The sequence below is a fragment of the Variovorax sp. GW822-FHT04A09 genome, assembly GCF_058801005.1.
On sequence record NZ_JBXAMV010000007.1, the window covers coordinates 1 to 114,579 of the forward strand.

Consider the following 114,579-nt stretch of genomic DNA (forward strand, 5'->3'; position numbering starts at 1 on the left):
CGTCCGCAGTTCTACTTCCGCACGACGGACGTGACCGGCGCGATCGAGCTGCCCGCGGACAAGGAAATGGTCATGCCTGGCGACAACGTCAGCATCACCGTGAAGCTGATCAACCCGATCGCGATGGAAGAAGGCCTGCGCTTCGCCATCCGTGAAGGCGGCCGTACCGTGGGTTCGGGCGTCGTGGCCAAGATCCTCGACATCTAAGCCGAGCGTAAAGAGTACCGGAGGGGTATAGCTCAATTGGCAGAGCGTCGGTCTCCAAAACCGAAGGTTGTAGGTTCGATTCCTACTGCCCCTGCCACCTAGGTGGCACCCCGACAAGCCCATCGCGATCCGATGGGCTTCGGCGTCTCAAGAGACGCATTGAATTGAAGGCCGCGAGGCCACAGGAAATCAGCCGACATGGCCACTTCTCAAATCGAAACCGTGAGCACGGGTGCCGACAAAGCCAAGCTGGCTGCGGCGGTGGTGCTGGCAGTGGGCGCCATCGTGGCGTTCTACCTGCTGTCGCGCCAAGGCTCGCTGGTGCAATGGGCTGCGCTGCTGGTCGGCTTGGCCGCGGCCGTGGGCGCCTTCGGCAGCTCCGAGAATGGCCGCCAGCTGTGGGCTTTCGGTCGTGACTCGTGGCGCGAGGTCAAGAAGGTCGTGTGGCCGACCCGCAAGGAATCGATGCAGATGACGGCCTATGTGTTCGCCTTCGTGGCGATCATGTCCGTCTTCCTCTGGCTCACCGACAAGACGCTCGAATGGGTGTTCTTTGACCTCATTCTGGGCTGGAGAAAATAATGACCGACGACGCAGTTGAAACCACGCAGAGCACGCCGGAAGAGGAGCAGAACCCTCTCCTGACCCCCGCTGCCAACCCTGATCTGCGTTGGTACGTGGTGCATGCCTACTCGGGCATGGAAAAGGCTGTCGAGCGCAACATCACCGAGCGCATCACCCGCGCCGGCATGCAGGACAAGTTCGGCCGCATCCTGGTTCCGACCGAAGAAGTGGTCGAGATCAAGAACGGCCAGAAGCGCACCACCGAGCGCCGTTTCTTCCCGGGCTACGTGCTGGTCGAAATGATCATGGACGACGAGAGCTGGCACCTGGTGAAGCACACCAACAAGGTGACGGGTTTCGTGGGCGGCGCCAAGAACCGTCCGGCCCCGATCTCGCAGAAAGAGGTCGAGGACATCGTCAACCAGATGCAGCAGGGCACCGAGAAGCCGCGCCACAAGGTCGAGTTCACCGTGGGTGAGTTCGTGCGCGTCAAGGAAGGCCCGTTCACCGACTTCAACGGCACGGTGGAAGACGTCAATTACGAGAAGAGCAAGGTCAGTGTGTCGGTCATGATTTTCGGCCGTGCCACCCCTGTGGAGCTCGAATTCGGTCAGGTCGAGAAGACCTGATCCCGTGGCCTGCCTTCGGGCGGGCCTGCCAGTTTCCGGCTGCGCGTTGTCCGACTCGGCGCGCGGCCTTGATCGAAGAGTCGTTTAACCCCGGGGAGCCGCGGCGAGAGCCAAGGCGATATCACCCGCAAGGAGCAAAGCATGGCGAAAAAAATCGTCGGCTTCATCAAGCTGCAAGTGCCAGCTGGTAAGGCCAACCCGTCCCCGCCGATCGGTCCCGCACTGGGTCAGCGCGGTCTGAACATCATGGAGTTCTGCAAGGCGTTCAACGCGCAAACCCAAGGCGTCGAGCCGGGTCTGCCGCTGCCGGTGGTCATCACCGCGTTCGCTGACAAGAGCTTCACCTTCATCATCAAGACGCCTCCGGCGATCACCTTGATCAAGAAGGCCATCAAGCTGGACAAGGGCTCGGCCCGTCCGCACACCGACAAGGTCGGCAAGATCACGCGCGCTCAGCTCGAAGAAATCGCCAAGGCCAAGATGAAGGACCTGACTGCCGCCGACCTCGACGCAGCAGTTCGCACCATCGCCGGCTCGGCCCGCTCGATGGGCGTGAATGTGGAGGGCGTGTAAATGTCCAAGATCACCAAGAAGCAAAAGTCGCTGCAAGGCAAGGTCGACAGCAACAAGCTGTACCCCCTGGCTGACGCCATCGTCATCGTCAAGGATGCCGCCACCGCCAAGTTCGACGAATCGATCGACGTGGCCGTGCAACTGGGCATCGACGCGAAGAAGTCGGACCAGGTGGTTCGCGGTGCTGTCGTGCTGCCGAACGGCACCGGCAAGACCAAGCGCGTCGCCGTGTTCGCCCAAGGCGCCAAGGCTGAAGAAGCCAAGGCCGCCGGCGCCGACATCGTCGGCATGGACGACCTGGCTGCGATGGTCAAGGCTGGCGACATGCCTTTCGACGTCGTGATCGCTGCCCCCGATGCCATGCGCGTCGTCGGTACGCTCGGTCAGATCCTCGGCCCGCGTGGCCTGATGCCCAACCCCAAGGTTGGCACCGTGACGCCTGACGTCGCCACCGCTGTCAAGAACGCCAAGGCTGGCCAGGTCCAGTTCCGCGTCGACAAAGCCGGCATCATCCACGGCACGATCGGCCGTCGCTCGTTCGACAACGACAAGCTGCAAGGCAACCTCGCCGCGCTGATCGACGCTCTGGTCAAGGCCAAGCCCGCGACCAGCAAGGGTGTGTACCTGCGCAAGGTGGCTGTGTCGTCGACCATGGGTCTGGGTGTCCGCGTGGACACGCAAACCATCTCGGCGAGCTAAAGAGATTTGCCCGATCCCGCAAGGAGAGGGCAGATGTGGTGGGTCGCGGCAGCTTCGGTTGCCGCGAGCCATCCAAGACCGCTGGTGTGCAGGGCGCTGCACTTAATGGCCGGATCGATCCTTCCGGTATCCAGCGCAGATGGCGACCCCACTGCAAGGAATTTGATTTTTGTTCCGAAACAGTTGGTCGCTGCATGAAGCGCGATCCGAGGCCCCGGCCGAAGGTCGCATTAAAAGGAGTAGACCTTGAGTCTGAATCGCAGTGAGAAAGAAGCGGTCATCAGTGATGTGACCAGCCTCGCCGCAAAAGCTCAAACGCTCGTGATGGCGGAATACCGTGGCATCACGGTGGCCGATATGACCAAACTGCGCAGCGAAGCGCGCAGCAACGGTGTGACCCTGAGTGTTCTGAAGAACACGCTGGCTCGCCGTGCTGTCGCTGGCAGCCCGTTTGAGATCGTCGGCGACCAGATGACCGGTCCGCTGATCTATGGCTTCTCCGAAGACGCTGTGGCTGCCGCAAAGGTGGTGGCCAATTTCGCGAAGACCAACGACAAGTTGGTGATTCGCGGTGGCGCATTCGGTGGCAAGGCCCTGGACGTCGAAGGCGTGAAGCAACTGGCCAACATCCCTTCCAAGGAAGTGCTGCTGGCGCAACTGCTGGGCTTGATGCAATCCCCGATCTCTCGTACCGCCCGCGTGCTCGCGGCGCTGGCCGAGAAGCGTGGTGGTGGCGAAGCTGCACCCGTCGCCGATGCACCGGCAGAAGAAGCGCAGGCCGCCTGAGCGCGCCCTCGTTTTTGAATATTCAACCCAATTGTTAGGAAACAAAAATGGCATTCGATAAAGACGCATTTCTGACCGCGCTCGACGCAATGACGGTCCTGGAACTCAACGACCTGGTCAAGGCCATCGAAGAGAAGTTTGGCGTGAGCGCCGCAGCCATGTCGGCACCCGCTGCCGGCGGTGGCGCTGCTGCTGCAGTCGCTGAAGAGCAAACCGAATTCAACGTCATGCTGATGGATGCTGGCGCGAACAAGGTGTCGGCGATCAAGGCCGTGCGCGAAATCACCGGCCTGGGCCTCAAGGAAGCCAAGGACCTGGTGGAAGCCGCTCCCAAGGCTGTCAAGGAAGGCCTGTCGAAGGCTGACGCTGAAGCCGCCAAGAAGAAGCTGGAAGATGCCGGCGCCAAGGTGGAACTGAAGTAATTCAGACCCCCTAGAGGGCTGGAGGTGCCTGAAAAGGCCCTCCAGCCTTTGCCGCTTTCAGAGCGCACCCAAAAGCCGGCTTGGCGCCGGTTCTTTCAGAGGCCGAAAGGTCGATGGAATAGCAAAAGCCAAGACGATTTTTGAGTGTCTTCTGAACCCGACTGCAGAAGACCCCTTGGTTCGGGCGATGTGCAATGCATCGCCGTCCGCCAACGGCTGGTAGTGGCCAGCCGCCAAGCAGTGGTGCCGTTCGCCCGGCACTGCTGACAAGTCGCTGAAGATCTCAAGCACCGGAGCTCTCATGGCCCAATCGTCCGCGTACAGTTACACCGAACGCAAGCGCATCCGAAAAAGTTTCGGTAACCGCGACAGCGTCGTCGAAATCCCCTACCTGCTGCAGATGCAGAAAGACGCGTACACCGCGTTCCTGCAAGCCGGCATCGCCCCCAAGCACCGCACCGTCGAAGGCCTGCAGGCCGCGTTCGACGCTGCCTTCCCGATCGTCTCGCACAACGGTTTTGTCGAGATGAAGTTCCTCGAGTACAACCTGGCGAAGCCGGCGTTCGACGTGCGTGAGTGCCAGACCCGTGGTCTGACCTTCGCCTCGGCCGTGCGCGCCAAGGTGCAGCTCATCATCTATGACCGCGAGTCGTCGACCTCGCAGTCGAAGGTGGTCAAGGAAGTGAAGGAACAAGAGGTCTACATGGGCGAAGTGCCGCTCATGACCGACAAGGGTTCGTTCATCATCAACGGCACCGAGCGCGTGATCGTCTCGCAGCTGCACCGTTCGCCCGGCGTGTTCTTCGAACACGACAAGGGCAAGACGCACAGCTCGGGCAAGCTGCTGTTCTCGGCCCGCGTGATTCCTTACCGCGGCTCGTGGCTCGACTTCGAGTTCGACCCGAAGGACATGCTGTACTTCCGCGTGGACCGTCGCCGCAAGATGCCGGTCACGATCCTGCTGAAGGCCATCGGCCTGAACCCGGAATCGATCCTCGCGAACTTCTTCGTGAACGACAACTTCCGCCTGATGGACAGCGGCGCGCAGATGGAGTTCGTCTCCGAGCGCCTGCGCGGCGAAGTCGCGCGCTTCGACATCACCGACAAGTCGGGCAAGGTCGTGGTCGCCAAGGACAAGCGCGTCACGGCGCGTCACACGCGTGAGCTCGAGCAGGGCGGCACCACGCACATCAGCGTGCCGGAAGACTTCCTGGTCGGCCGCGTCATCGCTCGCAACATCGTCGACGCCGACTCCGGCGAAATCCTGGCCAAGGCCAACGACGAACTGACCGAAGCGCTGCTCAAGAAGCTGCGCACGGCCGGCGTGCAGGACATTCAGGTCATCTACACGAACGAACTGGACCAGGGCGCGTACATCTCGCAGACGCTGCGCATCGACGAAACGGTGGACGAGTTCGCCGCGCGCGTGGCCATCTACCGCATGATGCGCCCCGGCGAGCCGCCGACGGAAGACGCAGTGCAGGCCCTGTTCCAGCGCCTGTTCTACAACCCGGACACGTACGACCTGTCGCGCGTGGGCCGCATGAAGTTCAACGCCAAGGTCGGCCGCGACGAATCGACCGGCCCGATGGTGCTGACCAACGAAGACATCCTGGCTGTCGTCAAGATCCTCGTGGACCTGCGCAACGGCAACGGCGAAGTCGACGACATCGACCACCTGGGCAACCGCCGCGTGCGTTGCGTCGGCGAACTGGCCGAAAACCAGTACCGCACCGGCCTGGCACGTATCGAGAAGGCCGTGAAGGAACGTCTGGGTCAGGCCGAGCAAGAGCCGCTGATGCCGCACGACCTGATCAACAGCAAGCCGATCTCGGCCGCGCTGAAGGAATTCTTCGGTGCCTCGCAGCTGTCGCAGTTCATGGACCAGACGAACCCGCTGTCCGAAATCACCCACAAGCGCCGCGTGTCGGCCCTTGGCCCGGGTGGTCTGACGCGTGAACGTGCCGGCTTCGAAGTGCGCGACGTGCACGTGACCCACTACGGTCGCGTGTGCCCGATCGAAACGCCTGAAGGCCCGAACATCGGTCTGATCAACTCGCTGGCCCTGTACGCCCGCCTGAACGAGTACGGCTTCATCGAGACGCCGTACCGCCGCGTGGTCGACAGCAAGGTCACGATGGACATCGACTACCTGTCGGCCATCGAAGAAGGCAAGTACGTCATCGCCCAGGCCAACGCGGTCCTGGACAAGGACGGCAAGCTGACCGGTGACCTGGTCTCCGCGCGTGAAGCCGGCGAATCGATCCTGGTCGGTGCCGAGCGCATCCAGTACATGGACGTGTCGCCCGCGCAGATCGTGTCGGTGGCCGCCTCGCTCGTGCCGTTCCTGGAGCACGACGATGCGAACCGCGCGTTGATGGGCGCCAACATGCAGCGTCAGGCCGTGCCTGTGCTGCGCCCCGAAAAGCCGATGGTCGGTACCGGCATCGAGCGCGTTTCCGCGGTCGACTCGGGCACCGTGGTCACGGCCACCCGCGGCGGTATCGTCGACTACGTCGATGCGACCCGTGTCGTGGTGCGCGTGAACGACGCCGAAGCGGCAGCCGGTGAAGTCGGTGTGGACATCTACAACCTGATCAAGTATCAGCGTTCGAACCAGAACACCAACATCCACCAGCGCCCCATCGTCAAGCGCGGCGACAAGATCGCCAAGGGCGACGTGGTGGCCGACGGCGCATCGACCGACCTCGGCGAACTGGCCCTCGGCCAGAACATGCTGATCGCGTTCATGCCCTGGAACGGCTACAACTTCGAAGACTCGATCCTGATCTCGGAACGCGTCGTCGCCGAAGACCGCTACACCTCGATCCACATCGAGGAACTGGTGGTGATGGCTCGCGACACGAAGCTGGGCGCCGAAGAAATCACGCGCGACATCCCGAACCTGGCCGAGCAGCAGCTCAACCGCCTCGACGAATCCGGCATCATCTATGTCGGCGCCGAAGTGCAGCCGGGCGACACGCTGGTGGGCAAGGTCACGCCGAAGGGCGAGACCACGCTGACGCCGGAAGAGAAGCTGCTTCGCGCCATCTTCGGCGAGAAGGCTTCCGACGTGAAGGACACCTCGCTGCGCGTGGACCAGGGCTCGCAAGGCACCGTGATCGACGTGCAGGTGTTCACCCGCGAAGGCATCCAGCGCGACAAGCGCGCCCAGCAGATCATCGACGATGAACTCAAGCGCTTCCGCCTCGACCTGAACGACCAGCTGCGCATCGTCGAAGCCGACGCGTTCGACCGTATCGAGAAGCTCTTGACCGGCAAGGTCGCCAACGGCGGCCCGAACAAGCTGGCCAAGGGCACCAAGCTCGACAAGGCCTACCTGTCGTCGGTCGAGAAGTTCCACTGGTTCGACATCCGCCCAGCAGAAGACGACGTGGCCTCGCAGCTCGAGTCGATCAAGAACTCGCTGGAGCAGACGCGCCACAGCTTCGACCTCGCGTTCGAAGAAAAGCGCAAGAAGCTCACGCAAGGCGACGAGCTGCCCGCGGGCGTGCTCAAGATGGTCAAGGTCTACCTGGCCGTCAAACGCCGCCTGCAACCCGGCGACAAGATGGCCGGCCGTCACGGCAACAAGGGTGTGGTGTCCAAGATCGTTCCGGTCGAAGACATGCCCCACATGGCCGACGGCACGCCGTGCGACATCTGCCTGAACCCGCTGGGCGTGCCTTCGCGGATGAACGTGGGCCAGGTGCTCGAAGTGCATCTGGGCTGGGCCGGCAAGGGCATCGGCCAGCGCATCGGTGACCTGCTGCAGCAAGAGGCCAAGGTGGCCGAGCTGCGCAAGTTCATGGAGCAGCTGTACAACGGCTCGGGCCGCAAGGAAGAGCTCGACCAGCTGAGCGACACCGAGCTGCTCGCCATGGCGGCGAACCTGCAAAGCGGCGCGACCTTCGCGACGCCGGTGTTCGACGGCGCCTCGGAAGAAGAAATCCGCGGCATGCTCAAGCTCGCCTACCCGGACGACATCGCCAAGCTCAAGGGCCTGACCGAGACGCGCACGCAGGCCTACCTGTACGACGGCCGCACCGGCGACCAGTTCGAGCGTCCCGTCACCGTCGGCTACATGCACTTCTTGAAGCTGCACCACCTGGTGGACGACAAGATGCACGCCCGTTCGACCGGCCCGTACTCGCTCGTCACGCAGCAACCGCTGGGCGGCAAGGCGCAGTTCGGCGGCCAGCGTTTCGGTGAAATGGAAGTGTGGGCGCTGGAAGCTTACGGCGCCGCCTACGTCCTGCAGGAAATGCTGACCGTGAAGTCCGACGACGTGCAAGGCCGTACCAAGGTGTACGAAAGCATCGTCAAGGGCGAGCACTCGATCGAAGCCGGCATGCCGGAATCGTTCAACGTGCTGGTCAAGGAAATTCGTTCGCTGGGTCTCGACATCGAGCTCGAGCGTTCCTAAGTTGAAAAGGGAAAGAGTCTTATGAAATCGCTACTCGACCTGTTCAAGCAATTCACGCCCGATGAGCATTTCGATGCCATCAAGATCGGCATGGCTTCGCCCGAGAAGATCCGTTCGTGGTCTTTCGGCGAGGTGAAGAAGCCTGAGACGATCAACTACCGCACGTTCAAGCCCGAGCGCGACGGTCTGTTCTGCGCCAAGATCTTCGGCCCCATCAAGGACTACGAGTGCCTGTGCGGCAAGTACAAGCGCCTGAAGCACCGCGGCGTGATCTGCGAGAAGTGCGGCGTTGAAGTCACGCAGACCAAGGTGCGTCGCGAGCGCATGGGTCACATCGACCTGGCCGCGCCCTGCGCCCACATCTGGTTCCTGAAGTCGCTGCCGTCGCGCCTGGGCCTCGTGCTCGACATGACGCTGCGCGACATCGAACGCGTGCTGTACTTCGAAGCGTACGTGATCACCGACCCCGGCATGACCCCGCTGAAGAAGTTCGGCATCATGTCCGAGGACGACTACGACGCCAAGCGCAAGGAATACGGTGACGAGTTCATCGCCAAGATGGGCGCCGAAGGCATCAAGGACCTGCTCGAAGGCATCGAACTCGACAGCGAGATCGAACGCCTGCGCGGCGACCTGACCGGCTCCGAAGTCAAGGTCAAGAAGAACTCCAAGCGCCTGAAGGTGCTCGAGGCCTTCCGCAAGTCGGGCATCAAGCCCCAGTGGATGGTGCTCGAAGTGCTGCCCGTGCTGCCGCCGGACCTGCGTCCGCTGGTGCCGCTGGACGGCGGCCGCTTCGCGACCTCCGACCTGAACGACCTGTACCGCCGCGTCATCAACCGCAACTCGCGTCTGCGCCGCCTGCTGGAGCTGAAGGCTCCGGAAATCATCGCGCGCAACGAAAAGCGGATGCTGCAAGAGGCTGTCGACTCGCTGCTGGACAACGGCCGCCGTGGCAAGGCCATGACGGGCGCCAACAAGCGCGCGCTGAAGTCGCTGGCCGACATGATCAAGGGCAAGAGCGGTCGTTTCCGCCAGAACCTGCTGGGCAAGCGCGTGGACTACTCGGGCCGTTCGGTCATCGTGGTGGGCCCGACGCTCAAGCTGCACCAGTGCGGCCTGCCCAAGCTGATGGCGCTCGAGCTGTTCAAGCCCTTCATCTTCTCGCGCCTGGAAGCCATGGGCATCGCGACCACGATCAAGGCTGCCAAGAAGGAAGTCGAATCGGGCACGCCGGTGGTCTGGGACATCCTGGAAGAAGTGATCAAGGAACACCCGGTCATGCTGAACCGTGCGCCTACGCTGCACCGTTTGGGCATCCAGGCGTTCGAGCCGATCCTGATCGAAGGCAAGGCCATCCAGCTGCACCCGCTCGTTTGCGCGGCCTTCAACGCCGACTTCGACGGCGACCAGATGGCTGTCCACGTGCCGCTGTCGGTGGAAGCGCAGATGGAAGCCCGCACGCTGATGCTGGCCTCCAACAACGTGCTGTTCCCGGCTTCGGGCGAACCGTCGATCGTTCCTTCGCAGGACGTGGTGCTGGGTCTGTACTACACGACCCGCGACCGCATCAACGGCAAGGGCGAGGGCCTGATCTTCTCCGACATCGGTGAAGTGCAGCGCGCGCTGGACGCCAACGAAGTCGAGCTCACCGCCAAGGTCGCGGTGCGTATCACGGAGTACACCAAGGACAAGGAAACCGGCGTCTTCACGCCGTCGACCTCGCTCGTGGACACCACCGTGGGCCGTGCCCTGCTGTCCGAGATCCTGCCCAAGGGCCTGCCGTTCTCGAACATCAACAAGGCGCTGAAGAAGAAGGAAATCTCCAAGCTCATCAACGTCTCGTTCCGCAAGTGCGGCCTGAAAGAGACCGTCGTGTTCGCCGACAAGCTGCTGCAAAACGGCTTCCGCCTGGCGACCAAGGCCGGCATCTCGATCGCGATCGACGACATGCTGGTGCCCGCTGAAAAGCACGGCATCATCGAGCGCTCGGCCAAGGAAGTGAAGGAGATCGAACAGCAGTACGTCTCCGGTCTCGTGACCTCCGGCGAGCGCTACAACAAGGTGGTGGACATCTGGGGCAAGGCCGGCGACGAAGTGTCGAAGGTCATGATGGCCAAGCTGTCCAAGCAGAAGGTCATCGACCGCCACGGCAAGGAAGTCGAGCAGGAGTCGTTCAACTCCATCTACATGATGGCCGACTCCGGCGCCCGCGGTTCCGCAGCGCAGATTCGCCAGGTGGCCGGTATGCGGGGCCTGATGGCCAAGCCGGACGGCTCGATCATCGAGACGCCCATTACCGCGAACTTCCGCGAAGGCCTGAACGTGTTGGAGTACTTCATCTCCACCCACGGTGCCCGTAAGGGTCTGGCCGACACGGCGCTGAAGACGGCGAACTCGGGTTACCTGACCCGTCGTCTGGTCGACGTGACGCAAGACCTGGTGGTCACCGAGCAGGACTGCGGCACGCACGGCGGCTACCTGATGCGCGCCATCGTCGAAGGCGGTGAAGTGATCGAGTCGCTGCGCGACCGAATCCTCGGCCGCTCGGCGGCGGACGACGTGCTGCACCCGGAAAACCGTTCGGTGCTGCTCAAGGCCGGCGAGATGTTCGACGAAGACAACATCGAAGCACTGGAAGCCCAGGGCGTCGACGAAGTCAAGGTCCGCACCGCGCTGACCTGCGAAACGCGTTTCGGCATCTGCGCGACCTGCTACGGCCGCGACCTGGGCCGTGGCGGCCTGATCAACATCGGCGAAGCCGTCGGTGTGATCGCTGCCCAGTCCATCGGCGAACCCGGCACGCAGCTGACGATGCGTACCTTCCACATCGGTGGTGCCGCTTCGCGCGCTGCCATCGCCTCGAGCGTGGAAGCCAAGTCGAACGGCTCGATCGGCTTCAACGCCACGATGCGCTACGTGACCAACAGCAAGGGCGAGTTGGTCGTGATTTCGCGTTCGGGCGAGATCGTCATCCATGACGAGCACGGCCGTGAGCGCGAGCGTCACAAGGTGCCGTACGGCGCCACGCTGACGGTCAAGGCCGACCAGCAGATCAAGGCCGGCCACGTGCTCGCCAACTGGGACCCGCTGACCCGCCCGATCATTACCGAGTTCGCCGGCAAGGCGCAGTTCGAGAACGTCGAGGAAGGCCTGACGGTCGCCAAGCAGGTGGACGAAGTGACCGGTCTGTCGACCCTGGTCGTGATCGACCCGAAGCGCCGCGGCGCTGCCAAGGTCGTGCGTCCGCAGGTCAAGCTGATCGACGCCCAAGGCCTCGAAGTGAAGATCCCCGGCACCGACCACTCGGTGACGATCGGCTTCCCGATCGGCGCCCTGGTGCAGATCCGCGACGGCCAGGACGTGGGCCCCGGCGAAGTGCTGGCACGCATCCCGGTCGAAGGTCAGAAGACCCGAGACATCACCGGCGGTCTGCCGCGCGTGGCCGAGCTGTTCGAAGCCCGTTCGCCGAAGGACAAGGGCATGCTGGCCGAAATGACCGGTACCGTGTCGTTCGGTAAGGAAACGAAGGGCAAGATCCGCCTGCAGATCACCGATCCCGAAGGCGGCGTCTACGAAGACCTCGTGCCGAAGGAAAAGAACATCTTGGTGCACGAAGGCCAGGTGGTGAACAAGGGCGAAAGCGTGGTCGACGGTCCGGCGGACCCGCAGGACATCCTGCGCCTGCTGGGTTCGGAAGAACTCGCGCGCTACATCGTGGACGAAGTGCAGGACGTGTACCGTTTGCAGGGTGTGAAGATCAACGACAAGCACATCGAGGTGATCGTTCGCCAGATGCTGCGCCGCGTCGTGGTCGACAACATCGGCGACACGAGCTACATCTCCGGCGAACAGGTCGAACGCAGCGAAATGCTCAACACCAACGACGCCCTGCGCGCCGAAGGCAAGATCCCCGCGACGTTCACCAACCTGCTGCTGGGTATCACGAAGGCGTCGCTGTCGACCGACTCGTTCATCTCGGCGGCTTCGTTCCAGGAAACGACGCGCGTGCTGACCGAAGCCGCGATCATGGGCAAGCGCGACGAGCTGCGCGGCCTGAAGGAAAACGTCATCGTCGGTCGCCTGATTCCCGCAGGCACCGGCATGGCGTACCACCAGGCCCGCAAGGTCAAGGACGCCATGGACGAGGCCGAGCGCCGCGCCATCGCCGAGTCGGAAGCCGCCGAACTGGCCGGCTCCGGCGACAGCGATGCAGCGACCAGCACGGTCGACGCCAACGAAGGCGCCGCGACCGAATAACTGGTTAGCATCACCGGCATGACCGGTTGCCCACGCCCTCCGACCGCTCCGGTCGGGGGGCGTTTTTCTTTGTGTTCGCAGGGTTCCGACCGATGACCAAGAGGTTCTGTTTCCGATGAGCGTCCTGCCCGATTCGCTGGCCGGCTGGCTCGTTGCCGCGCTGCTGCTGTTCTGGTTCGTGGGCGCCTACAACCGGCTGGTGCGTCTGCGCGCGGCCGTGCTGCAGGCCTACGCCGTGCTCGACGTGGCGCTTCGCAAGCAGCTGGATTTCGTCCAGGCCAGCATCACCGCCGCGCCCCGGCCCGAGTCGCCGCCCGAAGGCGCGCCCACCGTGGCGCCGCTGCAGGCCGCCACGACGCAGCTCGCGACCCTGCTCGGTGCGACGCGGGTGCGCCCGCTCGACCCGGGCAGCATGGCGGCGCTGGCCACCGCGCTGCAGGTGCTCATTGCGGCATGGCGGCGCCAGTATCCGGGCGCGGTCACGGTGTTCGACGCGGACGGCACGCTGTCGCGGCCCGCGCCGCTGATGCCCGGCCCGGGCGGTGCGTCCGATCCGGCCGCGCCCATCGCCTGGCCCGAGCCGTCGGCGGCGGCGGAAATCGCACGCGGCCAGTTCAACCAGGCCGTGGCGCAGTACAACGCGGGCATCGCCCAGTTCCCGGCGCTGCTGGTGGCCTGGATCGTGCGACTGCGGCCTGCGGCGCCCTTGCTCTGACCTGCCTCGACCCGACGACAGGCGGGTAACGCCTTCGTTTCCATTCCCACCGCGCGGCGTGCTGTCTTTCTCGCCCGTTACCATCGGCTCCAACTTGCCAGCAGATCTTTCCTCCGACCCCTCTTCGGGCAGCGCCTCCTCGGCGCCGCAACAACCGCCGCTCTGGCGCCAACTGCAACTGACCGCAGGGGCGCTGGCGTCGATTCGCGCCGGCACCTCGGGCACCGTTGCGTTCGAGGCCGTCGAGCCCGCGCTGCGCCCCGGCGTGCAGGCCCTGGGCTTCCAGGTGCTGCGCTGGCTCGGCCGCGCCGAGGCGCTGCGCCGCCACCTGGCCAAGCGCACGCCGCCGCCGCTGCCCGACGCCTTGCTGTGCACCGCGCTCGCGCTGGCCTGGCACAGCGACCACGCCCCCTACGAACCCTTCACGCTGGTGGACCAGGCCGTGGAAGCCGCCAAGCGCAACCCGGCGACCCGGGCGCAGGCCAGCTTCATCAACGCCTGCCTGCGCCGGTTCCTGCGCGAGCGCGACGAGCTCGTGGCTGTCACCGACACCGAACCGGTCGCGCAATGGAACCACCCGCGCTGGTGGATCGAACGCCTCAAGCGCGACCACCCGCGCGACTGGCAGCGCGTGCTGTCGGCCGACAACGCCCAGGCGCCGATGACCTTGCGCGTCAACGCGCTGCAATCGACGCCGGCCGCCTACCTGCTGGAACTGGAAGCGGTGGGCCTCGCGGCCACGCGCGTCGGGGCCGACGGCCTGCAGCTGGCCCGGGCCCGCCCGGTGCAGCAGCTGCCCGGTTTCGCCGACGGCGCCTGCTCGGTGCAGGACGCCGCCGCGCAACTCGCGGCTCCCTTGCTGCTCGACGGCCTGGTGCCCGCCACGCCCGGCACCGCACCGCTGCGCGTGCTGGACGCCTGCGCCGCCCCCGGCGGCAAGACCGCGCACCTGATCGAACGGGCCGGCCCCGGCGCCGTCGAGGTGACCGCGCTGGAGGTCGACGCCGTGCGCAGCCGCCGCATCGACGAGACGCTCGCGCGCCTCGGCCTGAAGGCCAAGGTGGTGGTGGCCGATGCTGGCCGCACCGCCGACTGGTGGGACGACGCCCTGTTCGACGCCATCCTGCTGGACGCCCCGTGCACCGCTTCGGGCATCGTGCGGCGCCATCCCGACGTGCGCTGGCTGCGCCGCGAGAGCGACACCGCCCAGCTGGCGACCCAGCAGGCGATGCTCCTGGCTGCGCTGTGGCCGCTCGTGCGGCCCGGCGGCCGGCTGCTTTATTGCACCTGTTCCGTGTTCCGCGAAGAAGGCTCGCAACAAATTGATGCGTTTCTTGTACGCAACACCGACGCCCGTTTGCTGCCGTCCCCAGGACACTTGCTGCCTCAAAGTGGGGCGAATGCCTGTGGCGTCCCGGACAATCCCTCTGGTGACCACGACGGCTTCTTCTACGCCCTGCTTGAAAAACCCGCGCCGCACTGACGGCCGCCGGTCGATCCTGCTGGCCGGCCTGTGGCTGGCCTGGGCCCTGTGGATGGCCCTGTTCCCGGCCGCCGCCACCGCCCAGGGCAGGCCCGGCGGCGCCACCATCACCCAGATGCGCCTGGAGCAGGCCGACGATGGCGTCTACCTGAGCGCGGCCGTGCAGTTCGAACTGCCCACGCTGGTGGAAGACGTGCTCGACAAGGGCATCGCCATCTATTTCGTGGCCGAGGCCGAGGTCTTCCAGGAGCGCTGGTACTGGACCGACCGCAAGGTCGCCCAGGTGGCGCGCCACATGCGGCTGGCCTACCAGCCCCTCACGCGCCGCTGGCGGCTGAATGTGTCGCCGGTGCCGATCACCGGCGCCGCCGGCTTCGGCATCTCGCTGAACCAGAACTTCGACAGCCTCGGCGACGCGCTCGAGGCCATCAAGCGCATCGGCCGGTTGCGGCTGGGCGACGCCGCCGAGATCGGCGACGAGCCGCTGCACCAGGTCACCTTCCGTTTCCGGCTCGACACCTCGCAGCTGCCGCGTCCTTTCCAGATCGGCATGGTCGGGCAGGCCGAGTGGAACATCGCCGCCGAGCGCACCGCCCGGCTGCCGTTGGAGAAGCAGCGGTGAGCAGCAAGCCGCGCAGCGGCGCCGCGGCCACGCCTGCCGCCCGCCGCTCGCGCGCGCTGCGCTGGGCCGTGGGCGTCGGCGCCGCGATGGTTACGGCCATCGGCCTGGTGCTGATGTTCCTGCTGGCCCAGGCCACCAACAACCGCGCGCTGTACGAGCGCTACTACGTGCGCCTGTTCGGCATCAACGTGGTGGTGGCCGTGCTGCTGGTGCTGGTGATCGGCTGGGTCGCGTTCCGGCTGCTGCGGCGGTTGCGCCAGGGCAAGTTCGGCAGCCGGCTGCTGATCAAGCTCGCTGCCATCTTCGCGCTCGTGGGGGTGGTGCCCGGGGCGCTGGTCTACGTGGTGTCCTACCAATTCGTCGCGCGCTCGATCGAGAGCTGGTTCGACGTCAAGGTCGAGGGCGCGCTCGATGCCGGCCTGAACCTGGGCCGGGCCACGCTCGATTCGCTGTCCGACGACCTCGCCGCCAAGACCCGCACCGCCAGCGCCCAGCTGTCGCAGGTGCCCGACGCGAGCGCGGGGCTGCTGCTGGAGCGCATCCGCGACCAGCTCGAAGCCAGCGACGTGATCCTCTGGACCGGTTCGGGCCAGCTCGTGGCCAGCGCGGGCGCGTCGCGCTTCCAGCTCAACCCCGAGCGGCCGACGGCGCAGCAGTTCCGCCAGGTGCGGCCCGACCGCGCCGTCGCGCATGTCGAGGGCCTGGAGGAAACCGCCTTGCCCAGCGCCACGCCGTCGAGCGCCAGCGTGCGCGCACTGGCCATGGTGCAGCGCCCGGGCTTCGATTTCGACACCGCGCCGCGCTACCTGCAGGTCACGCGGCCGCTGCCGCCGGCGGTGGTCGCCAACGCCCTGGCCGTGCAGGAGGCCAACCGCGAGTACCAGGAGCGGGCCCTCGCGCGCGAGGGCCTGCGGCGCATGTACATCGGCACGCTCACGCTGAGCCTGTTCCTCGCCGTGTTCGGCGCGGTGCTGCTGGCCGTGCTGTTCGGCAACCAGCTCGCACGGCCGCTGCTCGTGCTGGCCGACGGCGTGCGCCAGGTGGCCGCCGGCGACTTGCGGCCCACCGCCGTGCTGCAGGGCAAGGACGAGTTGGGCGGCCTCACGCGCTCGTTCGCCGTCATGACCCAGCAGCTGGCCGACGCCCGCGGCGCGGTCGAGAAGACCATGGACCAGCTCGACGCCGCCCGCGGCAACCTGCAGACCATCCTGGACAACCTGACCTCGGGCGTGATCGTGCTCGACGCCAAGGGCACCGTGCTGTCCACCAACCCGGGCGCCACCCGCGTGCTGCGCGCGCCGCTCGCCGCCTATGAAGGCAAGGCGCTGGTCGATGTGCCGGGGCTGGCCGATTTCGGCGCCAAGGTGCAGCAGCAGTTCGACGAGTTCCTGGTCGAGCGCATGCAGCACGGCCTTGATCACTGGCAGCACGCCTTCGAGCTGCACGCCACCGGCAACGACCTGCCGCAGCAGGACGACGCCATCAACATCGTCGCGCGCGGCGCCGAGTTGCCGGGCGATGCGCGGCTGCTGGTGTTCGACGACATCTCCGAAATCGTCTCGGCCCAGCGCGCACAGGCCTGGGGCGAGGTGGCACGCCGCCTCGCGCACGAGATCAAGAACCCGCTCACGCCGATCCAGCTGTCGGCCGAGCGGCTCGAGATGAAGCTCTCGGGCAAGGTCGAGCCGCCCGAGCAGGCCATCCTGGTGAAGTCGGTCAAGACCATCGTCGACCAGGTCGATGCCATGAAGCGGCTGGTGAACGAATTCCGCGACTACGCGCGACTGCCCGCGGCCGACCTCAAGCCGGTCGACCTCAATGCGCTGCTGGCCGACGTGCTGCAGCTGTATCACGCCGAGAACTTGCCGATCACGCTGCGTTCGGAGCTCGACGAGCGCTGCCCGCCTGTGCGCGGCGACGAACAGCAGATCCGCCAGGTCGTGCACAACCTGTTGCAGAACGCACAGGACGCCGCCGAGGCCGCCGCCAGCGGCACGGGCCGGGTGGGCGAGGTCGTCATCCGCACCCGGCTGGGCGATTCGGGCCAGCGCGTGCGCCTCACCGTGCAGGACAGCGGCCCCGGCTTTGCCGAAAACATCCTCAAGCGCGCCTTCGAGCCCTACGTCACCACGAAAACAAAAGGTACCGGTTTGGGCCTGGCCGTCGTCAAGAAGATCGCCGACGAACACGGCGCGCGCATCGAGCTTTCCAACCGTGTCGTCGACGGGGCTGTGGCGGGGGCGCAAGTCTCGCTATCATTCGCGCTGGCAGGCGAACCGCGGGCAGCGGTCGCTCACACCGAAGATTCGAAATCTTCGTCCGCCTGAGTACCGGCGAATCCAGCGCATAGGGGCTGGATCGGGAGCGGATCAATACACACCAGCGCATACAACAAGCAGCACTCATGGCAAACATTCTCGTGGTCGATGACGAGCTGGGCATCAGGGACCTGCTCTTCGAAATTCTCAATGACGAAGGCCACAACGTGGAGCTCGCGGAAAACGCCGCCGAAGCCCGCGCGGCCCGACAACGCGCCCGGCCCGATCTCGTGCTGCTCGACATCTGGATGCCGGACACCGACGGCGTCACCTTGCTCAAGGAGTGGTCCACCGCGGGCCTGCTGAGCATGCCGGTCATCATGATGAGCGGGCACGCCACCATTGACACCGCGGTCGATGCCACGCGTATCGGCGCCTTCGCGTTCCTCGAAAAACCCATCACGCTGCAGAAGCTGCTCAAGGCGGTGGAGCAGGGGCTGGCGCGCGAGAGCGCTCGCCGCACCGCCGCCGGCGTGGTGCCGCCGCCCACGGGCGCCCACCAGGCCGCCGCCATCACGACCACGGGCGACAGCCTGCTGATGGCGTCGCTGGCGGCCGTGCCGGTGGCCGACGCGGGTCCGCAGTCGACCCAGAGCTTCGACCTCGACCGCCCGCTGCGCGATGCGCGCGACGGTTTCGAGAAGGCCTACTTCGAGTTCCACCTGGCGATGGAGAACGGTTCGATGACCCGCGTGGCTGAGAAAACCGGCCTCGAGCGCACCCACCTGTACAGAAAACTCAAACAATTGGGTGTGGATCTTTCCCGAGGCCGCAGAAGCGCTGTATAATTTAAGGCTGCACACAATGGCCCGGTAGCTCAGTTGGTAGAGCAGCGGATTGAAAATCCGCGTGTCGGTGGTTCGATTCCGCCCCAGGCCACCAAATTCAGTCAAAAAGCCCGACCTTCCCAGGTTGGGCTTTTTGCATTCTGGCGTCGTGTTTGGGGAATCTCGCTCCCGCTCCCGCTACCCGGCCCGATCCCCGTTGATGTCGTCATGCCCGCGGCGCCTGCGTTCGGCCCGCGTCTTCGCCAGCGTGGCCTGGCTCTGCTTGGCCGCCGCCTCGCAGCGCGCGTGCAGCGCGATCAGCTCCTTGTCCGTGAGCCGCTCGATGCCGATGAAGTCGTCCTCCGCGTCGGAGGTGCGGATCAGTTCGTCGAGCTTGGTCTGCAGGGCGACGCTGTCGCGGTTCTGCGTGTTCTGGATCAGGAACACCATGAGGAAGGTGACGATGGTGGTGCCCGTGTTGATCACCAGCTGCCACGTTTCCGAAAAGCCGAAGAACGGCCCCGCGACTGCCCAGGCCACGACGACGACCACGCAGACCAGGAAGGCCGCCGGGCTGCCCGTCCAGCGTGCGACGGTGTTGGCGAAGGAATCAAAGAGTCGCTCCATGCGCGTGTTCTCCAGTCGGGGCGATGCTGCCGCGGTGGTGCGCGCGAGCGCGTCAGCCGAGGCCCGCCTCGCATGGCATCGCAATTCCCCTGAGGCTGTCGGCGCATAGCGGCGCGCGGCCGTGGCCTCGGACACGGCTTACACGCGTCGTCGGGTCGAGACGACAGGGCGCTTCCCGCACCGTGTCGACCATGAAGGCTCATTGCAGTCTTTCTTTCTCAACCCGGCCCTCGCTTTGGCGACCGGCCTTCAAGGAGCAACCACCCATGGCCAACGATACCCAGGCAACCACCGCGGACGCGGTGTCCAACGATCAGGTGATCGACGTTCTGAACGACCTTCTGGAGAGCGCGCGCGACGGCGAGTACGGCTTTCGCGCCTGCGCGAAGGAAGTCGACTCGGCGCAACTGAAGCCGGTGTTCGAAAGCCGCGCTTCGCAATGCGCCAGCGCGGCATCCGAACTCGCCGCACTCATCCGCCAGCTCGGCGGCAAACCCGACGACGGCGGCACGGTCAGCGGTGCCGTGCATCGCGGCTGGGTGCATGTGAAGGGCGCGGTCGGCGCGAACAGCCCGCTGTCGATGCTCGAGGAATGCGAGCGCGGCGAGGACGCGGCGCTCGCGCGCTACCGCAAGGCCCTGAAGGCCGACCTGCCGGCCGAGGTGCGCATGCTGGTGCAGCGCCAGGCCGACGGCGCGCAGGCCAACCACGACCAGATCAAGGGCCTGCGCGATCAATTCCGCAGCGCCAAGGGCTGACGACCGGCCGGCACCTCGGGATGCCTTTCACCATGACCGGTGACAGCCACGCGCCAGCCATGCCCCGTGCGCCGTCCGCGACGGAAGTTGCGGACGGCGTCGGCGAGCGCCTTCTCACTTTCAGCTACCTCGGCTGGTGGTTTTCGTGCGCCGCGCAGCGGGTGGACGATCAGACCTTCAGGCCGGTGGTCTTCTGCCGCGCCTATGGGGGCGGCAACGTCGAAGGCGCGGAGCAGCGCCTGCCGCCCGACACGGACAACGTCGCGTACGGCAGCGAGGCCGAGGCGCTGCGCCACGCCGAGCAGCAAGCCATTCGCTGGGCGCATGACCGCACGGGAGACGGCCAGGGCCGGTTCTGATCACGCAGCTCGGACGAGTGCGATCGTCGCGTCGTCCCGCGCTCCGTTGAAGTACTGCACCAGCACATCGCCGAACACGGGGGCTTCAGGCGCCACGATTTCGAACAGCGTCATGCAGGAGCGCAGCTTGAGGTCGTCCGGCGAGCCGAAGACCTGATGCGCATCGGTGCCGGGCAGGGCGCGCACCAGCTCCGCGCAGTGGCGCAGTCGCTCACCGAGCACAGCGTGCTGCCAGTACGCCGTCGCCTCGGCGGTACCGTCGAGGCCGAAGAACTGCGCGGTCGCACTGCGGCCCAGCGCCTTCAGTTGAGGAAACACGAACCACATCCAGTGCGTGCGCTTGCGTCCAGCCGCGAGTTCCGCGCAGACCTGGGCGTAGACGGGCTCTTGCGCCGCCACGAAGCGTTCGAGGTGCCAGTCGATGGTCATGTGTGTCAAGCGCCCGGTGTGGTGGCGGTCGCCCGATCATGCTGCAACCGCGGCGGCAACCGAGGGTCGAGCCAGTCCATGCGCCAGGCCAGCAGCAGCACCGCGCCGACCACGCAGGTGACGGCCAGCGCGCCCGCGAGACCGCGCCGCTGGCGGTACGGATCGGGCGCGATGCGCTGGGCACCCGGTGGCACGCGCGCCGTCTGCGACAGCATGCCGCCCAGGCGCACGTTGACCTTCATGCGGCCATTGATGGCCCATCCGCTCGCATCGAGGATCGGACCCAGGCTGCGCTGGCGCAGCTTGAGCCACGCGATCAGCATGCTCGGTCCCGAGATCGCGATCACGATGCCGACGAGCGCCACCGGAATCCATTGCCCCAGGTCGACGAACTTGCCGAAGATGCCGACCAGCACCGCGCTGATGCTGCCCAGCGCCACGCCGATGGCGGCCACGGTGCCGACGTCGATGCGGCTGGCGGTGGGCAGGATCGGCCCGGGCTTGGCCGGCGTCTTCGTTGACGAGGCCGCTGCGTCGGTCGGTTGGTCTGCGGTGGCGACGCGTCCGGCCAGCGTCTGCAACGCGCTCTGCGAGCCGGCCTCGCTGGCGGCCGCGCGTTTCGCCACCTGCTCTTCGATCAACCGCACGAATTTCTTGTACGGCGCGAAGAAGGCCTGCGCGACGCTCGTGGGGTTCTCGATCAGCTTGGTGACGGTGGCGTCCCAGTCGCGGCCCTGGCGGTCGTAGAACACGCCGTTGCGTCCGGCGAAAAGAAAGTCGACGTCGCCGGCCGTGAAGGCGGCGACGATGCTCATCTTCTCTCCCTGGCGCGTGCAGTCGCAGTACGCGAGGCAGGTCTTGGCCAGGCCGGCCAGCGCCGCGTGCCGCGCGGTGTCCTGCACCTGCACCGTGAGCTCGCAGCTGCGCCCGTCGAGGTAGAGCGTGCCCGCCTGGAAGATCGCGCCCTCGCGCCGGTAGAACGCCTTGAACGACACGAAGTTGTGCAGCAGCACGCGCAGGTCGCGCTGCAGCCGCAGCAGCTTCTCGAGGTCGGTCAGCAGCCGGTTGTGGTGCTCGGCGGCCTCGTCTTCGGCAATGAGTGCGAGCAACGCGTCGCGTGTCGCGAGCAGGGCATCGATGCGTTCACGCGGCAGGCCCGCGAGCGCGTTGTCAGGGCGCGCGGCGATCCACGCGTCGCAAGGCGCGAGCCGCTCGCGCAGCACTTGCCACTGGGCTTCTTCGAGCGTGTCGCGTTCGCCGAGCAACGGCGCCACTGCGTCGCGCGCGAACGCGGCCATGGCCTCGGCCCAAGCGGGATTGAGGCTCGCACCGCTCAGTGGCAATGCGCGATGGGGCGTGACCGGAGCCAGCGGTAACTCCGCCACGCGTTGCACGCTGGCGTCGAGCGTGTGCCCCGCGAGCGCGTCGTAGGCTTCGGGCGAGGGGTTGAGCGCCACCACCGCCTGCACGTCATAGGCGGCCACGCGGCAGCGCGCGAAGAAGTCGTCGACCTTGGCCGCGACCGCGCGCAGGGCCTCGGCCGCAGCGAGCGTGCGTGCGCCCAGCGGGAGCAACGCCTCCTCGTCGCCCTGCGCATGCCAGTCGCGGACCGCCTGTGCCTCGGCCATGAAGGCTTCGGCGCGTGCGCGATCGAGGCCGGGCGTCTGCTCGTGCCGGTCGGGCGTGCTGCCGTGGGTGCGCATCGCTTCCTCGATGGTGGCGCGCAGCGCGTCGTCGGTGCCGGCCGTGGCCGGCGTGACCACGCCGTCGCCGTTGAAGCGCATCGCGGCCAGCCATTCGCCGCGGTCGGCGATGTCGGCGATGGTCAGCGTGTGCGTGTCCTGCTTGCCGAGCAGGTCGAGGATGCGTCGGCCTTCCTTCGCGAGATCGGCACCTGGCGCGCGCGTGTCGTCGAGGTCGTCCAGCGACAGCGTGCCGCCGCCCGCGAGCAGCACGTCGGCGCTGCGCAGCCGCTCGCACGCCCATTGGCAGGCCGCGATGACTTCGGGCGGTCGCACGCGGCCGTCGCTGTCGGTGTCGATGAGGTCGAGCGTGCGCGCATCGAAGTCGATGCCGCGCGTGGGGCAGGCGAGTGCGACCCAGAGCTTCTGGTCGAGCTCGGCGATGCGTGCGATGTCTTCGCCGTTGCGGAACACCACCTGGTCCACGCCGTCCGCACGGAGGAATTGCCAGCGGTGCGGCGTCGGGCCTGGCGTGTGGGTGCCGGGAAGGTCGGCGGGAACGGGGGCGGTGGCGGTCGTCAACGGGCTGATGTCCTTGGGATGGTCGTGCGGGATCGGGAGTGTTTGAAGAGAGGGCTGCGTGCGTCATGCACGACGCAGCGCCTTCAATTCGTGGGCGTCAGCCTAGATCGCGCGACGGGGCGGTCGTGAGGACAGACGGCGCGCAGCGATGTCGGTCGACGCCGACATCGCGACCGACGACCGCGGCATCCCACCCATGGCCAGCAGGGTCAATGCCAGGGTATTGAGTGGATGCGCCGCGCCGACTTATCCTGCGGTCGCCATGACCGCCACACGCATCGATCTCGATCTGCCCGAAGGGTGGAGTTGCTGGTTCGAACTGCAGCAATCCGCCGAAGGCGCCTGTTCGGGCAAGGCGGAACTTCGCGAGGGCAACGAGCCGCGGTGCGTGCTGGTGATTGCGCAGCAGCCGACCCGCGAGGCCGTGATCGAGCGGTTGAAGTTTCGCGCCGACTACTTCGTCGGGGAGTGGCGCATGCGGCAGCGCGAGGGTGGGGCACCGCGGTCCTGAGCCTTTGGGTCTTGCGATCTTCTGCGCGGACCTCGGACTCGCAAGAAGTCGCCCCCCAAAAAGAAAAAGCGACTGTCTGAAGCGGTCGCTTTTCTTTGGATGCGCGAGGGTGCCGTCGCACCCCGGATCTCACATGCGATACGACGGCGCCGGCGAGGACACAGGCACCAGCTGGTATCCCTGCCCGTAGACCGCGCGCAGCACGTACCCGTTTTCGCGCTGCAGCGACAGCTTGCGCCGCACGTTCGTGGCGCAGGCGTCGAGCGAGCGCGTGACGGGGCGTTCGGGCGGGAGCTTCCACACCGAACTCATGAGCCAGGAGCGCGTCAGCACGTTGCCGAGGTTGCGGAACAGCTCGAGTGCGAAGGAGAACTGCCGCGGCTGGAGCGCGATCTCGCGGTCGCGGTGCAGCACGGTGTTGTTGCCGTCGACGAAGCGGTACTCGCCCCAGGTCCAGCGGTCCGTGGAGGGGGCCTGGCGCGTGGCGGCGCTCGTGTCCTGCTCCGTGTAGAGCGTGTGCATGTGCTGCATCAGGGCCTCGTTCGAGATGCGGCGCAGGTCGAAATTGGTGCCGCTGCCCAGCAGGGGCATGTCGTCGAAATAGGAAGGCAGCGCGACGACGTCGGGCTCGCCCTGCGCGGTGATGGGCAGGGCGGGCATGCCCAGCACCCAGCACACGGTGAGCAGGCTCTCGCTGCCCATGGCATCGGGCGCGGCCAGCAGCAGGTCGAAGCGGCTGCCGCGGCTCAAGGTGGACAGCAGCTCTCCGATGGTGCTGAACATCACGGGCCGATGACCCATGGTGCGCAGGCGCTCCTGGAGCAAGGTGCTGCGCGAGCTGCTGTTGTCCAGCAGGGCCAGGGACAGTTTTCCCTCGAGGGTCATGGGATGGGTCGATTCCAAAAGACGGCGGTAACTCACAGCGGAATCAGCCAGCGACCTTGAACCTGCTTGCAAGGCGCCGAAGCTGCCTCCGCGGTGCGCGAAGAATCTTGATTCTGGTCAGGGGGGGGCTTTTCTTGATCCGATCCTGCCGCTGGGTGATCCTTCCTTGCCCGCTTCTTGGTACGGAGCGAGCCTCTCCATGGGCTCTTACTTGTATTCGATGCTGAACGTGGCGGTGCCGTCGGCCCGCCCCGGCGTCACCTGGTTGCCGGTCTGGAAGTAGCGCGCGGTGTAGTTCAGCACGTAGTCGCCGTTCCTCGAGGTGCCGACCAGCGTTTCTTCCCCGAACTTGACGGGCACGTTCTTCGCGTCGATCACCTGGATGCCCACGCCGGTCGCCAGGTTCGGCGTGCCTCGCGTGGGTCGCAGCACGCCGGGTTCGTTCGACGGATCTTGTGGCGCATCCATGCGCAGGTACACCGTGTTCTGCGCGTTCTGTCCCGCCTTGCAGTTGAGCTTGATGCTGAACTTGCGTTCGGCCGTGGTGCTGCCGCGGCCCTTGAAGCCGTCCTTGGGCACCTTGCCGAATTGCACCAGGATGTTGCGCGAGCCCAGGTCGACCGAACACGAGGGCGTGATGATGGTGATGCCTTCGCCCAGCAGGTTCGTCGTGAGAACCGACTTCGTGTCGGCGACGCTGTAGTACTGGGTGTAGGTGCCCTGCGCGAGCGGGCCGTTGCCGGTGACGGGCGCGGTCTTGAACAGTTCCACCTGAAAGCGGGACGCCGCGTTGAAATCGCCGAAGTCGTCGGTGGTCGAGCGCTCGTGCGGGTAGTAGGAGACCGAGCTTTGGTCGAAGTAGCGCGACAGGCGGATGCCCACCCCGGGAACGCTGGTGGTGAACACGTGGTCGTAGCCCGGCACGGGGGTGCCCTGCAGCATCACGCCTTTCACGACGCCGCCTTTCTTGCAGGTCCATGGCTTGTCGGTCGTGCCGGAAAGGGGCAGGGGAAAGAACTGCTGCTTGAACACCGTGCCCACGGTGGCGTCGTTGGGAATGACGACGCGGCCGATGTTCATGTTGACGATTTTTTCCACGTAGCCCTTGGTCACGTAGCACTCGGCCAGCACTGGCGAGGCGCACAGCAGCAGGCCCAGGGCCGAGGCGGCCGTGCAGGCATTCAACAGGGGGCGTCTGCTCATTTCATTCCCTTCGGTGGCGCGCTGTCTGTCGCCTGGCATTGCGCGGTCAGTTCGCGGATGGGCGGGGGGCTGGGATCGACCGGCAGGCGGTAGGGCACGTCGCACTGGTCCGCCGCGTCCTGGCCCCAGCGCACGGTGAGCCGGCCGCTGTCGCCCGCGCCCGTGACGAAGGCCTGGCCGTCCGGTCCGACGACGCCGACTTCCTGGCCGCTCTCGCTCTCGATCCGCGCGCCCAGCGGCAGTGCGCGTCCCTTGCCGTCGGTCAGCGTGATCAGCAGCCGGTAGCCCACCGAGGTCTCGAACCGCGCGGCCACCACGGCGCCGCGCGTGGGCACCACGTCCATGGCGGCGTTCTTGACTTCCACGGTGTCACCCAGGTCGCCGGTGCGAAGCGCGACGCGGTTGAGCCGGTACGGGCTGAGGTTGGGAATGACGGCGTCGCCCGCCCAGTCGGTGCTCACGCCCGGGCGCGATTCGAGGCCAACGCCCTGCGCCTTGGGCGCCTGCACCAATGCCACGGTTTCGCCCAGCGGTTGCGACAGCGTCACGCCGCTCGCATGCGCCAGCAGGCCGCCGGCCACGCCGACCGTGGTCTGGCCGTAGCCCGGGCCGCGCGAATGCCCGAGGTCGAAGCGGCCCACGGGCGAGAGGTAGCTGGCGCTTGCGCTGCCGCTGCTGTCGCCGTCCTGGTTGGCATGCGCCGCGGTCAGGTTGTAGGTCAGGCGGCTGTCGTCCAGCGCCGCGCCGTAGACGCTCGCCTGCTGGACCAGCCGCCCGCCGATCTCCCGCGTGGCGGCGTACTGCGCATGGGCGCGCGTGTCGCCCAGGGGAATGGTCAGCGTGAACATGATCTGCCGGTTCGGCGCGCGGTTCAGGCTGGTGCTGTGGTTGTAGAAGAGGCTGTAGCCGAACTGCCTGTAGCTGCCCGAGTAGCCGACCTGCACCAGCCGGTCCTGGGCGGAGGTGCCCCAGTAGCTCTGCTGGCGCGCCGAGGCGTACACCGATCCCCACTCGCCGAGCTGCTGCGACAGCTCGAAGCGCAGCTCGTTGCGCCGACTGTGGAACGACTCCTGCGGTTGCAGGTCCTGCATCTGCACCGCCTCCTGGAAGGTGCGGTAGCCGCTGGTCGAATAGCGGTAGCCTGCCACGCGAAAGCTGGTGCCGGCGTCCAGGAAGGATTTCGAATACAGGAAACGCAGCGACTGTCCGTTGTAGACCGACGCGCCGTTCAGGGGCGTGCGATCGGTGGTCCGCGCGTGCGTCAGGTCGACCGAGACGGCGCCGAAATCGCGCAGGTTCTTGCCAACCCCGACGAGCAGCGACTGGTACATGTTCGCCCCCATCAGCCCGCCGTACAGCGAGAGCTCGTTGCCCAGCCCGCGCGCCAGCGTGGCCTGCAGGAAGGCCGGTCGTGCCGCCGCGGGCGTGGTCGGCGAGGTCTCCACGCCTTCGCCATTGCGGTACCTGCCGACGGCGGCCGAGAAGCGCCACGTGCCTTCGCGCAGCAGTGTGGGCACGGCTGAGAAGGCCTGCGTGTAGCGCGTCTGCCGGCCGTCGGCCTCGGCGATGCTCACTTCGAGGTCGCCGCTCGACGAGGTGGGGTAGAGGTCGTCGATGACGAACGGGCCGGGCGCGACGTAGGTGCTGTAGATGATGTAGCCGTTCTGGCGCACCGTGACCCGCGCGTTGGTCTGGGCGACGCCGCGGATGGTGGGGGCGTAGCCCTGCTGGCTGTCGGGCAGCATCGCGTCGTCGGAGGCCAGTTGCACGCCCCGGAATGGCAGGCTGTCGAAGAAGTTGCCGGGCGTGTTGCCGTCGCCGATGCGCAGGTAGGCGTTGATCGATGCCAGGTCGCGTTGCGCATACGTGCTCACGCTTTGCCAGCGGCTGTGGCCGTCGAGGCCGCGGTTGTAGGTCGAAAAATGGCGAAAGCGCCAGTCGCCGACATTGAAGCCCGCGCGCAGTCCCGCGAAGAGCGTGTTGCGCTGCGGCCTGCGCGCGTTGTCGGCGAACGGATTGCCGTCGAAGATGTTCTGCGGTGCCGTCGACATCGGCGCGGTGTCGCGCGTGCTGTTGCCGCTGTAGCGTGCGAAGTTCAGCTGGTAGTCCAGCATCGCGGCGGTGATGCCGCGGTCCCACTTTTCGGGGCCGACGGCCCCGCGTGCCGACCGCTTCAAGGCCGCTTGCGGAATGCTGAGCGTCAGGCGCTGCTTGCCGCCGTCGTAGGTGACGGCGGATTCGGGAATGGCGGAGGCCAAGTCGACGCAGGCGTCGTCGGGGAGGCTCGCCAGGCCGGGAAACACCGGCACGTTCAGGCCCCACGTGTCGAACATGCCGCGTGTGAGGCAGGGCGTGGCGTCGAGCTGGCCCTCTACCGCGGTGAAGCGGATGTCGGCCTGGCCGGTGCTGCGCTCGTTGAGCGAGACATCGACGAGGTACGTCCCCGCCAGCACGCGATTGCCCGTGGAGAACAGGGACAGGTCCGCATGCGGCTGGTCGCCGCCGATGCTGAGAAATTCCGCATTGAAGTCGGCACCGCCCGACGGCGGCCGTGGCGCGGGTTGCTGTGCGAGCGCCGGCACGCTCAGCATGCCGAGCGCACCCAGCATGGTGGCATGAAGTACCGATCGGGCGGGTGCGCGAAAGACGCAGGAGTGACGCATGGCGATTCGTCCCGGACGCGGGGTCATCACTGCTTGCTGCCGTCCGCCGGGGCGACGGGCGGCGGCAGCAGCTCGGCCTTCACCGCCACGGGCGTGGTGCCCTGGGGAACACGGACCTGCTCCCCGGGCGTTTCGCCGCCGTAGTCGTTGAGCGTGGTGAAGCTCACCCGGATCGCTTCGGGCGTCTTCACCGCGGTCAGCGGGTAGCTGGCTTCGCCGAAGGGCGGCACCATGTCCGCGTTGATCTTCTGCTGGCCGTCGTTGATGTCCAGCGCCGTGAACGTCACGTGGTAGGCCGACGGATTGGCGACCCGCAGCACCGCACCGCGCCCCTCGGGGCCGGGGCTCACCACCCACTGCAATTGCGCGCGCGACTCTTCCGGCTTGCCCGCCAGCCGCGCCGGCCGGTAGAACAGCTTGATGCGGCTGCGCACCGCGATCTGGAGCACGTTCTCCTCCTTCGAGCGCTCGGGGATCTCCTTGACGTTGAGCCAGAACACCGACTCGCGGTCGGCCGGCAGGTCGCCGGCCACGCGCATGATGCGCAGGATGTTCTCCATGCCCGGATCGAGCCGCGACAGCGGCGGCGTGACGAGCAGCGGAGTCTTGTTCTGGCCTTCGCCGGCGTCGATCCAGGTCTGGACCACGTAGGGCGAGGTGCTGGTGTTCTTCACCGGGATGGAGGCCTCGCGGTCCTTCTCGCCGAGGATCACGCGCGTGCCGCTGAGCGTGATGCCCGCACCGGCCGGCCACGGAAGGCACAGCGCCAGCAGGACGGCCAAGGTCCATCGGAAGCGGTTCTTGCTGAACATAGAAAAAATTCCTCGGCGCGTTCCCGACACATGAACCGCGCGCACCCGACCGTGCCGGCGCACCACGAAGTGCGCCCGGCGTGCGGGCAAGAAATGAAAACGGGAGGTGGCACCTGCCGCCGTGTGTCGATCGGGCGGTGGTGCCGTGAGGCCGGGGCGGTATCGCGCCGACGCGATGCGAAGGGCTTCGGTCGGCGTGCGAAGACCGCGGATGCGGCGATTACTTGTAGGCGATCGTGAACTGCGCGACCGAGTTGGCCGGACCCGCCGTGACGGCCGAGCGGGTGGCGACGTACGCAGCCTGGAACTTGAGTGCGTTGTCGCCCTGGCCCAGGATGTAGACCGCCGACGGCGAGCCCAACGGGAGCTTGGTGCCGGCGGAATCGCCGAGTTCGATGGCGACGCCGCTGGCGGCACCGACGCCGACCTGCCCGGCGTTGGCCAGGCGCAGGTTGCTGGCGTCGTCGAGGTCGGCGGTGCCGCTGAAGGTCACGGTCGCGCCCTTGGCGGTGGCGCCGCAACCCAGCAGGTCGATGTTGAACCTGGCGGGCGTGGCCTTCTTGCCGACGACCGCGGTGCCGGCGGTGGCGCCGTCGAACACGGTGCGCGACACCTTGCCCAGCGGCACGGTCAGGTTCTGGCTGCTCGGTGCGATCGAGCACAGCGTGTCGACGATCTCGCCGGTGAAGTTCACGGTGCCGTCGGCGGCCAGCGCGCCTTGAGAGAGAACCACGGTGACCGCGACTGCTGCAGCCTTGAAAAAACTACCCTTTTGCATTTGATTTCCCTGAATTTTTAAGAATGAATAACGCTTTGCCTTTGTAAGGCGGGCGGAGTCTATTTCTTAAATCTTCTCGATGAAATGCGGAGTTTTCAGTGATTAACTTTGGTTGTGTTTGGTTGTTCGTTCTCGTGAAGAAATGGTGACATATTTCATGTGAAATACAGATCGGTGAAGCTGAAAAACTCGCCGCACGCAGGCGAATGAATATGGTGATTTAAAGGAAGATCGCCGATTGAGGGTTGTCGGCGCTCAAGAAATTGCGTCCAAATTGTTAATTGAAAATGCAGATAACCCCGTCAGCCGAGTCTTTGCAAAGGTCCGCTTGAGCCGGGCCGGCGGCAGCAGCTCTTGGCCAAACGGTTAATTTTTGAGTGATTTAGTTCACCTTTGAATGTCCGCAGGTCATTGGAATATCACGCGACTCCAAACGCGTATGCCTGCGGGACACATGTCGTTCATAAATTGACTTGACTCCCACGCGACTGGCGCAGGAGCACCGGCGTGACAGGGCCTCCGAAGACGAACCCACACGCACAACATCCAAAACCACGTCTTCATCTGCCAGGAGTTCACTCGATATGCGTACCCACTTCATTGCCGCCGTTGCTTTCACTGGCGCGCTCGCCCTCTCGCAATCCGCCTCGGCGGCGGACGGGAACATCTCTTTCAACGGCGAGATCACGGGCCAGACCTGCGTGATCAACGGCGGCAACAAAGACATCATCGTGACCTTGCCGACCGTCGCCGCCAGCACGCTCAGCGCGACCGGCAAGACGGCCGGCAAGACGCCGTTCAGCATCGACCTGACCGGCTGCGCCGCCACACCCGCCAAGGTGCAGGTCCAGTTCGAACCGGGTGCCACCGTGGACAGCACGACCGGCCGCCTCATTCCCGCCCCGGGTGGGGCCACCAATGTGCAGGTCGGCCTGAGCAACGCAGACGACGCCAGCGCGATCAAGCTCGGCCTGGCGCTGTCGGCGCAGAACTCCAGAGCCGCCGACATCGTCAACGGCGCGGCCTCGCTGCGCTACACGGCCGAGTACGTCGCCAGCGGCGGTGCCGCCACCGTCGGCAAGGTCACGACGAGCGTCGTGTATTCGATCGCCTACCAGTGACGGGTTGCGCGGGCGGCCGCAGCCAGCGGTCGCCCGTGTCCGGAATGACCGCTTCGGGAGGACCCATGAAGACTGCGCATGCATCGGCTGCGATGCGGATCGTGACGGCGGCCATCGGCGCGCTCGTCCTGTGCGGCGGGGTGCAGGCGGCCGTGGTGATCGCCGCCACCCGCGTCATCTACCCCGCGAAAGAAACCGAGGTCACGCTGAGGCTCTCGAACGAGGGGGCGTCGCCCGCCCTGGTGCAGGTATGGACCGACGACGGCAACGCCGAGGCCGGCCCTGCCGCGAAGGGCGCGCCGTTCCTGGTCACGCCGCCGGTGTCCCGCATCGATCCCACGCGCAGCCAGACTCTGCGCATCGCCTACACGGGGGAGCCGCTGCCTTCCGACCGCGAGTCGGTGTTCTGGCTCAACATGCTCGAAGTGCCGCCCCGTCCCGAAGGGGCCATGGCCGAGGCGAACAAGCTGCAGCTGGCGTTCCGTTCGCGGATCAAGCTGTTCTTCCGTCCGCCCGGGCTGGCGGGCAAGGCCGAAGGGGCTCCGGCCCAGGCGGTCTGGCGGCTGGTCGGGCGCGAGGGCGCGCCGGCGATCGAGGTGCGCAACCCGACGCCCTATCACCTGAACCTCGTCTCGGTGGAACTCGAGAGCGAAGGCAAGCGCGCAGGGTTCGACGATGGCGTGATGGTGGCGCCGGGCGAAACCAGGGAGCTCCCGCTGAAGGGTTCGCTCGATGGCCGTGCGGCCGCAGACCTCCAGCTTCGCTATCAGACGCTGAACGACTACGGCGGCGCCGTGCAAGGCAACGCCGTGCTCCCCAAGGGCGCCGCACGCTAGCGGATGGCGATGCATGAAGGCCTCGAAGAACGCCGTGCGGACCGTGCGGCGGTTGTCCCCCTGCGCGTTGGCGACGCTTCTGGCGATGGCGGCCAGCACGCAGGCCAGGGCCAACACGCCGGCCGCCGCAACGCAGCCTGCGGAAGTGCGTTTCAACGAAGACTTCCTGCGGCTGGGCAACGGCGTGCCGCTGGACCTGAGCCGCTACAACAAGGGCAACCCCGCTGAGGCGGGGCGCTATCGCGCCGACCTCTACGTCAACCAGGTCTGGCTTGGGCGCATCACCGTCACGCTGAAGGCCGTGGGCGCGCGCAGCGGCGATGTTGCGACCTGCTTCGACCGCGATCTGCTCGAGCGTGTGGGCATCGATCTGCAACGGCTGTCGCCCGAGGCGGTGGCCCTGTTGCCAGGCGCTGCGCCTTCGCCACGTGATTGCGTGGCGCTGGCCCAGCTGGTGCCCGACGCGACCGCGTTCTTCGACAACGGCGAACAGCGGCTCGATATCGGCGTGCCGCAGGCGGCGCTTCGGCGCCAGGCGCGCGGCCATGTGGACCCGAGCCAATGGGACGACGGCGTGCCCGCCGCCTTGCTGCAGTACGACGCCAACTACTACCGCTCGAAGACCGCAGGACGCTCGGACAGCCAGGGCTACGTGGGCCTGGTGGCGGGCGGCAACATCGGCCCCTGGCGGCTGCGGCACCACGGCAGCCTCACGACCGGCTCGGCGCGCGGCACCCACTACCAGGGCACGCAGACCTACGTGCAGCGCGCCGTCGAGCCCTGGGGCAGCCAGCTGGTGGTGGGCGATGCCTTCACCGAGGGCGCGCTGTTCGACAGCTTCGGCTTTCGCGGTGTGCAGCTGGCCACCGACGACCGCATGGTGCCGGAGTCGCAACGCGGCTATGCGCCGCGCATCACGGGCATCGCCCGCGGCAATGCGGTGGTGCGCGTGAGGCAGAACGGCAACCTGCTGCGCGAAACCACGGTGGCGGCCGGCGCCTTCGTGATCGACGACCTGTATCCCACGGGCTACGGCGGCGACCTCGACGTCGAAGTCACCGAAGCCGACGGCAGCGTGCAGGTGTCGAAGGTGCCTTACGCCGCCGCGGTGAACGCGCTGCGTCCCGGCATCACGCGCTACCGCGTGACGGCGGGCCAGTTGCGCGATTCACAGCTGCACAGCCGGCGCGCGTTGTTCCAGGGCACGGTGCAGCATGGCTTCACGAACATGCTCACGGGCTACGGCGGCGTGCTGCTTGCACGCGGCTATCGCGCCCTGGTGGGTGGGGCTGCGCTCAACACCAGCTGGGGCGCCTTCGGCGTCGACCTGACCGGCACTGCGGCCAGCCTGCCCGGGCAGGCGCGCCGAAGCGGCCACAGCGTGCGACTGGCCTACACCAAGATCCTGGCGCCCACCGACACCCACGTCACGCTTGCGGCCTACCGCTATTCGAGCAAGGGCTACCTGGGTCTGCGCGAAGCCGTGGCGCTGGGCGAGGCCCCGGGGCCCTCGCGCGGCGACGGCAGCGGCCTGCCGGGCGGACACCTGCGCGGCCGCCTGCAGCTCATGCTCAACCAGAACCTGCCGGGCGACATGGGGTCCTTCTACCTGAGCGGCTCGACCCAGGACTACTGGAACCGCGAGGGCCGGGACACGCAGTTCCAGGCCGGCTACAGCAAGAGCTTCGGCCGCGTGAACCTCGGGCTCTCGGCCGCCCGGCAGTTCGACCCCTTGCGCAAGCGCTGGAACAACACGGTCATGCTGACCTTCGGCATTCCGCTGGACGCCGGGTCGCGCGAGGTCTACACCACGTCGAGCGTGCAGCGCGATTCCAGCGGCGCGATCGACATGCGCACCTCCGCAGGCGGCGTGTTCGGCGAAGACAACGCGTGGAGCTACAGCCTCAACGCGAGCCACAGCCGCGGGGGCGAAGGGGCATCGAAGTCGTCACGCACCGGCGGCGGCGCCACGGTGGCCCATACCTCGCCTGTCGCCACCTGGCGCGGCAGCGCGTCGGCCGGCGATGGTTATTCGCAGTTGGGCGTGGGCGTGTCGGGCGGTGTGGTGGCCCACGGCGGTGGCGTGGTGTTCGCGCCTGCGATGGGCGAAACACTCGCCATCGTCGAGGCGAAGGGCGCGAACGGCGCGCGCGTCGCCAATGCAAGCGGGTTGCGTGTCGGGCCAGGAGGGCAGGCCGTGGTGTCGAACCTCGCGCCCTTTGCGAGCAACGAAGTCGAGCTCGATCCCAAGGGCCTGCCGATGAGCGTGGAGCTGAAGTCGAGCACGCAGCGCGTCGCACCCACGGCGGGTGCCGTGGTCAAGCTGAAGTTCGAGACCTCGGGCGGCGGGCGCTCGGTGCTCGTGCGCGTCACCCTGGCCGACGGCACGCCGGTGCCGTTCGGTGCGCGGGTGACGGACGCGGCGGGGCAGGAGGTCGGCACGGTGGCGCAGGACGGGCGGCTTCTGCTGCGCAGCGTGATGGCCGAGGCCGCGCAGTACGAGTTGGCGTGGGGCGAGGAGAAAGGGCAGCGATGCAGCTTGCCGCTTCTGTTGGGCGCGGCGTCTACCGATGCCCCTGCGTCGCCGTGGCAGGTGGTGGACGCTCAGTGCGCCCAGTGAGAGGGCGACCAGTCTCCAGACAACGGACAAACAAGGACAAGCGATGAACTGCAAGAGATGGCTATCGAAATCGATCAATCGCACCGTGCGCGCGGCGCTGGCGTGTCTTGCCATGTGCTTGCTGGGGTTGCCTCTTTCCGTGAGCGCGCAATCGAAATGCACGGCTTCGCCCAGCGTGGTCGCCGCGCTGCCCGCCACGATCTACGTGAACCCGAATCTGGGGACGGGAGGGGGGCTGACGTCTTGGTTGCCTCTAATGCAGGGGGGAGGGGGGCTTATGTATACCTGCACCGGAAACGCGCTTCTTGGTGCTGCGATCAAGGTTGTGGGGTTGTCGAAATCAGGTATTCAGGTTCTATATTCCGGTACCCCAATCAGCGTCTTTGACACGAATGTCCAGGGCGTTGGCGTTGCGTTTGCCGCCTCCCTTTTCGTGGGGCCGTGCAACAGCGGTGTCGTCGACGCTGGTGGCCTGCCATCAACGGCCCCTGGATCGGGAGCAGCTGCAACGGTTCAGTTCACACCCTCTTCAGGCGTATGGGTCAAGTGCGGTACCGCAGGAGTTGGCCGAGTGAGCACCTCCGTATTGATGCAGTTTGTGAAAACGGGAGCAATCAGCGGAGGAACCGTAACGCCCTTTGTCCCCATGCTCGAGTCGAGCTACAGCCTCGACGGGGTGCTGACAAAGGGCACGTGGAGCGTTACGGCAGGGCCGACGGTGGTCCAAGGTCTTCCGACTTGCACAGTGAAGGACCTGACCGTCGCGATGGGCTCGTACAAGAGTTCGGCGTTCGCAGGCATCGGCACGACCACGCCAGCGAAGGACTTCGAAGTTTCGGTCACCTGTCCTCCGGGGATGATGCTTGTGACCACGGGGCCTTTGCCGCGCCCCGTGTCTGTCGCGTACCGAATCTACTCAAATGGCACAGAGAACCCGCGTACCAACGTGTTTGCGCTTTCTTCCGGGTCGACAGCCAAGGGGATTGCCTTGCGCATCAGCAATTCGGCGTCTGTCCCATTCGGCGCCGGGAGTGCCTATCGCCTGGACTACGACGTCACCTCCGGTAGCAGCCATTCGGTCAAATTCCAGGCCGCCTATCAACAGATTGATGCAACGGTCACACCGGGTACGGCAAACGCCGTGTTGATCTTTGCGATGAACTACCAATAGGTGGTCATGCCCTTGGCGGCCGACCTCGCGGATTGAAGTCACACGCGCGTAGCACAACACGCCATCTTGCACCTAGACAGCGCCGTCGGGTGGAGTGATTGCACTGAGAAACGCGTCACATTGCACGCGTAACATCGCTCCGGTCGCCTTGCCCAAGGCGCTCTTGAATGTGCCGCTTCAGCGGCGGATGGCAAGGAGGGAGCACCATGGAACAACGCGCGGTTTCTCTTCGTCGGCTCGCCGCGATGGCCGGCATTTCCTGGCTGGGCGGGCTGGCGCTTGGCAGCCACGCCGGGGACGGCACCATTCATTTCACCGGCGCCATCGTCGCCGCGCCCTACCAGGTGGCCCTGGTGCAACCCCAGCAACATCAACGACAACAGCCGCAGCGGATGAAGGCGACATCGACGGGCGAACGCCAGGCCGAATTGGCCTTTTCCCGTGAAACCGTGGACCGGCCCAGCGCGCGAATGAAGGTCGAGATGGCGCGCACGCAGGCGGTGTCGGCGCGCTTCGTGGACAGCCGGGGGCGCACGCAGGCCATCGATCCCGCGCAGTGGCATGCGATCGGCCAGCAGGGCGGCACGCTGTCACTGCTTGCGTTGGCGCAGCCGCAAGCAGGCGGCCCATCGGCCGCATTGGTGACGCTCGCCTACGACTGACGCTGCGATATCGCGGCGCTGGCGTGAACCGTGTCGGTGGCGGCCATCGCACCGACGCCCGCCATGTCGAGCCGCGAGATCGGCAGCGTCTGGCTCTGGCTGTGGCGCATGGCCATCCGCAGGCGGAACTCCTTGGGCGTCATGCCCTTGATCTCCAGGAAGCGTCGGTTGAAGTTGGCGATGTTGTTGTACCCGGCGGCGTAGCAGATGCTCGAGATCTGCTGGTCGCTTTCCATCAGCAGCTGGCACGCCTTGCCGACGCGCAGCCGGTTCACGAAATCGGTGAACGGCACGCCCGTGGCCTGGCTGAACAGCCGCGAAAAACTACCCTGGCTCAGGCCTGTCTGTGCGCAGACCTCCGAGAGTGACAGCGGCTGGTCGAGGTGCTGCCGGATGTACGCGACGGCCTTGCCGATGCCAGCGACCGTCTCCGCGTTGCCCTTGATCGGCAGCCAGCCCGACGAGAGCACGCGATGCTGCCTGCAGCGCGTGAGCAGGCTCAGCAGGCCGAGAAACTCGGAGAACCGTTCGGGCCCTTCGCTGCGCTGCAGGCGCTCGAGGTGTTCGCGCACGTCGTCGCTGATGCCGAAGAACTCGATCCCGTAGCGGGCCATTTCGAGCAGCGGGGCTGCTTCCTGCAGTTCGGCGAACACCTGCATGCCCTGGCGCAGCGGTGCGTCCGGAAACTGCAAGGCGAGGCTGCGAAGTTCCACGCCTTCGGACGGCAGGTTGAGCGACACCCAGTTGTGCGGCAACCGAGGCCCGGTGAGCACCAGGTGACCCGGCTCGAAGCGCCCGACGTGGTCGCCGACGAAGGCCCAGCCTCCCGTGTCGGCGATCAGGTGCAGCTCGTACGCGTCATGGCAGTGCCAGCGCTCCTGCGGTGACGGGCTGCCGTGCTGCAGGCTGTGCAGGAAGCCACGCTGGCCCGAAGGCACCGGACCGGTCTGCGGATGGTGCATGAAGCTGTGCTCGATCTCCGGCGCGGGGTTGCGGCGCACGCCTTGCGGCTTGATGGCGCTCCTCATCGCGGATGCGGCGCGGCGGCGCCCCGTGCGGTCTTCCTGCGTGTCCCTCGTCCTGGCATCGAGCACTCCCCTTTGTGTGTGTCTTGTGGCGGTTGCCGGGCCGTCCGGATTCGCGGCAGGCGAACGGTCGGCGCTCAAGACCTATTGGGGCGTAGCTCTGTAAATAAAAAGTAAACAATTCAAAAGCGCAAAGAAACACGCGCAATGCAAACAAGTGTTCGGCGCATGCGGAGGCCCGCGGCCCGGGGGCGCCCGCTCAGGTAACTCGGTCAGGCCGCGTGGGCCGTGGTCGCTGGTGCGTCGGTGCGGTGGTGGGCCAGGGCCTGCGCAATGGCCCTCACCAGGTCGGCCGTGAGGAAGGGCTTGCGCAGGATCCGCGTGCGCGGCGGCACGGCGTAGCGGTGCGCCAGCAGGTCGGAGGGAAGTCCCGAGATCAACACCACGGCAGTGCGCGGGTAGAGGCGCTGCACGTCGCGCATCAGTTGCAGGCCGTCGCCGCCGGGCCCCAGGCTGACGTCCGACAGCACCAGGTCGAAGGCCTGGCGTTCGAGCGCGGCGGTGGCGTCGGTGGCCGACGCCACCGCCTGCACCCGCGCACCGTGCTCCTTGAAAAATTCGAAGGTGGCGTCGCGCACGTCGGTGTCGTCGTCCACCAGCAGCACCTGCAAGGCGTCGAGCGACAGCGCGGGTGGCGGCGGTGCGCAGGCCGGCGCCGCCGACGGCGCGGCCTCGGGCAGCACCAGCGTGAACGCGGTGCCTTGGCCGACGGTGCTGCGCACACGCAGGTCGCCGCCCGACTGCTTGACGAAGCCGTAGACGATGCTCAGGCCCAGCCCGCTGCCTTCGTTCTCCTTGGTCGAGAAGAAGGGTTCGAAGATGTGCTCCAGCACGTGCGGCGGCATGCCGTGGCCCGTGTCGCTGATGCGGATCTCGACCACCGGGCCGGGGCTGCCGTGCGCGGTCGTGCCGTCCGCCGCCGCGTGCCACGCGCTGTGCAGGGTGAGCACGCCGCCGCGCGGCATCGCCGCGCCCCCGTTCAGCGCCAGGTTGAGGATCGCGTTCTCGAGCTGTCCGCCGTCGGCCAGCACGCACGCCCCGTCGGCCTGCAGGTCGAGCTCGACGCGGATGCCCTGGCCGAGCGAGTACTCGATGAGATCCTGCAACCCGGCCAGCATCTGGTCGACATCGATCACTTCGGCGCGCAGCGTCTGCCGGCGGGCAAAGGCCAGCAGGCGCGTCGTGAGCACGGCGCCGCGCTCCGAGGCCCGGAACGCTCGGTCCACGATCCGGCGCATGTCGGGCGACAGGTCGTCGCGCGACTGCAGCAGCTGCAGGTTGCTGAAGATCGCCGCCAGCAGGTTGTTGAAGTCGTGCGCGACGCCGCCCGTGAGCTGGCCCAGCACTTCCATCTTCTGCGCCTGCCGCACCTGACGTTCGAGCGCGCGGCTCTCGCTCTGGTCGCTGTACAGCGTGACGAAGCCGCCGGCCGGCATGGGGTGGTTGCGCACGGCCAGCACCTGGCCGTTGTCGAGCAGGTAGTCGTCGCGCCGCCGCTGCGCATCGGGCGGCCCCAGCAGGTCGACGGCGGAGCGGCCGTCGGCCAGCGCCGGCAGCGCCGCGCGCAGCGTGTCGAGCGTCGCGCCGGTATGGATCGCCTGCGCGGGCAGGCGCAGCAGCGCGGCGAAGCGCGGGTTCCAGGCCACCAGGCGGCCTTCGGCGTCGAACGCGCCCAGGCCGTCGTCGATGCTGTCGAGCACCGTGCGCAGCAGGCGCCGTTGCTCCGAAATGTCCGCACCCATCCGCCGCATCGACAGCGTGTTGTCGCGGAACACGTTGAAGGCGCGGATGAGTGCACCGACCTCGTCGTCGCGCCGCGAGACATCGGGCGGCGCGCTGGCGTTGCCGTGCGACAGCTCGGTGATGGCGGAGGTGACCCGCGTGAGGTCGCGCAGCGATTCGCGCAGGCTCCAGTACCCGAGCACCAGCGCGGCGGCCGCGACCAGCAGCGCGAGCGTGACCGCGATCAGCCCCGAGCGCACGATCAGGCCCACCGAATGTTCGCGCGAGGACACCTCGGCGCTGAGCGCCGCCACATGGCGGTCGACCGAGCGCGTGAGCTCTTCCGAGAGCACGCGCGTGGAGGTGAGCAGCAGGGTCTTGCGATCGCGCAGCGCGAGGTGCTGCCTGCGCAGCGCGAAGATGCTGTCGGCCTGCGCGGCGATCTGGACGCGGATCCCCGCATCGATGCGCAAGGAGTTGGCTGAGCCGGCGTAGGCGAGATAGACCCGCTCGGCCTCGTCCAGGTCGAGCGTGTTGTGGGCGTACAAGGCAACCCGCAGCAGATGCAGCGTGTGGTCTGCAACGAACCTGGAACGCTCGGGCAGATCGGTGATGCGGTGCTCCATCTGGCTCAGCGCGTGAATGCGCCCGCGGCCTTCTTCCCGCAGCGCGAGGTCCAGGCGCTTGAACTCGATCAGATCGTCCAGCACCACCTGCATGGCGCTGAGCACCTTCGGCACACCGGTGGCTGCGCCGCTCGCCGGCGGCAGTTGCGCCGCGAGCACGCGCACCTCCTCCTGTCGCTTCAGCAGATCGGCCTTTTCCTGGTTGAGCCGCGCCGATATCGACATTTCCGCCACGTACGGCGCTGCCGCCGCCAGGTGCGTGACGCGCTCCGACAGCGCGAGCGACTTCGCCACCGACGGCAGGATGCGCTCGTCGAAGCCCTGGATCGCGGCCTTGGCGTTGAACAGCGCCACCATCGCCACGGCGGCCAGCACCAGCGTGGTGATGGCCAGTACGGCGAACGCGGAGAGCCATCGCCCGCGCAGGCTGCACGAGCGCTTGCGCCCGCGCGCAGGCGCGTTCGCGTTCGAGGAGGTGCGGGAGCCTTGCATGGCGCGGGCGGGTGCGGGCGCTGCTGCCTCAGCAGCGCACCACGTTCGCTGCAAAGCGGTAGCCCGCGCCGCGTTCCGTGCAGATGAAGCGCGGATGGTCCGGGTCTTCTTCGATCTTGCGGCGCAGGCGCGACACCAGCACGTCGATCGTGCGGCTCACCGCGTCCGACTGGGCGCTGCGCGTCTTGAGCAGCAGCTGCTCGCGGTCGATGACGCGGTTCGCATGCAGCACGAAGACCTCGAGCAGGGCGAACTCGCCGTGCGTCAGGTCGCAGGGCGTGCCGTCGCCGTGCAGCAGCTCGCGCGCGGTGATGTTGAGGGTCCAGGGGCCGAACAGGTAGCGCTCGTGGCTCAGGCGGTCGGTGCGCAGCGAGCGCGGCATGCCGGTCTCGGCCGAGCGGCGCAGCAGGGCGCGGATGCGTGCGACCAGTTCGCGGTTGTCGAAGGGCTTGGCGATGAAATCGTCGACGGCGGTTTCGAGGCCCAGGATGCGATCGGCGGCCGTGCCTTGGCCGGTGAGGATGATGATCGGGATGCGCGAGCGCGTGCGCAGCTGGCGTGCGAGCTCGATGCCGTCTTCCTTCTTCAGCCGCAGGTCGATGATCACGAGCGAGAAGGCGCGCTGGTCGAGCCGGGCTGCCATGGCCAGGCCGTCCGGCACGGCCTGTGCGCGAAAGCCCGACGACTCCAGCAGGTCGACCAGCGTCTCGCAGACTTCGGGATCGTCGTCGACCACCAGGATTTCGGGTTTCACTACGTCAAGCATGAGGTTCCAGAAGGCCGGACTGTGTGTCCGGTCGTCCAAAATTCTTGCAGACAAAAGCGCACCAATTGATACCTAAAGGTTAATCAAGTCCCTCTCAGGCTGGTATTTCGCGACTTTTTTTCGTCCGATGCTTTACACATGCATCGAAGCATCCCTTTCGGGGACTTCAATGTGATCCGTTTGTCACCCAAGTACAGGCGGTTCGACCGGCAGCGCCCGTTTGTGGGCGCTCTTGCGGTGCGTCGACAGAATCACCGCGCGCGCAGCGGCCGACACCGGCTTGCCCTCGAGGAAATCGTCGATCTGCTCGTAGCTCACGCCGAAGGCGTCTTCGTCGGGCTTGCCCGGCACCAGTGACTCGAGGTCGGCCGTGGGCACCTTGTAGACCAGCGCATCGGGCGCGCCCAGCAGCTGCGCCACGGCGCGCACGCGGCGCTTGTTGAGGCCGGTGAGCGGCGTGATGTCGGCCGCGCCGTCGCCGAACTTGGTGAAGAAACCCATCAGCGCTTCGGCCGCGTGGTCGGTGCCGATCACGAGGCCGTCGTGCGCGCCGGCCACCGCGAACTGCGCAATCATGCGCTGGCGCGCCTTGATGTTGCCGAGCACGAAGTCTTCGTGCGCCGCATCGCGAAAGGCCTGCCCGCCGGCGTGCAGCGCGGCCAGCATCGCATCGGCGGCGGGGCGGATGTCCACCGTCAGCAGGCGGTCGGGGCGGATCACCGCCAGCCCGGCCTGCGCCTCGGCCTCGTCGCGCTGCACGCCGTAGGGCAGGCGCATCGCGATGAAGGTGGCGTCGCGGCCTTCGGCGCGCAGCTTCTCGACGGCGCGCTGCGCGAGGCAGCCGGCGGTCAGCGAATCGACGCCGCCGCTGACGCCCAGCACCAGCGTCTTCAGGCCGGTGCTGCGCAGGTAGTCGGCGAGGAAGTCGGTGCGCCGCGCGAGTTCGGCGGCGGCATCGAAGACGGGCGCCACGTGCAGGGCCGCGATGATCTCGCGCTGCGTGGCATCGACGGGGGTGAGGTCTGCACTCATCTGTGGGGCCTGGATGTGAGGATGAAGATCAGAAATCGACGAGGCTGAGGCCGATGCTCAGCACCGTGCGTTTGCGGTTGTAGTCCACCAGCGTGTCGCCATAGCCATGGAACAGCTGCGTGTGGAAGCGCAGGTTGCTCTTGGTCGGGTCGCCGATGGCCTTCAGCCATTCGAGGCGCACCGAACCGCGGCCGCTGTCGCGCAGGTTGTTGCGCACCGTGATGCCCAGCTGGTTGTCGCGGTTGAGGTTCCAGCGGCCCGTGACTTCGGCGCGGCCGATGTAGTCGGCGATGTCGGGGTTGTCGTCCTTCGCGGCGCTTTCGGACATGCGCTGCCAGACGCGGCCCGTGACGGTGAAGCGGTCGTCGAGCTCGGCGCCGCCCATCAGATACACGCGGTTCCAGCTGCGCGACAGCGGCAGGCTCTGGCCGTTCGACTGGTGCACGATGCCCACGCCCGCATAGCGCCAGCGCCAGCCGCCGGGCAGGTGGACGTCGGTCGGGTAGACATACATCAGCTCGGGCTCGTGGTCGGTGGTGCGGAAGGGCCGCGAGATCGAGCCGTTGAACAGCTGCCAGGTCGACTGCTGCGAGTACGCGAACCACAGCGAGTCTTTCTTGATCGGGTCGTTCTGCGTGAGCATGCCCTGCGCGAGCTTGGTGCGCACCGACAGGCCGATGCGCATTTCATTCGCCTGGTAGGCCACGGGCTCGGCCGTGTGGCCGGCCGACGGCGAGGTCGGCGGCTGGGGCTTGTCGGTCGCGGCCGATGCCGACACCGTGAGCGGGCGGTAGCCGCGGAAGCCGAAGGTGCCGCAGTCGGTGGCGTTCTCGAGTTCCCAGAAGCGCGACAGCGTCGAGTACTGGCGGTCGCGGCAGCCTTCGGTGGTGGCGACCGAGACCACGCGCGTGGCCGGAATCGCGCCGTCCACCGGCGGTTGCGTGCTCGCGAGCACCGGCGGCGCCACGGGCACCGACACCGAGGGCAGCGTCTGTTGTTGCGACCAGCGGTCGTAGCAGGCCAGGCGTGCCTCGTTGTTCGCGCCGAGCGCGGCGCACTGCTGCCAGGTGAGTTGTGCATCGGCCAGCGGACTGGCGGGCTTGTCGACGGCTTGTGCTTGTGCGACAGATGCGGCGCCGAGGCACGCGGCCACGGCGGCGACGGTGCGCAGATCGAACAAAGAAGCAGGGTGTCGTCGTGTCGTCTTCATGGCTTTCCTTCCTGTGCGACGGTCTTGCGCAGCACGAACGGGTGCGTGCGCTCGGTCGCGGCATCGCGCCACGTGCCGCGGAACTCGCGGCCGCAGACGCCGGGCTGCAAGGTGCCCGACCAGACGCCGCTGATGGCGCGGCCGTCCAGCGATTCGTCGATGGACAGCGCGCCCTCGTCGTCGACGTCGCCCGCGAGCTGCGCGACGGTGGTCTTCGTCGAGGCATCGGCGCGGCGCGTGATGGTGCCGCGCACGCCGGCGTATTCGGGGTGCTTGCCCAGCTGCACCACGGCCGTGCCGGGCAGGTCGTCGAAGCGGGCGTCCCACTGGCCGTACAGCGCCTGCAGTGGCAGCTCGCGCGCGTCGGCGGGGCAGTTGGGGTCGCGGGGCGTTGCGCAACCGGCCGCGAGGGCGGCGGCAAGCAGCGCGACTGCGACCGTCGCCGTCGTCCTCATGGCGTGGCGGCGGCCTTGGCCGCGCTGTCCAGCGCCTTGCGTGCGAACTCGGCGCGCAGCGCCTTCAGTTTCTCGCGCGGGTCTTCCTTGGTCGTGGCCTTGTCCAGGCCCATCTCGGCGATGAAGCGGCTGGGCATGCAGGGCACCATGTCGCGGCCCTGCTTGCGCTTCTTGGTCCAGCTCACGGCCAGGCTGCGCTGCGCGCGCGTGATGCCCACGTACATGAGGCGGCGCTCTTCCTGCAGGCGCTGCGTGGTCTCGTCGCTCACCACCTTCTGGCGGCCGTTGTCGTCGTCGAGCTTGAAGGGCAGCAGGCCCTCGGTCACGCCGATGAGCATCACGTGCGGCCACTCCAGGCCCTTGGACGCATGCAGCGTCGAGAGCGTGACCACGTTCTGGTCCTGCTCGCGCTCGCTGATGGTCGACAGCAGCGAGATGGTCTGCGCCACCTCGAGCAGGCTCTTGTGCTCGTTCGGGTTGGTGTCGTCGGCGCCCGAGGCGTCGTCGAGCGCACCGCCGGCGCGTTGCGACATCCAGTCGACGAACTCCAGCACGTTGGTCCAGCGCGTGGCGGCGGCGGCCTCGCTGTCTTCGCCTTCGTACAGATGGCGCTCGTAGTCGATCTCCTTGAGCCACTCGAGCATGAAGGCGCGCGAGGCTTCGGCGCCCATGGTGCGGCGGGCGCGGTACTCCAGGTCGTTGATGTAGCGGCCGAACTCGTGCACGCCATCGAGCGTGCGCTTGGGGATCACGCTCGGCAGCGAGGGGCTGAACAGCGCCGCGAACAGGCTCAGCTTGTACTGGCTCGCGAAGCTGCCCAGGCTGGCCAGCGTCGTGTGGCCGATGCCGCGCTTGGGCGTGGTGATGGCGCGCAGGAACGCCGGGTCGTCGTCGTTGTTGACCCACAGGCGGAACCAGCCGCACAGGTCCTTGATCTCGGCGCGGTCGAAGAAGCTCTGGCCGCCCGACACCTTGTAGGGAATCTGTGCCTTGCGCAGCGCCTGCTCGAAGATGCGGGCCTGGTGGTTGGCGCGGTACAGGATCGCGAAGTCGCGGAACTCCTTGTACTGCTTGCCCTGCGACACCGTGTCGCCTGCGCGCAGGCTGATGATGCGCGCCACCGTGCGCTCGGCCTCGTGCAGTTCGGTGTCGGCATCGACGATGCGCACCGGCTCGCCTTCGCCGAGTTCCGAGAAAAGCGTCTTCGGAAACAGCTTGGGGTTGGGGCCGATCACGTTGTTGGCCGCGCGAAGAATGGCGCTGGTGGAGCGGTAGTTCTGCTCCAGCTTGATGACCTTGAGCGTCGGGTAGTCGACCGGCAGCTTCTTCAGGTTGTCCAGCGTGGCGCCGCGCCAGCCGTAGATCGACTGGTCGTCGTCGCCCACCGCCGTGAACTGGCCGCGCTCGCCGGCCAGCGCCTTGAGCACTTCGTACTGCGTGGCGTTGGTGTCCTGGTACTCGTCGACCAGGATGTGGCCCAGCATGGCCTGCCACTTGGCGCGCACCTCGGGGAACTCGTACAGCAGCTTCAGCGGCATGCCGATGAGGTCGTCGAAGTCCACGCTCTGGTAGGCCTGCAGCCGCTCTTCGTACTGGACCATGATCTCGGCCGTGATGCGCTCGTTGTCGTCCACCGCGGCGGCCGCGGCCTGCGCAGCGTTCAGGCCCATGTTCTTCCACTTGCTGATCGTCCACTGCCAGATGCGGGCGGTGGCGACGTCGACGGTGCCGCCGCAGTCTTTCAAGATCTTGGTGACGTCGTCGGCGTCCAGAATGCTGAAGGCCTTCTTCAGGCCCAGCACGTGGCCGTCTTCTCGCATCATGCGCACGCCCAGCGCGTGGAAGGTGCACACCACCACCTTGCGCGCGTCGCGCCCGATCAGGTCCTTGGCGCGCTCGCGCATTTCGGCGGCGGCCTTGTTCGTGAAGGTGATGGCCGCGATGCGCTCGGGCTTCAGGCCCGACTGGATCAGCCGGCCGATCTTGTGCGTGATCACGCGCGTCTTGCCCGAGCCCGCACCTGCGAGCACCAGACAGGGACCGTGCATGTAGTTGACCGCTTCTTGCTGGGCGAGATTGAGACCGTGGGACATGGGGGAGGGGGAACCGGGAAAGCGGGAACGCGAAAAAGGCAGGAGGGGCCGCAGGGCGCGGCCGTCGCAAAGCGGGCAATGATACGGGCCCGGCTGCGGCCGTCCGTGTCAGCGGGCATCGCGCGACGAAGGAGGACGACAATGCCGGCGTGCTGCCTGTTTTCCTTGTTACTTTTCCTTTCTTCGCCCTGATCGCGGCCGGTTATGCCGCCGCCCGCACCCGCATCCTGCCGCTGGATGCGATCCCGGGGCTCAACACCTTCGTGCTGTATTTCGCGCTGCCCTGCATGCTGCTGCGCTTCGGCGCCGGCACGCCCATCGCGCAGCTGCTGGACGGCAGCGTTGCACTGATTTGGGGCATCTGCGCGCTGGCCGTGGTGGCGGGCGTGGTGCTGTTCACGCGCAATGCGCGCATCGGCTGGAACGACGCCGCCTTCGGCGCGCTGGTGGCGGCCTTTCCGAACACCGGCTTCATGGGCGTGCCGCTGCTGGTGGCGCTGCTGGGCGCGCAGGCGGCCGGGCCGATCATCATCACCATCGCGTTCGACCTGGTGGTGACCTCGTCGCTGTGCATCGCGCTGTCGCGGCTCGACGGGGCCGGCAGTGCGGGCCGCCACGGCGCCACGCTGGCCGCGCGCAAGGCGCTGCGCGGCATCCTCGTGAACCCGATGCCGTGGTCGATCCTGCTGGGCGTGCTGCTGTCGGCGGTGCGCTGGCAGCTGCCCGGACCGGTCGAGCGCACCATCGCCATGCTGGCCGACGCGGCCTCGCCCGTGGCGCTCTTCACCATCGGCGCGGTGCTGGCGCGTTCGGCGCTGCTGGCGCGCGAGCACGGCGCCAGCGCCATGGTGGCGGCGGCGATGGGCACCGGCGCCGGGCCCACGCCGAAAGCGCCGCTGGCCGACGTGCTGCCCGTGGTGCTCGTGAAGCTGGTGTTGCATCCGCTGGCGGTCTGGGCGCTGGGGCGTGGTGCCATCGCGCTGGGGCTGCCGCTCGCACCGTCGGCGCTGGCCGTGATCGTGCTGGTCGCGGCGCTGCCGAGCGCGAGCAACGTGTCGATGCTGGCCGAGCGCTTCGGCGCCGACAACGGCCGCATCGCACGCATCATCCTGTGGACGACGGTGGCGGCGTTCTTCACCTTCCCGGTGGCGGTCGGCGCGCTGCGCTGACCGGGGGCGTTACTCGGTCAGGACGCCGAGCTTGTACGGATCGGCGTCGGAGAGCCGCTCGCACTTCGAGAAATCGCGGCCCTGCGTGCCGTCGCAGTAGTAGGTGTTGTAGACGCGGCCGAACAGCGTCGGGCTGGCCGTGAAGAGCACGCCGTGGTCGGGCTGCCAGTTGTCCTTGGGCGCGGGCGCGGTGGCTTCCATCGGGCGGGCCGCGTCGGTGGCGCCGGGGGCGGGCGTGAAATCGGCCAGCGTCTTGCGGGCTTCCGCGCCGCGCCAGCGCACCGCCAACTCGGCCGCCGTGGGGCGGGTCGCCACCGGCACCAGGATGCCGTTGACCTGCAGGCCGCGTCCGAAGCGGTGCGTCTTGCCGGCCAGGAACGCATAGGCACAGGCCGCCATGCAATGGCCGCGCACCTCGGTCTGCACGCCGCTCTCGCGGATCGCGTCGGCATACGCGCCGGCGGCTTCGGCGGTACCGCCGAACGAGTCTTCGAAGACCACGGTGCGCACCGTGCCGCTGCTCAGGAGTTCGGTGAAGGCCTTGACCTTGCTGCCGTCGAGCGTGCCCGACACCACCAGCCGCCGACCCTGCAGTTCGAGCTCCGCCGCGCCCGCGGACCCCGCAGTGGCAAGGTACGAGAGCGACACGGCGACAGCCACAGCAACCCCAGCCAGAAGAGACGACGATTTCACGGCGACCTTTGCATCAAGCGAGCGGGCACGAAACACCGCGGACCCAGCGATGGAACCGCACAGGCACAGCTTGTGCAAGGGCGGGGGTACCGTCAACTCTTTTTGCAGATTATTTCGGGGTAATCCCAGGGCATGTCTAAAGGCATACCGTGCGTTATCTCTTCAGATGAATGCTTGCGTATGCAGTTGCACTGCTACAGTGGTTCCGAGTCCAAGGTGTGAAGGGTCCAAGTGGGGCGCGCGATGGCAATACTGGTTCGCATCCTGATGTGGTTGGCCTGGCTCGCTGCGGTGGGCTGGTTCTGGCATGCCGGCACGATCGGCACGGGCGCCGCGCTCGCGCTGGCCGCGCTGAGCCTCGTCGTGTTCGCCTGGCCGAACAGCATTGCGCGGCGACGGCACAACGAGCTGCGCTACGTCGACATGGGCAAGGAGCCCACCGGCTACCACTGACGACCGGCGCGGCGCGTTCGTGCAGCGCCTAGGACTTTGGTCCAATGCGCAACGACGCAGAGCTTTCTAGGATGGCGGCGCCTTACCGCCCTCCAGGAACCTCGCCGTGTCTCTTTTTCCTCTGCGTTTTCGTTTCGCCCGCCTTCTGCTGCTGTCCGTTCCGATGGCCGTGCTCGTCGCCTGCGGCGGCGGGGGGGACGGTGGCTCTGGCGTCGGCTTCCTGCCGAACAGCGGCACGGGCACCCCGCCGCCTGCCACCACCCCACCCACGGCACCACCCGACGTGCCCGACGACGGCGATGCCTTGCGCAACGCGCCCTGGGTCGAGGGCGTGTTCCGGACCGCGAGCCTCTACAAGGACCGCTGCGCGGCGCCGCGCACCGGCACCGACCCCGACGGCAAGCCCTTCGCCGACAAGACCGGCCGCACGCTCGACGAGAACAACTGGCTGCGGTCGTGGACCAACGACACCTACCTCTGGTACGACGAGGTGCCGGACCTGGACCCGGCGCTGTACGCCACGGCCGACTATTTCGACCTGCTCAAGACCTACGCCGTGACGCCGTCGGGCAGGGACAAGGACCAGTTCCATTTCACCTACACCACCGAGGAGTGGAATGCGCTCTCGGGCGCCGGCTCGTCCGTCGGATACGGCGCGCAGTGGGCTTTCTTTGCCCTCTCCCCGCCGCGCGATCTGCGCGTGGCGTACGTGGAGCCCGGCTCTCCCGCGGCCACGACAGGCGCCGGCCTGCCGCGCGGCGCCCGGGTGCTCGGGGTCAACGGCGTCGATTTCGTGAACGACCCCACGCAGGAAGGCGTCGATGTCATCAACGCGGCGCTCTTTGGCGCTGCACCGGGGACGTCCACGCGGTTCACCGTCGTCGACGCGGGCAGCAACACCCCGCGCGACATCACGCTGACGGCGGCGCCGGTGATCTCGACCCCCGTCCAGAACGTCAAGACGCTCCCGAACGCGGGCCGCACGGTTGGCTACCTGCAATTCAACGACCACATCGGCACGGCGGAACTGCAACTGAAGGCCGCCATGGAGTGGCTGCGCGCGCAGCGGGCCACCGAGCTGGTCGTCGACCTGCGCTACAACGGCGGCGGCTATCTGGACCTGGCCAGTCAACTGGGCTTCATGGTCGCCGGCGAGACGCAGACGCGCGGCAAGACCTTCGAGACCGTGCGGTTCAACAACAAGCACACCGAGCGCGATCCGGTGACTGGCAACACGCTCGCGCCCACGCCGTTCTGGGCCACCACCCTGGGCTTTCTTTCTCCCATCGACCCGCCCCTTCCGCTGCCCAGCCTCGATCTGCGACGCGTCTACGTGCTTACGGGCCCCGACACCTGCTCGGCCAGCGAGGCGTTCATCAACGGCCTGCGCGGCATCGACATCGACGTGGTCCAGATCGGCGACACCACCTGCGGCAAGCCCTACGGCTTCTATCCCGAGGACAACTGCGGCACCACCTACTTCAGCGTGCAGTTCCAGGGCGTGAACGCCAAGGGCTTCGGCGACTACCCCGATGGCATTACGCCAACCTGCTTCGTGCCCGACGATTTCAGCCGTGCGCTCGGCGATCCGCAGGAGGCGCGCTTGGCCGCCGCACTGGCGCACCAGGTCTCGGGGGCCTGCCCCGCCGCACCGGCCGGGCGCCTCGCCAAGCGTGCCGTCGCCGGCCCCGCCGCGCCCTTGCTGCACAAGCCCGAAGGCCTGCGCAACCGCATCCTGCGTCCGCGCTGAAGCAGGCGCAGGCGCAGGCACGCGCGCCGCGCTCAGATGCTGTGCGGGTCCACGTCCACCAGCCAGCGGATCACGCCCTTGCCTTCGGGCGTGCGCCGCAGTTCGTGCAGCAGCGGTTGCCAGGCGGCCAGCAGGCGCTGCAGCGCGGCGCGTGACGGGCTTTCGATGAGCATCTGCGCGCGCTCCACGTTGGCCACGCGCTGGATCGCCAGCGGCACGGCCGGGTAGCGCGTGACCAGGTCCGCGCCGGGCAGCGCCTCGGCCTGGTCGGCCGCGAGGTTCAGGAAGCCCTGCGCCACCGCCTGCTCGCGCGCGTCGGCGCGCACCAGCGCCTGGAACGCGAAGGGCGGCATGGCGGCGGCCTGGCGCTCTTCGAGCTGCTGTTTGGCGAAGGCTTCGTAGTCGTGCCGGCGCAGCGCCGCGAACAGCGGGTGCGGCGCGTGGTGCGTCTGGATCCACATCTCGGCCTTGGCGCCTTGCGCCGCGAGGTAGGCGGCGTCGCGGCCCGCGCGGCCGGCCGACTGCATCAGCAGGCTGAACAGGCGCTCGGGCGCGCGGAAGTCGCTGGAGAACAGCGCGCCGTCGGGGTTCACGGCGGCCACCAGCGTGATGCGGCGGAAGTCGTGGCCCTTGGCGATCATCTGCGTGCCGACGAGCACGTCGACCTCACCCGCATGCACGGCGGCCAGTTGCGATTCGAGCGCGCCCTGTTTCTTGGTGCTGTCGGCGTCGATGCGCGCGATGCGCACCGCGCTGCCGTCCGCATGCTTCACGCCGGCGAACAGCTCGGCCAGGTGCTCTTCGAGCCGCTCGGTGCCGCGGCCCACGGGCGCGATGTCGGGGTTGCCGCAGGCCGGGCAGGCGCGCGGCACGCGCTCGGTGAAACCGCAGTGGTGGCAGCGCAGCGTGCGGTCGATCTTGTGGAACACGCGGTAGGCGCTGCAGTGCGGGCATTCGCTCTTCCAGCCGCAGTCGCCGCAGGCCAGCACCGGCGCATAGCCGCGCCGGTTCAGGAAGATCATGCTCTGCTCGCCGCGCGCGATGCGCTGGCCGATGGCGTCGAGCAGCGCGCCCGAGATCACCGTCTTCGGCGGCTGCAGGTTCATGTCCACCAGCCGCACGGCCGGCAGCGCGCCCGCGCCGATGCGCGAAGGCATGGCCAGCCGCACATAGCGCCCGCCGGGGTCGTCGCCTTCGGGTGGCCGGCTCTGGTGCCAGCTCTCGAGCGAGGGCGTGGCCGAGCCCAGGATCACCTTGGCTTTTTCGCGCTGGCCGCGCCACACGGCGAGGTCGCGCGCCGAGTAGCGCGCGCCTTCCTGCTGCTTGTAGCTCGGGTCGTGCTCCTCGTCGACCACGATGAGCTTCAGCCCCGGGATCGACGCGAACACCGCCATGCGCGTGCCCAGCACGATGCGCGCGGCGCCGCTGTGCGCCGCCAGCCAGCTCGCCAGCCGCTGCGGGTTCGTCATGCCGCTGTGCAGCGACACCACCGCCTCGTCGCCGAAGCGCGCCTTGAAGCGGGCCTCGAGTTGCGGCGTGAGGTTGATCTCGGGCACCATCACCAGCGCCTGCGCCTCGGGGTCGCGCGCCAGCAGGTCGGCCACGCAGCGCAGGTAGACCTCGGTCTTGCCGCTGCCCGTGCTGCCCACCAGCAGGAAGGTGCCGGTGCCGGCCTCGATGCGGGCCAGCGCGGCCGTCTGTTCGTCGGAGAGGGCGATCAGGTTCGCGGATTCGGCCGTCTCGGCCACCGGCCCGGCGGTGGTCTTGCGCTTGAGGCGGCGCGCCAGCTGCGTCGTGCTCAGGTCGCGCAGCTGCGGCGGCAGGGCGGCCAGCGCGATCTCGCCGATCGAGCGCTGGTAGTAGCGCCCGGCAAACGCCACCAGGTCGCGCCAGGCCTCGCCCAGCGGCGCCAGCGCGTCGAGCGCCGCGCCCACGGGCTTGAGCGCCATGTCGGGCTCGGCGCCCTCCAGCGAGGTCGGTTCGTTCCAGACCACGCCCAGCACCTCGCGCTTGCCCAGCGGCACCCGCACCAGCGTGCCCGGCACCAGCGGCTCGGCGCCGGCGTAGCTCAGCAGGTCACCGAGCGCCGCATGCGCGGGCGTCTGCACCGCGATGTCGAGTCGCCAGGGGCAGGAGACGTTTGTGGCGGATGTGACCGTCGGCGCGCCGGCTTCGGGCGGCGATTCGGTGGAGGGGCTGGGCGTCCTTTTTGGCAAGGTTTGTTAATGCGTTTTGGAGCAAGACCGCTTAAGTTGTTGATTTCACTGCGCTTTGGCGGTCATCCAGAGTTTCTGTGGATAACTTTGTTGACAAGACGGCTGGATAGTCGCCGAAGCCTTGATTTTCAAGGCTTCCGCTGGAATGCCTGTAAAAAAAGCAAAAATCAAAACCTATATAAATCAACCACTTAGCGTCGCTATTGGTTTAGGAGCAGAACCAATGCCCCCTCAGATAATCTTGCGCAGTGCAACACGCGTTTTGTGCATAAGTCGGGCGTCCGGGGCCGTTTTAGGGCTTGACAAACGCCGGGCGACTGGCTTTCGGGGGGCGCTGAGTCTGCCAACCGGGCGGTCGGCAGTTCACATTTGTTAGCTCAAGTGCGCAGCGCGCGCGACTGGTCGTGCACCGCCTGGACCAGCGCCGCGACGTGGTCGGGCGGCGTGAACTGGCTGATGCCGTGGCCCAGGTTGAAGATGTGCGTTGGGCCCGCCGTGGTGCGGTCGGTGTGGGGCTTGCCGAAGGCCTGCAGCACCTTGCCGACCTCGGCCTCGATGGCCGCGGGCGGGGCGAACAGCACGTTCGGGTCGATGTTGCCCTGGATCGCCTTGGCCTTGTCCTCGGTGCCTTCGGCCACGAGGCGGCGCGCGGCGGCCAGGTTCACGGTCCAGTCGACGCCGAGCACTTCGCAGTCGAGCGCGCGCATGGCGCCCAGCCACAGGCCGCCGCCCTTGGTGAAGACGATGCGCGGCACCGGCTGGCCGTCGGGGCCGTGGCGCTTCAGGCCGGCGAGCACGCGCGCGGTGTAGGCCAGGCTGAATTCGTGGAAGGCGCCGTCGGCGAGCACACCGCCCCAGCTGTCGAAGATCATCACGGCCTGCGCGCCGGCGTCGATCTGCGCGTTGAGGTACGCGGCCACCGAATCGGCATTGACCGCGAGCACGCGGTGCATCAGGTCGGGGCGGCCGTACAGCATGCTTTTGACGAGGCGGTAGTCGCTTGAGCCCGCGCCTTCGACCATGTAGCAGGCCAGCGTCCACGGGCTGCCCGAGAAGCCGATCAGCGGCACGCGGCCGTTCAGCGCCTTGCGGATCGAGCCCACGGCGTCGAACACATAGCGCAGCTTGTCCAGGTCGGGCACTTCGAGCGCGGCCACGGCCGCTTCGTCGCGCACCGGTCGCGCAAAGCGCGGGCCTTCGCCGGCCTCGAACGACAGGCCCAGGCCCATTGCGTCGGGCACCGTGAGGATGTCCGAAAAGAGGATGGCCGCGTCGAGCGGGTAGCGCGCCAGCGGCTGCAGCGTGACCTCGGTGGCGTAGTCGGTGTTGGTGGCCAGCCCCATGAAGCTGCCGGCCTTGGCGCGCGTGGCAACGTATTCAGGGAGGTAGCGGCCGGCCTGGCGCATGAGCCAGACGGGCGTGTGATCGGTGGCCTGGCGCCAGCAGGCCCGCAGGAAGGTGTCGTTTTGCAAAGGGGCGAAAGGCATGGCCCGATTGTCGCAGGGCCCCCCGCGTTCACCGTCAGTTGACCGACAGCGCACTTTGCGTTGCATCAACCCGCCCCGATGCGCCACGGCGCGCACCAGCCGCGAGCATCCGTTCCCGACAACAACTTCAGTCTGGAACGGACATGGCGCAGCAGGTTTTCGATGTGGTGGTGGTGGGCGCCGGCTCGGCCGGCTGCGTGCTGGCGCACCGGCTGGTGCGCGCCGGGCGCCGCGTGCTGCTGCTGGAGGCGGGCCCGCCCGACGACGACCGCTTCATCCACATGCCCGCCACCTTCGTGCGCGTGATCGGCACCGAGCGCACCTGGGCCTACGAGAGCGAGCCGCAGCCCGCCGCCGCCGGCCGCAAGATGTTCGTGCCGCAGGGCCGCACGCTGGGCGGCGGCAGTTCGGTCAACGCCATGGTCTACGTGCGCGGCACGCCCGCCGACTACGACGGCTGGGAGGCGCAGGGCTGCGAGGGCTGGGGCTGGCGCGACGTGCTGCCGTGGTTCCGCAAGGCCGAGGGCAACGCGCGCTTCGCCTGCGAGCTGCACGGCACGAACGGGCCGCTGAAGGTGAGCGACACCCGCTTTCGCCATCCGCTGAGCCTGGCCTTCCTGCGCGCCGCGCAGCAAAGCGGCCTGGCCTACAACGACGACTTCAACGGCGCCGCCCAGGCCGGCGTGGGCTTCTACCAGACCACCACCTTCGAAGGCCGGCGCGCGAGCACCGCCGCCACCTACCTCGCGGCCGTGCGCGACGACCCGAAGCTCACGGTGGTGACGGGCGCGCATGTGCTGCGCGTGCTCACGCAGGACGGCACGGCCACTGGCGTGGTCTACCGCACGGGCCGCAACGGCAGCGGCGAAGAGGTGGTGGCCACCGCGCGCGACGAAGTGATCCTCTCGGCCGGCGCGCTCGCCTCGCCCAAACTGCTGCTGCTGTCGGGCATCGGCCCCGGCGCGCAGCTGCAGGCGCTGGGCCTGCCGGTGGTGAAAGACCTGCCCGGCGTGGGCGAGAACTTCCAGGACCACCTGGAGGTGTCGGTCTACGGCCGCACGCGCGAGCCCGTGAGCCTGCTGGGCAACGACCGCGGCCTGGCGGCGATGAAGCACGGGCTGCAATGGATGATGTTCGGCTCCGGCCTGCTCACCTCGAACGTGGTCGAGAGCGGCGGCTTCGTCGACACCACCGGCGAGGGCCGGCCCGACCTGCAGTTCCACGTGCTGCCCGTGCTCGTGGGCGACGTCGACCGCGAGCCGCTGGCCGGCCACGGCCTGTCGATCAACCCCTGCTTCCTGCGCCCGCAGTCGCGCGGGCGCGTGGCGCTGCGCAGCGCCGACCCGATGGCGCCGATCCTGTTCGACGGCGGCTACCTGCAGGCGCAGGCCGATGTCGACACGCTGGTGCGCGGCGTGAAGCTGGCGCGCCGCATCCTGCGCGCGCCGGCGCTGCGCGAGGTGGTGTCCGAAGAGCTGGCGCCGTCGGCCGCCGACGACATGTCCGACGAGGCCCTCGAGGCCTACGTGCGCGAGCGCGCCAAGACCGTCTACCACCCGAGCGGCACCTGCCGCATGGGCCGCGACGCCATGGCCGTGGTCGATGCGCGCATGCGCGTGCACGGCGTGGCGAAGCTGCGCGTGTGCGACGCCTCGGTGATGCCTTCGCTCGTCAGCGGCAACACCAACGCGCCCACCGTGATGCTGGCCGAACGCTGCGCGGACTTCGCGCTGTCAGGCAACTGAAGTTGCGCGCTCGGTCAATCGCCGAAGCGCACTGAAACCTAGAGTCCTTTCCAACAAGGAGACAGAGCGAATGAGTGCTACAGATTCCATGGCCGGCAAGGTCGCCTTCATCACCGGCGGCGGCACCGGCATCGGTGCGGCGGTGGCCGCGCAGTTCGTCGCGGCGGGCGGCCGCGTGGTGCTGATGGGGCGTCGCCTCGCGCAACTCGAAGCGGTGGCGTCAAAGCTTGGCGGGCTCGCGGTGGCGGGCGATGCGGCGAACACTTCCGACGTGCAGCGCGCACTGGCCGCCGCGCGCGAACGCTTCGGCGGCGTCGATGTGCTGGTCGCCAACGCGGGCGGCCACGGCGTGGGCGATGCGCTTTCGACCGACGACGCCTCGTGGGCGCTGTCCACGCGCCTGAACCTCGACACCGCTTTCGTCTGCGCGCGCGAGTTGCTGCCCGAGCTCATCGCGCGGCGCGGCAACATCGTCGTGCTCTCGTCGCTCGCGGGACACTTCGCGGGGCCGGGCGTGGTCGGCTACGTGACCATGAAGCACGCACTCATCGGCCTCGTGCGTTCGCTGGCGCGCGACTACGGACAACAGGGCGTGCGCGTGAACGCCGTGTGCCCCGGCTGGGTGCGCACCGAGATGGCCGACGAACAGATGCAGGTGCTCGTCGACAAGCACCGCTTGCCGAACACCGACGCGGCCTACGACCTCGTCACGCGCGACGTGCCCATGGGCCGCGCCGCCAGCCCCGACGACGTGGCGAACGCCGTGCTGTTCCTCGCCTCGCCGCTGGCCGCGATGGTCAGCGGCAGTTCGCTGATGGTCGATGGCGGTGCGTCCGCGGTCGACCTCCCCACCATCGCCTTCGCGCACGACGCCTGAAAGGGCCGCACCATGAGCACCGACACCACCAAGCCCGCCGACTGGAAGACCTACGACCAGTTCGCCCTCGGCATCGCAACCAACCGCCTGCCCGCCACCGACGCACTCGCCGGCCAGACGCTGCGGCTCGCGCTGCCCGGCTTCCAGCTCACGCTGCAGCCGCGCGCGCAGCACACGCTCGACTGGCACGAAGACGGCGCGCGCGGCGGGCAAGGCCAAGGCGACTGGTACGAGGCCATCGAGGTCGCGCCCGACACCTTCTTCCTCGACATCACGCAGGCCAGCCGCCCGAGCGAGGCGCTGACCGTCGTCGTCAACACGCGCACGCGCCGCGTGCTCGCCATCCGCTGCCGCATCATCGGCGCCGACGAGGCCGCGGGCCAGCCGCGCGTGCCGCAGGACTTCTGGCCCGGCACGCTCGAAGGCGGCACTGCAACGGGCAGCGCGCCGCACGCCACGCGCGACCTCATCGGCCTGCGCACCTGGCAGACCTACAGCCCCAACCACACCTACGAGCACACCTACCTGAGCGCCGAGCGCTACGCCTGGCAGTGCCTTGTGGGCGTGCAGCGCGGCCACGGCGACGTGGACCTGGCGAGCTACTGGAAGTTCGACGACGACCAGTACGTCTTCACCTTCCGCGAGTTCCTGATTCCGGTCGCGTCGGTGTTCTTCTTCGACTTCGCGAACGGCCGCTCGACCGGCAAGTTCCTCGGGCTCACCGGCGCCGGTGCGATCGCCAACAACCCCGCCGGCGCCTTCATGCGCAAGGCCTCGCAGACCTTCTACCCGCCCGAGTTCGGGCCCGTCTGACCTCATCGTTGTCCAGGAGCTTTTTTCATGCGCACCCCTTACCAGATCGTGGCCGACCATTACGCCGCCTCCGACCGCCACGACCTCGCCGCGATGTTCGCCGATGTGGCCAACGACGTGCAGTGGACCGAGATGGCCGGCTTTCCCTGCGCCGGCACGCACGTCGGCCCCGCGCAGGTGGTCGAGAAGGTCTTCCAGGTGCTCGGCGCCGAATGGGAGGGCTACCGCTTCGTGCTCGAGCGGCTGGTCGACGGCGGCGACACCGTGGTCGGCATCGGCGACTACCACGCGCGCCACCGCACCACGGGCAAGCCGATGCAGGCCCGCGTCACGCACGTGTGGCAGGTGCAGGGCGGAAAGGTGCAGCGCTTCGAGCAGTTCACCGACACGCTGCTCGTCGCGCGCGCCATGCAGCCGTGACACCGCTTTCTTTCGCATCCCTCGCATCCCTTCCCGGAGCCCGCCCATGAATCTGCGCGACCTGTCGATCGAACACCTCGGCCAGGTGGGCCTGCTGGCGCAGCGCCGCCGCGGCAACCACATCGACGGCCACGAGGTCGTGCCCCGCAACGGGCAGTACCTGCCGGTGGTCGACCCGGCCACCGAGATGACCGTGGCCGAGGCGCCCGACAGCGACGCGGACGACGTGCACGCCGCCGTCGCCGGCGCGCGCCGCACCTTCGAGAGCGCCGCCTGGAAGTCGCTGCGCCCGGCCGACCGCGAGCGCATGCTGTACACGCTCTCGACGCTCATCGAATCGCACGCCGACGAACTCAGCGCGCTCGAAACCCTGCAAAGCGGCAAGCTGCGCGGCATCGCGCGCATGGTCGACGTGGGGGCGGGCGCGGAGTTCGTGCGCTACATGGCGGGCTGGGCCACCAAGCTCGAAGGCCAGACGCTCGACAACTCCATCGGCATCCCCGGCGCGCAGTGGATCACGTACACGCGGCGCGAACCGGTGGGCGTGGTCGCGGCCATCGTGCCGTGGAACTTTCCGCTCGCCATCGCGCTGTGGAAGGTGGCGCCCGCGCTCGCGGCCGGCTGCACCGTGGTGCTCAAGCCCTCGGAAGAAACGCCGCTCACCGCGCTGCGGCTGGCCGAGCTGGCGCTGGAGGCAGGCTTTCCGCCGGGCGCGCTCAACGTGGTGTGCGGGCGCGGCGCCACGGCCGGCGCGGCGCTGGCCGCGCACCCGGACGTCCGCAAGATCAGCTTCACCGGCTCGACGGCGGTGGGCCGGCACATCGGCCATGCGGCCGTGGACAGCATGGCGCGCTTCACGCTGGAGCTGGGCGGCAAGTCGCCGCTCATCGTGCTCGGCGATGCCGACCCGGTGGCGGCGGCGCAGGGCGCGGCCAACGGCATCTTCTTTCACCAGGGCCAGGTGTGCACCGCGGGTTCGCGCGTGTACGTGCAGCGCGGCCTGTTCGACGAGGTGGTGCGCCGGCTCGCGCAGGCCGCCGAAGGCCTGCACATCGGCTCGGGCTTCGACCCCAAGGCGCAGTTCGGGCCGCTCGTGTCCAAGCGCCATCTGGCGCGCGTGATGGCGCACATCGACGGCGCCGTGGCCGAGGGCGCCACGCTGGTCACGGGCGGGCGCCTGGCCTTCGACGGCGGCTGCTTCGTGCAGCCCACCGTGTTCGTCGACGCGCAGCCGTCGATGCGCATCGCGCGCGAGGAAGTGTTCGGCCCGGTCGCAACCGTGGTGCCTTTCGACGACGTCGATGAGGCCGTGCGCCTGGCCAACGACAGCGCCTACGGCCTGGCAGCCAGCGTCTGGTCGAACGACCTCTGCGCTGTGCACCGCATCGTGCCGCGCCTGCAGGCGGGCGTGGTCTGGGTCAACGCGCACAACGTGCTCGACAACGCGCTGCCGCTGGGCGGCGTGAAGCAGTCGGGCAGCGGGCGCGACCTCGGGCGTGCGGCGGTGGAGAGCTTCACCGAACTCAAGAGCGTGTGCATGGCGGTGTAGCCCCGCCCCGGTTTCGATCACCCAAAAAGAAGGAGACACCTCATGCAAAGCAAAAGACGAATCGCGCTGTCGGCCGTTGCCGGCGCGCTGGGCCTCGCCGGCTTCAGCGGCGCCTGGGCGCAGGCGGGCCCCGACTGCGGCCTCAACACCGGCAAGCCCGCCACGGGCGAGCCCATTCCCATCGGCGCCGTGGTCGGCAAGACCGGGCCCGACGACTTCAGCGCCTCGGGCCAGGCGGCGGCCGCGTACTTCAAGTGCGTCAACGCCAACGGCGGCATCCATGGCCGGCCGGTCGACTACCTCGTGCTCGACGACCAGTGGAACCCCGAGACCGCCGCGCAGGTGGCCTCCAAGCTCGTGAAGGACCGCAAGGTGGTCGCGCTCGTGGGCAGCACCAGCTTCGTGGAGTGCGGCGCCAACGCCAAGATGTACGCCGACGAGGGCGTGATGGTCATCGCCGGCACCGGCGTGCCGCGCGAGTGCTTCAACGCGCGCAACTACGTGCCGGTGAACGCCGGGCCGCGCGTGTCGGCGACCATCGCCGCGATGTACGCCGCGCAGAAGTACAAGGCGAAGAAGATGGTCTGCATCATTCCGAACATCCCAAGCCTGGGCAACTGGGCCTGCGAGGGGCCGAAGGAATGGGGCAGGAAGAACGGCGTGACGGTCGAGACCCTCACCATCGACCCCGGCTCGGCTGACGCCACCTCGACCATGCTGCAGGCCGCCGCGAAGAAGCCCGACACCATCATCATGAACGTGCCCAAGGGCATCCTCGTGCCGATGCTGGCCGCGGCCGAGCAGCAGAACCTGGGCAAGAAGATCCACTTCGTGTCGGCCGCGCCGGCCTACAACGTCGACGTGCCCAAGGCCATCGGGCCGTACTGGAAGGGCAACTTCGACGTCAACCTCGAGTTCAACCCGCTCGAATCGGCCGGGCCCGACAACAAGAACTGGCTCGCGGTGATGGACAAGCACGGTGCCAAGAGCGACCCGCGCGACACCTTCTCGCAGGCCGGCTACCTGGCCGCGCGCCTGGCCACGCAGGCGATGCTGAAGATGGACCCGAAGAAGATAGCCCGCGCCAGCGTGACCGACGCGCTGCGCAAGGTGAGCGACTTCCGCAGCGACATCCTGTGCAAGCCCTTCTACGTGGGCAGCGGCAACCGCCACAACGCCAACAACAGCGGGCCCATGGCCAGCCCCGACGGCAACGGCTGGCGCTTTGCGCCCGGCGGCTGCCTCACGGCGGACGACCCGGAGCTGGTCGACATCCGTGCCGACGAGCAGAAGATGGGCCTGAAGTAAGCGCGCCGGGCCATGGAGGACTACCTGCCTTTCGTCATCTCGGGCCTGGGCCTGGGCGCGGTCTACGCGCTCTCGGGCGTGGGGTTGGTGGTGCTCTATCGCTCGTCGGGCGTGCTGAACTTCGCCTTCGGGGCCATCGGCGCGCTCGGCGCGTATGTGGCCTGGACGCTGCTCGAAGCCGACTGGCCGCAGGGCCTGGCGTGGTGCGCGGCGGTGCTCGCGGCCATGGCGCTGTCGCTGGCCTACGGGCGGCTGCTGGCACCGCGCCTGTCGCACCGCGACCCGACCATCCGCAGCATCGCCACGCTGGGCTTCGCGCTCGTGGTGGTGGGCTTCACCGAATGGACCTGGGGCGAACAGCCGCGCCGTCTCGTGCTGCCGACCGACGGCGGCGCGCTCGAATTCGTGCTGGGCGAGGTCGAGGTGCGGCTCACGCACACGCGCGCGCTCGGCCTGGCGCTCGCGGTGCTGATGATGGGCGGCGTCGGCCTGCTGCTGTCGAAGACGCGCGTGGGCCTGAAGATGCGCGCGCTGGCCAACGACCGCGACCTGAGCGCGCTGCTCGGCATCCGCGTGCTCGGCGTCGACACGGTGGCGTGGATCCTGAGCGGCGCCTTCGCGGGCGTGTGCGGGCTGCTGCTGGCCAACATCGTGCGGCTGCAGGCCACGCTGCTGACCTTTCTCGTGATTCCGGCCTTCGCCGCCGCCATCATCGGTCGGCTGCATTCGCTGCCGGCGACCGTGGCGGGCGGCATCGCCATCGGCGTGCTGGAGGCGCTGGCGATCACGGTGCCGGGCTTCGCGGCCTTTCGCACGGCCACGCCGTTCCTCATCGCGCTGGCGATGATCGTCTTCTACCGCGCGGGGACGCGGTCGGCATGAACGCGTCGATCCTCGAAGGCGCCATGCCCGCGTCCGACGCAGCACCCGCCGCGCTGGCGCAGGCCACGCGCCGCGCCCGCCGCTCGCTCGTGCTCATGGTGGCCTGCGTGCTGCTGATCGGCTGGGCCGTGCCGTGGTTCGCCAATGCGTACTGGATCAAGACGCTCACCTCGTCGCTCGCGCTGTCGGTCGCGGCGGCCGGCGTGGCGCTGCTCTATGGCCAGCTCGGGCTGGTGTCGCTGTGCCAGTACGCGCTGCTCGGCGCGGGCGGCTGGGTCGCGCTGCGCGCGGGGCACGGGCTCGGCTGGCCCTTCGAGCTGTCGGTGCTCGCGGGCGGGCTGCTGTCCTGCGTCGTGGGCATGCTCGCGGGCCTGCCGGCGCTGCGGCTCAAGGGCCTGTACCTCGCGCTCGTCACGATGATGATGGCGGGCGGCTTCCAGGTGGTCGTCAACGTGACGGGCTTTCCCGACGGCGGCGCGGGCTGGCTGGGCCGCGTGTTCGGCAGCGAGCGGCTGATGATGCCGCGCCCCGCGCTGGCGCTGTCCGACGCGGCGTACTTCCGCTACGTGGCCGTGTGGCTGGCCGCGGTGCTGGCGCTGATCGAGCTGCACCGGCGCACGCGCGCGGGCCGCTCGTGGGCGCTGATCCGGCGCGGCGAGGCGGCGGCCGTGGCGGCCGGCGTGAACATCCTGCGCTACCAGACCTGGGCCTTCGGGCTCGCGGGCTTCTGCGCCGGCGTGGCCGGTGCGCTGCTCGCGGGCGGCGTGGGGCAGCTCGACGGGCGCGCCTTCACGGCCGGCGAATCGGTGATGCTGTTCGCACTCACGGTGGTGGGCGGCGTGTACCACTGGGCCGGTGCGCTCATCGCGGGCCTGCTGCTGCGCGCGGTGCCGGCGCTGTTGACCGACTTCGGCGTCAACGGCTACCTCGCGATGATCTTCTTTGGCGTGGCACTGCTGCATGCGCTCATCACGGCGCCGAGCGGCATCGCGGGGCAGCTGATGGGCGCGTTCGAGGCGGTGCGAAGACGCTTCGCTTCGCCGAAGGGCAAGGACGCCGCACCATGATCCGCATCGACGATCTCACCGTCGCCTTCGGCGGCGTCAAGGCCATCGACGCGCTCACGGCGCAGCTCGATGCACCGGTCTGCGGCCTCATCGGGCCGAACGGCGCGGGCAAGACCACGCTGGTCAATGTGCTCAGCGGCCTCGTGTCGCCCAGCGCCGGCCGCGTGGCGGTGGACGGCACCGACCTGCTGGGCCTGAAACCCATCGCGCGCGTGCGCTTCGGCCTGCGCCGCTCGTTCCAGACCGAGCAGGTGGTGGAAGACCTCAGCGTGTGGGACAACGTGCGCGCGCTGCTCGACCACGTGCCGCACGCGCGCGGCGAGGCCGCGTCGCAGTTGGCGCGTGCGCTGTCGCACACCGGCCTGCTCGACGTGGCGACCGTCATGGGGCACCGCCTCAACCTGTTCCAGCGCCGAATGCTCGAACTCGCAAAGTCGCTGGTCGGCGCGCCCAAGCTGCTGCTGCTCGACGAGCCCGGCGCCGGCCTCACCGAGCAGGAGGCCGGCGTGCTGCGTCGCACGATCGGCGCGGTGCATGCGTTCTGCGGTGCGCAGGTGCTGCTCATCGACCACGACGTCGACCTGATCGCCGCGACCTGCACGCAGACCCTGGTGCTCGACTTCGGCCGCCGCCTCGCGCTCGGCCCGACGCGCGAGGTGCTCGACGATCCGGCCGTGCGCAAGGCCTACCTGGGAACGGAGTGACCACCCCATGCTGAACGTGACGGATCTGCGCCTGCAACGCGGCGGCAAGGCCGTGCTGCACGGCATCGACCTGCAGGTGCCGCCGGGCGAGGTGACGGCGCTGCTCGGCGCCAACGGCGCGGGCAAGTCGAGCACCGTGATGGCCATCGGCGGTGTGCTGCCGCTCGCGGGCGGACGCATCGAGGTCGAGGGCCACGCCCTGCACGGCCAGCGGCCCGAGCGCGTGCGCGCGCTGGGCGTGGCGGTGGTGCCCGAGGGGCATCGCGTGCTCGGCGAGCTGTCGGTGCTCGACAACCTGCGCGCCGCCGCGACCGCACTGCCTGCGGCCGGCGTGGCCGATGCGGTCGAGCGCGTGCTCGGCGTGTTCCCGGAGCTGCGCGTGAAGCTCGCGCTGCCCGCGCGTTCGCTGTCGGGTGGACAGAAGCAGATGGTCTGCATCGCGCAGGCGCTCATCGGCCAACCGCGCTACCTCGCCATCGACGAACTCTCGCTGGGGCTCGCACCCGCGGTGGTCAAGCGGCTGGTCGAGGTGGTGCAGCAGGTCGCGCGCGAGGGCGTGGGCGTGCTGCTGATCGAGCAGTTCACGACGGTGGCGCTGGCCGTGTCGAGCCGCGCCTATGTGCTGGAGCGCGGGCGCATGGCGTTCGCGGGCTCGTCGGAAGAACTGCGCAGCCGGCCGGAGATCCTGCACAGCAGCTATCTCGCGGCGGCCTAGGCGCGAGATAGCTGCGCCTTCCGTGCGGTGGGCATCACGAAGGCCTGGAAGTAGTCGCGCAGCCGCGCGGTGAACTCCTCGGCGATGGCCGACGGCGCCGACTGCGGCGAGAACGCCATCGACACTTCCACCGGGCAGCGCGGCGACAGCGGCAGGATCTTCAGGTCGCGCGCGAACACCGAAGCCACGTAGGGGTTGACGATGCCGACGCCGGTGCCCTGCGCCGCCATCATGCAGATGGTGACCGAGTAGGTCGTCTCGACCGTGGCGGCGCATTCGATGCGGTGCTGCTGCAGCGTGCGCTGGAACTGCTGGTGGATCTCGTCGTCGGCATTCAGCGTGAGAAGCACCTGCTGCTTCAGGTCGCGCACATGGACGGCGTCGCGGTGCGCCAGCGCATGCCCGGGATGCACGACGCACACCGCGCTGGCCTTGTGCAGGCTGACCGCGTCGAGCTGCGGGTCGTGGAAGGCGGCGGTGCTGAGCGCGACGTCGTACAGGCCGTAGAGCAGGCCCTCGCGCAAGGCGTGCGTGCCGACGGTCTGCAGGTTGACGTGCACCTCGGGGTGCAATCGCGAGAAGGCATGGATCACCTGCGGCATGACGCCCAGCCCGAGCGCCGGCGTGCAGCCCACGCGCAGCGAGCCCGCGCCCGACTTGCGCAGCACCGCCACGCTCTGCTCGATGCGGTCCAGGCCCAGGAAGTGGCGCTGCACCGTGTCGAACAGCTGGCGCGCCTCGTGCGTGGGGCGCAGCCGTCCCTTGTGGATGTCGAACAGCTTGAGCCCGGTGGCATGCTGGATCTGCGAGAGCAGGCGGCTCACGGAAGGCTGCGTGGTGTGCAGCAGGGCCGCCGCTGCGGTGGTGGTGCCGGTCTGCATCACGGCGCGGAAGGCCTCGATCTGGCGGAAGTTCAACGGGCGCGACATGCGGGGGCTCCTAGGCTGTACGGCGGAAAGCATGGCATATCTTTTCTGCATAGCCTGCGAATGAAAATGAATTTTTCAGAATGATGCTGCGTTCCTAGACTGCGCCCTATCCACCCCCTCCATCGCGCCGTCGCGGCGCACAGCAAGGAAGACGCATGACACAGCACTGGCCCCGCAGGGCCGCCGGCCTCGGCCTTCTCGCACTGGCCCTGGGCGTCGCTTCGACGTCGCAGGCATCGCAGCCGCAGGCCTACCCCGACCGGATGATCCGGCTCGTGGTGCCCTTCACCGCCGGCGGCAGCTCCGACGTGCAGGCCCGCATGCTGGCCGACCGGCTGGGCAAGCTGTACAAGCAGTCGGTGGTGGTCGACAACAAGCCCGGCGCCGGCGGGCACATCGGCGGCAAGTTCGTGGCCGATGCACCGGCCGATGGCTACACGGTGCTGCTCGGCTCGATCGGGCTGCACGCGACCTACGGCGTGTTCAAGAAGCTCAGCTACGACCCCGCGACCGACCTGAAGGTGGTCACGGTGCTGGCCGAGATGCCGCATGTCGTGGTGGCCCACCCCGCGTTGCCGGCCAACGACCTGAAGCAGCTGGTGGCGCTGGCGCGCAAGCAGCCGGACACCATCAACTTCGGTTCGGCCGGCGTGGGCTCGTCCGTGCACATGATCGGCGAGCTGTTCAAGCTCACGGCCAACGCACCGCTCGTGCACGTGCCCTACAAGGGCAGCACGGCCGCGCTGAACGACCTGCTGGCGGGGCAGATCCAGCTGATGTTCGAGAACCCGCCGACCACGCTGGCCCACATCCGCGGCGGCAAGCTCAAGGCGCTGGCCGTGACCGGCAAGGCCCGCCTGCCGGCGCTGCCCGAAGTGCCGACCGCGATCGAGTCGGGCTTCCCGGCCTTCGAGGCCACCTCGTGGACCACGGTGGCGGTGAGCGCCAAGGTGCCCGACGCCATCGCGGACAAGCTCAATGCCGACATCCGAAAGATCGTCGCCGCGCCGGAGTTCCGCCAGGGCCTGTCGGAGCAGGGCATGACGCCGGTGGCCAACACGCGCGACGCCGCGACGCGCTTCATCGCCGCCGAGAAGCTGCGCTGGGACAAGGTGATCCAGCAAGGCCGCATTGCCGCGGAGTGAGTCCATGTCGTCGAACCCACTTCTTGAACAACCCCGCCTCGCGCCCGTGCCCTGCCGCCGCGTGGGCGATGGCGCGCAGCACCATTTCTTCGGCTACTACAACAAGAGCGCCTGGGACCGCAGCGGGCGCTACCTGCTGGCGCAGCAGGTGCCCTGGATGGACGCCGAACTCACGCCGACGGCGGCAGCACGCATCGGCTACTTCGACCTGCAGGACAACGACCGCTTCCACGCGGTGGGCGACACCACCGCATGGAACTGGCAGATGGGCAGCCAGCTGCAGTGGCTCGATGGCGCGCCGGGCCGCCAGCTGATCTACAACAGCCGCACCGGCGATGCCGATGCGTTCTACCCCGGCTTCGGCGCCACGGTGCTCGACGTCGACACCGGCGCCAAGCGCCTGCTGCCCTTGCCGATCTACGTGGTGGCGCCCGACAGCCGCTGGGCCTTGAGCGTGGACTACCGGCGCCTGTACATCACGCACCGGACCATCGGCTACAGCGAGGTCGGCGGGCCGTTCGAGCTGCCGCTGGCACCGGCCGACGACGGCATCCACGCGACCGACCTGGCCACCGGCACGGCGCGGCTGCTGCTGAGCTACCAGGACCTGCGCCGGTTTCATCCGCGCGCGTCGATGGACAAGGCGATCCACTGGGTGAGCCACATCGAGGTCAACCCGTCGTCGTCGCGCGTGCTGTTCCTGCACCGCTGGACCGAACGCGTCGAGGACGAGACCTGCTTCTTGCACCGCCTGCTCACGATGAACCCCGACGGCTCCGACCTGCGCCTGCTGGAGTGCTCCGACCATCCGCTGCCGCAGCTGGCGGACGACTTCGACCCGACGGCCGTGGGCACCTTCGACTACGAGAAGTCCGAGTACCAGATCTCGCACCCGCTGTGGCAGGACGACGAACACATCATCGTGTGGGGCCCGCACGCCGCGAAGATCCACTACCACCTGTACCACGACCGCGTGGGCGGCGAGGTCCGCGTGATCGGCGACGGCGTGCTGGTGGAGAACGGCCACATGACCTTCTCGCCGGTCAGCACGCGCTGGCTGCTGAGCGACACCTATCCCGACGCCCGCACGCACGAGCGCGTGCTGTTCCTGTTCGACATGGCCACCGGCCGTCGCCACGACCTGGGCAGCTTCTACGCCACGCCGGCGCTGAGCAAGGAGAACCGGTGCGACCTGCACCCACGCTGGCGCCGCGACGGACGGCAGGTGTGCATCGACTCCGTGCACGAATCGCAGAGGCAGATGTACATCGTCGACGTGTCGGGGATCGTGGGCAGCCCCTGAAAGGCGTTGCCTAGTGCGTCAGCGCCGGCGACGCCGCCCGCTGCGCCTCGCGCTGCTGGAATTCGCGCGGCGACACGCCGTACTGCGCCTTGAACACGCGGCAGAAATGCGCGCTGCTGTTGAAGCCCCAGGCGAAGGCGATCTCCGACACCGAGGCGCGGCCGCCCGCGGCCTGGCGCAGCGCCTCGCTGCAGCGCTCCAGGCGCATCTGCCAGATGAAGCGGTCGAGCGTCTGGTCTTCGTCCTCGAACACGCGGTGCAGGTAGCGCTTGGAGCAGCGCAGCTGCTGCGCGATGAGGTCGAGCGACAAGGCCGGGTCGGCCAGGTGCGCGTGCACGAACTGCTTCACGCGCGCCTTCAGCACGCCCGGCAGCGGCTGCGCGCCGAACTGTTCGTCGGCGTGCGTGGCGAGCGTGGAGGCCAGCAGGCCCAGCACGGTGTCGCTGACCGAGCGGCCGACGGCGTTGGGCAGCGAGGGCAGCTGGTCGGCCAGCGAAGTGAGGAACGAACCGAGCACCGCGTACAGCCCCTGCATGGCCGGCGTGTGGGCCTCGCAGGTGTGCAGGTCGGGCATCTTCATGCCCTTGAACTGCTGGCGCGGGATCGTGATGGCCAGCAGGCGCGAGCGCTCGGGGTTGGTGATGGCGTAGGGCACGCGCGGGTCGTACAGGCTCCAGTCGCCCGGGTGCAGGTGGAACTCGCGGTTGCGCTGCGAGATGTGGCCGTGGCCTTCCAGCTGCAGCACCAGCTTGTAGTGCTCGTCGAGCGCGATCTCGCGGTGCGTGTCGGGCCGCGCCACGCGGTGCGAAGGCGCCTCGATCATGAACATGCCCAGCGGGCCGAGCTCGTAGGCGTCCATGCGCGCGTCGAACGGGCCGGGGTCGAGGCACTGCACGCGCAGCGCGCCGAAGTACGACTCGTTGATGCGGCCCCAGCAGGCCTGCCGGTCGGCCGGGTGTTCGAGCCGGGTGCTGAAGTGGTGTGCGTTCATGCGGTGGTTCCCTGGGGGCGCCGGAAGCGCTGGTGCAGGATAGGCAGGTCGGCGCGCGCCATCATCGGTACTTCCACCCGGAGCGGCGGGGGCGGTGCGCTCCCGGTCAACGGCCGGTGCGCGCTGGGTCAATGCCCGCGGTTCACACCTTCTCAGACGACGGGCACGCGGCCCGCGTCGGCCGGGTCGACGTTGCGGCGGTACAGCACGAGCGTCGCAACCAGCCCGCAGGCCGCGGCGGCCGTCATCCACAGGCCGGGGGCGCCCTTGTCGCCGGTCATCTCGATCAGGCCCGTGGCAATCGCCGGCGTGAAGCCGCCGAACAGGGCCGTCGCAAGGCTGTAGGCCAGCGAGAAGCCCGCGGTGCGCACGCTGACCGGCATCACCTCGGTGAGCGCCACCACCATCGCGCCGTTGTAGCTGGCGTACAGGAACGACAGCCACAGCTCCACCTCGAGCATGCGCGCGAAGCTCGGCGCACCGACCAGCCACTTGAGCGACGGGTAGGCCGTGAGGATGGTCAGCACGGTGAACAGCACGAGCAGCGGCTTGCGCCCCACGCGGTCCGACAGCGAGCCCATGACCGGCAGCCAGAAGAAGTTGGAAATGGCCACGCACAGCGTGACGATGAGCGCGTCGGTGGTGCTCAGGTGCAGCACGGCCTTGCCGAAGGTGGGCGTGTAGACGGTGATCAGGTAGAACGACACGGTGGTCATCGACACCAGCATCATCCCGGCGACCACGAGGCCCCAGTTGGCGACCATCGAGCGGAAAATCTCGCGCGCGTCGGGGCGGTGCTTGCGCGCCATGAACTCCTCGGTTTCCTGCAGCGAGCGGCGGATGATGAACAGCACCGGCACGATCAGGCAGCCGACGAAGAAGGGAATGCGCCAGTAGAAGTCGCCGATCTCCTGGGGCGTGAAGGTCACGTTGAGCCAGTAGCCGAGCGCGGCGGCGACGACGATCGCCACCTGCTGGCTGGCCGACTGCCAGCTCACGTAGAAGCCCTTGCGCCCCGGCGTGGCCATTTCCGACAGGTACACCGACACGCCGCCCAGCTCCACGCCGGCCGAGAAGCCCTGCAGCAGCCGTCCGACCAGCACCAGCAGCGGCGCGATGACGCCGATGGTCGCGTAGCTCGGCACGCAGGCGATGAGCAGCGTGCCGACGGCCATCAGCGCGAGCGTGACGATCAGCCCCTGGCGGCGGCCCACGCGGTCGACGTACGCACCGAGAAAGATGGCCCCCAGCGGCCGCATCAGGAAGCCCGCGCCGAAGGTCATGAAGGTCAGCATCAGCGACGCGAACTCGTTGCCCGCGGGGAAGAAGGCCTTCGAGATCTGCGTGGCGTAGAAGCCGAACAGGAAGAAGTCGAACATCTCCATGAAGTTGCCGCCGGTCACGCGCAGGACGGTGGCGAATTTCGAGGAGGAATGCGCGTTGGCAGGCGCGGAAGTCATGGTGTGTCCCCTGGGGCGGTGTTGTGGGCCCAAGGGTAGGTCGGGGTTCCCGACCTGCACCTGACGAGGGGAGTCAGGTAGCTGTCAATGCAGCGCGCCGCGCAGCGGGCGGCGCGTGCGCACGCATCAACTCTTGTACTTGATCGAACACCCGTAAGGCCGTGTGCTCGCCATCGACACCGGTTTTCCACCGGTCACCTCGCCCAGTGCCTGGTTCACGTAGTTGGTGGCGGTCTTGATGTCGTCCACGCGCGCCGAGGCGATGCTGTCGATGCCGCCGGCATACACCAGCGTGCCCTTGGGGTCGATGATGAAGATGTGGGGCGTGGTGCGCGCGCCGTAGACCTGGCCGATCACGCCGTCTTCGTCCATCAGCACGGCGGTGGGCGAGGCCTTTTGCGACTTCATCCAGGCGTCGAGTGCGTCGGCCTTCAGGTAGTCGCTGGCGGCGCGTTCGGTGGAGTTGATGGCGAGCCAGACCACGCCCTTGTCGGTGGCCGCTTTCTGCGTGGCCGGCATGTTGCCGCTGCCGTAGTGCTTGCGCACGAAGGGGCAGCCGGGGTTGGTCCATTCGAGCACCACGAACTTGCCCGCGAAGTCCGAGAGCTTGTGCTTGGCGCCGCTGGTGTCGACGGCCACGAAGTCGGGCGCCTGCTGGCCCACGGCGGGCGCGGCGAAGGCGTTGGTGCCCATGAGGAAGGTGGCGCCCAGCGCGACGGCGGCGGCCACGACGGCGCGGCGGGAAGCGCGGCTGAGGGCGGCGCGCGCCTGGCGCGCGGCGCGAAGGGAGCGTGAGTCGACAGTGGGCGAGAGCGTCATGGCCAGCTTGAACTCCAAAAAACAAAATTCCAAACAACAACTGCAGCTTAGAACGGTTTCTTCAAGTGCGTGTGACAACCCATGACAGCGGCGTTGTCATCTCGTTTCAATTCACCGCATCGGCGTTCAAAGCGCTGCCAACGCGGCGCGGACTTCGTCCTTGCTGAGGATTTCTGTCAGCACGACGGGCGCCTTGCCCGGTGCCTGCAGCACGTACACGGGCACGCCGCTGCGGCCCAGCGCGGTGAGCGCGGCGGTGATGGCGGGGTCGCGGCGGGTCCAGTCGGCGCGCAGCATGGCGACCTGTTTCGTGTCGAAGTCGGCGAGCACCTCGGCGTCGGCCAGTGTGCTCTTCTTGTTGTACTGGCAGGTCACGCACCAGGCGGCGGTGAAGTCGATGAACACGGGCCGGCCCGCGGCCGTCATGTCGCTCACGCGCTGAGCCGACCACGGCTGCCAGCGTTCGCCGTCGTTCGGTGCTGCCGAGGCCAGCCTGGCCGTCGGTTCAGGCACTTGCACGATGTTGCGGCCGATGGTGCCGGCCAGCACGGCGGTGAAGGCGATCATCACGGTGGCGATGACCACGCGCGTGCGTCCGGTCAGCGTGAGCGCCCAGACCACGGCGGCCAGGCACACCAGCAGCGCGAGCAGCGTGCCCGCGCCGTCGATGCCGCTTTGCTGGCCCAGCACCCAGACCAGCCAGGCCACGGTCGCGAACATCGGGAAGGCCAGTAGGCGGCGCAGCGTGTGCATCCACGGGCCCGGCTTGGGCAGCAGGCGCGCCACGGCCGGCACGAAGCCCGCCACCAGGTAGGGCAGCGCCAGGCCCAGGCCCAGCGCGGCGAACAGCAGCAGCGCCTGGGCCGCCGGCAGGCCGATGGCAAAGCCCAGCGAGGCGCCCATGAACGGCGCGGTGCAGGGCGAGGCGATCACCACGGCGAGCACGCCGGAAAGGAAGTCGTTGGCCAGCGGATGCTTGGCCTGCGCGCTGCACACCGACTGCGGCGCGGCGCGGCCGAACTCGAACACGCCGGCCAGGTTCAGGCCGAGCAGGGTGAAGAGCGCCGCCAGCGCCGCCACCACGCCGGGCGACTGCAGCTGGAAACCCCAGCCGAGCTGCGCACCGGCCGCGCGCAGCGCCAGCATGGCGCCGCCCAGCGCGAGGAACGACAGCATCACGCCGCCCGTGTAGGCCAGCCCGGCCTTGCGGTGCGCGCTGGCGTTGCCGGCTTGCCGCGCGAAGCCCAGCACCTTGATCGCGAGGATCGGGAACACGCAGGGCATGAGGTTGAGCAGCAGGCCGCCGAGCAGCGCGCCGAGCAGGGCGACCATGAAGGTGCCGGCGGGCTGGGCCTGCGCAGCGGCAGCAGGGGCCGCCGCCTGGGCCGCGTTGGCGGCCAGCGCCGCCTGCAGCGCGGGCGACACCTCGGCGGCGCGCGGCGCGGCGGTGGCGGCGGGCCAGGTGCCCGACACCGGCGCCTCGGCGCGCCAGGCCACGGGCTGGCCGGCCTGGCGGTCGGCCTCGGCCAGCGCCACCACCACGGGCATGGCGGTGGGGCTTTCGCTGCGCTGGTCGGCCAGCGGCATGGTGGCGGTCCAGGTCGCGCCGTCCCAGGCCTGCGTCCAGTCCTTGCCGGAGACGGCCGCGGTGCGGATCACCTCGGGCGTTTCGGGGAAGAACTCGAGCGTCTTGCCGCGCACGGCGGCGGGCAGGCCTTCGAGGCGCACCTTCAGCTGCTGGCCCTCGACGGCGATGGCGCCGGGCGCGCCCAGCGGCTGCGGTTGCGCGGCCTGTGCGGTGTCGAAGGCCGCCTTGTTCAGCGCGGTCGAGCCGCGCGTGGGCAGCGAGAGCGTGAACTCGCCCTCTTCAGGAATGCATTCCTTGCGGCAGACCAGCCAGGAGGCCTGCAGCTTGATGTCCATGGCCGGCGAGCCGCCGGTGAGCGCCACGTCGGGCTTGTAGAGCGTCGAGACCTCGAGCGGCACCGGCAGCAGCACGGTGTTCTCGTAGCCGTAGTTGGCGAGCGTGCCGACCGGGATCTTCTTGGGCACCGGCCAGGCGATCTCGCCGGTCGAGACGCCGGCGGGCAGCGTCCACTTCAGTTCCGTCGGAAGGCCCGAATCGCCGGCGTTCTTCCAGTAGGTGTGCCACTCGGGCTGGTGGGTGATCTGCAGCCCGACCCAGACCGGCGCGCCGGGCGCCACGCCCTGGGGCGCATGGGCGACCAGTTCGGCGCGCACATGGGGGGTGGTGACCACGGCCCCGGTCTTAGGGGTCAGCTGGGCCGCAGCCGGCATGCAGGCTGCGGCGGTAGCTATCAGAAAAGTAGCGAAAGAGATGCGCGAAAAGGTCATGCCGGTCAGTCGGAGCCAGAGGGCGGGGCGAAGTTCCTGGGGGCCGGGTCTTTCCCGAGGCTCAGGCCGCGGTGGCCGAGGGCCAGCCCAGCACCACGCGCCGGGTGGTCGCGCTCTTCTTCTCGATCTTGGTGACGACCATGGCGCCGATCTCCGCCGTGTTGGCCACGTGCGTGCCGCCGCAGGGCTGGAAGTCGATCGACGGCGCGCCGCCGTCTTCGCCCGTGCCGCCGATGCGGATGGTGCGCACCGTGCCCGTGCCGCGCGGCGGCTGCACGCTCATGCTCTTGACCAGCGCGGGGTTGGCGTCGAGCTCGGCGTCGCTGATGGCGCCCACGGTCAGCGGGTGGGCGGCTTCGACCAGCTTCGCAAGGCCGGCGGTGAGCGTTTCCTTGTCGAGCGGGTCGGTGATGTGGAAGTCGATGCGCGCGTACTCGGGCGTGATCGAGCAGCCGTTCACCGGCACCGGCACGAGGTGGCACAGCAGGTGGCTGGCGGTGTGAAAGCGCATCAGTCGGTGGCGGCGCTCCCAGTCGAGGCGGGCGGTGACGGTGTCGCCGGGCGCCAGCGCGGCCAGCAGCTCGGCCTGGTCGGGCGCGGGCACATGGACGAACTCGGCGGTCGGCTGGCCCTCGGCGTCCTTGGCCTTGCGGGTGTCGATGATGGCGATTTCGCGGCCGTCGGCGAGCACCAGCGCGCCGGCATCGCCGGCCTGCCCGCCGCCCAGCGGATAGAACACGGTGCGGTCCAGCACGATGCCGGTGTCGTCGATGCGCAGGATGCGGGCTTCACAGGTGCGCAGGTAGGCGTCGGCGCGGAACAGGTCGTCGGTCATGCGGCGATGGTAGCGACGATGTGCGAAGGAGGTGCGCGCACGCCGGAAAGCGCCCACGACCGACACGCCCGCGCCGTGCGATTGCGCATGATCCGGCGGTCTGCGGCCGCCTGCCGCGCAAGGAATCCGCATGAACGCATCGCCGCACCTTCCCGTCCGCCTCGCCTTGTCCGCAGCGGCCGTGGCCGCCGTGCTGCTCGTCGCCGGCTGCGGCGAGACCGCCAAGCTCGCGCCCGAACTCACGACCGGCCCCCGGCCGCAGCTGGCCGATCCGAACAAGACGCTGATCCCCACCGTCAACGTGGCGCCCGCCGTCGGCTGGACCGACACCGCCGCGCCCACCCCCGCCGAAGGCCTGCGCGTGACGGCGCTGGCGCGCGGGCTGGACCACCCGCGCTGGGTCTACACCCTGCCCAACGGCGACGTGCTGGTGGCCGAGAGCAACAAGCCGCCCAAGCCCGAAGGCAGCGGCGCCGGCGGCCCGGTCGCCAAGGTGCGCAACTGGGTCATGGGCAAGGTCATGGGCCGCGCGGGCGCCGGCGTGCCCAGCGCCAACCGCATCACCTTGCTGCGCGACGCCGATGGCGACGGCCTGGCCGAGGTGAAGCAGGTGTTCCTGGCGAACCTCAGCTCGCCCTACGGCATGGCGCTGGTCGGCAACGAGCTCTTCATCGCCAACGCCGACGCGCTCGTGAAGGTGCCCTACACCGAGGGCCAGACCTCGGTCAGCGCCACGCCCACCGTGGTGACGGCGCTGCCCGCCGGCCTCAACCACCACTGGACCAAGAACGTCATCGCCAGCGCCGACGGCAGCAAGCTGTACGTCACGGTCGGCTCCAACAGCAACATCGGCGAGAACGGCATGGCGGCCGAAGAGGGCCGCGCCGCGATCTGGGAGGTCGATGCGAAGAGCGGCGAGAAGCGCCTGTTCGCCAGCGGCCTGCGCAACCCCAACGGCCTGGGCTGGGAGCCCGAGACCAACGTCCTGTGGACCGTGGTGAACGAGCGCGACGAGATCGGCAGCGACCTCGTGCCCGACTACCTCACCTCGGTGAAAGACGGCGCCTTCTACGGCTGGCCCTGGAGCTACTGGGGCGGCGTGGTCGATGCGCGCGTCACGCCGCAACAGCCCGAGCGGGTGGCCAAGGCACTGGCGCCCGACTACGCGCTGGGCGCGCACGTCGCGCCGCTGGGCCTGGTGTTCTCGCACGCGCGCGGCATGCCGCCCGAGTTCGCGAGCGGTGCCTTCATCGGCGAGCACGGCTCGTGGAACCGCAAGCCCAAGTCGGGCTACAAGGTGGTGTTCGTGCCCTTCATCGGCGGCAAGCCGAGCGGGCCGCCGGTCGATGTTCTCACGGGCTTCCTGAGCGCCGACGAAAAGGCCCACGGCCGGCCGGTGGGCGTGGCGCTGGACAAGGGCGGCGCGCTGCTGGTGGCGGACGACGTGGGCAACGCGGTGTGGCGCGTGTCGAAGGCGAAGTAGCCCGGCGCGGTCGTTTCAGCGCTGCGGCTTGCCGATCCGGAACAGCCGGTGGCCGCGCAGCGCATGGCCCTCTGCCACCGCCGGATGCTCGAAGGCGCCGGCCACGTCCTCGTGCATGCCGATGCGTGCCATCACGGCGGCCGAGCGCAGGTTGCCGTTGGCCGTGAACGCCACGATCTCGTCGAGCCCGAGCCGTTCGAAGCCGACCTGCAGCGCGCCGCGCGCGGCCTCCGTCGCGAAGCCCTGGCCCCAGCTGGCGCGCGACAGGCGCCAGCCGATCTCCACGCAGGGCGAGAAGGGCAGCGTGGCCATCGGCACGTTCAGGCCGGTGAAGCCGATGAACTCGCCTGTGTCCTTGCGCTCGACGGCCCAGAAGCCCCAGCCCTTCTGTGCGATGAGCGCGCGGGCACGGTGGGCTGCTGCGTCGCTCTCGGCGCGCGTGGGCAAGGGGAGCAGGAACTCCATCACCTGCGGGTCGCAGGCCAGCGCGAAAAATGGCGCGAGATCGCTCTCGCGCCATTGGCGCACCCGCAGGCGCGGGGTGTCGAATTCGATGAGGGGCGGGTGTGTGCTTTCTTCGGTCATGCGACCGATTGTGCTCAGAACCCGGCCAGCACCACCTTGCCCTGCGCCTTGCCGCTCTCGATGAGCGCGTGCGCCTTCTTCAAATTCGCGGCGTTGATGGTGCCGAAGCTCGCATTCGCCGTGGTGCGGATGCGGCCCGCGTCGACCAGCGCGGCCACTTCGGCCAGCAGCTTGCCCTGCTCGGCGATGTCGGGTGTGGTGAAGCGCGAGCGCGTGAACATCATCTCCCAGTGCAGCGAGATGCACTTGGTCTTCAGCGGCATCGCGTCGAGCACCTTCATGTCGTCGATCACCGCGAGCTGGCCTTGGGGCTTGAGGCTCTCGATGAGCTGCGCGTAGTGCTGGTCGGTCTGCGTGAGGCTGGCGACCATGTCGACTTCGTCGATGCCGGCGGCCTTCAGTTCGGCGGCGAGCGGCTTTGAATGGTCGATGACGACGTGCGCGCCCAGTGCCAGGCACCACTCACGCGTTTCGGCGCGCGAGGCGGTGGCGACCACGCGCAGCTTCGTGAGCTGGCGTGCGAGCTGGATGAGGATGGAGCCCACGCCGCCCGCGCCGCCGGTGATGAGCAGCGTCTGGCCTTCGCCGCCGTCCTTGGGCACCTGCAGGCGGTCGAACAGCAGTTCGTAGGCGGTGATGGTGGTCAGCGGCAAGGCGGCGGCTTGCGCGTCGTCGAGGCTCTTCGGGGCGAGGGCGGCGATGCGCTCGTCGACCGCGTGCAGCTCCGAATTGGCGCCGGGGCGAATGATGGAGCCGGCGTAGTAGACGCGGTCGCCGACCTTGAAGCCGGTCACGCCGCTGCCGATGGCTTCGACGGTGCCGACCGCGTCCCAGCCCAGCACCTTGGCCTGGCCGGCTTCGGGAGCGGCGTTCTTGCGGACCTTGGTGTCGACCGGGTTGACCGACACGGCCTTCACGCGCACCAGCAGGTCGCGCGCGCCCGGCACGGGGGCGGGGAGCTCGATGTCCTGCAGCGATTCGGGGTGGTCGATGGGGAGGGGCTGGTGGTAGCCGACGGCTTTCATGGGAAGAGACCTTCTTTCTGGAACGATGGCTGGACTGTAGGATGACAACTTCTGTTTGATAAGGTGGTCTGAATCACCAACACTTTCAAATGAAGATTGAAAATATATCGGACCTGCAGGTGCTCGTGCAGACGGCGCGTGGCGGCACGCTCACGGCGGCGGGGCACGCGCTGGGGATCACGCCCGCCGCGGCCAGTGCGACGTTGAAGCGGCTGGAGGCGCAGTTGGGGGCGCGGCTGTTCGAGCGGTCGACGCGGGCGATGCGGCTGACGCCGCAGGGGCAGACGCTGCTCGACTATGCGGTGCGTGCTTTTGAACTGCTGGATGAAGGGGAGTCGCTGGTCACTGCGGATCGCGGCGAACTTGTCGGTACCTTGCGGGTGGCCTCGCCGTCGGACCTGACGCGCAGCACCTTGCTGCCGTGGTTCGACGAGTTCCTGGCGTTGCATCCGGGGGTGCAGTTGTCGCTGTCTGTCGGGGATCGGCCGCTGGACGTGATGCGGGACGAGGTGGACGTCGCGCTGCGCTACGGGGCGCTGGCCGATTCGCGGCTGGTGGCGCGGGCGTTTGCGCTGACGAATCCGGTGCTGACGGCTTCACCGGACTATCTGCGTCGGCATCCCTTGCCTCGGGTTCCGCAGGATCTGCTGCAGCACAACTGTCTGACGTTCAACCGGAGTGGGCGACGGCACCGGGTGTGGCGGTTTGCGCAGTTGGGGCAGTGGACGGAGGTGCGGGTGAATGGGGATCGCAGTGTGGATGATGCTTCGCTGGCGCGGGAGTGGACTGTGGCGGGGTATGGCATCTCTCTGAAGTCGGCGCTGGATGTGCGTAACGACATTCGGGAAGGTCGTCTTGTGCGGCTGCTGCCTGACTGGGAGACGGAGCCTTATCCGTTGCATGCGCTGTTGCCTAGTGGGAGGTTTGTGCCGGCTCGGGTTCGTGGCTTTGTTGATTTCCTGGCTTTGAAGTTCGAGGGGTTGTTGGCTTTGGGCTGAGGGTTTGGTTTCGGGGGCCGGGTCTCGCCCCGGCGGGCGACTCACTTTCTTTTGCTTCGCCAAAAGAAAGTAAGCAAAGAAAAGGCGACCCCACTGTCCGCGTCCCTCCGCTTCGCTGCGGGCAACCTGCGGTGCTCGCGTTTCGCGGGGTCTCGCCCAAACTCGCTTCGCTCAAACAAGGGCGAGCCCTGATCCGCGAAACGCTGCGCTCCTCGGCGCGGCCAGAGGGGAGGGGGAATGGTCGGGCCGTCGCTGCGCTCGGCCTTGGGGGGATCGCATCACTGCGTTCGCTCCCCCTGTTGTCCCTCGTCAGATCATCGGGGTCACGGCGCCATCCATCGCCACGATCGCGCCGGTCACATAGCTTGCCTTCGGCGACGCCAGGAAGAGCACGGTGTTGGCGACTTCCTCCGGCGTCGCAATGCGCCCCAGCGGCAGGCGCGCAGTCGCGCGCTCCAGCGCTTCATCGGTGCCGATCCCCTGCAGCTTCGCATCCGCCTTCATCCCTTCCTGCAGCCGCGCAGTCAGCGTGAGCCCCGGATTCACGGCGTTCACGCGCACGCCCTTCGCTGCATAGGCCGCAGCCATGCCCGCACTCACCAGCATCAGCGCCGCATTGGCCGCACCGCCGGCCATGTGGACGGGGCTCGCAACCTTGCCGCCCTGGCCGATCACGTTGACGATCGCGCCGCGGCCGCGCGTGCCCATGCGCTTCACGACCGGGTCGATCATGTGGATGTAGGTGAAGTACTTGGCGTCCATCGCGTCGTGCCACGCAGCGGGCGTGAGCTCGTCGGGCGGGGTGCGGCGCGCGGCGCCTGCCGAATTGACGAGCACGTCGACAGGGCCGAAGGCCTGCTCGGCGGCGTCGAGAGCGGCCACAGCGCCGGCGGGGTTCTTGAGGTCGGCGGCGTGCAGGCTGACGCGGCCTTCGGCTTGTGGGAACGCGGCGATCAGTGACTGCTGGCCCTGTTGCAGGTTCTGCAGGTCGCGCGAGACCAGGCTCACGCGCGCGCCTTCGCGCAGGAAACCGAGCGCGCAGGCCAGGCCGATGCCCTTGCTGCCGCCGGTGATGAGAACGTGCTGGTCCTGGAGCTGGAGATCCATGTCGGGGGTCCTTGGAAGAAGGTGAATCTGTCTGCGGCGCTGCCGCCGCGCGATTGAATCACCGCCCCGAAACCCCTGCAGCGACGCGGCCGAAAAGGCCGCGCTGGTTGCCTCTGCGCGTCAGGCCTTGCGGCGCTTCGCTGGCGTTTCCTCTTCCAGCGCGGCCGGCGCGGTGTCGGTGGCGTCGCGCAGCTGGCCGTGGTGATCGTGGTGCGCCAGCAGCTGGCGCGTGCGCTGCCAGGTCGACAGGCGCGCGGGCGCGACTTCGATGTACGACGCCAGCGCGAACAGCGACGACTGTTCCTTCTCCGGCGGCGTCTCGCTGCGGTGCTGGCGGCGGCGCAGCGGGCCCATGATCAGCATCGAGGCGAGGATCACGCCGATGACGATGGCGTACAGGCCCAGCAGCTGAAGCACCTCGGGCTGGGAGCGCGCGCCCATCACGTAGGGCCAGGCGTACCAGATGGCGCAGAACCAGATCGCGACGGTGATCGCCGGGCGCAGCACGCGCAGCCACAGGTACATGGCCAGCGTGCGCGCCGGCGAACGGCCGTTGCCGAAGGCGTGCAGCGGGATGCGCGCGGCGTCGATGATGGGTTCGTCCACCGCGGGTTGGCCCCACGAACGGGTGCGGGGCGGCGGGGCTTCGTGCAGCGCCGGCGAAGAGAGCGGGTTCTCAGGATGCATCGGAAGAAACTCCTCGGTCAGGGCTCGTCCACACCGCGCGCTTGCCGCGACGACGCATCAGAGCGTTGGGAAGGGCGACCACCGTGGTGGCCATCGTGATCGTCCAGAACGCGATCGGGTACCAGATCGTTCCGGCGAAATAGCGCATGAGGTCGCGGTCGTAGCGACGGTCGATCCACAGGCTCAGCAGCATCTGCAGGATGCAGGTCATGGCCAGCAGCGTGCCCTGCCAGTGCGGCAGCAGCGCCGAATGCCAGGCCGACTCGTGCGGCAGGAAGGGGCGGATGAAGCTGATCACCAGCACCAGCGCCATCGCATAGGCCCACACCACGCTCACCATGTACTCGCTGTAGATGAGCCACAGGCGCCAGCTGCGCAGGCGCAGGATGGACGGCGTGATGCGCAGCATGGTCTGGATGCCGCCGACGGCCCAGCGCAGGCGCTGCTTCCACAGGCCGCGCAGGGTCTCGGGCATGAGGATCCAGCACAGCGCGCGCGGCTCGAAGCGCAGGCGCCAGCCGGCGAGCTGGAGCTTCCAGCTCATGTCGATGTCCTCGGTGAGCACGTCGGGGCTCCAGAAGCCCACCTCGAGCACGGCGCGGCGGCGGAACATGGCCAGCACGCCCGACACCGTGAACAGCGTGCCGATGAGCTGCTGCGAACGCTTGATGAGGCCGATGATCGACGAGAACTCGCCCACCTGCATGCGCCCCAGCAGCGTGGTGCGCGTGCGGATGCGCGGGTTGCCGGTGACGGCGCCGATGCGCTCCGAGGCCAGCATGCGCTTGAGCATCCAGGCGATGGCGTTGGGGTCGACCAGCGCGTCGCCGTCGATGCCCAGGATGTACTCGCCGCGCGCCAGCTGGCAGGCGGTGTTCAGGCCCACGGCCTTGCCCTGGTTGCTGGCGTTGTGGATCACGCGCAGGCGGCTGAACTCGAGCGTCATCTCGTCGAGCAGCTCGCCGGTGCCGTCGGTGCTGCCGTCGTTGACGGCGATCACCTCGTAGTTCGGGTAGCGCGTGCGCATCAGCTGCTCGATCACTTCGCGCAGGTGCGGCGCCTCGTTGAAGCAGGGCACCACCACGGTCACGAGCGGCTGCGAGGGCAGCAGCGGCAGCGGGTCGATCTCGACGTCGCGCTTGCGCTCGAACGACCACGCATGCGAAAGGCCGCCCGCGATCCACACCCACGCCATGAAGAACGGGTAGTAGAAGACGAAGCCGAAGAGCACCGGCGGAATCAGGTCCACCAGCATCTGGAGCGTGTTCATCGGGGCTTCCCTCCTTCAGGCGGCAGCGTGGCGGCGTCGTGGTTGCGCCGGGGGGCGCGCGACAGCAGCGAACGCACTGAGATCGCGCGGCGCACGGTCTCCAGCGAGGGCTGGTTGTTCAGGAAGTCGTCGGGGTAGTAGCCCAGGTGGCGCACGCCGGCGCGCTGCAGCAAGGTCCACTGACGCGTGAGCTCGGCGTCGGCCACGGGTTTCCCGGTGCGCCAGTCGCGTGCCTGCAGCTCGAACACGGTGCGGTCCAGGCCGTGCGGCGTGGCGGCCGCGCGCTGCGCCAGGCGGCCCAGCCAGGCGTCGCTGTCGGCCGGGGTGCGGGCCTCCTGCTCCATGCGCGGCATGGCCATCAGGCCGACGTAGTCGTAGGCAGCAAGCGAGGCTTCATAGTTTTGGGCAAACCATTGCTCGGCCGCGGGTTCGAGCACCGGCCGCGCGTAGAGGTTGCGCGCCGTTTCCAGCGCGGGGCGCCAGGTGCCGACGCGCGCCGCGAGTTCGTGCGTGAAGTCGATCAGGTAGCGGGTCTTGGCGGTGGTCCAGCGGGCCATGAGCGCGGGGTCGGCGCGCAGTGCGGCCACGTCGGCCGGCAGGCCCCAGCGGCGGTAGGTGTCGAGCGCGGCGGGGCTGGCGTCCTCGTCGTCCGAGAGCATGGCGTCGTCGTGGAACAGCAGGCCTTCGAAGAAGGTGTGGCGGCCCAGGTCTTCGTACAGGTCGCCGACCAGCGTGCGCACGGCCGGGTCGAAGGGCGAGAGCCGGTGGTAGCGGTCGGCCGGCGCGTCGCCCTTGAGCGTGCGCACCGTGTGTGTGGCCAGCGGGTTCGACGCCGGCAGCCGGTAGGCGGTGACGGGCATCCAGGCGTAAACCTTCACGCCGGTGCGGCTGCGCAGTTGCCAGGCGGCGCGGGCGAACAGGTCGGCGCGCATCGGCAGGTGGCGGTTGGGAAAGTACAGCGCGTCGGCCACGCCGTCGCCGTCGGGGTCGGCATAGGCCTGCAGGAACACCGAGCGCGGGCGCACGGCGGCCACGCGCTCGATCAGTGCCGAGAGGTTGCGCTCCTGCTGGGCCGGGTCGGCGTCGTACACGTAGTCCAGGTCGACGTGCATCACGCGGTTGATCGGGCGCACCTCGCCGCCCACCGGGCTGCGCAGCATCTGCACGTAGTCGGGCGCCTCGTTGTCGTAGGCGGCCAGCGCGCGGCGGATGCGGCTGAGCGGAATCTCCTTCGTGTTCGCGCCGTCGTCGAGCGTGAAGGTGATCGGCATGCCCACGCGCGCCGAGGCGTCCAGCGCGGGCGTGTTGTAGGCGCCGTAGGGCCACACGGTGGCGCGCACCTTGGCGCCGGTGCGCTTCTCGATCAGCTCGCGGCTGCGGCGCAGGTCGGTCTCGATGCGGCGCAGGTAGGCGGCGTCGTCCTCGTAGCGGCCGGTCTTCGGGTCGTAGCGGTGCGTGGCCGCGGCGGGCAGCATGTTGCCCTGCGGGTTGGCCTGGATGCCGGTGTGCATCGCGTCGGTGTGGCTGGCGAACTCGACCAGCGGCGAGCGCGCCATCTCGGCGGCTTCGCGCCACAGCAGGAAGTTCTCGCGCGGCGCGGGCTTGTCGCCCCAGTGCACGGGCTGGCCTTCAGGCACCTCGAGCCAGCTCGTCACGAGCGCGAACAGCGCGGGGTAGTTGAAGCGCTGGAGCAGCGGGAACACGTGCGTGTAGGCGCTGCGGTAGCCGTCGTCGAAGGTCAGCAGCACGGGCTGCGAGGGCAGCGGCTTGCCGCCGCTGCGCGCATCGATGATCTGCTGCAGGCTGACCGGGTGGTAGCCGTTGTGGCGCAGCCAGGCGAACACTTCGGCGAGCGTGCGCTCGTCGATGGCGGTTTCGTCGGGCGAGGTCTCGAAGCTGGCGCGCACGTTGGGGCGCACGTCGTGGAACGAGATCACGCGGAAGTCGACGCCGTTGTCGGGGTCGGCGGGCAGCACCGGCGCCGCCAGCGCAGGCAAGGCCGCCGCCAGCAGCAGCCCGAGCAGGGCCGCGCGCAGCCGGAGGAAGAAGGTGGGGGCTTGCATCACGGACATCACTGCAGGGGCATCGAAAGGTTCAGGAACACGCCGCGCTGTTTTTCGCGCACGCCGTCGTAGGGGTGGCTGCCGAAGCTCAGTCCGTAGCGCAGCGTGAGCTTCTGGCCCAGGGCCCAGCGGTGCTCGTAGCGCACGTTCCACAGCGGGCCGCTGCCGAAGCCGGCCTGCTGGTAGCTGCCGCCGCCGAGTTCCAGCACCTGGAAGAACTGGCGGTCGTCGCTTTTCCAGGTGAGCCACTGGCCGCGCACCGACAGCTGCGCGCTGGCATCGCGCGAGGGGCTGAAGTAGCGCACGTCCTGCAGGCGGCTGCGGCTGGCATCGACGCCCAGCCGCGTTTCGATCTGGAAGCGCGGCGTGCTGACCCAGCGCTCGCGCCAGCCGAAGTCGAGGCCGTCGCGCAGGTTGCCGTCGCTGAAGTCGAGCCGGCGCCATTGCAGGTCGAAGCGGCGCGACTCGTTGACGACGTAGGCTGCGCTGGCGCCGAACTCGCGCGCGCCGATGGCCTGCGCGCCGAAGGGCACGGCGCGCGCCTTCCACGGCAGCTCCTTGCTGTCGCCGTCGTAGGTGGCCGACAGGCGCCAGGCATCGCTGGCGCGGTAGTCGACGCGGCCGGCCACGCTGTTGCGGTAGCGTCCGCTGTTCGCACGCTGCAGCACGCCTTCGGCCAGCCAGCGGCCTTGCTGCCAGCTCGCGCCGAGGCCGCCGCGCGCCCACTGGGCCGTGCCCTCGGAGGTGTAGCCGCGGCCCAGCGTCTGCGCATAGAACACGCGCCATGCATCGCCGATGAGGCCGGAGCTGAGCCGGCTGTCGACGCGCCATTCGCGGCTGGCCAGCGTGCCGCCGCCGCGCGAACCTTCGGCGTCGATCTCGAGCTGCGGGCCGACCAGCGAGCGGCGCTTGCGCGCCATCTCGCGCACTTCGGCGGCGTCGGGTGCGTCGGCCTCGAGCGACTCGGCACGGATGCGGGCCGCGCGGAATTCGTCGGCGTCGAGCAGCGCTTCGACATGGCCGGTGCGCACGCTCAGGTCGTCGGGGTGGTCGGCGCTCAGCGCCTCGAAGCGCGCCACGGCCGCCTCGGGGTGCTCGCGCAGCCGCTCGGTGAGCGCGGCGCCGTAGGCGTAGCCCGCGTTGAGCGGGGCTTCCTGCGTGAGCGCGTCGAAGCGCGGCTGCGCGATCTTCGGGCGGTCGCCGTAGAGCTGCAGCAGCGCACTCAGGCCGCTCACCTCGGAGAACTGGTCGTTCGGGCGGCCGGCCTCCGGCGCCAGCCGCATCAGCACGGGCGTGGCGCTTTCGATGCGCTGGAGCAGCGCCTCGGCCTCGTCGAAGCGGCCGGTGTCCAGGTAGGCGTAGACCAGGCCGAAGTGCAGGCTGTCGGGCATCGGCAGGTCGACGACCGCCTTCTCGAACAGCGGCACGGCATCGGCCGAGCGGCGCTCCTGCGCCAGCGCGCGGGCGGCGGTGCCGAGCGCGTAGGGCGGCAGCGCGGTGCCGTCGGCACGCAGGCTGTCGTACAGCGCGATGGTGTCGGCCGGACGGCCGCGCTCCAGCAGCGCCATCATGCGATCGGACTGCAGCCGCGTGCGCAGCGTGCGCCAGGTGTCGGCGTCCGGCGGGGCGGGCTGCGCGAGCGCGGCGTCGACCCGGGCCAGCGCGGCACTCTGGGCGGCCAGCACCTTGTCGAGGTCGGTGACGCGCGCCGCGCCCAGGCGCTGGTCGCGCGCCTTCACGGCCCAGCGCAACTGCTGCGCCAGCGCCTGCTGTTCGAGCAGCGCGAGCGTCAGCGGCGCGAGGCTGCCGGGCTGCTGGCGTTCGGCCGCCTGCGCGTCCTCGAACGCGGCGGTGGCGCCGCCGTACTCGGCCAGCAGGAAGTCGGCGTCGCGCTGCGCATCGCGGCGCGCGGGCTGCAGTGCGGTGATCTCGCCGTAGGCCGTGAGCGCCTGGAAGGGCTGGCCCTGCGCACGCGCCAGCGCGGCGCGCAGGTCGAGCAGCGCGACGCGGTCCGCGACCTCGGTGGGCGCGGGCTGTGCGAGTGCGCGGTAGAGGGTTTGCGCGCCCGCCGTGTCGCCGCTGGCCAGTCGCCAGAAGGCTTCGTGGATGCGCGGTTCGCGGGCCGCCGGCTGGCGCGCGCGCCAGACCTTGACGGTGTCGCCTTGCAAGGCGATGTCGCCCGTGCGCCGCGCGGCACCGGCCAGCGGGCCGAGCGCGTAATCGCCCAGCTCGCCGGGCGGCACCTGGCGGCCCACGGCCACCGCGTCGGCGAAGCGGCCGTCGGCCACCGCGATCGCGATGGCGTCGGACGCCACGCGCCGGCGTTGGTCGTCGGCCAGCGGCGACGCCAGCCATTGGCGCAGCTGTTGCAGGGCTTGGGCCGGCGTGATGCGACCGGCGCGGCGCGCGACGATGAGGGCGTCGTGCTGCGAGGCGTCATACGCCAGCGCGCTGCCCCGGGGGGCGGCCGGCGAGGGCGCGACAGTGGATTCCGCGTACGCGGTGCTGCTTCCGAAGACCAGCACGCACACGATCGGCGGCAAACCCCGCACGGCTCGTGCGAGATGGTGAGGCAATGCCTTGAAGGGCGCGACTTTGCGCCCGGCAACGACGGTGCCTCCATTTTTTTGTGGATGGATGGACACGCTACTCCCTTTTGCGTGAACTCTCCTGGGCCGTGACAAGCCGTGGCGGAAAGTTCGTGAAAAGGGACTCTAGGCCAATTTGTAAACAATAGGACCGAACATCGGGAAAGATGAGAACTAATCGTGAACAGATTCGCGATCAATTCATCCGATGTTGGCAAGTTGTATGCAAGTGTTGCCCCATGCGCCGCCCATGGCCCCGTCCTAAGATCGCGGCATGAACGCACTTCCGGTCTCTTCGCCCCGTTGGCCCCGTTTCTGGTCCCAGTTGACGACGCGCGACTTCGCCGCGCTCGACGCGGCGACCACGGTGGCGGTGCTGCCGCTGGGCGCGACCGAGCAGCACGGCCCGCACCTGCCGCTGGGCGTGGACACTGTGCTGGCCGACGGCATCGTGGCCGCGGCGCTGCCGCTGCTGCCGCCGGAATTGCCGGCGCTGTTCCTGCCGACCCAGCAGATCGGCCTGAGCCCCGAGCACGCGCGCTTCGCGGGCACGCTCACCTTCTCGGCCGAGACGCTGATCCGCATGTGGAACGAGATCGGCGCGGGCGTGGCGCGCGCCGGCGTGAAGAAGCTGGTGCTGTTCAACGCCCACGGCGGCCATGTGGGCGCGATGGACATCGTGGCGCGCGAGCTGCGTGCCGCGCACGGCCTGATCGTCTACAGCGTGAGCTGGTTCAACCTGCCGCTGGGCGATGCGAACGCGCAGTTCAGCGCCCGGGAGCACCGCTTTGGCGTGCATGCGGGCGAGATCGAGACCTCGATGATGCTGGCGCTGACGCCCGCGCGCGTGCGCATGGACGAGGCGAAGGATTTCAGCTCCACCTCGGAGCAGCGCGCGGCCGACTGCGCGATCCTCGGCAACGGCAAGAGTGCCAAGTTCGGCTGGGCCATGGAGGACTACAACGCGCAGGGCGCTGCCGGTAACGCCGCAGCGGCCACGGCAGCGAAGGGTCAGGCGGTGATCGATGCGGCCGCGCAGCAGTTGGCCTTGCTGCTGGCCGAGGTGTCCCAGCTGCCGTTGAGCACGGCGAACACAGGGCCGCTGCCCTGAGGGCGGATCAGGCGCTGCGCCCCAGCACCCCGGCGAACATGTCCGCATCGACATTGCCGCCGCTCAGCGCAACGCCCACCGTCTTGCCGTGCCAGCGCTCCTTTTGCTGAAGCGCCCCCGCCAACGCGGCAGCCCCCGCGCCTTCGGCCACGTTGTGCGTGTCGCTGAAAAGCACGCGCATGGCTTCGGCCACCTCGTCGTCGGTGACGGTGATCACGTCGTCGGCCTCGCGCAGGATCACCTCCAGCGACTCGGGCACCGGCGTGCGGCAGGCCATGCCGTCGGCCAGCCGCGTGGTGGCGGGCGACTCGACCGCACGGCGCGCGCGAAACGAATCGCGGTAGGCCGTGGCATGCGCCGACACCACGCCGATGAGCTTCGTCGACACGCCGCAATGCGCGCGCGCCGCGGCCGCGCCGGCAAAACCGGAGCCCAGGCCGATGGGCACGAACAGCACGTCGGGCGGTGAATCTTTCAATGCGCTGAAGAGCTCGACGTACGCGGTCGACACGCCGCGCACCAGCTCGCGATGGAACGAGGGCACGCGGTGCAGCGCGTCGCGTTCGGCCAGCACCGCCGCGTGCTCGGCCGCGGCCTGAAAGTCGTCGCCATGCTCGACCAGCGTCACGCCGAGCGCGCGCATCGCCGCGTTCTTCTCGCGCGAATTGCCGTGCGGCACCACGATGGTCGCGGCCAGCCCGTGGCGCTGCGCCGCGAAGCCGACCGACTGGCCGTGGTTGCCGCGCGTGGCGCTGATCACATGGCGCACGGCGGGCTGCTCGCGCGCGAGGGTCTCGAAGTAGGTCAGGCCGCCGCGGATCTTGAAGGCGCCGACCGGCGTGTGGTTCTCGTGCTTGGCCCAGACCGTGGCGCCCAGGCGCTGCGACAGCTGCGGCCAGGTGTACTGGGGCGTGGGCGGCATGGCCGCATGCACGGTGCGCTGCGCGGCTTCGATCTCTTCGCGGGTGAATCGCATCGACGTCCTTCTTGTTGCTTACTTGCGTTCGGTGAGCGCCACGCGCACGGCCAGCGCGGCCAGCACGCTGCCCATGATGTAGCGCTGCGCGCGCAGCCAGCCCGCGCTTTGCGACAGCACGGCCGTGATGCTCGCGGCGCCGACGATCATCACGGTGTTGACCAGCGCGCTGCTCGCCATCTGCGCCATGCCCAGCTGCAGGCTCTGCAGCAGCACCGAGCCGCGCTCGGGGTGGATGAACTGCGGGAAGAACGACAGGTAGAACATCGCCACCTTCGGGTTCAGCAGGTTCGTGAGAAAGCCCATGCGAAACAGCTTGGCCGGCGGGTCGGCCGGCAGCGTGCGGGCCTCGAAGGGCGCGTTGCCGCCGGGCTTGACCGCCTGCCACGCGAGCCACATCAGGTAGGCCGCGCCGGCGAAACGGATCGCGTCGAACGCGACCGGCACCGCCAACAGCAGCGCCGTGAGGCCCAGCGCCGCGGCGAACAGGTGCACCAGGAACGCCATCAGCACGCCGCCCAGCGAGATGAGCCCCGCGCGGCGGCCCTGGATCAGCGTACGCGACACGCAATAGATCATGTTCGGCCCCGGCGTGAGTGCCAGCAGCAGCGAGGCGAGGGCGAACCAGGCGATTTCGGTCAGGGTGAGCATGAGAGTCAGAGTCCTTGCGATTCGAGGGTGACGGGGCCACGCGGCGTTTCGAGCACGGCGACGAGGTTGGGCGGGCCGGCATCGACCGGCAGGCTGCCCATGCCGATGGCCGTGAGCGCGGCCGACAGCGCCGGCGCGCGCGGATGCGCCACGCGCAGCGAACGCAGCGCCAGGCCCGAGGCGGGCATGGCGTCGGTGGGGTGCACCGCGCCCCACTGGATCAGCGTGGGCAACGCGCCGTAGAACAGGCGCTGGCCGTCGTCGCGCACCGTGATCTGCCATTCGAGCCGGCCGGCCGGCGTGTCGCGCGAGGCTTCGAGCAGGTGGCCGCGGTCGATGTGCGCATGCTCCTCGCGCGCGAGCGCCTGCGTGGCGGCGTGTGCATCGGGCACTCGCGCCACGAAGTGAATGAGGCGCGGGCCGCGCTGCGCGAGCGCGGCCTGCAGCGCGGCGTCGTCGAGGTCGAACCAGCGGTGCGTCTTCGGCCGCGAGGGCGCCTTGCCGGGTTCGATCGCGATGATCTCGGCATAGGCGCGCGGGAACGCGGCGCTCGCGATGTTCAGCAGCCGGTTGTGCGTGCCCATCAGCGGGTGCACGCCGCCCGGCGCGGGCGTGACGCCGAGCGTGGCCTCGCACCACGCCACGCCCTCGGCCAGCGAGGCGGCGGCAATCACCAGGTGGTCGATTTCGGCGGGGGCCATGGCGTGCCTTTGTTCAGAGGGTGACGTGGCCGTCGACGCAGGTCACGGCATCGCCGCCGACCCAGATCGTGCCGTCGCTGTCGCGCTCGATGTGCACGCGGCCCGCGCGGCCCAGGCACTGGCCTTGCGCGGCCAGGTAGCGCTCGGGCATGTGGCCGTCGGCGATCAGCCATTCGGCCAGGCTGGCGTTGAGGCTGCCGGTGACCGGGTCTTCCTGCACGCCGATGGGCTCGGCGAAGGCACGCACCTCGAGGTCGATCTTGGCGCCGTCGTCGTTCGGCGTGGCGGGGCGGTTGCCGAAGGCGCGCGCCTCGCGGTTCGAGCGGCCGATGAGCAGCGAGGTGTCGTGCGCCGAGGGCACGCCCGCCACGCCGGCCTTCACGCCCAGTTCCTTCAGCGCGCGGTGGTCGGGCTGCAGCGCCAGCACGGCGTCGGCGTCGTTCAGCAGCAGGCCGAACCAGACCGGGCCGTTGTCCAGCACCTGCGCCGCGATGACTTGCTGCGCCTTCAGGCCCAGCGCGCCGGCCACCTTGGCCAGCAGCGCGGGGCTCGGGGCGCTGCGCTTGAGCGGCGGCGCGGCAAAGGCCAAGCGCTCGCCGTCGCGCCGCAGCGGCACGAGGCCGGCGCCGCACTGCTGCACCACGCGGCCCGCCACCTTGGGCTTGCCGCCGGCCTGCAGCCACGCATGGCAGCTGCCGATGGTCGGGTGGCCGGCAAAGGGCAGCTCGCCGCCGGGCGTGAAGATGCGCACGCGGTAGTCGGCGCCCGGGTCGGTCGGCGGCAGCAGGAAGGTGGTCTCCGACAGGTTGGTCCACTGCGCGAAGCGCTGCATGGCGGCGTCGTCCAGGTCCTGGCCGTCGATCACCACCGCGAGCGGGTTGCCGTAGTAGGCGGTGGCGGTGAAGACGTCGACTTGCTTGAAGGGGCGGGATTTCATCAGGGTCATTCGAGGGAAAGGTCGAGCACGCCGCGCGTGCCCGGGCGGGAAAGCAGTTCCGAATACCAGCGTTCGACGTTCGGCCAGGCGGGCCGGCGGTACTCGGCGCCGGGCAGGCCGAACCAGCGGTGCGCCTCGCAGCCGATCGGGATGTCGGCCATGGTGAAGCGCTCGCCGGCCATGTAGGGGCGCTGCGCGAGGTGCGCATCGAGCATGGCGAACAGCGCCTCGCTCTCGCGCACCGACGCGGCGATCAGCGCGGGCTGGCGTTCCGAGGGCGCCGTGCGCACCCATTGCACGAAGGCGTCGCGGCTGGCGCGGTTGAGCGTGGTCTGCTGCCAGTCCATCCAGCGCTCGGCGTCGAAGCGCGCGGGCAGCTCGCTCGGGTAGAGCGTGCCGTGCGAGTAGCGGGCGCACAGGTAGCGCACGATGACGTTCGACTCCCACAGCGTGACGCGCTCGGCGCCTTCGCCGTCGTCGATGGTGGGCACCATGGCGTTCGGGTTGAGCGCACGGTATTCGGGCGTCTGCACCACGCCGAACTTGCCGCCGGCCTCGGTGCGCTGGAAGTCGAGCCCGAGCTCCTGCGCGCACCACACGACCTTGCGCACGTTGATCGAACTGATGCGGCCCCAGATGTTGAGCATGGTGTTCAGTGTCCTTGTGCGCAGAGGGCGTCGGCCGTGGCCTGCAGGTACGGTTCGATGTTGCGCATCGCGCGCGCCACGTAGTCGTCTTTCTCGCCCACCGGCGCGACGTAGTGCAGCGCGCTCTTCGCGGCCTCCAGGCCTTCGGTGCGCGCGATGAGCCAGGCCGCGAGGTAGGGCGCCGAGAAGCAGCCGCCCGCGGTGGCCACGTTGCCCTGCGCGAAGAAGGGCTGGTTGAGCACCTCGACGCCGGCTTCCTGCACCCACGGCTTGGTCGTGAGGTCGGTGCAGGCGGGCACCGTGCCCAGCAGGCCGAGCTTGGCCAGCAGCAGCGTGCCCGAGCATTGCGCGCCAATGAGCTGGCGCGACGGGTCGAGCCCGCGCAGCACGCCCATCAGGCCCGCGTCGGCGGCGATCTCGCGTGTGCGGATGCCGCTGCCGACGATCACCGCGCCCGCCTCGCAAGCCGCCTCGAGCGTCGCGGTGGCGTGCACCGTGACGCCGTTCATCGAGGTCACGGTGGCGCTGGGCGAGGCCAGCGTCACGCGCCAGCCGGGCTTCTTCACGCGGTTGAGCACGCCGAGCGCGATCAGCGAGTCGAGCTCGTTGAAGCCGTCGAAGGTGAGGATGGCGATGTGCATCGTCGTCGGCTTTGTCAGGCGTGGGCGGGGGCCAGCAGCGCCAGCTCTTCGCGCAGCGTGACGGCGAGCGCGGCGATGGCGGTGTCGATCTCTTCGACGCTGGCGGTCACGAACGACAGGCGCAGCGTGCGCGGATCGCCTTCGCCCGCGTAGAACGGCGCGCCGGGCACGAAGGCCACGTTGCGCTCCACGGCCTTGGGCAGCAGGGTCACGGTGTCGATGCCCTCGGGCAGGCGCGCCCACAGGAACATGCCGCCCTTGGGGGCGTTGAACTTCACGTCGAGGCCGGCCATCTCGCGGTGCAGCGCGGCGATCATCGCGTCGCGCTGGCGCTTGTACAGCGCGCGGATGGTGGGCACGTGGCGGTCCAGGAAGCCGTCCTTCATCACGGCCGAGACCATGCGCTGCGTGAAGATCGGCGTGTGCAGGTCGACCGCCTGCTTGGCCTGCAGCAGCTTGGGGAAGATGGCCTTCGGCGCCACCAGGAAGCCCAGGCGCAGGCCCGGCGCCAGCACCTTGGAGAACGAGCCCAGGTAGATCACGCCCTCGGGGTTGCGCGCGGCCAGCGGCAGCGGCGGGGCTTCGTCGAACCAGAGCTCGCCGTAGGGGTTGTCCTCGACGATCGGCAGGTTGGCGGCGGCTGCGGCAGCGGAGACGGCGGCGCGGCGCGCCTCGGTCATGGTGCGGCCGGTGGGGTTCTGGAAGTTGGGCAGCAGGTAGACGAAGCGCGCGTCGGCCGCCTTGCTCACGAGGTCGTCGACGATCACGCCGTCGTCGTCGCTGGCCACGCCCACGGGGTGCGGCTCCATCGGGCCGAAGGCCTGCAGCGCGCCCAGGTAGGTGGGCGTCTCGACCAGCACCTTGCTGCCCGGATCGATCAGCACCTTGGCCACGAGATCGAGGCCCTGCTGCGAACCGGTGGTGATGAGCACTTGCGAGGCGTCGACGCCCCAGGGCAGCATGTCGGCCACGGCCTGGCGCAGCGGCGCATAGCCTTCGCTGGCGGCGTACTGCAGCGCGGCCTGGCCGTCGTTGTGCAGCACTTCGGCGCAGGCGTCGGCGAATTCCTGGATCGGGAAGGTCTTGGGCGAGGGCAGGCCGCCGGCCAGGCTGATGATGCCGGGGCGCTCGGTGACCTTGAGGATTTCACGCAGCACCGAAGGATTCATCTTGGCGGCGCGGGCGGCGAGTTTCCAGTTCATGGGAGGCTTTCTTCTTTCTGGCGAATGAGAGGTGAGTCTGAGTGTGTCGTCAGGATGGCGGGATGTCGCCACGGTGCACGACATGGATTTTGTTGCCGTCCGGGTCGCGCAGGTAGGCGCCGTAATAGCCCTGCCCGTAACGGGGGCGGGGCCCGGGCGCGCCTTCGTCGCGGCCACCGTGGCGCAGGGCCGCCTCGTGGGCGGCATGAACGGCCTGCGGCGAGGGCGCGCAGAACGCGACCATGCTGCCGTTGCCGGCGCTGGCGGGTTCGCCGTCCAGCGGGATGTACACGTAGAAGCGTGGCAGCGTCTGGCCCGGCACGATCCAGCAGGCGGCGTCGGGGCCGCCGTCGGGCGTCACGGGGCGGCGGATGAGGCCGAGCGGGGCCAGCACCGCGTCGTAGAAGGCGGCGGCGCGCGGCAGGTCGGTGCAGCCGACGGTGACATGGCTGAACAGCGTCATGGTCGTCAGCTCCTGGCTTGCGGCTCGGCGCCGCGTGGAACAGCGGCAGGCGCCGCCGGTTGCGACAGCCGCTTGCCCGCGACCACCGTGGCGACCACGGCGGCGGCGAAGCCCAGCGTCACCAGGTCGAGCGGCTCGCCCAGCAGCGGGATCGACGCGAGGATCGACAAAAAGGGCTGCAGCAGCTGCGTCTGGCTCACGCGCAGCGCGCCGCCCAGGGCCAGGCCGCGGTACCAGGCGAAGAAGCCGATCCACATCGAGAACATGCCCACGTAGGTGAAGCCGACCCAGGCCGAGGCGGCCACAGGCTGCTGCGGCCACAGGGCGATCGTGGCGGGCAGCGTCACGGGCAGCGCCATCACGCAGACCCAGCAGATCACGCGCTCGGCGCCCAGCGACGGCGTGACCTGCGCGCCGTAGATGTAGCCGACCGAGGCCGCGACGACCGCGCCGACCAGCAGCAGGTCGGCCCATTCGAAACCGAAGCCGTGGCCGCTCTGCTGCGCGCGCAGCACCGAGAACACCACCACCAGCAGGCTGCCCGCGATGGCGCAGAGCCAGAAGCCCAACCGCGCGCGCTGGTGCAGCACCCAGGCCGCGACCGCGGCCGTGACCAGCGGCAGCAGCGCCGTCACCACCGCCGCATGGCTGGCCGTGACCACGCGCAGCGCAAAGGCCAGCAACAGCGGAAAGCCGATGCAGTTGCCCAGCACCGCCATGCCTAGCGGCTTCCACTGGTGCGGCGCCGGGCGCGGCGAGCGCGTGACCAGCAGGAAGACGGCCGACAGCACGCCCGCCAGCGCCGCGCGCCCGAGCGTGACGAACCACGGCGACAGCTGCGGCGCCTCTTGCGTGCCCGTGGCCAGCCGCGTCATCGGCAGCGTGATGGCGAACAGCGCCACGCCGACCACCCCGAGCCACATGCCCAGCGTTTCGTCCTTGATGGCGAGCTTCATACGCCCACCATCCACCAGGCCGTCAAGACCAGGATCAGGCCCATCGCACGGTTGAACCACAGCAGGCGCCGGCCCTTGGCCAGCCACTCGCGCAGCAGCGCGCCGACCAGTGCATAGGCGAAGTTGCTGGTGAAGGCGTAGGTCAGCATCACGGGCGCGACGATGGCGAAGCGCGCGAGCGCGTCGGGCTGGCCGGCGATCCAGCCCGCCACCAGCGTGAGCGCCAGCAGCCAGGCCTTGATGTTCACGAACTGCAGCATCACGCCTTGCCCGAAGCCGACCGAGAGGCGGGCGCTGTCGGCCTTGCCGAGCTGGGCGCTGCCGCTGAGCTTGTAGGCCAGCCACAGCAGGTAGGCGATGCCCAGGCCCTTGATCGCCAGGCGCAGCGGCGGCATGGCCACCACCAGCGCGCCCAGGCCGGCCGCGCAGATGGCGAGCAGCAAGGTCCAGCCCACCGGCACCGCGACCACGAAGCGCATCGCACGCGGCAGGCCGCCGTTGGCCGCCAGGGCGGTGGAGAGCGTGGTGTTGGGGCCGGGCGAGAAGCTCATCGCCGTGGCCAGCACCAGCAGCGCGGTGAATTCTTGCCAGTTCATGTCACAGACTCTAAACTTTGGACCATTACAGTTCCAGTACAGATGATCGAACAAATCTGAAATCTGTATTGGTCATTCCTTCGACACACGCCGCCCTTTTCTTGCTCTCTGTGCGATGCAGCCCGATCCGATGCTGACCCGAACCTCCACCCAGTCCCTGACCGGGCAGCTGGCCGACCGCCTCGCCGAGCGCATCCGCAACCGGCTGCTGGCACCCGGCGCGCGCCTGCCCTCGGTGCGCGAGTGCGCGCGCCAGCAGGGCGTGAGCCCGTACACCGTGGTCGCCGCCTACGACCAACTGCTCGCACAGGGCCTGGTCGAGGCGCGCCGCCAGCGCGGCTTCTACGTGCGCGACGCGGCGCCGGCGCCCGAGAGCTCGCGCAACCCAGCGCATGCCGTGCCCGCGGTGCCGCCGATGATGGCGTCGCGCGTGCCGGCCGACGCCAGCTCGCTGATCCGCAGCATGTTCCACCGCCCGAGCGACAAGCCGCAGCCGGGCATGGGCGTGTTCCCGCCCGACTGGATGGCCTCGACCTTCCTGGCGACCGCGGTGCGCCGCGTGACGACCACCTCGGCACTGCAGGAACTGTCGCTTCAATACGGCGAGCCTTCGGGCGACCTCGCGCTGCGCCGCAGCCTGTCGCAGAAGCTGGTGCGCATCAACGTGCCGGCCGGGCCGGACCAGATCGTGACCACCATCGGCGCCACGCACGCGCTGGACATCGTGAGCCGCACGCTGCTGCGCGCGGGCGATCCGGTGATGGTCGAGGAGCCCGGCTGGGCGCTGGAGTTCGCGCGGCTCGAGGCGCTGGGCATGCGCATCCTCCCCGTGCCGCGCCGCGCCGACGGACCCGACCTCGACGTGATGGCGCAGTACTGCAAGCTGCACAGCCCCAAGCTGTTCGTCAGCGTGAGCGTGCTGCACAACCCGACCGGCTACAGCCTCACGCCGGGCAGCGCGCACCGCGTGCTCAAGCTGGCCAACGAACACGACTTCCACATCGTCGAGGACGACACCTACAGCCATCTCGCGCCCGAGCACGCCACGCGGCTCAGTGCGCTCGACGGGCTGCAGCGCACCATCTACGTCAGCGGCTTCGCGAAGATCCTGGCGCCCAACTGGCGCATCGGCTTCCTGGCCGCCTCGCCCGCGCTGAAAGAGCGGCTGCTCGAGACCAAGCTGCTGGCCACGCTGACCTCGCCCACGCTGTTCGAGCGGGCGCTGTCGTGGTGCATCGACCAGGGCCAGCTGCGCCGCCATTCGGAGCGCGTGCGCATCCGCCTGGACGGCGCGCGCGGCCGCGCGGTGAAGCTGGCCATGTCGCACGGCTGCACCTTCGCCTCGGAGCCGGCCGGGCTGTTCGGCTGGGTCGACACGGGCGTGGACACCGATGCGCTCACGCAACGCATGCTCGACCAGGGCTACCTGCTGGCGCCGGGCTCGCTGTTCCATGCGCGCCGTCCGCCGAGCACGATGATGCGGATCAACTTCGCGACCTCGCAGGACGCGAATTTCTGGAAGGTTTTCAGCCGGGTCAGGGACGAGCTCTGATTCGCTTGCAAAGGGCTTGGAGTAAGCTGGCAACACAAGAAAACCCAGCCAGGAGACCTCCCGCATGAGCAACGCCAGCAAACCCTTCGACTTCAGCCAGTTCGTCCCCGGATTCGACTTCCTGAAGAACCTCGCCGGCGGTGCCGCCGCGGGCTCCGGTTCGGTGCCCGGCATCCCCAGCCTGGCGAGTTGGGTCGCGCCGACCATGAGCGTCGAAGAGGTCGACAAGCGCATCCAGGAACTCAAGACCGTCCAGTACTGGCTCGAACAGAACGGCCACGCGCTCAAGGCGACCATCCAGGCGCTCGAGGTGCAGAAGATGACGCTGTCGACCCTGCGCGGCATGAACGTGAGGATGGAAGACATCGCCAGCGCGTTCACCAAGCAGGCCGCGGCCATGGCGCCGGCGCCTGCACCGGCTCCCGCCCCGGCCCCCGCACCGCGGCCCGAACTGGAAGCTGTCGAGGAAGAGGAAGAAGAGTTCGACGAGGCCGAGGAAGAAGCGGAAGAAGAGGAAACCCCGGCGCCGAAGAAGACCTCGCGCGCCAAGCCCGCAGCGTCCAACGGCGCCGCCGGCGTGGTCGACCCGATGCAATGGTGGGGCTCGCTCACCGAGCAGTTCCAGCAGATCGCGAGCACGGCGCTGCAGGACGCGGCGCAGCTCAAGGTGCCGGTCATGGCGCAGCCGCTGGCCGACGCCGTGGGGCAGGTCATCGGCAAGGCGACGGCGGCGCGCAAGCCGGCCGCCAAGACCGCCGCGAAGAAGGCCGCAGCGAAAAAAGCCGCGCCGGCACCCGCCGCGCGCAAGAAAACCACGTCCGCCGCCGCGCGCAAGCGAACCTCCGGCCGGCGCTGACGTCTTACAGACACCTTTCCAGACGACGACGCACGGGTCGGTACGCACCATGAAACTGTTTCCCACCGGCCATGCCACCCACCCGCAATGGCGCATGGCCGCCGGCCTCGTGCTGGCCCAGTTGCGCGCGCAGATGGCGCTGCCCGACTACGCGTCGAACCCGACGCTCGGGCTGCTCTACATCACCGACCACTACGCGGCCGAGGCGCAGGAGATCCTCGATCACCTGAGCGCCGAGCTGCCCGAAGTGACCGACTGGTCGGGCACCGTCGGCATCGGCGTGTCGGCCAACAACGCCGAGTACTTCGACGAGCCCGGCCTGAGCCTGATGCTGTGCGCGCTGCCCAGCGACCAGTACCGCGTGTTCTCGGGCGTGGCGCCGCTGGGCAGTTCCGAAATGAGCGGCTTCGAGGCGCACACCGCGCTCGTGCACGCCGACCCGGCCACGCCCGACCTGGGCGAGCTCATCGGCGAGATGGCGGGGCGCACCGACACCGGCTACCTGTTCGGCGGGCTCTCGTCCGGCCGCGGCGGGGCGCTGCAGTTCGCGGTCGGCGGCAACGGCAACATCCGCGGCCATGGGGCCGCGGGCGGCGTGTTCTCGGGCGGCCTGTCGGGCGTGGTGTTCGGCGAGGGCGTGCGGCTGGTGTCGCGCGTCACGCAGGGCTGCCAGCCGCTGCGCACGGGCGGCGCGCGCGAGCGCGAGATCACCGAGGCCGACGGCAACCTCCTGCTGTCGCTCGACGGCGAGCCGGCGCTCGACGTGCTGCTGGCCGACCTACAGGTGTCGCTGGACCGGCCGCAGGAGGCCATCGACGCCGTGCGCAACACGCTGGTCGGCCTGGCCGACGCGGGCAGCGACGGCATCCGCCGCACCGGCGACCTGGGCGCCGACGTGCTGGTGCGCCACATCATCGGCCTCGACCCGACGCGGCGCGGCATCGCCATTGCCGACAACGCCGAGGCCGGCATGCGGCTGAGTTTCTGCCGCCGCAACGCGCAGGCGGCGCGCGCCGACCTGATGCGCATCTGCGCCGAGATCCGCGAAGAGCTCGAGCCCGAAGAGCAGACGCTGGCCACCGCGCGCGCCGTGGCGGCGGGCGAGGCCGAGGCCGCGCCGCATCCCGCGCGGCGCATCGCGGGCGCGGTGTACGTGAGCTGCTCGGGGCGCGGCGGCCCGCACTTCGGCGCACCGGGCGCCGAATTGCAGATCGTGCGGCATGCGCTGGGCGACGTGCCGCTGGTCGGCTTCTTCGCCGCCGGCGAGATCGCGCGCCATCACCTGTACGGCTACACCGGCGTGCTGACGGTGTTCACCGCGCCGGACTGACTGGCTGACTGACGGGAAAAAACGACGCGCGCGCCTGCGCGTTGTTTTCGCAAGCGCTTCGCGTCGATAGAATCCGCCCGCTTTCTTGAATCTCTGCTGCTGCAAGAAAGAGTGATCCGCGCGCCCCGAGGCACGCGGTCGATCTCTTTCGCCCCGCCACGCGATGTGACGGGGCCCGGAAACCGACACGGTTTCCCCGAATGGAATTGCAGCCATGGGCAGCCCTACCAATAGTCATTTTTCGAGACTCCAGCGCGCCTTTTCGCGCGCGAACATCGCCGTCGACTACCGCGATGGCATCTATCACCTGCGCAACGAAGCCGCGCAGGCGACCGTGCTTCTGCCGCAGAGCCTGCCGCTGGAAGAAAAAGCCGTGAACCAGCTGCTGGCCTTCGCCAGCGTGCGCTCGCCCGACGGCGCGCACGGCGTGTGCAAGGCCTGCGCGACGCCGGACTTCCATCCGGGCTCGGTCGCGCCGGTGGGCAGCGTCGTCGCCACCGATGGCGACTTCGTGATTCCCGCCGCGGTCGGCACCGACATCAACTGCGGCATGCGCCTGCTGACCACCGGCCTCACGCTGGACCAGGTGGCGCCGCACAAGACGCAGCTGCTCGCGCGGCTCACGCGCAGCCTGCTCGACAACGGGCGCGACGTGCCGGTGCACACGGCGGCGTTTCGCGCGCTGTTCGACGACGGGCCGGCCGCGTTCCTGGACGCCGTGCGCAACGAGGGGCTCTGGGCGGCCTGCGACCGCGACCGGCTGCGGGCCGAGATTGGCGCGTGCATCGGCCTGGCGAGCTTCGGCGGGCAGTCGCGGCACGCACCGTCGGCCTACACCGGCGCGCGCCACGAGGTGTTCCGCGATCCGTGCCTGGGCACGCCGGGCAGCGGCAACCACTTCGTCGAGCTGCAGGTGGTCGACCAGGTGATGGACCGGCACGCGGCCTACCGCGCGGGGCTCAAGGCGGGCGAGGTCGTGGTGATGATCCACAGCGGCTCGCGCGACATCGGGTTCCATGTCGGCGGCCGCTGGATGGACCGCGCGCGGGCCGAGTGGCCGCAGGGCCTGCGCCATCCGAAGAGCGGGCTGTACGGGCTGGCCGGGCCGCTGGCGCAGGAGTACCTGGAAGCCATGGGCGTGGCCGCGCGCTATGCGTGGGCCAATCGCGTCGTGCTGGCCGAGCTGGTGCGCAAGGACTTCGCCGAATTGCTCGGCGCCACGGCGTCGACGATGGTGGTCGACGTGCCGCACAACGTGGTGCTCCGCGAGCACGGCATGAACATCCATCGCAAGGGCGCGACGCCGGCGCACGCGGGCGACCTGGCGCTGATTCCTGGGTCGATGGGCGATCACTCGTACCTTGCGACCGGGCTGGGGCATGAAGACTGGCTGTGGTCGTGCAGCCATGGTGCCGGCCGGCGCATGCGGCGGCAGGAAGTGCGCGCGATGCGGCCCGCACCCGACGACGCCGATGCCAGCTGGCAATGCGTGACGCTGCGCGAAGAGCGCCGCATCGAGGAGGCGCCGCAGGCCTACAAGCCGATCGGCGCGGTGATCGAGGCGCAGGAAAGCGCGGGGCTCATCCGCTGCGCCGTGCGGCTCAAGCCCTGGGTCACGTTCAAGGCGTGACCCGAGGGCAGGTGCCGCGTCAACCCAGTGCGGGCTGCACGGCGCGCGGCGCGGGTGCCGGCATGCCGGCGAACGCGAAGTCGACCTCGGGCGCCAGCCCGCTCACGATGCGCGCGATCGACTTGCCCGAGCCGCAGGCGTGCGTCCAGCCGAGCGTGCCGTGGCCGGTGTTGAGGAACAGGTTCGGCAGCTTGGTCTTGCCGATCAGCGGCACGTTGCTCGGCGTGGCCGGGCGCAGGCCAGTCCAGAACTGCGCGCGCTCGGTGTCGCCGGCGCCGGGGAAGAGCTCCTCGACGCGCCGCACGATGGCTTCGCAGCGCACGCGGTTCAGGTCGCGGTCGTAGCCGTTGAGTTCGGCCGTGCCGGCGATGCGCAGGCGGTCGCCCGACTCGGAGGTGTAGCGCGAGAACACCAGCTTGTATTCGTCGTCGGTGAGCGAGACCTGGTGCGCCTTCGACGCGTCCTTCACGGGCAGCGTCACCGAGTAGCCCTTGGCCGGGTAGATCGGCAGGCGGATGCCCAGCGGCGCGGCGTACAGCGGGCTCAGCGAACCCATCGCAAGCACGAAGGCGTCGCCACGGATGCGCTGGAAGCGGCCTTCGTTGTCGGTCGCCTCGACGTGGTCGATGCTGCCGCCGGCTTCGCGCAGCGCAGTCACCGTGTGGCTCATGAGGAACTTCACGCCGGCCGCCTCGGCCAGCTTCACGAGCTCGCGCGCGAAGCGGTTGGCGTCGCCCGACTCGTCTTCGGCGGTGTAGGTGGCGCCGGCGAGTTGCGGGCGGATGTGGGCGAGGGCGGGTTCGATCCTGATGGCCTCGTCGGCGGAGATGACCAGCCGCTCGCAGCCCAGGGCACGCATCTGCTCGGCGGGCTTGAGGGCGCCGTCGAATTCTTTTTGCGTCGTGTAGAAGTGCAGGATGCCTTGCGTGCGCTGGTCATAGCTCAGGCCGGTGTCTCGACGCAATTGCTGCAACATTTCCCGGCTGTATGTACCGAGACGAACGATCTGTTCGATGTTGTGGCGGGTGCGCGTGGGGGTGCATTCGCGCAGGAACTGCAGGCCCCAGAGCCATTGGCGCATGTCGGCGCGGATGCGAAACAGCAGCGGGGCATCTTCCTTGCCGAGCCATTGCAGCACCTTCAGCGGCGCACTCGGATTGGCCCAGGGTTCGGCATGGCTGACCGAGATCTGGCCGCCGTTGGCGAAGCTGGTTTCGGCGGCCGGGGTGGCCTGCCGGTCGATCACGGTCACCTCGTGGCCGAGTTGCTGGAGGTAGTAGGCCGAAGTCACGCCGAGCAGGCCGGCGCCAAGAACGATCACACGCATTGCAAGTACCTTTGAGTTTGCAGCGCTTGAACGGCGGGCGTGGAGTGCTATTGAAAAAATAGCAAGCAACCGGACGACCGATGTCCAAGTTGCCGCTCCCCCTGTCCTCGGTACCTGAGAGATTCACCCTGCTGCACCCGCAGCGGGTTTGCTCCTTCGGTGCGCCACATGGCGTGGCGGCTCTCCAGACGGCTGTATCGATGAGTGCAGTACTGACCCCTTGCCGAAGTTCCTGGGCGTTGCCTGGAATTTCGTCGGGCCGACCTGAGCGTTTATGGGAGTTTGCGCCTTCGGTAGGGCCTCCGTGGAGGCCCGCTCTCCTGCAATTGTTGGCGATTGTAGGCGGGCCCCGCAAGCCGGCCAAGCCCTGTACATCGGCACTTCACACCGATGGGATAATTGAATGTTGATTTTTGGTAAAGCAAACTTTTTTCTACAGGTGGGGACCTCATGATCCTGGTTACCGGCGGCGCAGGCTTCATTGGCGCCAATTTCGTGCTCGACTGGATCGCGCAGGGCAACGAGCCCGTCGTGAACCTCGACAAGCTGACCTATGCGGGCAACCTCGAGACCCTCGCGTCGCTCAAGGGCAACGCGAACCACGTCTTCGTGCAGGGCGACATCGGCGACAGCGCGCTGCTCGATCGCCTGCTGGCCGAGCACAAACCCCGTGCCGTTGTGAACTTTGCCGCGGAATCGCATGTGGATCGCTCGATCCACGGCCCGGAAGACTTCGTGCAGACCAACGTGCTCGGCACCTTCCGCCTGCTCGAATCGGTGCGCGGTTACTGGAACGCCCTGCCGGCCGACCAGAAGGCGGCCTTCCGCTTCCTGCATGTGTCGACCGACGAGGTCTACGGCTCGCTCTCCAAGACCGACCCGGCCTTTACCGAAGAGAACAAGTACGAGCCCAACAGCCCGTACTCGGCCAGCAAGGCCGCCAGCGACCACCTCGTGCGCGCCTGGCACCACACCTACGGCCTGCCGGTGGTCACCACCAACTGCTCGAACAACTACGGCCCGTTCCACTTCCCCGAGAAGCTGATCCCGCTGATGATCGTCAACGCACTGGCCGGCAAGAACCTGCCCGTGTACGGCGACGGCATGCAGGTGCGCGACTGGCTCTACGTGAAGGATCACTGCAGCGCCATCCGCCGCGTGCTCGAGGCCGGCAAGCTCGGTGAGACCTACAACGTCGGCGGCTGGAACGAGAAGCCCAACATCGAGATCGTCAACACCGTGTGCGCGCTGCTCGACGAGCTGAGCCCCCGCGCCGACGGAAAGCCGTACAAGGAACAGATCACCTACGTCACGGACCGCCCGGGCCACGACCGCCGCTACGCCATCGATGCACGCAAGCTCGAGGCCGAGCTTGGCTGGAAGCCCGCCGAGACCTTCGATACCGGCATCCGCAAGACCGTCGAGTGGTACCTCGCCAACGGCGAGTGGGTGCGCAACGTGCAAAGCGGCGCGTACCGCGAATGGGTCGAGAAGCAGTACGACGCCGCACCCGCAAAGGCTTCCGCATGAAGTTGCTGCTGCTCGGCAAAGGTGGACAGGTCGGCTGGGAGCTGCAGCGCAGCCTCGCGCCGCTCGGCGAAGTGGTCGCACTGGACTTCGACAGCACCGACTTCCACGCCGACTTCAGCCGCCCCGAGCAGCTGGCCGCCACGGTGCTGGCGGTGCGCCCCGACGTCATCGTCAATGCCGCCGCGCACACCGCCGTCGACAAGGCCGAGAGCGAGCCCGACTTCGCGCGCAAGCTCAACGCCACCTCGCCCGGCGTGGTGGCCGAGGCCGCGCAGCAGATCGGCGCGCTGATGGTGCATTACTCCACCGACTACGTCTTCGACGGCAGCGGCACCCGCCCCTGGAAAGAAGACGACGCGACCGGCCCGCTCAGCGTGTACGGCCAGACCAAGCTCGAAGGCGAGCAGCTGGTGGCGCAGCATTGCGCGAAGCACCTGATCTTTCGCACCAGCTGGGTGTACGCCGCACGCGGCGGCAACTTCGCCAAGACCATGCTGCGCCTGGCCAAGGAGCGCGACAAGCTCACGGTCATCGACGACCAGTTCGGCGCCCCCACCGGGGCTGAGTTGCTGGCCGACATCACCGCGCACGCCATCCGCGCCACCTTGCAAGACCCGACCAAGGCCGGGCTGTACCACGCCATCGCCGGCGGCGAGACCACGTGGCACGGCTACGCGCGCTTCGTGCTCGAGATGGCGCAGCAGGCCGGCGTCGAACTCAAGGCCGGCCCGCAGGCCGTGGAGGCCGTGCCCACCAGCGCCTTTCCGACGCCCGCGAAGCGGCCGCACAACTCGCGGCTCGACACCACCAAGCTGCAGACCACCTTCGGCCTGCGCCTGCCGCCTTGGCAGGAAGGCGTGGCACGCATGCTGCGCGAGACGCTCTGACCGACTGATTTTTCCTGCCCCTCACAGAAGAAGACTCCCATGACGCAACGCAAAGGCATCATCCTTGCCGGTGGCTCCGGCACCCGCCTGCACCCGGCCACGCTCGCCATGAGCAAGCAACTGCTGCCGGTGTACGACAAGCCCATGATCTATTACCCGCTGAGCACCCTGATGCTCGGCGGCATGCGCGACATCCTGATCATCAGCACGCCGCAGGACACGCCGCGCTTCCAGCAGCTGCTGGGCGACGGCAGCCAATGGGGCATCAACCTGCAGTACGCGGTGCAGCCGAGTCCCGATGGCCTGGCGCAGGCGTTCATCATTGGCGACAAGTTCGTGGGGAATTCGCCGAGTGCGCTGGTGCTGGGGGACAACATCTTCTATGGGCATGACTTTGCCCATCTGCTGTCGGACGCTGATGCGAAGCAAAGCGGTGCGACCGTGTTCGCGTACCACGTGCATGACCCGGAGCGCTACGGTGTGGTGGCCTTCGACGCCCACGGCAAGGCCAGCAGCATCGAAGAGAAGCCCGTCAAGCCCAAGAGCAGTTACGCCGTGACCGGTCTGTACTTCTATGACAACCAGGTGGTCGACATCGCGAAGGCCGTGAAGCCCAGCTCGCGTGGCGAACTGGAAATCACCGCTGTCAACCAAGCCTATCTGGACCTCAACCAGCTGAATGTGCAGATCATGCAGCGCGGCTATGCGTGGCTGGATACCGGCACGCACGAAAGCCTGCTCGAAGCGGGGCAGTTCATCGCGACGCTGGAACATCGGCAAGGGCTGAAGATCGCGTGTCCTGAAGAGATTGCTTGGCGCAATGGCTTCATTGACCGCGCGCAGCTCGAAAAGCTTGCTGCACCGTTGCAGAAGAACGGCTATGGCAAGTACCTGAACCACTTGCTGGCCGAAGAGGTGCGCTCGTGAAGGCCATCCAAACCGAGATCCCCGACGTTTTGATCATCGAGCCGAAGGTCTTCGGCGATGCGCGCGGCTTCTTCTTCGAGAGCTTCAATCAGGCCGCATTTGACGCCGCCGTGGGAGAACATGTTTCCTTCGTGCAAGACAACCATTCACGGTCTGCAAAAGGCGTGCTGCGCGGGCTTCATTATCAGATTCAGCAACCGCAAGGAAAGTTGGTGCGGGTAACGCGCGGCACGGTCTATGACGTGGCTGTAGATATCCGCAAATCGTCCCCAACGTTCGGTCGATGGGTCGGTGTGGAGCTCAGTGAGCAAAATCAAAAGCAATTCTGGGTGCCAGCAGGCTTTGCGCACGGATTTCTTGTCTTGAGTGAGTCGGCAGATTTTTTGTACAAGACAACGGAATACTATGCGCCTTCCCACGAAAAATGCATCGTATGGAATGACGCCGATTTGAATATCCAATGGCCTGTCGCCGGGTTGAACCCTTTGTTATCTCAAAAGGATCAGCAAGGGTCCAGTTTTGCAGAAGCTGCTCTATTTGAATGAATGTTGCCTTGTCGGCCCAGCAGCCGATGCGGAAAAATGGCTTTAGCCAGGTGAGTCGATGGCTTTCATCAGGATCGATTTGAAGGGTTGTGTTAAATGAGGAAGATCGTGCCGAATCCTGACTGGTCATTGGAAAAAATTGCGGCATCAGCATTGTTCGATGCCGATTTTTATTTGGCGAAATATCCGGACGTTGCGGCGGCGGGATTGGACCCCCTTGAGCATTACTCTTCCCATGGCTGGCGCGAAGGTCGAAACCCTAGTCCATCGTTCGATACCAAATTTTATCTTCGCGCATATCCCGATGTCGCGGCCGGGGATCTGAATCCACTGAATCACTACGCAGTTTATGGTGCGAAAGAAGGGCGCGCCGCCGTTCCCCCGCGACGCGCCGTTGAAAGCGGAAAAGATATTGTTCTGGCCGCTCGCCCTGCGCGAATACGGGCAGCCGGTTGGACCCCAGTTGCCGACATTGATTCGCCGCTCGACAGAGAGTCTGTCCAGCAACTCCTTTTTTCGGCATTCCAGAAGAATGCAGGCGCTGTGATCATTTCCATGAGTCATGATCAATATTTAAAAAGCGTTGGCGGAGTCCAGACTGCGATCGCCATTGAACAAGGAGTGCTTGCCGAGGCTGGCTGGATCTATGTGCACCTTTGCCCTGCGTTCCCGTTGCCATTTCTTGCTGATGCGGCTGACGAAAACGCCACTTTTCTCGTACTGACTTTGAACGGTAAGCGCGAGGGTGTTGTCAAGCTGGGCGATTTATTGACTTCGTTGCCTCTGGCTGCAAATGAGTGCAAAAAGTCCTTGGATCTAGTGATTCATCATTTGATGGGTTTTTCCGTGGAAACGGTGGCCAAACTGTCTCGAGTCTGCACAGCCGGAACTCCCAAGTTATGGGTGCATGATTTTTTCAGTCTTTGCACCAACCCATTTTTGCTACGTAACGACATTGCATTTTGCAACGCGCCTTCGGTCGAGTCTTCGGCGTGTATGGTCTGCTGCGAGGGGGGCGATAGACGCCTTCATCTCGAAAATTTAAGGCGTTTGTTCGATGAGCTTCAACCGATTGTCTTGGCACCCTCTGAAACGGCGTTGAATTTTTGGAAAAGCAGGGGTGATTTCCCCCATTCCAAGGCCTTGATTCTTCCTTTGGCGCGCGTCGAATTGGGTATTCCCTCCCGCAATACTCAGCGCAGACCTTTGCGTGTTGCTCATCTGGGGGCTGCAGCCCCGCATAAAGGTTGGGCGACTTTCAAGAAGATTGTCGAACGCCATGCCGAAGATGAGCGCTATGAATTTTTTCGCCTCGGATTCGGAAAAACTGAATTGGATGGGTTGACAGAAGTGCTGGTCGAGGTCAAGCCTAGTAATCTCGATGCAATGATCGAGGCAGTTCTCGAGTATGAAATCGATGTGGTGATAAATTGGTCGAGCTGTTATGAGACCTTTTCCTTCATCACCCTCGAAGCCCTTGCTGCCGGGGCATTTGTGGTCGCTCGAAAAGATGCCGGAAATGTGTGGCCAGCAGTGGTCGCTGCTGACAAAAAGAGAGGTATGGGCGTCGCTACAGAAATTGAGCTAAGGGCGTTGTTCATGACGGGAGAAATTGTGCAGCGAGCCAATGAAAAGCTCACAAGAGGCCAACTCCTTCGCTCAAGAGGTACTGCGGACTTGCTATTGAAAGAGGTTTCCTTTGTCTAGTACCCATTGCTATACAAGTATTTCGTTCAGCTATCTGGATCGCGCACGCGTACTTGCTGAAACGATTCGAAAGCATCATCCGGATTGGACTTTGTGGCTGTGCCTTTCGGATCAGGAGCCGGAGGGTTTTGAATTCAATCTTGACGATGAAGATTTTGACCATGTGGTGCGGGTTTATGAACTCGATGTCCCGAGCCATCATCCGTGGATTTTTGGACATGACGTAGTCGAGTTGTGTACGGCAGTCAAGGGGCCGATGCTTCAAAGAATCTTGGCGAGTGGAGCCGATAGGGTCTTGTATATTGATCCCGATATCGCTTTGTTTTCCCCTTTGACTCACGTTGAAAATTTACTTGAAAGCCGAGCAGTTGTTCTGACGCCTCATCTCTTGACACCCGAACGCACTCGGACCGGTGTGATAGGTAACGAAATTTCCTGCTTGAAGCACGGAGTCTATAACCTCGGGTTTGTTGCAGTGAGAAACTGCCCGGACGGTCATCTCTTTGCAAACTGGTGGGCGGAGCGGCTCCGAGAGTTTTGCCACGACGATATTCCCAATGGGCTGTTCACCGATCAGCGTTGGTGTGATTTGGCTCCAGCACTTTTCGACAATGTCGCAGTGTTGAGAGATCCTGGTTACAACGTAGCCAGCTGGAATATTAGCAACCGTCCAATTTCGATTGATGGGACTGGGAATGTCTACGCGGGAAATGCATTGCTCAGATTTTTTCATTTCACCAAAGTGAATTCCGTGGGTGAGGAGCAATTGGATTTGTATTCAAAGGGGCGGTCTGAGGTTTTTGAGCTCCTTCGCTGGTACCGCTCTCGACTAATTCATCATGCGGTCAAGGGGTTGCCGACCGGGTGGTGGCGGTATAGCCATTATGACGACGGAGTTGCGGTGCCGCGTTCTCATCGAATTTTTTGGCGCAATAGTCCCGAAATTCATAGCCTGTATCCGGATCCTTTTGGGGTTGGCGCTGATACTTTTCGGAGCTGGTACGAGAGCAATCATGTTTAAAAAAACAGCTTGCCTCGCTGATTTTTTCTTTTTTTTAAAGCGTCGGTCTTTATGAAATCTCTTGATACGCGGTACGGGTCGCTTTGCGTGCCGGAAGCAGCAGATGACTTGATCGGACGTTTTCTTTCCGCGTACGGCGAATGGGCGCACGACGAGGTGCGTTTCGTCGCGAACGCATTGCCAAGTGGTCCGGTGCGTGTTCTGGATGTTGGGTCGTTTGTTGGGACTTTTGGCATAGGCCTGACGGCTGAAGCCGAGGTTTCGGCTCTTGCGTTTGTCGAGGCCAATCCAGTGGCGGCACAGGCATTGCGTAAAAATGTGGAAAGCTTGGTCCGCGTTCCGGCCTCCGTGATTGAGGCCGCTGTTGTTCCTGACGGGCGAGAGTTAGCGGGGCGATATGACGAGAGCAACCTCGGGTCGCTGTCGTTCGCCAGCACTACCGATCAGACGCGCGTCGAGTTGGTTTCCAAGACAAGTTTCGTCAGGCTATCGGATATTTACCGAGAGCATGGCGGCTTTGATCTCATCAAAATGGATGTCGAGGGGCTTGAGTATTCGATACTCGACGCCGATCGCTCACTTCTTCTTCCGGGCGGCCCTGCTTTTTGGCTCGAATGCAATGAGGAACCTGTCGTCCTTGATTTGGTTGAACTTTTAATTTCAGCCGGGCTGACCGTTCACTATTTTGCGTTTCCCGCATTCGCACCGAACAACTTCCATGGAGAACAAGCGCAGATATTTCCATGGGCTTACGAATCAGGATTGTGGGCGAGTCGCGGCAATACCCCATCGCTCTCGCCCTTGTTGGTTGAGCACAATTGCATTCTCAAAAATATTTCCTCCCGCGAGGATCTTCGGATTGCACTATGGCAGACGCCGCGATGGGGAAGAGCCGAATGGAAAGACGCCTCCCCGACGGCCTTGGTGGCAGAGGCCGCGCACGCTGCATTGCGGCAGGAGTTCGACGATTTTCTAGCGAAACCCGCCCGCCCGCCTGGCCCTACTTTTCATGAGCTCCGACAGGAAGTCGCGAGTTTAAGAAGTGAACTTCAATCGACGCAAACGATGCTCGATGACAGCGATAGGCGTCGCGCTGACGCTGAAAATAAGATGCGATCGCTGGAGGCGGTTCTTGCGGTCGCCAAGCAGTTTGAATCGGTCGTCGAGCATCAGAGGATCGAACTGGGCAGGCTGAATGCCATTGAGCAAAGCACATACTGGCGCACTGGTTCCCGCATTCGGGGGTTTTTATCGGCACACCCAAAGATAAAACGTGCGTTGCGATTCTTGCTGGCCCATACGTATCGAATACTCAAGCCTGCGAAATAATCAATTCCTGAATGAATTTTGTTCATCAGGCGAGCGTTGGGTTTTCTTGAGTTCTACCACATAAAAAATTCGCAGTCGTGAAAAAAAATCCTGAGAAGTTTGGCTCGACAGTCGTTTTTCTTTTCGCGCTCGCAGTGACGGTACTGTTCAGCATAGCTTCCAATCCGGGATTTATGTCCTTCGACTCCGTCGAGGCACTTCGCCAGGCCAGGGAGGGTGTTGAAGGTTCTCAGTATCCGCCCTTTGGTAGCTATGTTTGGCGAGTCTTCGATTGGGTTTGGCCAGGCCCGACGTTGATGCAGCTATTTCAGAATGGAACATTATTGCTGTCATTCGCTTGGATACTCAAGAATATTGGTTGGCCATGGCCTATTCGATTGGTAATTCTTGCAACTTTTGCATTGCTTCCGCCTCTCACCGGAACAATGCTGGTAGTTTGGAAAGATGTGGCCGTCGCGGCGTTCTATATGCTCAGTTTCGCTTTGATGTTTGCGGCATCAAAACTAGAGATTGGAGCAAAAAGAAGTGGACTTCTTGCTGCTGGGGTTGTTTTCTTGTTTTGCGGAATGGCCTATAGATTCAACGCTGCAAGCGGCGCACTAGCCATCCTTGTATACGCTTTTTCCCTGCGCGAGAACGGACGTGGTGTTCGGGCTTCTTTTGTGAAGTATTGCTTGTCTGCTTTTGCATTTCTCTTGATTCTGTTTTCGTTGGTTTGGGTGATAAATAGTTTTCGGTTTCCGGAGTTTGTCCGACTTGAGAAAAACACCAACATGATGAGCATCATGCGACATGATCTGGTTGGGATTTCGGCATTTTCTGGAGAAAGCTTTTTGAAGGACAACTCCGGCCTTCCAGTAGCACCGGAGTACCTAAAGAAAATCTATGACGCACGTCACCTGAACATCACTAGTAATAACGATTCGGAGAAGCGCATATCCAGCGAACTAGATGGGTTGACACAGCAGTGGTTGGGCGCAATTAAGAAAAACCCTGGGGCCTATTTGAAACACCGGCTTGCGATTTTTTCCGAATATGTAGGATTTCATGATCATGAGATTTTTTACGTCACTCATCCAAATGTTGATCAGAATAAATTTGGAATCGTGCAGTTGCCCAATCGATTGACTCCGGTTTTTGTGAATTATGTTGTTTTTTTTAAACAAAGCTTCGTGGATCGGGCTTGGATTTATTATTTGATTGGATTTTTGGCGTTGGCCTCAGCCTTTTTGCAGAAGGATTTTCGCTATCGAACAGAGGCTGCTGTGACTCTTTTTAGTGCGCTTCTCTACTTGGCGCCGATGTACTTCATTACCCCGGCAGGAGATTTGAGATACAACTTCTGGAGTATTTGCGGCACCCTGGTTAGTATTGTTTTTGTGGGCGCAGGCTATGTTGAAAAGATTTGGCAAAAACGGTCTGCTGCCTTGACTGCCTGAAATCGATTTTTCTTTAATTGGTTTTGATTGAAAATAAAATGAAAGCTGTAATATTGGCTGGGGGACTGGGGACTAGAATCTCCGAGGAAACGCATCTGAAGCCAAAGCCAATGATTGAAATTGGCGGGAAGCCTGTGCTTTGGCATATCATGAAAATATATTCCACTCATGGAATTCGCGATTTCATCATTTGCTGTGGCTACAAGGGGTATGTCATCAAGGAGTATTTTGCGAACTACTTCTTGCATATGTCCGATGTCACTTTTGACATGGAGCGCAATGAAATGCACGTTCATCAGCGCTATGCAGAGCCTTGGAAGGTAACGCTCGTAGACACGGGAGACGAAACCATGACGGGGGGGCGCCTCAAACGTGTTGCTGCGCACTTGGACGGGGAGGATGATTTCTGCTTCACCTATGGCGACGGTGTCAGCGATATCGATATTACCGAGCTTGTCAAATTCCATCGGGCCAACAAGTTGAAGGCCACGTTGACCGCAACGCTCCCTCCCGGCCGTTTTGGCGCGTTGGAATTGCAGGACCACAAGGTCAAGGCATTTCAGGAGAAGCCCAAAGGCGATGGCGGACATATCAACGGAGGCTTCTTCGTCCTTTCGCCTTCGACGATCGACTACATCACCGACGACCAGACGATCTGGGAGCGCGAACCTTTAGAGCGCTTGGCGAAAGAGTCGCAACTTGGCGCCTACAAGCACGATGGGTTCTGGCAGCCAATGGATACGCTGCGCGACAAGATGCATTTGGAAGAACTCTGGCAAAGTGGAAAAGCACCATGGAAGACGTGGTGATGACCAATTCCTTTTGGACGGGCAGGCGCGTATTCCTGACCGGGCATACCGGCTTCAAAGGCGGGTGGCTGGCTTTGTGGCTCGCCAAACAGGGTGCTGTGGTGACCGGCTACGCGTTGGCGCCGGCGTATGAGCCAAGCCTTCACTCGTTGACGGCATCGTCAGGGTCGGTTGAGTCCATCGTCAATGACATCCGAGACCTGGAGCGGCTGCGGGGCGCGATGGCGGCATGCGCTCCTGAAGTGGTGTTCCATCTCGCCGCTCAACCGCTTGTGCGGCGTTCCTATGCAGATCCTGTTGAGACCTACTCGACCAACGTCATGGGAACTGTCAACTTGCTGGAAGCAGTTCGTTCCAGCAAGTCGGTACGTTCGGTCGTGGTCGTCACCAGCGACAAGTGCTACGAAAATCGCGAATGGCCGTGGGGCTATCGGGAGAACGAGCCCATGGGGGGCTATGACCCTTACAGCAACAGCAAAGGATGCGCGGAGCTGATTTCGTCGTCATATCGCTCGTCATTCTTCAATAAGGATCGCTACGCTCAGCACGGTGTTGCGTTGGCCACTGCTCGCGCCGGCAACGTGATCGGTGGCGGCGACTGGTCAGCCGACAGGCTGGTCCCGGATCTGCTGCGCGCGTTTGGCGATCAGCGGGACGCCAGTATTCGCAATCCGGGCGCGATTCGACCGTGGCAGCATGTGCTGGAACCCTTAAAGGGGTACATGATGCTCGCCGAGAAATTGCACACCGAAGGTCCTGCGTGGGCTGAGGCATGGAACTTCGGTCCCAACGATGCTGATGCGCGTCCGGTGTCCTGGATTGCCGATCAATTGGTGAGCCTGTGGGGCGGCAACGCCCGGTGGCGTAAGGAAACCGAAGCTGAACAGCCCCACGAGGCCAATTGGCTCAAGCTCGACTGCTCCAAGGCGCGGCAAACGTTGGGTTGGGTTCCTCATTGGGATCTACGCAGGAGCCTCACCGCGATAGTCGATTGGCAAAGGGCCTGGACCAACGGCCGCGACATGACTGAATACACCATCGAACAGATCGAACAATACGAAAGCACCCCCACTCATGACTGAAGTTTCATTCCAGAAAAACGAGCTGCGCAAGAAGATTCTGGCCTTGGTCGCTGAATACGGCGAACTGGCCAGCAAGCCCCAGCCGTTCGTCCCCGGCGAAACGTTGATACCACCTTCGGGCAAGGTCGTCGGCACGCCGGAAATGCAGATGATGGTGGACGCCTCGCTCGATGCATGGCTCACCACAGGTCGCTTCAACACGCTGTTTGAAAGCCGCCTTGCCGCGTACCTTGGAGTGAAGCACCTGATGACGGTCAATTCCGGGTCATCGGCGAATCTGGTGGCGTTCTCCACGCTGACTTCGCCCAAGCTGGGTGACCGTGCAATCAAGCCAGGCGATGAAGTCATCGGCGTGGCTGCGGGTTTTCCGACCACGGTCAATCCGATCTTGCAGTGCGGTGCGGTGCCCGTCTTCGTAGACGTGCATATCCCCACTTACAACATCGATGCGGACCTGCTCGAGGCGGCCATCGGTCCGCGCACGAAAGCGATCATGCTGGCCCACACGCTGGGCAATCCGTACAACCTGAAGGTGGTCAAGGCCGCTTGCCAGAAGCATGGGCTGTGGCTGGTCGAGGATTGCTGCGACGCCCTCGGTGCCCGCTATGAGGGGCAGTTGGTGGGAACGTTCGGCGATATCGGTACCTTGAGCTTTTATCCCGCTCACCACATCACCATGGGCGAGGGTGGTGCGGTATTCACGAACAGCGACGAGTTGCGTCTGATCGCCGAATCCATTCGCGACTGGGGTCGTGACTGCTACTGCCCGCCCGGCAAAGACAACACCTGCGGCAAGCGCTTTTGCTGGAAGCTTGGTGATTTGCCCGAGGGTTACGACCACAAGTACACGTACTCGCATCTCGGCTACAACCTGAAGATTACCGACATGCAGGCGGCCTGTGCGCTCGCTCAACTCGACCGTCTCGACGGTTTCGTGGATGCTCGCAAGAAGAACTTCAACTACCTGAAGGACCGGCTTCGCAGCGCGGAGGAGTTCCTGGAGCTGCCTGAGGCAACGCCTGGCTCGGACCCGTCGTGGTTCGGCTTTCCCATCACCCTACGGGAATCCGCCAATACGCGCCGCGTCGATTTGTTGACTTACCTCGACCAGCAGAAGGTCGGTACGAGACTGCTTTTTGCGGGCAATCTGTTGCGTCAGCCCTATATGGCGGGTCGCAATTATCGTGTGGTCGGAGAACTCAAGAACACCGACCGGATCATGAACGACACATTCTGGATCGGCGTCTATCCGGGCCTGACCGAGTCCATGCTGGATCACACGATCGAAAGCATCGAGACCTACCTGGGGCTGCGATTTGACTGAACCTTGTCAGCCGGTGTCGACGCAGGATCTCGAAGAGGTCCTGCGCCTGACGTCGGATGAAGTGTGGGAAGGTTTGCGCGGGCAAACAGTCTTCATTACTGGCGGCACCGGCTTCGTTGGCAAGTGGTTGTTGGAGTGCCTGCTGCACGCCGACCGCAAGATGGAGCTTGGTCTGGCGTTGACGGTGCTGACGCGCGAACCCGACAGGTTTGCACGTTCCAGTGCGCACTTGGCCAATGCATCGGCTGTGAGCCTTGTTCGGGGCGATGTTGTCGACTTCGAATTTCCGACTGGCAAGTTCTCGTTGGTCATTCATGCCGCGTTGCCGGTGGCTTCTCCGCAGTCGGGCGGCGGTGAGCTTGTGCGACTCGCCGATGCTGGTGCACGCAGAGTCTGCGAATTTGCAGCGACCAGTGGTGTTCAGCGTTTGCTGCATGTCAGCTCGGGTGCCGTCTATGGCGCACAAGCTCAGCCTGTGCCGCTGGCGGAAGAGTTGACGTGGAACGACGATGAGACCGCCAACGACTACACGCGTGCGAAGCGTCGCGCGGAAGCGGTGGTCATGCAGGATTGGCCTTTCGACGTGCTGATCGCACGGTGCTTCGCGTTCATCGGTCCTTGCCTGCAGCCTTCGAGCGGCTCGGCGGCTGCCCAGTTCATCGAGAGGGCCGCGAGCGGCGGCGGCATCGTGGTGCAGGGGACTGGGGAGGCCGTGCGTACATACCAGTACGCAGGCGACATGGTGCGCTGGCTGCTCAGTGGTCTGGTGTTGGGCGCGTCCGGCCGCACCTACAACATCGGCAGTGACGCGAAAGTCACAATCGCAGAACTGGCTACAGAGATCACCCGACTCGTTGGCTCTGGCGTGCCTGTCCGTGTCGCCGGGCAAGCCGTGCCGAGTCTTGCCGGTTCCTGTTATGTGCCGGACTTGCGACGGGCATCCACTGAGCTTGGGCTGCGCAATGCGGTTGATCTCGAAGAGGGAATTCAACGAACGCTCGCATGGAAAAAGGCGTCAAGCTCCTTATCAAACGCTCCAACATGAAACCTCAATTCAACCCTTCCAGCCTGCGCAGGACCGTGGTCGAGATGGCGTTTGCGGGCAACGCCGTCCACCTGGGCTGCGCGTTCTCGATCATCGAACTGCTGTCACGTCTTTATAGCCATCACATGCGCTACGACGCGTCCAATCCCGACGATCCTTCGCGAGACTATCTGGTGCTGAGCAAAGGCCATGGAGTCATGGCGCAATATGCTTGCCTGT

98 protein-coding genes, 2 tRNA genes, 1 pseudogene and 2 riboswitches (1 of these 103 only partly in view) are annotated in these 114,579 nt (G+C 67.2%); of the genes and pseudogenes, 59 read left to right on the plus strand and 42 right to left on the minus strand.

Features of this window, described 5'->3' with window-relative positions:
* From AC1RLW_RS27320 to AC1RLW_RS27395, 16 genes are all read left to right on the plus strand, one after another.
* Positions 1–207, plus strand: a 207-nt coding sequence (locus AC1RLW_RS27320; RefSeq protein WP_493195788.1) for an EF-Tu C-terminal domain-related protein, incomplete at its 5' end; no start/stop codon positions are given.
* A gap of 21 nt (positions 208–228) precedes the next feature.
* Positions 229–304 (plus strand) — tRNA-Trp (locus AC1RLW_RS27325).
* 101 nt (positions 305–405) lie between these two features.
* Positions 406–789 carry a preprotein translocase subunit SecE gene (gene secE / locus AC1RLW_RS27330; RefSeq protein ID WP_062479313.1) on the plus strand — a complete coding sequence of 128 codons (384 nt, stop codon included), beginning with the start codon at positions 406–408 and terminating at the stop codon, positions 787–789.
* On the plus strand, positions 789–1,400 hold the full coding sequence (nusG, locus tag AC1RLW_RS27335) for a transcription termination/antitermination protein NusG (RefSeq protein WP_062479316.1): 612 nt from the start codon (positions 789–791) through the stop codon (positions 1,398–1,400). Before secE ends, nusG begins: the two co-directional genes overlap by 1 nt.
* Positions 1,401–1,541: 141 nt before the next feature.
* A complete protein-coding gene (gene rplK / locus AC1RLW_RS27340; RefSeq protein ID WP_056584627.1) occupies positions 1,542–1,973 on the plus strand; it encodes a 50S ribosomal protein L11 in 432 nt (143 codons plus the stop codon).
* A complete protein-coding gene (gene rplA, locus AC1RLW_RS27345; RefSeq protein WP_062479319.1) occupies positions 1,974–2,672 on the plus strand; it encodes a 50S ribosomal protein L1 in 699 nt (232 codons plus the stop codon). It begins immediately after the preceding gene.
* Positions 2,673–2,918: 246 nt separating this feature from the next.
* Positions 2,919–3,458, plus strand: a complete 540-nt coding sequence (rplJ, locus tag AC1RLW_RS27350; protein ID WP_056584633.1) for a 50S ribosomal protein L10 — start codon at positions 2,919–2,921, stop codon at positions 3,456–3,458.
* Between the two features lie 47 nt (positions 3,459–3,505).
* A complete protein-coding gene (gene rplL, locus AC1RLW_RS27355; protein WP_070063901.1) occupies positions 3,506–3,880 on the plus strand; it encodes a 50S ribosomal protein L7/L12 in 375 nt (124 codons plus the stop codon).
* A 301-nt stretch (positions 3,881–4,181) separates the two neighbouring features.
* Complete coding sequence (rpoB, locus tag AC1RLW_RS27360; protein ID WP_095743426.1) at positions 4,182–8,306, plus strand: DNA-directed RNA polymerase subunit beta; 4,125 nt, start codon at positions 4,182–4,184, stop codon at positions 8,304–8,306.
* A gap of 21 nt (positions 8,307–8,327) precedes the next feature.
* A complete protein-coding gene (gene rpoC, locus AC1RLW_RS27365) occupies positions 8,328–12,563 on the plus strand; it encodes a DNA-directed RNA polymerase subunit beta' (protein ID WP_062479330.1) in 4,236 nt (1,411 codons plus the stop codon).
* Between the two features lie 115 nt (positions 12,564–12,678).
* Positions 12,679–13,278, plus strand: a complete 600-nt coding sequence (locus tag AC1RLW_RS27370) for a LemA family protein (RefSeq protein WP_493195790.1) — start codon at positions 12,679–12,681, stop codon at positions 13,276–13,278.
* 94 nt (positions 13,279–13,372) lie between these two features.
* On the plus strand, positions 13,373–14,761 hold the full coding sequence (rsmB, locus tag AC1RLW_RS27375) for a 16S rRNA (cytosine(967)-C(5))-methyltransferase RsmB (protein WP_493195791.1): 1,389 nt from the start codon (positions 13,373–13,375) through the stop codon (positions 14,759–14,761).
* A 52-nt stretch (positions 14,762–14,813) separates the two neighbouring features.
* Positions 14,814–15,383 (plus strand): DUF4390 domain-containing protein, encoded by a 570-nt coding sequence (locus AC1RLW_RS27380; RefSeq protein ID WP_175497139.1) that lies wholly within the window; start codon positions 14,814–14,816, stop codon positions 15,381–15,383.
* A complete protein-coding gene (locus AC1RLW_RS27385; RefSeq protein WP_062480362.1) occupies positions 15,380–17,710 on the plus strand; it encodes a sensor histidine kinase in 2,331 nt (776 codons plus the stop codon). Before AC1RLW_RS27380 ends, AC1RLW_RS27385 begins: the two co-directional genes overlap by 4 nt.
* Positions 17,711–17,787: 77 nt before the next feature.
* Positions 17,788–18,489: a response regulator gene (locus tag AC1RLW_RS27390; RefSeq protein ID WP_062480363.1), complete on the plus strand. Its 702-nt coding sequence runs from the start codon at positions 17,788–17,790 to the stop codon at positions 18,487–18,489.
* An 18-nt stretch (positions 18,490–18,507) separates the two neighbouring features.
* A tRNA-Phe gene (locus tag AC1RLW_RS27395) sits at positions 18,508–18,583 on the plus strand.
* Between the two features lie 83 nt (positions 18,584–18,666).
* On the opposite strand, the gene AC1RLW_RS27400 is transcribed toward AC1RLW_RS27395, so the two are convergent.
* Entirely contained in the window at positions 18,667–19,095 is a 429-nt protein-coding gene (locus tag AC1RLW_RS27400; protein WP_095743449.1) for a low affinity iron permease family protein, read from the minus strand.
* A gap of 266 nt (positions 19,096–19,361) precedes the next feature.
* On the opposite strand from AC1RLW_RS27400, the gene AC1RLW_RS27405 reads away from it, so the two are divergent.
* Both AC1RLW_RS27405 and AC1RLW_RS27410 read left to right on the plus strand, forming a co-directional pair.
* A complete protein-coding gene (locus tag AC1RLW_RS27405; protein ID WP_493195792.1) occupies positions 19,362–19,853 on the plus strand; it encodes a ferritin-like domain-containing protein in 492 nt (163 codons plus the stop codon).
* Between the two features lie 32 nt (positions 19,854–19,885).
* The gene (locus tag AC1RLW_RS27410; RefSeq protein ID WP_493195793.1) at positions 19,886–20,212 is read left to right on the plus strand and encodes a hypothetical protein; all 327 of its coding nucleotides are present in this window, start codon (positions 19,886–19,888) and stop codon (positions 20,210–20,212) included.
* Here AC1RLW_RS27410 and AC1RLW_RS27415 read toward each other — a convergent pair whose 3' ends face one another.
* Together AC1RLW_RS27415 and AC1RLW_RS27420 are read right to left on the minus strand one after the other, a co-directional pair.
* A complete protein-coding gene (locus AC1RLW_RS27415) occupies positions 20,213–20,641 on the minus strand; it encodes a DUF1810 domain-containing protein (RefSeq protein WP_493195794.1) in 429 nt (142 codons plus the stop codon).
* 5 nt (positions 20,642–20,646) lie between these two features.
* Entirely contained in the window at positions 20,647–22,905 is a 2,259-nt protein-coding gene (locus tag AC1RLW_RS27420) for a hypothetical protein (RefSeq protein ID WP_493195795.1), read from the minus strand.
* A gap of 148 nt (positions 22,906–23,053) precedes the next feature.
* Between AC1RLW_RS27420 and AC1RLW_RS27425 the strand changes: the two genes are divergently transcribed.
* Entirely contained in the window at positions 23,054–23,416 is a 363-nt protein-coding gene (locus AC1RLW_RS27425) for a hypothetical protein (RefSeq protein ID WP_492733701.1), read from the plus strand.
* A 129-nt stretch (positions 23,417–23,545) separates the two neighbouring features.
* Here the strand turns inward: AC1RLW_RS27425 and AC1RLW_RS27430 are convergent, their stop codons facing one another.
* The 5 genes from AC1RLW_RS27430 to AC1RLW_RS27450 form a co-directional block, all read right to left on the minus strand.
* Positions 23,546–24,301: a winged helix-turn-helix domain-containing protein gene (locus tag AC1RLW_RS27430; protein WP_493195796.1), complete on the minus strand. Its 756-nt coding sequence runs from the start codon at positions 24,299–24,301 to the stop codon at positions 23,546–23,548.
* Positions 24,302–24,508: 207 nt separating this feature from the next.
* On the minus strand, positions 24,509–25,504 hold the full coding sequence (locus AC1RLW_RS27435; RefSeq protein ID WP_493195797.1) for a fimbrial protein: 996 nt from the start codon (positions 25,502–25,504) through the stop codon (positions 24,509–24,511).
* Complete coding sequence (locus tag AC1RLW_RS27440) at positions 25,501–28,113, minus strand: fimbria/pilus outer membrane usher protein (protein WP_493195798.1); 2,613 nt, start codon at positions 28,111–28,113, stop codon at positions 25,501–25,503. The genes AC1RLW_RS27435 and AC1RLW_RS27440 overlap by 4 nt, the downstream gene beginning before the upstream one ends.
* Before the next feature lie 80 nt (positions 28,114–28,193).
* A complete protein-coding gene (locus AC1RLW_RS27445) occupies positions 28,194–28,979 on the minus strand; it encodes a fimbrial biogenesis chaperone (protein ID WP_493195799.1) in 786 nt (261 codons plus the stop codon).
* A 220-nt stretch (positions 28,980–29,199) separates the two neighbouring features.
* Complete coding sequence (locus AC1RLW_RS27450) at positions 29,200–29,757, minus strand: fimbrial protein (protein WP_095743456.1); 558 nt, start codon at positions 29,755–29,757, stop codon at positions 29,200–29,202.
* Positions 29,758–30,341: 584 nt separating this feature from the next.
* On the opposite strand from AC1RLW_RS27450, the gene AC1RLW_RS27455 reads away from it, so the two are divergent.
* The 5 genes from AC1RLW_RS27455 (at position 30,342) to AC1RLW_RS27475 (ending at position 36,167) form a co-directional block, all read left to right on the plus strand.
* Entirely contained in the window at positions 30,342–30,878 is a 537-nt protein-coding gene (locus AC1RLW_RS27455) for a fimbrial protein (protein WP_095949448.1), read from the plus strand.
* A gap of 65 nt (positions 30,879–30,943) precedes the next feature.
* On the plus strand, positions 30,944–31,714 hold the full coding sequence (locus tag AC1RLW_RS27460; RefSeq protein WP_493195800.1) for a fimbrial biogenesis chaperone: 771 nt from the start codon (positions 30,944–30,946) through the stop codon (positions 31,712–31,714).
* Positions 31,715–31,781: 67 nt separating this feature from the next.
* Positions 31,782–34,334 carry a fimbria/pilus outer membrane usher protein gene (locus tag AC1RLW_RS27465; protein ID WP_493195801.1) on the plus strand — a complete coding sequence of 851 codons (2,553 nt, stop codon included), beginning with the start codon at positions 31,782–31,784 and terminating at the stop codon, positions 34,332–34,334.
* A 43-nt stretch (positions 34,335–34,377) separates the two neighbouring features.
* Positions 34,378–35,505: a fimbrial protein gene (locus AC1RLW_RS27470; RefSeq protein ID WP_493195802.1), complete on the plus strand. Its 1,128-nt coding sequence runs from the start codon at positions 34,378–34,380 to the stop codon at positions 35,503–35,505.
* A gap of 206 nt (positions 35,506–35,711) precedes the next feature.
* The gene (locus AC1RLW_RS27475) at positions 35,712–36,167 is read left to right on the plus strand and encodes a hypothetical protein (protein WP_493195803.1); all 456 of its coding nucleotides are present in this window, start codon (positions 35,712–35,714) and stop codon (positions 36,165–36,167) included.
* Here the strand turns inward: AC1RLW_RS27475 and AC1RLW_RS27480 are convergent.
* The 7 genes from AC1RLW_RS27480 to AC1RLW_RS27510 all read right to left on the minus strand — a co-directional run bounded on the left by AC1RLW_RS27480 (position 36,158) and on the right by AC1RLW_RS27510 (position 45,648).
* Entirely contained in the window at positions 36,158–37,195 is a 1,038-nt protein-coding gene (locus AC1RLW_RS27480; protein WP_493195804.1) for a helix-turn-helix domain-containing protein, read from the minus strand. The two genes, AC1RLW_RS27475 and AC1RLW_RS27480, sit on opposite strands and share 10 nt — an antisense overlap.
* Before the next feature lie 269 nt (positions 37,196–37,464).
* Positions 37,465–40,092, minus strand: coding sequence for a hybrid sensor histidine kinase/response regulator (locus tag AC1RLW_RS27485; protein ID WP_493195805.1), 2,628 nt, complete (start codon positions 40,090–40,092; stop codon positions 37,465–37,467).
* Between the two features lie 28 nt (positions 40,093–40,120).
* Positions 40,121–40,858 carry a response regulator gene (locus tag AC1RLW_RS27490; protein ID WP_070063911.1) on the minus strand — a complete coding sequence of 246 codons (738 nt, stop codon included), beginning with the start codon at positions 40,856–40,858 and terminating at the stop codon, positions 40,121–40,123.
* Between the two features lie 183 nt (positions 40,859–41,041).
* Complete coding sequence (gene nadE, locus AC1RLW_RS27495) at positions 41,042–41,890, minus strand: NAD(+) synthase (protein ID WP_493195806.1); 849 nt, start codon at positions 41,888–41,890, stop codon at positions 41,042–41,044.
* Positions 41,891–41,918: 28 nt separating this feature from the next.
* Entirely contained in the window at positions 41,919–43,100 is a 1,182-nt protein-coding gene (locus tag AC1RLW_RS27500; RefSeq protein ID WP_159273711.1) for a phospholipase A, read from the minus strand.
* Positions 43,097–43,555 (minus strand): hypothetical protein, encoded by a 459-nt coding sequence (locus tag AC1RLW_RS27505; RefSeq protein ID WP_493195807.1) that lies wholly within the window; start codon positions 43,553–43,555, stop codon positions 43,097–43,099. The genes AC1RLW_RS27500 and AC1RLW_RS27505 overlap by 4 nt, the downstream gene beginning before the upstream one ends.
* On the minus strand, positions 43,552–45,648 hold the full coding sequence (locus AC1RLW_RS27510) for an ATP-dependent helicase (RefSeq protein ID WP_493195808.1): 2,097 nt from the start codon (positions 45,646–45,648) through the stop codon (positions 43,552–43,554). Before AC1RLW_RS27510 ends, AC1RLW_RS27505 begins: the two co-directional genes overlap by 4 nt.
* 149 nt (positions 45,649–45,797) lie before the next feature.
* Between AC1RLW_RS27510 and AC1RLW_RS27515 the strand changes: the two genes are divergently transcribed.
* Positions 45,798–46,817 (plus strand): AEC family transporter, encoded by a 1,020-nt coding sequence (locus AC1RLW_RS27515; protein ID WP_095949457.1) that lies wholly within the window; start codon positions 45,798–45,800, stop codon positions 46,815–46,817.
* A gap of 9 nt (positions 46,818–46,826) precedes the next feature.
* On the opposite strand, the gene AC1RLW_RS27520 is transcribed toward AC1RLW_RS27515, so the two are convergent.
* Positions 46,827–47,477, minus strand: coding sequence for a hypothetical protein (locus AC1RLW_RS27520; RefSeq protein ID WP_493195809.1), 651 nt, complete (start codon positions 47,475–47,477; stop codon positions 46,827–46,829).
* 276 nt (positions 47,478–47,753) lie between these two features.
* Between AC1RLW_RS27520 and AC1RLW_RS27525 the strand changes: the two genes are divergently transcribed.
* Together AC1RLW_RS27525 and AC1RLW_RS27530 are read left to right on the plus strand one after the other, a co-directional pair.
* Positions 47,754–47,963 (plus strand): hypothetical protein, encoded by a 210-nt coding sequence (locus AC1RLW_RS27525; RefSeq protein WP_062476199.1) that lies wholly within the window; start codon positions 47,754–47,756, stop codon positions 47,961–47,963.
* Between the two features lie 106 nt (positions 47,964–48,069).
* Positions 48,070–49,713 (plus strand): S41 family peptidase, encoded by a 1,644-nt coding sequence (locus AC1RLW_RS27530; protein WP_493195810.1) that lies wholly within the window; start codon positions 48,070–48,072, stop codon positions 49,711–49,713.
* A gap of 32 nt (positions 49,714–49,745) precedes the next feature.
* Here AC1RLW_RS27530 and priA read toward each other — a convergent pair whose 3' ends face one another.
* Both priA and hemE read right to left on the minus strand, forming a co-directional pair.
* Positions 49,746–51,827, minus strand: coding sequence for a replication restart helicase PriA (gene priA / locus AC1RLW_RS27535; RefSeq protein ID WP_493195963.1), 2,082 nt, complete (start codon positions 51,825–51,827; stop codon positions 49,746–49,748).
* 479 nt (positions 51,828–52,306) lie between these two features.
* Positions 52,307–53,416: a uroporphyrinogen decarboxylase gene (gene hemE / locus AC1RLW_RS27540; RefSeq protein WP_070063917.1), complete on the minus strand. Its 1,110-nt coding sequence runs from the start codon at positions 53,414–53,416 to the stop codon at positions 52,307–52,309.
* A gap of 143 nt (positions 53,417–53,559) precedes the next feature.
* Between hemE and AC1RLW_RS27545 the strand changes: the two are divergent.
* From AC1RLW_RS27545 to AC1RLW_RS27590, 10 genes and pseudogenes are all read left to right on the plus strand, one after another.
* Positions 53,560–55,152, plus strand: a pseudogene (locus AC1RLW_RS27545) (GMC family oxidoreductase); the annotation flags it as partial.
* A 79-nt stretch (positions 55,153–55,231) separates the two neighbouring features.
* Complete coding sequence (locus tag AC1RLW_RS27550) at positions 55,232–56,038, plus strand: SDR family NAD(P)-dependent oxidoreductase (RefSeq protein ID WP_493195811.1); 807 nt, start codon at positions 55,232–55,234, stop codon at positions 56,036–56,038.
* Between the two features lie 12 nt (positions 56,039–56,050).
* Positions 56,051–56,851: a MoaF C-terminal domain-containing protein gene (locus AC1RLW_RS27555; RefSeq protein WP_493195812.1), complete on the plus strand. Its 801-nt coding sequence runs from the start codon at positions 56,051–56,053 to the stop codon at positions 56,849–56,851.
* A 27-nt stretch (positions 56,852–56,878) separates the two neighbouring features.
* The gene (locus AC1RLW_RS27560) at positions 56,879–57,271 is read left to right on the plus strand and encodes a nuclear transport factor 2 family protein (protein WP_095743473.1); all 393 of its coding nucleotides are present in this window, start codon (positions 56,879–56,881) and stop codon (positions 57,269–57,271) included.
* A gap of 46 nt (positions 57,272–57,317) precedes the next feature.
* Positions 57,318–58,820, plus strand: coding sequence for an aldehyde dehydrogenase family protein (locus AC1RLW_RS27565; protein WP_493195813.1), 1,503 nt, complete (start codon positions 57,318–57,320; stop codon positions 58,818–58,820).
* Positions 58,821–58,862: 42 nt separating this feature from the next.
* Entirely contained in the window at positions 58,863–60,128 is a 1,266-nt protein-coding gene (locus AC1RLW_RS27570) for an ABC transporter substrate-binding protein (RefSeq protein ID WP_493195814.1), read from the plus strand.
* Between the two features lie 12 nt (positions 60,129–60,140).
* Entirely contained in the window at positions 60,141–61,010 is an 870-nt protein-coding gene (locus tag AC1RLW_RS27575; protein ID WP_062476232.1) for a branched-chain amino acid ABC transporter permease, read from the plus strand.
* Positions 61,007–62,077, plus strand: a complete 1,071-nt coding sequence (locus AC1RLW_RS27580; RefSeq protein WP_493195815.1) for a branched-chain amino acid ABC transporter permease — start codon at positions 61,007–61,009, stop codon at positions 62,075–62,077. Before AC1RLW_RS27575 ends, AC1RLW_RS27580 begins: the two co-directional genes overlap by 4 nt.
* Positions 62,074–62,781 carry an ABC transporter ATP-binding protein gene (locus AC1RLW_RS27585; protein WP_493195816.1) on the plus strand — a complete coding sequence of 236 codons (708 nt, stop codon included), beginning with the start codon at positions 62,074–62,076 and terminating at the stop codon, positions 62,779–62,781. The genes AC1RLW_RS27580 and AC1RLW_RS27585 overlap by 4 nt, the downstream gene beginning before the upstream one ends.
* Positions 62,782–62,788: 7 nt before the next feature.
* Positions 62,789–63,496, plus strand: coding sequence for an ABC transporter ATP-binding protein (locus tag AC1RLW_RS27590; protein WP_493195817.1), 708 nt, complete (start codon positions 62,789–62,791; stop codon positions 63,494–63,496).
* Here AC1RLW_RS27590 and AC1RLW_RS27595 read toward each other — a convergent pair.
* Positions 63,493–64,425 carry a LysR substrate-binding domain-containing protein gene (locus AC1RLW_RS27595; RefSeq protein WP_493195818.1) on the minus strand — a complete coding sequence of 311 codons (933 nt, stop codon included), beginning with the start codon at positions 64,423–64,425 and terminating at the stop codon, positions 63,493–63,495. The genes AC1RLW_RS27590 and AC1RLW_RS27595 overlap by 4 nt on opposite strands.
* A 155-nt stretch (positions 64,426–64,580) precedes the next feature.
* Between AC1RLW_RS27595 and AC1RLW_RS27600 the strand changes: the two genes are divergently transcribed.
* Both AC1RLW_RS27600 and AC1RLW_RS27605 read left to right on the plus strand, forming a co-directional pair.
* Positions 64,581–65,570 (plus strand): tripartite tricarboxylate transporter substrate binding protein, encoded by a 990-nt coding sequence (locus tag AC1RLW_RS27600; RefSeq protein ID WP_493195819.1) that lies wholly within the window; start codon positions 64,581–64,583, stop codon positions 65,568–65,570.
* A gap of 4 nt (positions 65,571–65,574) precedes the next feature.
* Entirely contained in the window at positions 65,575–66,873 is a 1,299-nt protein-coding gene (locus AC1RLW_RS27605; protein WP_493195821.1) for a hypothetical protein, read from the plus strand.
* 10 nt (positions 66,874–66,883) lie between these two features.
* Here the strand turns inward: AC1RLW_RS27605 and AC1RLW_RS27610 are convergent, their stop codons facing one another.
* The 5 genes from AC1RLW_RS27610 to AC1RLW_RS27630 form a co-directional block, all read right to left on the minus strand.
* Positions 66,884–67,864, minus strand: coding sequence for an AraC-like ligand-binding domain-containing protein (locus AC1RLW_RS27610; protein WP_493195822.1), 981 nt, complete (start codon positions 67,862–67,864; stop codon positions 66,884–66,886).
* A 152-nt stretch (positions 67,865–68,016) separates the two neighbouring features.
* Positions 68,017–69,324, minus strand: a complete 1,308-nt coding sequence (locus AC1RLW_RS27615) for an MFS transporter (protein ID WP_492687294.1) — start codon at positions 69,322–69,324, stop codon at positions 68,017–68,019.
* A gap of 126 nt (positions 69,325–69,450) precedes the next feature.
* Positions 69,451–70,143, minus strand: a complete 693-nt coding sequence (locus AC1RLW_RS27620; protein ID WP_493195823.1) for a redoxin domain-containing protein — start codon at positions 70,141–70,143, stop codon at positions 69,451–69,453.
* 126 nt (positions 70,144–70,269) lie between these two features.
* On the minus strand, positions 70,270–72,498 hold the full coding sequence (locus AC1RLW_RS27625) for a protein-disulfide reductase DsbD family protein (RefSeq protein ID WP_493195825.1): 2,229 nt from the start codon (positions 72,496–72,498) through the stop codon (positions 70,270–70,272).
* A gap of 61 nt (positions 72,499–72,559) precedes the next feature.
* Positions 72,560–73,333, minus strand: coding sequence for an alanyl-tRNA editing protein (locus AC1RLW_RS27630; RefSeq protein ID WP_493195826.1), 774 nt, complete (start codon positions 73,331–73,333; stop codon positions 72,560–72,562).
* Between the two features lie 130 nt (positions 73,334–73,463).
* On the opposite strand from AC1RLW_RS27630, the gene AC1RLW_RS27635 reads away from it, so the two are divergent.
* Positions 73,464–74,816 (plus strand): PQQ-dependent sugar dehydrogenase, encoded by a 1,353-nt coding sequence (locus AC1RLW_RS27635; RefSeq protein ID WP_493195827.1) that lies wholly within the window; start codon positions 73,464–73,466, stop codon positions 74,814–74,816.
* Positions 74,817–74,831: 15 nt separating this feature from the next.
* On the opposite strand, the gene AC1RLW_RS27640 is transcribed toward AC1RLW_RS27635, so the two are convergent.
* Positions 74,832–75,401, minus strand: a complete 570-nt coding sequence (locus AC1RLW_RS27640; RefSeq protein ID WP_493195828.1) for a GNAT family N-acetyltransferase — start codon at positions 75,399–75,401, stop codon at positions 74,832–74,834.
* A gap of 14 nt (positions 75,402–75,415) precedes the next feature.
* The gene (locus AC1RLW_RS27645) at positions 75,416–76,426 is read right to left on the minus strand and encodes a zinc-binding alcohol dehydrogenase family protein (RefSeq protein ID WP_493195830.1); all 1,011 of its coding nucleotides are present in this window, start codon (positions 76,424–76,426) and stop codon (positions 75,416–75,418) included.
* An 89-nt stretch (positions 76,427–76,515) separates the two neighbouring features.
* Between AC1RLW_RS27645 and AC1RLW_RS27650 the strand changes: the two genes are divergently transcribed.
* The gene (locus AC1RLW_RS27650) at positions 76,516–77,424 is read left to right on the plus strand and encodes a LysR family transcriptional regulator (protein ID WP_095949478.1); all 909 of its coding nucleotides are present in this window, start codon (positions 76,516–76,518) and stop codon (positions 77,422–77,424) included.
* A gap of 309 nt (positions 77,425–77,733) precedes the next feature.
* Here the strand turns inward: AC1RLW_RS27650 and AC1RLW_RS27655 are convergent, their stop codons facing one another.
* The 5 genes from AC1RLW_RS27655 to pgaA form a co-directional block, all read right to left on the minus strand.
* A complete protein-coding gene (locus AC1RLW_RS27655) occupies positions 77,734–78,531 on the minus strand; it encodes an SDR family oxidoreductase (protein ID WP_493195831.1) in 798 nt (265 codons plus the stop codon).
* 120 nt (positions 78,532–78,651) lie between these two features.
* Positions 78,652–79,218, minus strand: coding sequence for a PgaD family protein (locus tag AC1RLW_RS27660; RefSeq protein ID WP_159273740.1), 567 nt, complete (start codon positions 79,216–79,218; stop codon positions 78,652–78,654).
* Positions 79,208–80,488: a poly-beta-1,6-N-acetyl-D-glucosamine synthase gene (gene pgaC / locus AC1RLW_RS27665; protein ID WP_493195833.1), complete on the minus strand. Its 1,281-nt coding sequence runs from the start codon at positions 80,486–80,488 to the stop codon at positions 79,208–79,210. The genes AC1RLW_RS27660 and pgaC overlap by 11 nt, the downstream gene beginning before the upstream one ends.
* The gene (gene pgaB, locus AC1RLW_RS27670) at positions 80,485–82,551 is read right to left on the minus strand and encodes a poly-beta-1,6-N-acetyl-D-glucosamine N-deacetylase PgaB (protein ID WP_493195834.1); all 2,067 of its coding nucleotides are present in this window, start codon (positions 82,549–82,551) and stop codon (positions 80,485–80,487) included. The genes pgaC and pgaB overlap by 4 nt, the downstream gene beginning before the upstream one ends.
* A gap of 8 nt (positions 82,552–82,559) precedes the next feature.
* Positions 82,560–85,076, minus strand: a complete 2,517-nt coding sequence (gene pgaA, locus AC1RLW_RS27675; protein WP_493195835.1) for a poly-beta-1,6 N-acetyl-D-glucosamine export porin PgaA — start codon at positions 85,074–85,076, stop codon at positions 82,560–82,562.
* A 337-nt stretch (positions 85,077–85,413) separates the two neighbouring features.
* Here pgaA and AC1RLW_RS27680 point away from each other — a divergent pair, with 337 nt between their 5' ends.
* Positions 85,414–86,250 carry a creatininase family protein gene (locus AC1RLW_RS27680; protein ID WP_493195836.1) on the plus strand — a complete coding sequence of 279 codons (837 nt, stop codon included), beginning with the start codon at positions 85,414–85,416 and terminating at the stop codon, positions 86,248–86,250.
* A gap of 7 nt (positions 86,251–86,257) precedes the next feature.
* On the opposite strand, the gene AC1RLW_RS27685 is transcribed toward AC1RLW_RS27680, so the two are convergent.
* From AC1RLW_RS27685 to AC1RLW_RS27730, 10 genes are read right to left on the minus strand one after another with little or no spacing between them, the layout of a single operon-like run.
* Positions 86,258–87,226 (minus strand): threonine dehydratase, encoded by a 969-nt coding sequence (locus tag AC1RLW_RS27685; RefSeq protein WP_493195837.1) that lies wholly within the window; start codon positions 87,224–87,226, stop codon positions 86,258–86,260.
* A gap of 18 nt (positions 87,227–87,244) precedes the next feature.
* A complete protein-coding gene (locus AC1RLW_RS27690) occupies positions 87,245–87,877 on the minus strand; it encodes a LysE family translocator (RefSeq protein WP_307582792.1) in 633 nt (210 codons plus the stop codon).
* Between the two features lie 5 nt (positions 87,878–87,882).
* Positions 87,883–88,578 carry a VOC family protein gene (locus tag AC1RLW_RS27695; protein ID WP_493195838.1) on the minus strand — a complete coding sequence of 232 codons (696 nt, stop codon included), beginning with the start codon at positions 88,576–88,578 and terminating at the stop codon, positions 87,883–87,885.
* Positions 88,579–88,591: 13 nt separating this feature from the next.
* Entirely contained in the window at positions 88,592–89,515 is a 924-nt protein-coding gene (locus tag AC1RLW_RS27700; RefSeq protein WP_172438398.1) for a PhzF family phenazine biosynthesis protein, read from the minus strand.
* A gap of 5 nt (positions 89,516–89,520) precedes the next feature.
* The gene (locus AC1RLW_RS27705) at positions 89,521–90,162 is read right to left on the minus strand and encodes a glutathione S-transferase family protein (protein ID WP_062471194.1); all 642 of its coding nucleotides are present in this window, start codon (positions 90,160–90,162) and stop codon (positions 89,521–89,523) included.
* Between the two features lie 5 nt (positions 90,163–90,167).
* The gene (locus AC1RLW_RS27710; RefSeq protein WP_493195839.1) at positions 90,168–90,803 is read right to left on the minus strand and encodes a DJ-1/PfpI family protein; all 636 of its coding nucleotides are present in this window, start codon (positions 90,801–90,803) and stop codon (positions 90,168–90,170) included.
* A 14-nt stretch (positions 90,804–90,817) separates the two neighbouring features.
* Positions 90,818–92,005 carry an aminotransferase-like domain-containing protein gene (locus AC1RLW_RS27715; protein ID WP_493195840.1) on the minus strand — a complete coding sequence of 396 codons (1,188 nt, stop codon included), beginning with the start codon at positions 92,003–92,005 and terminating at the stop codon, positions 90,818–90,820.
* 49 nt (positions 92,006–92,054) lie between these two features.
* On the minus strand, positions 92,055–92,462 hold the full coding sequence (locus AC1RLW_RS27720) for a VOC family protein (RefSeq protein ID WP_492686407.1): 408 nt from the start codon (positions 92,460–92,462) through the stop codon (positions 92,055–92,057).
* Between the two features lie 11 nt (positions 92,463–92,473).
* A complete protein-coding gene (locus AC1RLW_RS27725) occupies positions 92,474–93,424 on the minus strand; it encodes a DMT family transporter (RefSeq protein WP_139701498.1) in 951 nt (316 codons plus the stop codon).
* Positions 93,421–94,020, minus strand: a complete 600-nt coding sequence (locus AC1RLW_RS27730) for a LysE family translocator (RefSeq protein ID WP_070060269.1) — start codon at positions 94,018–94,020, stop codon at positions 93,421–93,423. Before AC1RLW_RS27730 ends, AC1RLW_RS27725 begins: the two co-directional genes overlap by 4 nt.
* Before the next feature lie 130 nt (positions 94,021–94,150).
* On the opposite strand from AC1RLW_RS27730, the gene AC1RLW_RS27735 reads away from it, so the two are divergent.
* The 4 genes from AC1RLW_RS27735 to AC1RLW_RS27750 all read left to right on the plus strand — a co-directional run bounded on the left by AC1RLW_RS27735 (position 94,151) and on the right by AC1RLW_RS27750 (position 99,388).
* A complete protein-coding gene (locus tag AC1RLW_RS27735; RefSeq protein WP_307696612.1) occupies positions 94,151–95,572 on the plus strand; it encodes an aminotransferase-like domain-containing protein in 1,422 nt (473 codons plus the stop codon).
* A 64-nt stretch (positions 95,573–95,636) separates the two neighbouring features.
* Positions 95,637–96,428 (plus strand): PhaM family polyhydroxyalkanoate granule multifunctional regulatory protein, encoded by a 792-nt coding sequence (locus AC1RLW_RS27740; RefSeq protein WP_493195841.1) that lies wholly within the window; start codon positions 95,637–95,639, stop codon positions 96,426–96,428.
* A 49-nt stretch (positions 96,429–96,477) separates the two neighbouring features.
* A complete protein-coding gene (locus tag AC1RLW_RS27745) occupies positions 96,478–97,758 on the plus strand; it encodes an FIST signal transduction protein (protein WP_070060267.1) in 1,281 nt (426 codons plus the stop codon).
* Positions 97,759–97,972: 214 nt separating this feature from the next.
* Positions 97,973–99,388, plus strand: a complete 1,416-nt coding sequence (locus AC1RLW_RS27750; RefSeq protein ID WP_493195842.1) for an RtcB family protein — start codon at positions 97,973–97,975, stop codon at positions 99,386–99,388.
* Between the two features lie 19 nt (positions 99,389–99,407).
* On the opposite strand, the gene AC1RLW_RS27755 is transcribed toward AC1RLW_RS27750, so the two are convergent.
* A complete protein-coding gene (locus AC1RLW_RS27755; RefSeq protein WP_493195843.1) occupies positions 99,408–100,715 on the minus strand; it encodes a D-amino acid dehydrogenase in 1,308 nt (435 codons plus the stop codon).
* Between the two features lie 91 nt (positions 100,716–100,806).
* Positions 100,807–100,913, minus strand: a riboswitch (glycine riboswitch).
* Between the two features lie 44 nt (positions 100,914–100,957).
* A riboswitch (glycine riboswitch) is annotated at positions 100,958–101,048 on the minus strand.
* A 117-nt stretch (positions 101,049–101,165) separates the two neighbouring features.
* Between AC1RLW_RS27755 and rfbB the strand changes: the two genes are divergently transcribed.
* The 13 genes from rfbB to AC1RLW_RS27820 form a co-directional block, all read left to right on the plus strand.
* Positions 101,166–102,245, plus strand: a complete 1,080-nt coding sequence (rfbB, locus tag AC1RLW_RS27760) for a dTDP-glucose 4,6-dehydratase (protein WP_307635984.1) — start codon at positions 101,166–101,168, stop codon at positions 102,243–102,245.
* A complete protein-coding gene (gene rfbD, locus AC1RLW_RS27765; RefSeq protein WP_493195844.1) occupies positions 102,242–103,132 on the plus strand; it encodes a dTDP-4-dehydrorhamnose reductase in 891 nt (296 codons plus the stop codon). Before rfbB ends, rfbD begins: the two co-directional genes overlap by 4 nt.
* 39 nt (positions 103,133–103,171) lie before the next feature.
* On the plus strand, positions 103,172–104,059 hold the full coding sequence (gene rfbA, locus AC1RLW_RS27770; protein WP_493195845.1) for a glucose-1-phosphate thymidylyltransferase RfbA: 888 nt from the start codon (positions 103,172–103,174) through the stop codon (positions 104,057–104,059).
* Positions 104,056–104,604 carry a dTDP-4-dehydrorhamnose 3,5-epimerase gene (gene rfbC / locus AC1RLW_RS27775; RefSeq protein WP_493195846.1) on the plus strand — a complete coding sequence of 183 codons (549 nt, stop codon included), beginning with the start codon at positions 104,056–104,058 and terminating at the stop codon, positions 104,602–104,604. The genes rfbA and rfbC overlap by 4 nt, the downstream gene beginning before the upstream one ends.
* 96 nt (positions 104,605–104,700) lie before the next feature.
* Positions 104,701–106,311, plus strand: a complete 1,611-nt coding sequence (locus tag AC1RLW_RS27780) for a glycosyltransferase family protein (RefSeq protein ID WP_493195847.1) — start codon at positions 104,701–104,703, stop codon at positions 106,309–106,311.
* Positions 106,304–107,332, plus strand: coding sequence for a hypothetical protein (locus AC1RLW_RS27785; RefSeq protein WP_493195848.1), 1,029 nt, complete (start codon positions 106,304–106,306; stop codon positions 107,330–107,332). Before AC1RLW_RS27780 ends, AC1RLW_RS27785 begins: the two co-directional genes overlap by 8 nt.
* Positions 107,333–107,383: 51 nt before the next feature.
* Positions 107,384–108,661 (plus strand): FkbM family methyltransferase, encoded by a 1,278-nt coding sequence (locus AC1RLW_RS27790; RefSeq protein WP_493195849.1) that lies wholly within the window; start codon positions 107,384–107,386, stop codon positions 108,659–108,661.
* A gap of 77 nt (positions 108,662–108,738) precedes the next feature.
* Positions 108,739–110,100 carry a hypothetical protein gene (locus AC1RLW_RS27795; RefSeq protein ID WP_493195850.1) on the plus strand — a complete coding sequence of 454 codons (1,362 nt, stop codon included), beginning with the start codon at positions 108,739–108,741 and terminating at the stop codon, positions 110,098–110,100.
* A gap of 38 nt (positions 110,101–110,138) precedes the next feature.
* On the plus strand, positions 110,139–110,909 hold the full coding sequence (gene rfbF, locus AC1RLW_RS27800; protein WP_493195965.1) for a glucose-1-phosphate cytidylyltransferase: 771 nt from the start codon (positions 110,139–110,141) through the stop codon (positions 110,907–110,909).
* The gene (gene rfbG, locus AC1RLW_RS27805) at positions 110,894–111,991 is read left to right on the plus strand and encodes a CDP-glucose 4,6-dehydratase (RefSeq protein WP_493195851.1); all 1,098 of its coding nucleotides are present in this window, start codon (positions 110,894–110,896) and stop codon (positions 111,989–111,991) included. Before rfbF ends, rfbG begins: the two co-directional genes overlap by 16 nt.
* Complete coding sequence (rfbH, locus tag AC1RLW_RS27810) at positions 111,984–113,315, plus strand: lipopolysaccharide biosynthesis protein RfbH (RefSeq protein ID WP_493195852.1); 1,332 nt, start codon at positions 111,984–111,986, stop codon at positions 113,313–113,315. Before rfbG ends, rfbH begins: the two co-directional genes overlap by 8 nt.
* A gap of 13 nt (positions 113,316–113,328) precedes the next feature.
* A complete protein-coding gene (locus AC1RLW_RS27815) occupies positions 113,329–114,360 on the plus strand; it encodes an NAD-dependent epimerase/dehydratase family protein (RefSeq protein WP_493195853.1) in 1,032 nt (343 codons plus the stop codon).
* Positions 114,318–114,579 carry the 5' portion of a transketolase gene (locus tag AC1RLW_RS27820; RefSeq protein WP_493195854.1) on the plus strand. It continues 587 nt past the right edge of the window, so the window shows 262 of its 849 coding nt (coding positions 1–262); it begins with the start codon at positions 114,318–114,320; its stop codon lies beyond the right edge, outside the window. Before AC1RLW_RS27815 ends, AC1RLW_RS27820 begins: the two co-directional genes overlap by 43 nt.

Bases quoted from the DNA above. Each gene is read 5' to 3' on its own strand.
- AC1RLW_RS27605 (WP_493195821.1), top strand. From the start codon at position 65,575: ATGTCGTCGAACCCACTTCTTGAACAACCCCGCCTCGCGCCCGTGCCC.
- AC1RLW_RS27595 (WP_493195818.1), bottom strand. From the start codon at position 64,425: ATGTCGCGCCCGTTGAACTTCCGCCAGATCGAGGCCTTCCGCGCCGTG.
- AC1RLW_RS27740 (WP_493195841.1), top strand. From the start codon at position 95,637: ATGAGCAACGCCAGCAAACCCTTCGACTTCAGCCAGTTCGTCCCCGGA.
- rfbG (WP_493195851.1), top strand. From the start codon at position 110,894: ATGGAAGACGTGGTGATGACCAATTCCTTTTGGACGGGCAGGCGCGTA.
- AC1RLW_RS27560 (WP_095743473.1), top strand. From the start codon at position 56,879: ATGCGCACCCCTTACCAGATCGTGGCCGACCATTACGCCGCCTCCGAC.
- AC1RLW_RS27790 (WP_493195849.1), top strand. From the start codon at position 107,384: ATGAAATCTCTTGATACGCGGTACGGGTCGCTTTGCGTGCCGGAAGCA.
- AC1RLW_RS27390 (WP_062480363.1), top strand. From the start codon at position 17,788: ATGGCAAACATTCTCGTGGTCGATGACGAGCTGGGCATCAGGGACCTG.
- AC1RLW_RS27660 (WP_159273740.1), bottom strand. From the start codon at position 79,218: ATGCATCCTGAGAACCCGCTCTCTTCGCCGGCGCTGCACGAAGCCCCG.
- pgaB (WP_493195834.1), bottom strand. From the start codon at position 82,551: ATGCAAGCCCCCACCTTCTTCCTCCGGCTGCGCGCGGCCCTGCTCGGG.
- AC1RLW_RS27610 (WP_493195822.1), bottom strand. From the start codon at position 67,864: ATGAACGCACACCACTTCAGCACCCGGCTCGAACACCCGGCCGACCGG.
- AC1RLW_RS27415 (WP_493195794.1), bottom strand. From the start codon at position 20,641: ATGACCATCGACTGGCACCTCGAACGCTTCGTGGCGGCGCAAGAGCCC.
- AC1RLW_RS27620 (WP_493195823.1), bottom strand. From the start codon at position 70,143: ATGACGCTCTCGCCCACTGTCGACTCACGCTCCCTTCGCGCCGCGCGC.
- AC1RLW_RS27700 (WP_172438398.1), bottom strand. From the start codon at position 89,515: ATGAAATCCCGCCCCTTCAAGCAAGTCGACGTCTTCACCGCCACCGCC.
- rplA (WP_062479319.1), top strand. From the start codon at position 1,974: ATGTCCAAGATCACCAAGAAGCAAAAGTCGCTGCAAGGCAAGGTCGAC.
- AC1RLW_RS27510 (WP_493195808.1), bottom strand. From the start codon at position 45,648: ATGTCCCACGGTCTCAATCTCGCCCAGCAAGAAGCGGTCAACTACATG.
- secE (WP_062479313.1), top strand. From the start codon at position 406: ATGGCCACTTCTCAAATCGAAACCGTGAGCACGGGTGCCGACAAAGCC.
- AC1RLW_RS27400 (WP_095743449.1), bottom strand. From the start codon at position 19,095: ATGGAGCGACTCTTTGATTCCTTCGCCAACACCGTCGCACGCTGGACG.
- AC1RLW_RS27485 (WP_493195805.1), bottom strand. From the start codon at position 40,092: ATGCAAGGCTCCCGCACCTCCTCGAACGCGAACGCGCCTGCGCGCGGG.
- AC1RLW_RS27650 (WP_095949478.1), top strand. From the start codon at position 76,516: ATGAAGATTGAAAATATATCGGACCTGCAGGTGCTCGTGCAGACGGCG.
- rplL (WP_070063901.1), top strand. From the start codon at position 3,506: ATGGCATTCGATAAAGACGCATTTCTGACCGCGCTCGACGCAATGACG.
- AC1RLW_RS27440 (WP_493195798.1), bottom strand. From the start codon at position 28,113: ATGCTGGGTGCGCTCGGCATGCTGAGCGTGCCGGCGCTCGCACAGCAA.
- AC1RLW_RS27590 (WP_493195817.1), top strand. From the start codon at position 62,789: ATGCTGAACGTGACGGATCTGCGCCTGCAACGCGGCGGCAAGGCCGTG.
- rplK (WP_056584627.1), top strand. From the start codon at position 1,542: ATGGCGAAAAAAATCGTCGGCTTCATCAAGCTGCAAGTGCCAGCTGGT.
- AC1RLW_RS27685 (WP_493195837.1), bottom strand. From the start codon at position 87,226: ATGCGATTCACCCGCGAAGAGATCGAAGCCGCGCAGCGCACCGTGCAT.
- rfbA (WP_493195845.1), top strand. From the start codon at position 103,172: ATGACGCAACGCAAAGGCATCATCCTTGCCGGTGGCTCCGGCACCCGC.
- AC1RLW_RS27755 (WP_493195843.1), bottom strand. From the start codon at position 100,715: ATGCGTGTGATCGTTCTTGGCGCCGGCCTGCTCGGCGTGACTTCGGCC.
- AC1RLW_RS27635 (WP_493195827.1), top strand. From the start codon at position 73,464: ATGAACGCATCGCCGCACCTTCCCGTCCGCCTCGCCTTGTCCGCAGCG.
- AC1RLW_RS27750 (WP_493195842.1), top strand. From the start codon at position 97,973: ATGGGCAGCCCTACCAATAGTCATTTTTCGAGACTCCAGCGCGCCTTT.
- AC1RLW_RS27445 (WP_493195799.1), bottom strand. From the start codon at position 28,979: ATGTTCAGCAAGAACCGCTTCCGATGGACCTTGGCCGTCCTGCTGGCG.
- AC1RLW_RS27410 (WP_493195793.1), top strand. From the start codon at position 19,886: ATGACCGGTGACAGCCACGCGCCAGCCATGCCCCGTGCGCCGTCCGCG.
- AC1RLW_RS27550 (WP_493195811.1), top strand. From the start codon at position 55,232: ATGAGTGCTACAGATTCCATGGCCGGCAAGGTCGCCTTCATCACCGGC.
- nadE (WP_493195806.1), bottom strand. From the start codon at position 41,890: ATGAGTGCAGACCTCACCCCCGTCGATGCCACGCAGCGCGAGATCATC.
- rpoC (WP_062479330.1), top strand. From the start codon at position 8,328: ATGAAATCGCTACTCGACCTGTTCAAGCAATTCACGCCCGATGAGCAT.
- AC1RLW_RS27505 (WP_493195807.1), bottom strand. From the start codon at position 43,555: ATGAGGACGACGGCGACGGTCGCAGTCGCGCTGCTTGCCGCCGCCCTC.
- AC1RLW_RS27690 (WP_307582792.1), bottom strand. From the start codon at position 87,877: ATGCTCACCCTGACCGAAATCGCCTGGTTCGCCCTCGCCTCGCTGCTG.
- AC1RLW_RS27460 (WP_493195800.1), top strand. From the start codon at position 30,944: ATGAAGACTGCGCATGCATCGGCTGCGATGCGGATCGTGACGGCGGCC.
- AC1RLW_RS27435 (WP_493195797.1), bottom strand. From the start codon at position 25,504: ATGAGCAGACGCCCCCTGTTGAATGCCTGCACGGCCGCCTCGGCCCTG.
- AC1RLW_RS27450 (WP_095743456.1), bottom strand. From the start codon at position 29,757: ATGCAAAAGGGTAGTTTTTTCAAGGCTGCAGCAGTCGCGGTCACCGTG.
- AC1RLW_RS27735 (WP_307696612.1), top strand. From the start codon at position 94,151: ATGCTGACCCGAACCTCCACCCAGTCCCTGACCGGGCAGCTGGCCGAC.
- AC1RLW_RS27570 (WP_493195814.1), top strand. From the start codon at position 58,863: ATGCAAAGCAAAAGACGAATCGCGCTGTCGGCCGTTGCCGGCGCGCTG.
- nusG (WP_062479316.1), top strand. From the start codon at position 789: ATGACCGACGACGCAGTTGAAACCACGCAGAGCACGCCGGAAGAGGAG.
- rpoB (WP_095743426.1), top strand. From the start codon at position 4,182: ATGGCCCAATCGTCCGCGTACAGTTACACCGAACGCAAGCGCATCCGA.
- AC1RLW_RS27630 (WP_493195826.1), bottom strand. From the start codon at position 73,333: ATGACCGACGACCTGTTCCGCGCCGACGCCTACCTGCGCACCTGTGAA.
- AC1RLW_RS27455 (WP_095949448.1), top strand. From the start codon at position 30,342: ATGCGTACCCACTTCATTGCCGCCGTTGCTTTCACTGGCGCGCTCGCC.
- AC1RLW_RS27745 (WP_070060267.1), top strand. From the start codon at position 96,478: ATGAAACTGTTTCCCACCGGCCATGCCACCCACCCGCAATGGCGCATG.
- AC1RLW_RS27480 (WP_493195804.1), bottom strand. From the start codon at position 37,195: ATGAGGAGCGCCATCAAGCCGCAAGGCGTGCGCCGCAACCCCGCGCCG.
- rfbB (WP_307635984.1), top strand. From the start codon at position 101,166: ATGATCCTGGTTACCGGCGGCGCAGGCTTCATTGGCGCCAATTTCGTG.
- pgaC (WP_493195833.1), bottom strand. From the start codon at position 80,488: ATGAACACGCTCCAGATGCTGGTGGACCTGATTCCGCCGGTGCTCTTC.
- AC1RLW_RS27565 (WP_493195813.1), top strand. From the start codon at position 57,318: ATGAATCTGCGCGACCTGTCGATCGAACACCTCGGCCAGGTGGGCCTG.
- AC1RLW_RS27380 (WP_175497139.1), top strand. From the start codon at position 14,814: ATGGCCCTGTTCCCGGCCGCCGCCACCGCCCAGGGCAGGCCCGGCGGC.
- AC1RLW_RS27780 (WP_493195847.1), top strand. From the start codon at position 104,701: ATGAGGAAGATCGTGCCGAATCCTGACTGGTCATTGGAAAAAATTGCG.
- AC1RLW_RS27500 (WP_159273711.1), bottom strand. From the start codon at position 43,100: ATGAAGACGACACGACGACACCCTGCTTCTTTGTTCGATCTGCGCACC.
- AC1RLW_RS27655 (WP_493195831.1), bottom strand. From the start codon at position 78,531: ATGGATCTCCAGCTCCAGGACCAGCACGTTCTCATCACCGGCGGCAGC.
- rfbH (WP_493195852.1), top strand. From the start codon at position 111,984: ATGACTGAAGTTTCATTCCAGAAAAACGAGCTGCGCAAGAAGATTCTG.
- AC1RLW_RS27525 (WP_062476199.1), top strand. From the start codon at position 47,754: ATGGCAATACTGGTTCGCATCCTGATGTGGTTGGCCTGGCTCGCTGCG.
- AC1RLW_RS27730 (WP_070060269.1), bottom strand. From the start codon at position 94,020: ATGAACTGGCAAGAATTCACCGCGCTGCTGGTGCTGGCCACGGCGATG.
- AC1RLW_RS27490 (WP_070063911.1), bottom strand. From the start codon at position 40,858: ATGCTTGACGTAGTGAAACCCGAAATCCTGGTGGTCGACGACGATCCC.
- AC1RLW_RS27470 (WP_493195802.1), top strand. From the start codon at position 34,378: ATGAACTGCAAGAGATGGCTATCGAAATCGATCAATCGCACCGTGCGC.
- AC1RLW_RS27640 (WP_493195828.1), bottom strand. From the start codon at position 75,401: ATGACCGAAGAAAGCACACACCCGCCCCTCATCGAATTCGACACCCCG.
- AC1RLW_RS27725 (WP_139701498.1), bottom strand. From the start codon at position 93,424: ATGAAGCTCGCCATCAAGGACGAAACGCTGGGCATGTGGCTCGGGGTG.
- AC1RLW_RS27475 (WP_493195803.1), top strand. From the start codon at position 35,712: ATGGAACAACGCGCGGTTTCTCTTCGTCGGCTCGCCGCGATGGCCGGC.
- AC1RLW_RS27695 (WP_493195838.1), bottom strand. From the start codon at position 88,578: ATGGCCCCCGCCGAAATCGACCACCTGGTGATTGCCGCCGCCTCGCTG.
- AC1RLW_RS27370 (WP_493195790.1), top strand. From the start codon at position 12,679: ATGAGCGTCCTGCCCGATTCGCTGGCCGGCTGGCTCGTTGCCGCGCTG.
- AC1RLW_RS27405 (WP_493195792.1), top strand. From the start codon at position 19,362: ATGGCCAACGATACCCAGGCAACCACCGCGGACGCGGTGTCCAACGAT.
- AC1RLW_RS27555 (WP_493195812.1), top strand. From the start codon at position 56,051: ATGAGCACCGACACCACCAAGCCCGCCGACTGGAAGACCTACGACCAG.
- AC1RLW_RS27585 (WP_493195816.1), top strand. From the start codon at position 62,074: ATGATCCGCATCGACGATCTCACCGTCGCCTTCGGCGGCGTCAAGGCC.
- AC1RLW_RS27575 (WP_062476232.1), top strand. From the start codon at position 60,141: ATGGAGGACTACCTGCCTTTCGTCATCTCGGGCCTGGGCCTGGGCGCG.
- AC1RLW_RS27600 (WP_493195819.1), top strand. From the start codon at position 64,581: ATGACACAGCACTGGCCCCGCAGGGCCGCCGGCCTCGGCCTTCTCGCA.
- AC1RLW_RS27680 (WP_493195836.1), top strand. From the start codon at position 85,414: ATGAACGCACTTCCGGTCTCTTCGCCCCGTTGGCCCCGTTTCTGGTCC.
- hemE (WP_070063917.1), bottom strand. From the start codon at position 53,416: ATGCCTTTCGCCCCTTTGCAAAACGACACCTTCCTGCGGGCCTGCTGG.
- AC1RLW_RS27425 (WP_492733701.1), top strand. From the start codon at position 23,054: ATGTCGGTCGACGCCGACATCGCGACCGACGACCGCGGCATCCCACCC.
- AC1RLW_RS27580 (WP_493195815.1), top strand. From the start codon at position 61,007: ATGAACGCGTCGATCCTCGAAGGCGCCATGCCCGCGTCCGACGCAGCA.
- AC1RLW_RS27615 (WP_492687294.1), bottom strand. From the start codon at position 69,324: ATGACTTCCGCGCCTGCCAACGCGCATTCCTCCTCGAAATTCGCCACC.
- rfbD (WP_493195844.1), top strand. From the start codon at position 102,242: ATGAAGTTGCTGCTGCTCGGCAAAGGTGGACAGGTCGGCTGGGAGCTG.
- AC1RLW_RS27705 (WP_062471194.1), bottom strand. From the start codon at position 90,162: ATGCTCAACATCTGGGGCCGCATCAGTTCGATCAACGTGCGCAAGGTC.
- AC1RLW_RS27625 (WP_493195825.1), bottom strand. From the start codon at position 72,498: ATGACCTTTTCGCGCATCTCTTTCGCTACTTTTCTGATAGCTACCGCC.
- AC1RLW_RS27715 (WP_493195840.1), bottom strand. From the start codon at position 92,005: ATGAACTGGAAACTCGCCGCCCGCGCCGCCAAGATGAATCCTTCGGTG.
- AC1RLW_RS27710 (WP_493195839.1), bottom strand. From the start codon at position 90,803: ATGCACATCGCCATCCTCACCTTCGACGGCTTCAACGAGCTCGACTCG.
- AC1RLW_RS27430 (WP_493195796.1), bottom strand. From the start codon at position 24,301: ATGACCCTCGAGGGAAAACTGTCCCTGGCCCTGCTGGACAACAGCAGC.
- AC1RLW_RS27645 (WP_493195830.1), bottom strand. From the start codon at position 76,426: ATGAAAGCCGTCGGCTACCACCAGCCCCTCCCCATCGACCACCCCGAA.
- rfbF (WP_493195965.1), top strand. From the start codon at position 110,139: ATGAAAGCTGTAATATTGGCTGGGGGACTGGGGACTAGAATCTCCGAG.